96 protein-coding genes and 3 pseudogenes (1 of these 99 only partly in view) are annotated in these 115,343 nt (G+C 59.9%); 54 read left to right on the top strand and 45 right to left on the bottom strand.

Annotated features, from left to right (window positions below):
- Positions 1 to 257 precede the first annotated feature (257 nt).
- The 7 genes from AC1XDK_RS15825 (at position 258) to AC1XDK_RS15795 (ending at position 7,691) form a co-directional block, all read left to right on the top strand.
- Positions 258 to 938, top strand: coding sequence for a helix-turn-helix domain-containing protein (locus tag AC1XDK_RS15825; RefSeq protein WP_483350889.1), 681 nt, complete (start codon positions 258 to 260; stop codon positions 936 to 938).
- Positions 939 to 1,011: 73 nt separating this feature from the next.
- Positions 1,012 to 2,361: an ABC transporter substrate-binding protein gene (locus AC1XDK_RS15820; RefSeq protein WP_483350887.1), complete on the top strand. Its 1,350-nt coding sequence runs from the start codon at positions 1,012 to 1,014 to the stop codon at positions 2,359 to 2,361.
- 12 nt (positions 2,362 to 2,373) lie between these two features.
- Complete coding sequence (locus AC1XDK_RS15815) at positions 2,374 to 3,285, top strand: carbohydrate ABC transporter permease (RefSeq protein ID WP_483350885.1); 912 nt, start codon at positions 2,374 to 2,376, stop codon at positions 3,283 to 3,285.
- The gene (locus tag AC1XDK_RS15810) at positions 3,285 to 4,157 is read left to right on the top strand and encodes a carbohydrate ABC transporter permease (RefSeq protein WP_483350884.1); all 873 of its coding nucleotides are present in this window, start codon (positions 3,285 to 3,287) and stop codon (positions 4,155 to 4,157) included. Before AC1XDK_RS15815 ends, AC1XDK_RS15810 begins: the two co-directional genes overlap by 1 nt.
- Positions 4,157 to 5,287: an ABC transporter ATP-binding protein gene (locus AC1XDK_RS15805; protein WP_483350883.1), complete on the top strand. Its 1,131-nt coding sequence runs from the start codon at positions 4,157 to 4,159 to the stop codon at positions 5,285 to 5,287. The genes AC1XDK_RS15810 and AC1XDK_RS15805 overlap by 1 nt, the downstream gene beginning before the upstream one ends.
- Before the next feature lie 17 nt (positions 5,288 to 5,304).
- Positions 5,305 to 6,618, top strand: a complete 1,314-nt coding sequence (locus AC1XDK_RS15800) for a CaiB/BaiF CoA transferase family protein (protein ID WP_483350882.1) — start codon at positions 5,305 to 5,307, stop codon at positions 6,616 to 6,618.
- Positions 6,615 to 7,691, top strand: coding sequence for a LeuA family protein (locus AC1XDK_RS15795; RefSeq protein WP_483350881.1), 1,077 nt, complete (start codon positions 6,615 to 6,617; stop codon positions 7,689 to 7,691). The genes AC1XDK_RS15800 and AC1XDK_RS15795 overlap by 4 nt, the downstream gene beginning before the upstream one ends.
- A 153-nt stretch (positions 7,692 to 7,844) precedes the next feature.
- On the opposite strand, the gene AC1XDK_RS15790 is transcribed toward AC1XDK_RS15795, so the two are convergent.
- Both AC1XDK_RS15790 and AC1XDK_RS15785 read right to left on the bottom strand, forming a co-directional pair.
- On the bottom strand, positions 7,845 to 8,510 hold the full coding sequence (locus AC1XDK_RS15790) for a hypothetical protein (protein WP_483350880.1): 666 nt from the start codon (positions 8,508 to 8,510) through the stop codon (positions 7,845 to 7,847).
- A gap of 329 nt (positions 8,511 to 8,839) precedes the next feature.
- A complete protein-coding gene (locus AC1XDK_RS15785; RefSeq protein WP_483350878.1) occupies positions 8,840 to 9,517 on the bottom strand; it encodes a helix-turn-helix domain-containing protein in 678 nt (225 codons plus the stop codon).
- A gap of 429 nt (positions 9,518 to 9,946) precedes the next feature.
- On the opposite strand from AC1XDK_RS15785, the pseudogene AC1XDK_RS15780 reads away from it, so the two are divergent.
- Positions 9,947 to 10,318 (top strand): annotated as a pseudogene (locus AC1XDK_RS15780) (iron-containing alcohol dehydrogenase family protein); the annotation flags it as partial.
- A gap of 63 nt (positions 10,319 to 10,381) precedes the next feature.
- Here the strand turns inward: AC1XDK_RS15780 and AC1XDK_RS15775 are convergent.
- The 4 genes from AC1XDK_RS15775 to AC1XDK_RS15760 all read right to left on the bottom strand — a co-directional run bounded on the left by AC1XDK_RS15775 (position 10,382) and on the right by AC1XDK_RS15760 (position 13,868).
- On the bottom strand, positions 10,382 to 10,606 hold the full coding sequence (locus AC1XDK_RS15775; RefSeq protein ID WP_483350877.1) for a hypothetical protein: 225 nt from the start codon (positions 10,604 to 10,606) through the stop codon (positions 10,382 to 10,384).
- Positions 10,607 to 10,723: 117 nt separating this feature from the next.
- The gene (locus tag AC1XDK_RS15770) at positions 10,724 to 11,410 is read right to left on the bottom strand and encodes a Dph6-related ATP pyrophosphatase (RefSeq protein WP_483350876.1); all 687 of its coding nucleotides are present in this window, start codon (positions 11,408 to 11,410) and stop codon (positions 10,724 to 10,726) included.
- A 375-nt stretch (positions 11,411 to 11,785) separates the two neighbouring features.
- Positions 11,786 to 12,010 (bottom strand): hypothetical protein, encoded by a 225-nt coding sequence (locus AC1XDK_RS15765; RefSeq protein ID WP_483350875.1) that lies wholly within the window; start codon positions 12,008 to 12,010, stop codon positions 11,786 to 11,788.
- A gap of 352 nt (positions 12,011 to 12,362) precedes the next feature.
- Positions 12,363 to 13,868, bottom strand: coding sequence for a hypothetical protein (locus tag AC1XDK_RS15760; RefSeq protein ID WP_483350874.1), 1,506 nt, complete (start codon positions 13,866 to 13,868; stop codon positions 12,363 to 12,365).
- Positions 13,869 to 14,522: 654 nt separating this feature from the next.
- On the opposite strand from AC1XDK_RS15760, the gene AC1XDK_RS15755 reads away from it, so the two are divergent.
- Both AC1XDK_RS15755 and AC1XDK_RS15750 read left to right on the top strand, forming a co-directional pair.
- A complete protein-coding gene (locus AC1XDK_RS15755; protein WP_483350873.1) occupies positions 14,523 to 15,248 on the top strand; it encodes a fumarylacetoacetate hydrolase family protein in 726 nt (241 codons plus the stop codon).
- A 192-nt stretch (positions 15,249 to 15,440) separates the two neighbouring features.
- A complete protein-coding gene (locus tag AC1XDK_RS15750) occupies positions 15,441 to 16,337 on the top strand; it encodes a PhzF family phenazine biosynthesis protein (RefSeq protein WP_483350871.1) in 897 nt (298 codons plus the stop codon).
- Between the two features lie 225 nt (positions 16,338 to 16,562).
- Here AC1XDK_RS15750 and AC1XDK_RS15745 read toward each other — a convergent pair whose 3' ends face one another.
- Positions 16,563 to 17,258 carry a maleate cis-trans isomerase family protein gene (locus AC1XDK_RS15745; RefSeq protein WP_483350870.1) on the bottom strand — a complete coding sequence of 232 codons (696 nt, stop codon included), beginning with the start codon at positions 17,256 to 17,258 and terminating at the stop codon, positions 16,563 to 16,565.
- Between the two features lie 20 nt (positions 17,259 to 17,278).
- Positions 17,279 to 18,481: a YkvI family membrane protein gene (locus AC1XDK_RS15740; protein ID WP_483350869.1), complete on the bottom strand. Its 1,203-nt coding sequence runs from the start codon at positions 18,479 to 18,481 to the stop codon at positions 17,279 to 17,281.
- 347 nt (positions 18,482 to 18,828) lie between these two features.
- Between AC1XDK_RS15740 and AC1XDK_RS15735 the strand changes: the two genes are divergently transcribed.
- A complete protein-coding gene (locus AC1XDK_RS15735) occupies positions 18,829 to 19,623 on the top strand; it encodes an IclR family transcriptional regulator (protein WP_483350868.1) in 795 nt (264 codons plus the stop codon).
- A gap of 11 nt (positions 19,624 to 19,634) precedes the next feature.
- Here the strand turns inward: AC1XDK_RS15735 and AC1XDK_RS15730 are convergent, their stop codons facing one another.
- On the bottom strand, positions 19,635 to 19,955 hold the full coding sequence (locus AC1XDK_RS15730) for a cupin domain-containing protein (protein WP_483350866.1): 321 nt from the start codon (positions 19,953 to 19,955) through the stop codon (positions 19,635 to 19,637).
- Positions 19,956 to 20,011: 56 nt separating this feature from the next.
- On the bottom strand, positions 20,012 to 22,393 hold the full coding sequence (locus tag AC1XDK_RS15725; protein WP_483350865.1) for a xanthine dehydrogenase family protein molybdopterin-binding subunit: 2,382 nt from the start codon (positions 22,391 to 22,393) through the stop codon (positions 20,012 to 20,014).
- A 1,315-nt stretch (positions 22,394 to 23,708) separates the two neighbouring features.
- On the opposite strand from AC1XDK_RS15725, the gene AC1XDK_RS15720 reads away from it, so the two are divergent.
- Together AC1XDK_RS15720 and AC1XDK_RS15715 are read left to right on the top strand one after the other, a co-directional pair.
- On the top strand, positions 23,709 to 23,936 hold the full coding sequence (locus tag AC1XDK_RS15720) for a hypothetical protein (protein ID WP_483350864.1): 228 nt from the start codon (positions 23,709 to 23,711) through the stop codon (positions 23,934 to 23,936).
- Between the two features lie 253 nt (positions 23,937 to 24,189).
- Positions 24,190 to 25,584 carry an orc1/cdc6 family replication initiation protein gene (locus tag AC1XDK_RS15715; protein ID WP_483350863.1) on the top strand — a complete coding sequence of 465 codons (1,395 nt, stop codon included), beginning with the start codon at positions 24,190 to 24,192 and terminating at the stop codon, positions 25,582 to 25,584.
- Between the two features lie 1,299 nt (positions 25,585 to 26,883).
- Here the strand turns inward: AC1XDK_RS15715 and AC1XDK_RS15710 are convergent.
- Positions 26,884 to 27,069 (bottom strand): annotated as a pseudogene (locus tag AC1XDK_RS15710) (ATP-binding protein); the annotation flags it as partial.
- Positions 27,070 to 27,896: 827 nt separating this feature from the next.
- Between AC1XDK_RS15710 and AC1XDK_RS15705 the strand changes: the two are divergent.
- Entirely contained in the window at positions 27,897 to 28,769 is an 873-nt protein-coding gene (locus tag AC1XDK_RS15705) for a ParA family protein (protein ID WP_483350862.1), read from the top strand.
- Entirely contained in the window at positions 28,766 to 29,182 is a 417-nt protein-coding gene (locus AC1XDK_RS15700) for a DUF7970 domain-containing protein (RefSeq protein WP_483350860.1), read from the top strand. The genes AC1XDK_RS15705 and AC1XDK_RS15700 overlap by 4 nt, the downstream gene beginning before the upstream one ends.
- A gap of 206 nt (positions 29,183 to 29,388) precedes the next feature.
- Here AC1XDK_RS15700 and AC1XDK_RS15695 read toward each other — a convergent pair whose 3' ends face one another.
- Positions 29,389 to 30,411 (bottom strand): NAD(P)-dependent alcohol dehydrogenase, encoded by a 1,023-nt coding sequence (locus tag AC1XDK_RS15695; protein ID WP_483350859.1) that lies wholly within the window; start codon positions 30,409 to 30,411, stop codon positions 29,389 to 29,391.
- Between the two features lie 63 nt (positions 30,412 to 30,474).
- Complete coding sequence (locus tag AC1XDK_RS15690; RefSeq protein WP_483350857.1) at positions 30,475 to 30,615, bottom strand: hypothetical protein; 141 nt, start codon at positions 30,613 to 30,615, stop codon at positions 30,475 to 30,477.
- Between the two features lie 76 nt (positions 30,616 to 30,691).
- Here AC1XDK_RS15690 and AC1XDK_RS15685 point away from each other — a divergent pair, with 76 nt between their 5' ends.
- The gene (locus AC1XDK_RS15685) at positions 30,692 to 32,656 is read left to right on the top strand and encodes an archaea-specific SMC-related protein (RefSeq protein WP_483350855.1); all 1,965 of its coding nucleotides are present in this window, start codon (positions 30,692 to 30,694) and stop codon (positions 32,654 to 32,656) included.
- Positions 32,657 to 33,960: 1,304 nt separating this feature from the next.
- Here AC1XDK_RS15685 and AC1XDK_RS15680 read toward each other — a convergent pair.
- Positions 33,961 to 35,067, bottom strand: coding sequence for a mandelate racemase/muconate lactonizing enzyme family protein (locus AC1XDK_RS15680; RefSeq protein WP_483350854.1), 1,107 nt, complete (start codon positions 35,065 to 35,067; stop codon positions 33,961 to 33,963).
- 219 nt (positions 35,068 to 35,286) lie between these two features.
- Between AC1XDK_RS15680 and AC1XDK_RS15675 the strand changes: the two genes are divergently transcribed.
- The gene (locus AC1XDK_RS15675) at positions 35,287 to 36,198 is read left to right on the top strand and encodes an NAD(P)-dependent oxidoreductase (protein ID WP_483350853.1); all 912 of its coding nucleotides are present in this window, start codon (positions 35,287 to 35,289) and stop codon (positions 36,196 to 36,198) included.
- 163 nt (positions 36,199 to 36,361) lie between these two features.
- Here the strand turns inward: AC1XDK_RS15675 and AC1XDK_RS15670 are convergent, their stop codons facing one another.
- Both AC1XDK_RS15670 and AC1XDK_RS15665 read right to left on the bottom strand, forming a co-directional pair.
- Entirely contained in the window at positions 36,362 to 37,183 is an 822-nt protein-coding gene (locus AC1XDK_RS15670) for a fumarylacetoacetate hydrolase family protein (RefSeq protein WP_483350852.1), read from the bottom strand.
- A 4-nt stretch (positions 37,184 to 37,187) separates the two neighbouring features.
- On the bottom strand, positions 37,188 to 37,979 hold the full coding sequence (locus tag AC1XDK_RS15665; protein WP_483350851.1) for an SDR family oxidoreductase: 792 nt from the start codon (positions 37,977 to 37,979) through the stop codon (positions 37,188 to 37,190).
- A gap of 130 nt (positions 37,980 to 38,109) precedes the next feature.
- On the opposite strand from AC1XDK_RS15665, the gene AC1XDK_RS15660 reads away from it, so the two are divergent.
- Together AC1XDK_RS15660 and pdxA are read left to right on the top strand one after the other, a co-directional pair.
- Positions 38,110 to 39,429, top strand: a complete 1,320-nt coding sequence (locus AC1XDK_RS15660) for a nickel pincer cofactor-dependent isomerase, group 22 (protein ID WP_483350850.1) — start codon at positions 38,110 to 38,112, stop codon at positions 39,427 to 39,429.
- Between the two features lie 43 nt (positions 39,430 to 39,472).
- Entirely contained in the window at positions 39,473 to 40,495 is a 1,023-nt protein-coding gene (pdxA, locus tag AC1XDK_RS15655; protein WP_483350849.1) for a 4-hydroxythreonine-4-phosphate dehydrogenase PdxA, read from the top strand.
- A gap of 64 nt (positions 40,496 to 40,559) precedes the next feature.
- On the opposite strand, the gene AC1XDK_RS15650 is transcribed toward pdxA, so the two are convergent.
- Positions 40,560 to 41,510, bottom strand: coding sequence for a malate dehydrogenase (locus AC1XDK_RS15650; protein ID WP_483350848.1), 951 nt, complete (start codon positions 41,508 to 41,510; stop codon positions 40,560 to 40,562).
- Positions 41,511 to 41,663: 153 nt separating this feature from the next.
- Between AC1XDK_RS15650 and AC1XDK_RS15645 the strand changes: the two genes are divergently transcribed.
- The gene (locus AC1XDK_RS15645) at positions 41,664 to 42,830 is read left to right on the top strand and encodes an enolase C-terminal domain-like protein (RefSeq protein WP_483350847.1); all 1,167 of its coding nucleotides are present in this window, start codon (positions 41,664 to 41,666) and stop codon (positions 42,828 to 42,830) included.
- Positions 42,831 to 42,860: 30 nt separating this feature from the next.
- On the opposite strand, the gene AC1XDK_RS15640 is transcribed toward AC1XDK_RS15645, so the two are convergent.
- Both AC1XDK_RS15640 and AC1XDK_RS15635 read right to left on the bottom strand, forming a co-directional pair.
- Positions 42,861 to 44,021: a mandelate racemase/muconate lactonizing enzyme family protein gene (locus tag AC1XDK_RS15640; RefSeq protein ID WP_483350846.1), complete on the bottom strand. Its 1,161-nt coding sequence runs from the start codon at positions 44,019 to 44,021 to the stop codon at positions 42,861 to 42,863.
- Positions 44,022 to 44,113: 92 nt separating this feature from the next.
- Positions 44,114 to 44,494 (bottom strand): cupin domain-containing protein, encoded by a 381-nt coding sequence (locus AC1XDK_RS15635; RefSeq protein ID WP_483350845.1) that lies wholly within the window; start codon positions 44,492 to 44,494, stop codon positions 44,114 to 44,116.
- A 118-nt stretch (positions 44,495 to 44,612) separates the two neighbouring features.
- Between AC1XDK_RS15635 and AC1XDK_RS15630 the strand changes: the two genes are divergently transcribed.
- The 3 genes and pseudogenes from AC1XDK_RS15630 to AC1XDK_RS15620 all read left to right on the top strand — a co-directional run bounded on the left by AC1XDK_RS15630 (position 44,613) and on the right by AC1XDK_RS15620 (position 48,134).
- Positions 44,613 to 45,698, top strand: coding sequence for a mandelate racemase/muconate lactonizing enzyme family protein (locus tag AC1XDK_RS15630; protein ID WP_483350844.1), 1,086 nt, complete (start codon positions 44,613 to 44,615; stop codon positions 45,696 to 45,698).
- Positions 45,699 to 45,743: 45 nt separating this feature from the next.
- Positions 45,744 to 46,915, top strand: a pseudogene (locus AC1XDK_RS15625) (enolase C-terminal domain-like protein).
- Positions 46,916 to 46,988: 73 nt separating this feature from the next.
- Entirely contained in the window at positions 46,989 to 48,134 is a 1,146-nt protein-coding gene (locus AC1XDK_RS15620) for a mandelate racemase/muconate lactonizing enzyme family protein (protein ID WP_483350843.1), read from the top strand.
- A gap of 30 nt (positions 48,135 to 48,164) precedes the next feature.
- On the opposite strand, the gene AC1XDK_RS15615 is transcribed toward AC1XDK_RS15620, so the two are convergent.
- The gene (locus AC1XDK_RS15615; protein ID WP_483350842.1) at positions 48,165 to 49,067 is read right to left on the bottom strand and encodes a dihydrodipicolinate synthase family protein; all 903 of its coding nucleotides are present in this window, start codon (positions 49,065 to 49,067) and stop codon (positions 48,165 to 48,167) included.
- 167 nt (positions 49,068 to 49,234) lie between these two features.
- Between AC1XDK_RS15615 and AC1XDK_RS15610 the strand changes: the two genes are divergently transcribed.
- Positions 49,235 to 50,359, top strand: coding sequence for a zinc-dependent alcohol dehydrogenase (locus tag AC1XDK_RS15610; RefSeq protein ID WP_483350840.1), 1,125 nt, complete (start codon positions 49,235 to 49,237; stop codon positions 50,357 to 50,359).
- A 36-nt stretch (positions 50,360 to 50,395) separates the two neighbouring features.
- On the opposite strand, the gene AC1XDK_RS15605 is transcribed toward AC1XDK_RS15610, so the two are convergent.
- From AC1XDK_RS15605 to AC1XDK_RS15585, 5 genes are all read right to left on the bottom strand, one after another.
- Positions 50,396 to 51,451 carry a 3-isopropylmalate dehydrogenase gene (locus AC1XDK_RS15605; RefSeq protein ID WP_483350839.1) on the bottom strand — a complete coding sequence of 352 codons (1,056 nt, stop codon included), beginning with the start codon at positions 51,449 to 51,451 and terminating at the stop codon, positions 50,396 to 50,398.
- 53 nt (positions 51,452 to 51,504) lie between these two features.
- On the bottom strand, positions 51,505 to 52,680 hold the full coding sequence (locus tag AC1XDK_RS15600) for an ABC transporter ATP-binding protein (RefSeq protein ID WP_483350838.1): 1,176 nt from the start codon (positions 52,678 to 52,680) through the stop codon (positions 51,505 to 51,507).
- Between the two features lie 90 nt (positions 52,681 to 52,770).
- Positions 52,771 to 53,598 carry a carbohydrate ABC transporter permease gene (locus AC1XDK_RS15595; RefSeq protein ID WP_483350837.1) on the bottom strand — a complete coding sequence of 276 codons (828 nt, stop codon included), beginning with the start codon at positions 53,596 to 53,598 and terminating at the stop codon, positions 52,771 to 52,773.
- 2 nt (positions 53,599 to 53,600) lie between these two features.
- A complete protein-coding gene (locus AC1XDK_RS15590) occupies positions 53,601 to 54,548 on the bottom strand; it encodes a carbohydrate ABC transporter permease (protein ID WP_483350836.1) in 948 nt (315 codons plus the stop codon).
- Between the two features lie 83 nt (positions 54,549 to 54,631).
- On the bottom strand, positions 54,632 to 56,173 hold the full coding sequence (locus AC1XDK_RS15585) for an extracellular solute-binding protein (RefSeq protein ID WP_483350835.1): 1,542 nt from the start codon (positions 56,171 to 56,173) through the stop codon (positions 54,632 to 54,634).
- A 143-nt stretch (positions 56,174 to 56,316) separates the two neighbouring features.
- Between AC1XDK_RS15585 and AC1XDK_RS15580 the strand changes: the two genes are divergently transcribed.
- Entirely contained in the window at positions 56,317 to 57,873 is a 1,557-nt protein-coding gene (locus tag AC1XDK_RS15580; protein WP_483350833.1) for a TCP-1/cpn60 chaperonin family protein, read from the top strand.
- On the opposite strand, the gene AC1XDK_RS15575 is transcribed toward AC1XDK_RS15580, so the two are convergent.
- Together AC1XDK_RS15575 and AC1XDK_RS15570 are read right to left on the bottom strand one after the other, a co-directional pair.
- The gene (locus tag AC1XDK_RS15575; RefSeq protein ID WP_483350832.1) at positions 57,874 to 59,550 is read right to left on the bottom strand and encodes a TCP-1/cpn60 chaperonin family protein; all 1,677 of its coding nucleotides are present in this window, start codon (positions 59,548 to 59,550) and stop codon (positions 57,874 to 57,876) included.
- An 89-nt stretch (positions 59,551 to 59,639) separates the two neighbouring features.
- Positions 59,640 to 60,560: a dihydrodipicolinate synthase family protein gene (locus AC1XDK_RS15570; protein WP_483350830.1), complete on the bottom strand. Its 921-nt coding sequence runs from the start codon at positions 60,558 to 60,560 to the stop codon at positions 59,640 to 59,642.
- Between the two features lie 117 nt (positions 60,561 to 60,677).
- Here AC1XDK_RS15570 and AC1XDK_RS15565 point away from each other — a divergent pair, with 117 nt between their 5' ends.
- The 7 genes from AC1XDK_RS15565 to AC1XDK_RS15535 all read left to right on the top strand — a co-directional run bounded on the left by AC1XDK_RS15565 (position 60,678) and on the right by AC1XDK_RS15535 (position 69,042).
- The gene (locus AC1XDK_RS15565) at positions 60,678 to 61,895 is read left to right on the top strand and encodes an enolase C-terminal domain-like protein (RefSeq protein ID WP_483350829.1); all 1,218 of its coding nucleotides are present in this window, start codon (positions 60,678 to 60,680) and stop codon (positions 61,893 to 61,895) included.
- A 4-nt stretch (positions 61,896 to 61,899) separates the two neighbouring features.
- Positions 61,900 to 63,162 carry an MFS transporter gene (locus AC1XDK_RS15560; RefSeq protein ID WP_483350828.1) on the top strand — a complete coding sequence of 421 codons (1,263 nt, stop codon included), beginning with the start codon at positions 61,900 to 61,902 and terminating at the stop codon, positions 63,160 to 63,162.
- 97 nt (positions 63,163 to 63,259) lie between these two features.
- The gene (locus tag AC1XDK_RS15555; protein ID WP_483350826.1) at positions 63,260 to 64,228 is read left to right on the top strand and encodes a D-2-hydroxyacid dehydrogenase; all 969 of its coding nucleotides are present in this window, start codon (positions 63,260 to 63,262) and stop codon (positions 64,226 to 64,228) included.
- Between the two features lie 196 nt (positions 64,229 to 64,424).
- Entirely contained in the window at positions 64,425 to 65,975 is a 1,551-nt protein-coding gene (locus AC1XDK_RS15550; protein ID WP_483350825.1) for an ABC transporter substrate-binding protein, read from the top strand.
- Positions 65,976 to 65,982: 7 nt separating this feature from the next.
- On the top strand, positions 65,983 to 66,936 hold the full coding sequence (locus AC1XDK_RS15545; protein WP_483350824.1) for a carbohydrate ABC transporter permease: 954 nt from the start codon (positions 65,983 to 65,985) through the stop codon (positions 66,934 to 66,936).
- Positions 66,933 to 67,811 (top strand): carbohydrate ABC transporter permease, encoded by an 879-nt coding sequence (locus AC1XDK_RS15540; RefSeq protein WP_483350822.1) that lies wholly within the window; start codon positions 66,933 to 66,935, stop codon positions 67,809 to 67,811. The genes AC1XDK_RS15545 and AC1XDK_RS15540 overlap by 4 nt, the downstream gene beginning before the upstream one ends.
- 40 nt (positions 67,812 to 67,851) lie before the next feature.
- Entirely contained in the window at positions 67,852 to 69,042 is a 1,191-nt protein-coding gene (locus AC1XDK_RS15535; protein ID WP_483350821.1) for an ABC transporter ATP-binding protein, read from the top strand.
- Between the two features lie 81 nt (positions 69,043 to 69,123).
- Here the strand turns inward: AC1XDK_RS15535 and AC1XDK_RS15530 are convergent, their stop codons facing one another.
- Complete coding sequence (locus tag AC1XDK_RS15530; protein WP_483350820.1) at positions 69,124 to 70,398, bottom strand: four-carbon acid sugar kinase family protein; 1,275 nt, start codon at positions 70,396 to 70,398, stop codon at positions 69,124 to 69,126.
- Positions 70,399 to 70,629: 231 nt separating this feature from the next.
- On the opposite strand from AC1XDK_RS15530, the gene AC1XDK_RS15525 reads away from it, so the two are divergent.
- Positions 70,630 to 71,421 carry an SDR family NAD(P)-dependent oxidoreductase gene (locus AC1XDK_RS15525; RefSeq protein WP_483350819.1) on the top strand — a complete coding sequence of 264 codons (792 nt, stop codon included), beginning with the start codon at positions 70,630 to 70,632 and terminating at the stop codon, positions 71,419 to 71,421.
- Positions 71,422 to 71,455: 34 nt separating this feature from the next.
- Here the strand turns inward: AC1XDK_RS15525 and AC1XDK_RS15520 are convergent, their stop codons facing one another.
- Positions 71,456 to 71,812 carry a cupin domain-containing protein gene (locus tag AC1XDK_RS15520; RefSeq protein ID WP_483350818.1) on the bottom strand — a complete coding sequence of 119 codons (357 nt, stop codon included), beginning with the start codon at positions 71,810 to 71,812 and terminating at the stop codon, positions 71,456 to 71,458.
- Positions 71,813 to 71,905: 93 nt separating this feature from the next.
- On the opposite strand from AC1XDK_RS15520, the gene AC1XDK_RS15515 reads away from it, so the two are divergent.
- The 3 genes from AC1XDK_RS15515 to AC1XDK_RS15505 all read left to right on the top strand — a co-directional run bounded on the left by AC1XDK_RS15515 (position 71,906) and on the right by AC1XDK_RS15505 (position 75,135).
- On the top strand, positions 71,906 to 72,199 hold the full coding sequence (locus AC1XDK_RS15515) for a hypothetical protein (RefSeq protein WP_483350817.1): 294 nt from the start codon (positions 71,906 to 71,908) through the stop codon (positions 72,197 to 72,199).
- A gap of 7 nt (positions 72,200 to 72,206) precedes the next feature.
- Positions 72,207 to 73,391, top strand: coding sequence for a hypothetical protein (locus AC1XDK_RS15510; RefSeq protein ID WP_483350816.1), 1,185 nt, complete (start codon positions 72,207 to 72,209; stop codon positions 73,389 to 73,391).
- A 70-nt stretch (positions 73,392 to 73,461) separates the two neighbouring features.
- Positions 73,462 to 75,135 carry a thiamine pyrophosphate-binding protein gene (locus tag AC1XDK_RS15505; RefSeq protein ID WP_483350815.1) on the top strand — a complete coding sequence of 558 codons (1,674 nt, stop codon included), beginning with the start codon at positions 73,462 to 73,464 and terminating at the stop codon, positions 75,133 to 75,135.
- Here AC1XDK_RS15505 and AC1XDK_RS15500 read toward each other — a convergent pair.
- A complete protein-coding gene (locus AC1XDK_RS15500) occupies positions 75,128 to 76,345 on the bottom strand; it encodes a mandelate racemase/muconate lactonizing enzyme family protein (protein WP_483350814.1) in 1,218 nt (405 codons plus the stop codon). The two genes, AC1XDK_RS15505 and AC1XDK_RS15500, sit on opposite strands and share 8 nt — an antisense overlap.
- Before the next feature lie 157 nt (positions 76,346 to 76,502).
- Between AC1XDK_RS15500 and AC1XDK_RS15495 the strand changes: the two genes are divergently transcribed.
- The 3 genes from AC1XDK_RS15495 to AC1XDK_RS15485 all read left to right on the top strand — a co-directional run bounded on the left by AC1XDK_RS15495 (position 76,503) and on the right by AC1XDK_RS15485 (position 80,973).
- Positions 76,503 to 77,792, top strand: coding sequence for a nickel pincer cofactor-dependent isomerase, group 22 (locus AC1XDK_RS15495; protein ID WP_483350813.1), 1,290 nt, complete (start codon positions 76,503 to 76,505; stop codon positions 77,790 to 77,792).
- Between the two features lie 52 nt (positions 77,793 to 77,844).
- Positions 77,845 to 79,200: a nickel pincer cofactor-dependent isomerase, group 22 gene (locus AC1XDK_RS15490; protein ID WP_483350812.1), complete on the top strand. Its 1,356-nt coding sequence runs from the start codon at positions 77,845 to 77,847 to the stop codon at positions 79,198 to 79,200.
- A 1,002-nt stretch (positions 79,201 to 80,202) separates the two neighbouring features.
- Positions 80,203 to 80,973 (top strand): HpcH/HpaI aldolase family protein, encoded by a 771-nt coding sequence (locus AC1XDK_RS15485; protein WP_483350811.1) that lies wholly within the window; start codon positions 80,203 to 80,205, stop codon positions 80,971 to 80,973.
- A gap of 82 nt (positions 80,974 to 81,055) precedes the next feature.
- On the opposite strand, the gene dgoD is transcribed toward AC1XDK_RS15485, so the two are convergent.
- Positions 81,056 to 82,234, bottom strand: coding sequence for a galactonate dehydratase (gene dgoD, locus AC1XDK_RS15480; protein WP_483350810.1), 1,179 nt, complete (start codon positions 82,232 to 82,234; stop codon positions 81,056 to 81,058).
- A gap of 153 nt (positions 82,235 to 82,387) precedes the next feature.
- Between dgoD and AC1XDK_RS15475 the strand changes: the two genes are divergently transcribed.
- From AC1XDK_RS15475 to AC1XDK_RS15460, 4 genes are all read left to right on the top strand, one after another.
- Entirely contained in the window at positions 82,388 to 83,152 is a 765-nt protein-coding gene (locus AC1XDK_RS15475; RefSeq protein ID WP_483350809.1) for an IclR family transcriptional regulator, read from the top strand.
- Positions 83,153 to 84,287: 1,135 nt separating this feature from the next.
- Positions 84,288 to 85,382 carry a Gfo/Idh/MocA family protein gene (locus AC1XDK_RS15470; protein WP_483350808.1) on the top strand — a complete coding sequence of 365 codons (1,095 nt, stop codon included), beginning with the start codon at positions 84,288 to 84,290 and terminating at the stop codon, positions 85,380 to 85,382.
- A gap of 2 nt (positions 85,383 to 85,384) precedes the next feature.
- Positions 85,385 to 86,248, top strand: a complete 864-nt coding sequence (locus tag AC1XDK_RS15465; RefSeq protein WP_483350807.1) for an amidohydrolase family protein — start codon at positions 85,385 to 85,387, stop codon at positions 86,246 to 86,248.
- Positions 86,249 to 86,297: 49 nt separating this feature from the next.
- Positions 86,298 to 87,029, top strand: coding sequence for a fumarylacetoacetate hydrolase family protein (locus tag AC1XDK_RS15460; protein WP_483350806.1), 732 nt, complete (start codon positions 86,298 to 86,300; stop codon positions 87,027 to 87,029).
- On the opposite strand, the gene AC1XDK_RS15455 is transcribed toward AC1XDK_RS15460, so the two are convergent.
- Entirely contained in the window at positions 87,026 to 88,024 is a 999-nt protein-coding gene (locus tag AC1XDK_RS15455) for an LLM class flavin-dependent oxidoreductase (protein ID WP_483350805.1), read from the bottom strand. The two genes, AC1XDK_RS15460 and AC1XDK_RS15455, sit on opposite strands and share 4 nt — an antisense overlap.
- A gap of 200 nt (positions 88,025 to 88,224) precedes the next feature.
- Here AC1XDK_RS15455 and AC1XDK_RS15450 point away from each other — a divergent pair, with 200 nt between their 5' ends.
- The 5 genes from AC1XDK_RS15450 (at position 88,225) to AC1XDK_RS15430 (ending at position 93,193) form a co-directional block, all read left to right on the top strand.
- Positions 88,225 to 89,361: a sugar ABC transporter substrate-binding protein gene (locus AC1XDK_RS15450; protein WP_483350804.1), complete on the top strand. Its 1,137-nt coding sequence runs from the start codon at positions 88,225 to 88,227 to the stop codon at positions 89,359 to 89,361.
- 14 nt (positions 89,362 to 89,375) lie between these two features.
- Positions 89,376 to 90,386, top strand: coding sequence for an ABC transporter permease (locus tag AC1XDK_RS15445; RefSeq protein ID WP_483350803.1), 1,011 nt, complete (start codon positions 89,376 to 89,378; stop codon positions 90,384 to 90,386).
- A gap of 2 nt (positions 90,387 to 90,388) precedes the next feature.
- Positions 90,389 to 91,183, top strand: a complete 795-nt coding sequence (locus AC1XDK_RS15440; protein ID WP_483350802.1) for an ATP-binding cassette domain-containing protein — start codon at positions 90,389 to 90,391, stop codon at positions 91,181 to 91,183.
- A gap of 52 nt (positions 91,184 to 91,235) precedes the next feature.
- Positions 91,236 to 92,243 (top strand): TIGR03557 family F420-dependent LLM class oxidoreductase, encoded by a 1,008-nt coding sequence (locus tag AC1XDK_RS15435; RefSeq protein ID WP_483350801.1) that lies wholly within the window; start codon positions 91,236 to 91,238, stop codon positions 92,241 to 92,243.
- Between the two features lie 71 nt (positions 92,244 to 92,314).
- Positions 92,315 to 93,193, top strand: coding sequence for an SMP-30/gluconolactonase/LRE family protein (locus AC1XDK_RS15430; RefSeq protein ID WP_483350800.1), 879 nt, complete (start codon positions 92,315 to 92,317; stop codon positions 93,191 to 93,193).
- A gap of 43 nt (positions 93,194 to 93,236) precedes the next feature.
- On the opposite strand, the gene AC1XDK_RS15425 is transcribed toward AC1XDK_RS15430, so the two are convergent.
- From AC1XDK_RS15425 to xacF, 11 genes are all read right to left on the bottom strand, one after another.
- Entirely contained in the window at positions 93,237 to 94,262 is a 1,026-nt protein-coding gene (locus tag AC1XDK_RS15425) for an aldo/keto reductase (protein ID WP_483350799.1), read from the bottom strand.
- A 127-nt stretch (positions 94,263 to 94,389) separates the two neighbouring features.
- Positions 94,390 to 95,484 carry a UxaA family hydrolase gene (locus tag AC1XDK_RS15420; protein ID WP_483350798.1) on the bottom strand — a complete coding sequence of 365 codons (1,095 nt, stop codon included), beginning with the start codon at positions 95,482 to 95,484 and terminating at the stop codon, positions 94,390 to 94,392.
- Entirely contained in the window at positions 95,481 to 95,786 is a 306-nt protein-coding gene (locus tag AC1XDK_RS15415) for a UxaA family hydrolase (protein WP_483350796.1), read from the bottom strand. The genes AC1XDK_RS15420 and AC1XDK_RS15415 overlap by 4 nt, the downstream gene beginning before the upstream one ends.
- A complete protein-coding gene (locus AC1XDK_RS15410) occupies positions 95,783 to 96,964 on the bottom strand; it encodes a UxaA family hydrolase (RefSeq protein ID WP_483350795.1) in 1,182 nt (393 codons plus the stop codon). Before AC1XDK_RS15410 ends, AC1XDK_RS15415 begins: the two co-directional genes overlap by 4 nt.
- Before the next feature lie 142 nt (positions 96,965 to 97,106).
- Positions 97,107 to 98,069 carry a mannonate dehydratase gene (locus tag AC1XDK_RS15405; protein ID WP_483350794.1) on the bottom strand — a complete coding sequence of 321 codons (963 nt, stop codon included), beginning with the start codon at positions 98,067 to 98,069 and terminating at the stop codon, positions 97,107 to 97,109.
- A gap of 86 nt (positions 98,070 to 98,155) precedes the next feature.
- On the bottom strand, positions 98,156 to 100,360 hold the full coding sequence (locus AC1XDK_RS15400) for an LUD domain-containing protein (RefSeq protein WP_483350793.1): 2,205 nt from the start codon (positions 100,358 to 100,360) through the stop codon (positions 98,156 to 98,158).
- The gene (locus AC1XDK_RS15395) at positions 100,361 to 100,870 is read right to left on the bottom strand and encodes an LUD domain-containing protein (RefSeq protein ID WP_483350792.1); all 510 of its coding nucleotides are present in this window, start codon (positions 100,868 to 100,870) and stop codon (positions 100,361 to 100,363) included. It lies immediately after the preceding gene.
- Between the two features lie 106 nt (positions 100,871 to 100,976).
- Entirely contained in the window at positions 100,977 to 102,152 is a 1,176-nt protein-coding gene (locus tag AC1XDK_RS15390) for a mandelate racemase family protein (protein ID WP_483350791.1), read from the bottom strand.
- Between the two features lie 139 nt (positions 102,153 to 102,291).
- Entirely contained in the window at positions 102,292 to 103,047 is a 756-nt protein-coding gene (gene xacR / locus AC1XDK_RS15385; protein WP_483350790.1) for an HTH-type transcriptional regulator XacR, read from the bottom strand.
- Between the two features lie 624 nt (positions 103,048 to 103,671).
- Positions 103,672 to 104,451 (bottom strand): SDR family NAD(P)-dependent oxidoreductase, encoded by a 780-nt coding sequence (locus tag AC1XDK_RS15380; protein WP_483350789.1) that lies wholly within the window; start codon positions 104,449 to 104,451, stop codon positions 103,672 to 103,674.
- A gap of 241 nt (positions 104,452 to 104,692) precedes the next feature.
- On the bottom strand, positions 104,693 to 106,141 hold the full coding sequence (xacF, locus tag AC1XDK_RS15375) for a 2,5-dioxovalerate dehydrogenase (RefSeq protein ID WP_483350788.1): 1,449 nt from the start codon (positions 106,139 to 106,141) through the stop codon (positions 104,693 to 104,695).
- 114 nt (positions 106,142 to 106,255) lie between these two features.
- Between xacF and gfo6 the strand changes: the two genes are divergently transcribed.
- From gfo6 to AC1XDK_RS15360, 3 genes are all read left to right on the top strand, one after another.
- Positions 106,256 to 107,347 carry a D-xylose 1-dehydrogenase Gfo6 gene (gene gfo6 / locus AC1XDK_RS15370; RefSeq protein ID WP_483350787.1) on the top strand — a complete coding sequence of 364 codons (1,092 nt, stop codon included), beginning with the start codon at positions 106,256 to 106,258 and terminating at the stop codon, positions 107,345 to 107,347.
- A gap of 66 nt (positions 107,348 to 107,413) precedes the next feature.
- Positions 107,414 to 108,652, top strand: coding sequence for a mandelate racemase/muconate lactonizing enzyme family protein (locus tag AC1XDK_RS15365; protein WP_483350785.1), 1,239 nt, complete (start codon positions 107,414 to 107,416; stop codon positions 108,650 to 108,652).
- Positions 108,653 to 108,928: 276 nt separating this feature from the next.
- Positions 108,929 to 109,813: a fumarylacetoacetate hydrolase family protein gene (locus tag AC1XDK_RS15360; protein WP_483350784.1), complete on the top strand. Its 885-nt coding sequence runs from the start codon at positions 108,929 to 108,931 to the stop codon at positions 109,811 to 109,813.
- Positions 109,814 to 110,408: 595 nt separating this feature from the next.
- Here the strand turns inward: AC1XDK_RS15360 and AC1XDK_RS15355 are convergent.
- The gene (locus AC1XDK_RS15355; RefSeq protein WP_483350783.1) at positions 110,409 to 111,473 is read right to left on the bottom strand and encodes a mannonate dehydratase; all 1,065 of its coding nucleotides are present in this window, start codon (positions 111,471 to 111,473) and stop codon (positions 110,409 to 110,411) included.
- 232 nt (positions 111,474 to 111,705) lie between these two features.
- On the opposite strand from AC1XDK_RS15355, the gene AC1XDK_RS15350 reads away from it, so the two are divergent.
- Complete coding sequence (locus AC1XDK_RS15350) at positions 111,706 to 112,479, top strand: IclR family transcriptional regulator (protein WP_483350781.1); 774 nt, start codon at positions 111,706 to 111,708, stop codon at positions 112,477 to 112,479.
- A gap of 325 nt (positions 112,480 to 112,804) precedes the next feature.
- Here AC1XDK_RS15350 and AC1XDK_RS15345 read toward each other — a convergent pair whose 3' ends face one another.
- Positions 112,805 to 113,833, bottom strand: coding sequence for a Gfo/Idh/MocA family protein (locus AC1XDK_RS15345; RefSeq protein ID WP_483350780.1), 1,029 nt, complete (start codon positions 113,831 to 113,833; stop codon positions 112,805 to 112,807).
- A 382-nt stretch (positions 113,834 to 114,215) separates the two neighbouring features.
- On the opposite strand from AC1XDK_RS15345, the gene AC1XDK_RS15340 reads away from it, so the two are divergent.
- Both AC1XDK_RS15340 and AC1XDK_RS15335 read left to right on the top strand, forming a co-directional pair.
- On the top strand, positions 114,216 to 114,659 hold the full coding sequence (locus AC1XDK_RS15340) for a hypothetical protein (RefSeq protein ID WP_483350779.1): 444 nt from the start codon (positions 114,216 to 114,218) through the stop codon (positions 114,657 to 114,659).
- A 166-nt stretch (positions 114,660 to 114,825) separates the two neighbouring features.
- Positions 114,826 to 115,343: the start of an extracellular solute-binding protein gene (locus AC1XDK_RS15335; protein ID WP_483350778.1), read on the top strand. Its footprint extends 751 nt past the window's final position; the window shows 518 of its 1,269 coding nt (coding positions 1-518); its start codon is at positions 114,826 to 114,828; its stop codon lies beyond the right edge, outside the window.

Below are 115,343 nucleotides of genomic sequence, written 5' to 3'. Positions count from 1 at the left end.
CTCTAACGGGTGTGGGAAACCCTTCGTTACTGCCGAAGTGCTCATTTGTTCCCACATCTCGTTTCGTGCGTATATTAATCCCCTTCTATAGAGTATCGAAAGCCGCGGTAGTTGTCGCTCATTTCATACGGAAATACATCCCTGATCCGATAGCAAAAGGGCCGAATACGCTGATTCACGAACCAGCTCGAAATCGGAGTGCCCCGAATCGGCCGAATTCCAAACGTTAATGCGAGAGGTGTGCCAATAGGTACCGAATGTTCAGGGCAAAGCTATACTTGGATCTGCAAACGGACTGTATCCTCAGTGAGGTTACGAGTCGGTGGAACACGTCGTTCACCGCAAATCACGAGGAGGTCATCGACGACGAGTATCTCAATTTCGTCATCGACGCAGGTGACAAAGTCGAAGAATTCATCGACGCGTTCGAAAATTCCGAGCAGGTAAAGCACGTCGAACGGATCGACGAGAGCCATATCAAGCTCACCAAGCGTTCCTGTGGGGCCCTTCCCATCATCAGGCGAAATCACGGCATGCTCCAATGGTGGGACCGGGTGAGCGGTACACAACGTGTGTTCAATATCATCGTCTTCCGGCGGGAAGACCTCCGAAACATCGTCAGCGAACTTCGCGAGATTGGAACCGTACAACTCGAACAGCTCACGCCGTATCGCGCCTCGGAAGGACTCCTCTCGGACAGACAGTCGGAAGTGATCAATGCCGCCCTCGACGGAGGATATTACGAATGGCCGCGCGAGAGGGATGCGGAATCGTTGGCTACCGAACTGGATATCAGTCACACCACCTTCCTCGAACACCTCCGAAAAGCGGAGCGGACGCTGCTCGGAAACGTGCTGAATCAAGACGTTCGGAGCGAGGCGTCACGCAGAGGTGAACCGCGAGCAAACCACGAGTTCCGGGCAAGGGGTACGAACTAAATCATACCCTATATAAAGAACCAACAAGTGAAGGGGAGAAACCCATCTCACATTAGTTGTGTCATCTATTAACATGGCACATGAGCCCACAACACGAAGACGGTTTCTCCGGATAGCCGGAACCGGATCGATAGTCGCGGCCGCGGGATGTACCAGCCGACCGGACGATAGCGGGTCGAAGGAAGGGGAGGACGGAGGAGGGAACGGCGAAGGGAACGGCGACCAGTCGAAGAAAATCCAGTATCTCTCGGATCGTGGCGATTCGAAGGACGTCATCGACCAGATAATCTCGGAGTTCGAAACAAAACACGATTACACGGTCGAAGTCACGTACACCTCCAAGGGGAAATCGACCGACGAGCAGTTACAGAAGATGAAGGCGGCGGGCAACCCCCCGGACATCGTCTTCGACACGTCGGCGGACGCGTACCGGTATCATCGAAACGGCAATCTCGCACCGGTCAGTGATGCGGTCCAAGGGACCGGCCTTCCGGACCCGGTCAACGTCGATGGCGAGTCGTACTTCGCCGCGACCATGGTCGAGCCCCTGATGGGATGGTACCGCAACGACCTCTATCAGGAGAACCCCACGACGTGGGAGAAATGGGCGTCCGAAGCGAAACGCGTCTCCGAACAGGAGGGAATCAAAGGATACGTCGTGCAGTCGGGGCAGACGAACAACGCCGACACGCAGATCACCCAATACCACTGGCAAAACGACGTCAACCTCTACAGCGGACCGTCCGATAATATCAAAGTCGCCATCGACGAGGGTGACAACAGAAAACGCGCCGTCGAGACGTACGAATGGATACAGCAGATGGCGGAGTACTCGCCGAACGGAGCAGGGTGGGAGTGGGGCGACGCAATCGCCGCACTCCAACAGGAGAACGCCGCGGCCATCATGAGCGTCGGTGGACTGCCGATACTCACTATCGCTTCCAATCGACCGGACCTCGTCGATAAACTGTCACCGACCCCGTTCCCCGTTCCGAGCAGCAAGAAGCAGGAGAAGTGGTGGGCGTACATGGAGGGACACGTGGTTTGGAAGAGCGGCAAGGCCACGGAAGGTGCGAAGAAGTTCGTGGACTTCTTCAGCAAGTCGGACAAGTTCATGGACTTCGTCCTCTCCGCGCCGCTGTTCCAGTTCCCGCCGACGAAGAAGATGCTGAACAGCGACGCGGTGAAAAACAACGAGACGATCAACCAACACACGGACGTACTCGACCTCGTTCGGAACAATTGGGACGCGTTCACGTCGATTCTGGCGACGGGCAAGAACGGTCAGCCGAACATCGTCGCCGCCGACGCGTACGGTCAACAGGTGTTCGGCCAGTCGTCCGAACAGATGCTCGTGGGGGGGAAATCCCCCGAGCAGACCGTCGATTGGGTCGCAAAAAAGCTCCGAGGGCTTCAGGGGTAATCACCGACTCCCATGAGTACGGCAGCTTCCCTCAAATCCTCGTTCAGTCGCCTCGACGAGCGCCAGTTGTTGCTGTTGGTGACGTTCATCCCGTTCACGGCGTTCTTTACGGTCGTCTGGCTCATCCCCATCGGATACGCCCTTTGGATGAGCCTCCTCCACGACCCGACCGGCGCGGCGACGTTCACGGGGCTCTGGAACTACATCGACATCCTAACGAGCAGTGACTTCCCGATATTCCTGTGGCACAGCGTTGTCTATGCACTCTCGACGACCGTCCTTAGCCTGCTCGTCGGCCTCGGCCTCGCGCTCGTCGTGAATCAGGAGATTCGAGGCGGAAGCGTCCTCCGGACGATGATGATATTCCCGTATCTCCTCCCCACACTGGTCGTCATCTTCATTTGGAAGTTCATCCTCGACCCGAACGTCGGCGTTCTCAACCAATGGCTCGTTCAAGCGGGCCTCGTCGACGACCCCATCGCGTTCTTCTCGACCATCACATGGGCGATGCCCGCGGTGGTCATCACCAGCGTGTGGAAGTTCGGCTCGTTCGCATTCTTCATTCTCTTAGCGCGGTTGCAGGCCATCGACCCGAACCTCTACGAACGGGCGCGGGTCGAAGGTGCCTCGACGTGGCAAGCCTTCCGAGACATCACCCTTCCACACCTGCGTGGAGCCATCCTCATCATCCTCCTCGTGCGAGGGATTTGGATGTTCAACAAGTTCGACATCATCTACCTCTCGACGCGAGGGGGTCCGCTGAAAGCGACGACGACTTTACCCATTCGCGTGTACGAGATAGCGTTCGAGGCGGTCGACTTCGGCGGCGCGACGGCGCTCGCGGGAATCATGTTTTTCCTCCTCGCAGGCGTGGCCGTGGTCTATTTCTACGTGTTCGAACCCGAAAAGGAGGTGGCTCGCTGATGCCGTTCGGCGAAGGGGCCGCCGGGTCGATTGTCCCCCAACGTCTCCAACAGCGGGTTAAGCGTATCGCGGTAATCCTCACGGCGTTGCTGGTGGCCGTGTTCGTGACGTTCCCGGTCTACATCATGGTCGCCATTGCGGTGCAGTCGCCCGCGTCAGTGTTCGAAGGCGGTGCGGTCCACCTGTTGATCGATTCGGTGACGTTCAGAAATTTCCGGGTGCTGTTCGAGGAAACGAACACGGTCCGGTATTTCACGAACAGCGTCATCGTCACCGCGAGTTCGACGCTGATGTCCACCGCGCTCGCGGTCGCAGCGGGCTATGGCCTCACCCGATTCGATTTCACGGGGAAGACATTAGCGGCGCGGGCAGTGCTGTTCGCGTACATGTTCAGCCCGATCGTGCTGGCGATACCGCTGTACGTCATCTTCTACACGCTCGGATTACTGAACAGCTACTTCGCGCTGGCGATGGCGCTGACCGGCATCTCCGCGCCGTTCACCATCTGGCTCATGTGGCAGTACTTCCAGACGATTCCGATATCGCTGGAGGAGTCCGCGTGGACCAAAGGAGCGAGTCGAACGCGCACGCTCTGGGACGTCGTTCTTCCGGTCGCTCGGCCGGGGTACATCTCGGCGTCCATCTTCGCATTCGCCGTCGCGTGGAACGATTTCACCATGGCCCGCGTCGTCATGAGCAGCGACCAGATGTACACCATCACGGTCGGGGCGAGCCTGTTTCTCGACCGTGTTACTATCGGCTGGGGCGAGACGATGGCGGTTTCGCTATTGATCTGCATCCCGCCGTTCCTCATCGCCCTGTTCCTACAGAACTACTTGCTGCAGGGCTTCAACGTCGGAGGTCTCGAATAATGGCACGTCCAATCCACCTCGACTCAGTTCACAAGGAGTACCGATCCGCCGGTGCGGTCCACGTCGCCGTCGATGACCTCTCGCTGTCGATTCCCGAGGGGTCGTTCACGACGCTCGTCGGGCCATCCGGCTGTGGCAAAACGACGACACTGCGAATGATCGCCGGCTTAGAAACGCCCTCGAACGGTCGGATAGCATTCGGAGAGCAGGACGTTACCGACCTCTCCCCCCAGGACCGGAACTGTGCGATGGTCTTCCAGTCCATCGCCCTGTACCCGCATATGACGGTCCACCGGAACATCGGCTACGGCTTGAAGGTCCAAGGGGTTCCACGCGAGGAGCGCGACCGTCGCATCGAGGAAGCCGCGACGGTGCTTCAGATCTCCGAGCAACTGGAGAAGATGCCCGCAGAGCTCTCGGGGGGACAGCAACAACGAGTGGCACTCGGTTCGGCCTTCGTCCAAGACCCCGATATACTCCTGCTCGATGAACCGATGAGTGACCTCGACGCGCAACTGAAGGCCGAACTTCGCGTCGAGGTCCAGCGGTTGCATCAGGAGCTCGACGCGACGATGGTCTACGTCACGCACGACCAGACGGAAGCGATGACGATGAGCGACCACGTCGTCCTCCTCAACGACGGGCAACTCGAACAGTTCGCCCCGCCGGGCGAGTTGTTCGACCGTCCCGTCTCGAAGTACGTCAGCCGATTCATCGGAACCCCCTCGACGAACCTTCTGTCCACGACGGTCGTCGAACACGACGGCTCGTATGTCCTCGATGGAGACGGGTTCGAAATACCGGCTCCGGCCGAGCACTTTGCGAACCGCATCGGCGAATCGATCACCCTCGGAATCCGTCCGCAGTACCTCTCCCCCGACGGCGGTGAGCATCGATTCACCGTAATCGTGGACGTCGTCGAGCAACTCGGGACGGAGTTCGTCGTCCACGGACGGTCGACCGCCGGCAACAACGTCGATGTCGTGTCTCCCACTCTCGGGCACGTCAGTCACGGGGACGAAGTCGTCGTCGGGTTCGACGAGGACGACCTGTTCGTGTTCGATGACGACGGGAAAACGATTTGTTACGGTGACGAACTCACGAATCACTCCCCGAAACAGCAGCGGTAATCAGTACGAAATAAAAAATGATAGACGACAATCGACCCACGGAGACCAGTCCAACAGACGAAACTACTGAGCAGCACTCACCCGACCCTCGTGACGATAGCGACGTTCGAACGGACGGCGGCCGAATCGCCCCCGACTTACTTCCCGGCGCGGACGGTCAACCGCTCTCGGACGTCACGGTTCTCGAACTCGGCCATATCATCGCCGGGCCGTTCTGTTCGATGTTGTTGGCCGACCTGGGCGCCGAAGTCATCAAGGTCGAGCACCCGGAGCGAGGCGACGCCGTCCGCGATTCGAGTCCGATCGGCAATAGCTCGTTCAACTACGTCAATCGAAACAAGCTCGGTATCACCGTCGACCTCAAATCCGAAGAAGGAACTGCCGTTTTCCGTGACCTCGTCGGTGAAGCGGACGTTTTAGTAGAGAACTTCGCTTCGGGGACCGCCGACCGCCTCGGCGTCGGTTACGACGATTTGAGCCGGAGCAACGACTCGTTGGTCTACTGTTCGATAAAGGGGTTCAATCCGGGGCCGTACGAGAAGTTCCCGGCGCTCGACCCCGTCGCCGAAGCGCTCTCCGGCGTGATGAGCGTCACGGGGCATCCCGGTACACCGCCCGCTCGCTCCGGGACGAGCCTCTCGGATATGGCGGCGTCACTGTACGGAGCGCTTACGATAGTAGCAGCCATTCGTCAACGAGACGCGACCGGCGACGGCCAGCACGTAACCGTCCCGCTCTTCGAGAGTACCGTCGCACTGATGGGATACTGGTTAGCGTACACCCAAGCGTACGACGACGTTCCCGAGCCGATGGGCGCGAGTCATCCCGGATGGGCCCCCTACGACGTCTTCCGGTCCAAAGACGACCGGTGGGTGTTCATCGGACCGTCGTCGGAGAAACAGTGGCTGCGCTTCTGTGAGGCACTCGACGTCGACCTGCACACGGACGAACGGTTCGAAACGCTCTCGGACCGGCTCGAGAACCGCGAAGCACTCAGCGAGCGCGTCCAATCGATTTGTGACGCCTACACCGCAACGGACTTGGTCGAACGCCTACAGGCGGCCGGCGTTCCGGTGGCACCGGTGAACGATACCGCCGATATCGCTGCTGACCCGCATCTCGAAGCGACCGACGCTCTCGGTGAAGTCCGAGCGACGGAAGGCGACGGGGATCGGATACGGACTCCGCGATTCCCGGCCCACACCACTGGATTCGACCGAGTCGAGTCCACCGACCCGCCGGCGTTAGGCGAGGATACCGACGCTGTCCTTGCCGCAGTTGGCTATGATACGGAGCACATCGAACGGCTTCGAAAGGATGGAATCGTATGAAACTCCTCGATCTCACGCTACGTGAAGGAGAGCAACGGCCCGGTGTCCACTATTCGGTCGACCAGAAAGTCACCGCGGCGCGAGAACTGGATTCGCTCGGTGTGGACTACATACAGATCGGGTTCCCGGTTGCAGACGGTCGAACGGCCGCGGTCTGTGAGCGCACCGATTTGAACGCCTCCATCACTGGACTCGCCCGTTCGATTCCGAGCGATGTGATGGCCGCAATCGAAGCCGGGGTAGACGTCGTCGACCTCTTCGCCCCGACGAGCGAGCGTCAACTCGACCACGTCCTCGGAATAGACCGAACCGAACTGGCGGAAACGGTAATCGAGGCCGCCGACGTCGCCCACGAACACGGTGTCGAGGTACATTTCAGTGCGATGGACGGGTTCCGAACGGAGCCATCAGCTCTCGACGACTTGTTCGCTGCCGTCGACGCAGAACTCTACACGATTGCGGATACGGTCGGCAGTCGGACACCGGCAGGTGTCGGAACTCACCTCGAAGCACTCGACACCGAACTCTCCTCCGTCGGTGTCCACTTCCACGACGACCTCGGCGTCGGGACGGCAAACGCATTGGCCGCCGCCCGTTGTGGCGTCGAAAAAGTAGACCTCTCGGTCGCTGGTCTCGGTGAACGGGCCGGGAATGCAGCACTCGAAGAGTTCGTCGCCGCGGCTATCGTCGGGGACGAGTCGATTGACGTCGCTATCACCGAAGACGAGTTACTTCCCGTCACGAGGAGTGTTCTCACTACATTGGACGAGGTCGTACAACCCGAAAAATCGCTCCTCGGGGAGGAGGTGTTCTCCCACGAGTCCGGTCTCCACACCGCAGCGATGTTGGACGAACCGAGTACGTTCGAGCCGTTCGACCCGGCTCGGTTCGGTGGTAACCGACGACTTCTCTTCGGGAACGCGACTGGCCGAAGTGCCGCACGACGGCTCTTGGAACGGAGCGACAGACAAGCCACCGAAGGGCGAATCGAGCGATTGGTAGAACGGCTCCACACGAGCTCCCGAGAGCTGTCGCTTGACGAAGCGATATCGCTCGCAGGAGAAATCGACTGAGTCCTCCCTTTTCGCCCTGTAGAGATACCCACCCCGTTTCGACGACGACGTTCCACACCTGAAAGGTCGTTTTGCACGGGTCACTCGTAGAGAGAACGGGGTGGGAGGGCCGCCGTTCGGTCGGCTATCGACTTGGTAACCACGTTCGTTCGCTTATCGCCGTGCTCCCCCGTCATCGTCGGCGTTCGCGCCCTTGGACACTCGTTCGACGAGCAGTGGGAGGGTCGAAACTCCGGCACCGATGGCCGCTCCCGCGACTTTCCCCTTCGTCCCGAACCGTTTGCCGACCTCGTATCCCGTCCTCGCGTGTTGAACACCGTCCAGATACCGCTCGATGTCGTCCTCCTCGACGAACGATTGCGGTGATTCGTCGGGGTCGAACGCCGTACGGGTGCTGCTGTACGCACCGTACACGGTTCCCACTCCGCCCCCCAGAACCGCGCCGTACGGTCCGGCGATGTATCCACGGCGCGCCCCTCGGAGCGCACTCTTAGCCGCGTAGCGGTGGTCAACCGCGTCGACGAACTGCCGGATTTCGGTCGCGAGCGTCGCCGCCGACCGGTCCGTCGTCGCGGCCAGCGCCAACGAGTCCGGAACCAGTTCGGGATCGAGGTCGCTCACACGTTCACGAACGGTATCGGCGGTTTCCCTCGCCGACTTGACGGCACGCGATAGCTCGTCGTACGCAGTCGTCCCAGTGTTGACCGTCTCCCGTGCGGCGGTTACTCCCACGCTGCGGCCCGCGCGTGACGCGGCTTCCGTTCCCTCTTTCGCGCCCTCGGCGACCTCGCGTACGCGGTCTCGGAACTGAAGGTCCATACGTATCGATAGGGGTTTCACCGACCTGGAGGTTTGCTTTGCGCATGTAAGGCCCTTCTAAGGGAACGAAGCGAGCGATGATACACCAGCGACACCAGCCCTACTCGACGGGTGCAACAACACTCGACGTCACCCCGAACGCTTCCCGGCTTTGCTGGTCGAACGATTGTGGACCCGTTGAACACGGTGACCGGCTAGCGTCACAGGATACGACTTCGGTTATCGGGAGCCATTCGCTTTTAGTCACTGTTCATGCCAGTGCATTCCGGCAGACGGTGGATACGAGGAGGATGTACTTCTCCACCGAGAAATCGAGTGAGTCGAACTATTCAGTTCCCGTTCCGATCATCCGCTCCCTTTCCCAAAATGAGTGCGTTTTCGACGAGGCTTTCGTGTCCACGACGCAATCGTTCGGACACGGCTTGGTGAGAGATGTCCAATTCATCGGCGAGATCCGTCGCACCGGCGTCTCGAGGGATTTGATAATAGCCCTGATCGAATGCGAGTGTCAACGTGTCTTGTTGCTCATCCGAGAGTCCGAAGCGGCCCTTTCGACCGTCCTCCAACTGATAGATGTTGATGACGTTCAGCGTCATCTCCCGATCTTGGCAGTAACGATACGTTCGTGAGAGGGCATCCCTTTCGGGAAAGACGATCCGAAGATTCCACTCGTGTTCGTTGCCCATCGCAGCTAAAATCGTCCCGTCTTCCTCCACGAGGACACGAACGAGCAACTCGACCTTACTGATCCACTCCATTTGATAGAGCCACTCGTCTCCTAAATCGGCGAGTAATTCGATGTCTTCGGTCGACGGGTCATCGGTAAGCGTGGATTCTATCTTCTCACGGGAGTCATCGGCAGTAATCCAGACGAAGGGCATGATACGGTCGTCGTCATGAGCGACGACTCGTTCGACTTCGCAACTCAGTTCATCGATGGTAGATAACGAGTCACTGAGGGCGAATTCAATCGCGGGGATTTCGACTTCGACGACCGTTGCAGTCATGGTTTCACCCAGGGAGCAGCGAACGTTATATCCGTTGGCCCGTGCTCGACGAGAGGCGATCGCTGCCATGTCATAGCTGTCTTCGTGACGGTCATTTTCCCGGACCAGGGGCGGTTATCGGATGCCCGGTCTCGCAAAAATGTTCGATCGCATTCCGGTTTACCGTCGGTTTTTCCATACCGTCATCTCCGGCCGACCACTCACACTCTTTGCACACGAGCATTAAATCCCCCATTGAACAACGTGAATACGACCCCGGACAAGACGATAGTGACTGTCACTGCAAGGTATTTTTCACGGGGTTTTTAACTTCGGTCGCTGGTTGCCTCTGCCACGCGAGACCAGTAGCGACACTACTTGGCCGGAAATCGTGGGATGAGTGGTCGACGTACGTTCCGTCTCTAAGCACCGCTATCCTTCGCACATCAAGTCGGCGGCCAGTTCGGTGTCCCGCACGGACTGGTTAACGCGATCCTTCCCCCGTACGTGATGGAGTACAACCTGCCACATGTCCCCGAGGAGTTCTGCGACATCGTCGAGGGGTTGGGCGAATCCATCGACCGCAACCGTCGGTTGCAACTGGATGCCTACAAAGCCGTTCGTGCGGTACGCGAACTCGGTAACTCGGTTCGAATCCCGAAGACGTTGGACGCGACGGCCGCCGAACGCGAGGCGATTCCGGTGCTGGCAGAACAGGCACTCGAAGACGGAAGTCTCAGGCAATCCCGTTTGACGGACAAAGACGATATGAAACGAATCCTCGAGCGGGCATTCGACGGCGTGTTCGAATCGCGTGTGTGAATCCCGCTGTCGGCCCGTGAATCATCTTCATCACGACGAAAGGGGGTTTCGTGATTCAACGACTTATCGGTCAGAATGAAAGTAAACCGCTCGTTTACGCTCCGGGAGTGTGGAGTCGTTTTCCACGTCGTACCGAGCGGTACACCGACGCTGATACGATGTGAAAAAGTCGAAAACGGTGCCAGGGAAAAGATCGCGCCAGCGCACTCCTTGTTCGACGATGACCAGTTTGTCGTACGGGGTTCCACAGTGCGGGCATTCAGTATCGTCCGGCGCTGAGTTGTGCATCGTACCTCCACTGAACAAGTTCTACGGGGAAACATCTGGCGACGGTCACTGCCGGATACCGAGTTCTGTACTACCTTCGAATCCGTTCAGCGGTAGTGACGACCCAGCACTCGGGAGTCAGTCATCGAGTTCGACGGTTGCGATCAGTGCGCTATCGGTAGTCGTTCGACCGGAGATTCGTATGGGAATCCGCGTCTCGAATAGCGGTCCGTCGACCGCGAGGGTATGATACTCGCCGTACTCGCCCATCGGATGAAGGTCGTTCGCGAGCAGGTACTCGAGAAACTCCTCGTCGAGCGGCGCTCCGAGCCAGCGGTCCGCAACGCTCTCGGTATCGATTTTTATCACACGAGCCTCGAATCCTCGTTCGATGAAGGTTCGAAAGAGTTCGACGGGGTTCTCGTCCCAGAGGGGGTAGACGGGAGTCAGGTCGAGGTCGTCGCACAGGTCGTCGACCCACGCACGTAGTTCCGGGCCAGTGACGTTCCCGAAGACACCAGTGCTGGATTCTACGGTCGAAAGCGTTTCCCGGTAGGTCGGTTCGTAGGACTCCCAGTCGACCCGTCGCCGAATCAGGGGGATGCCCATCGACTGGGCTTGTGCTGTCAGTATTTCATCGACCGCGTCGTACCCCGTCCGAGCGTCGTCACGAACCGCCATGTGTACCAGTCGGTCGACGTCGTACTCCTTCATCGCGCGGAAACACGCGAAACAGCTATCCTTGCCACCGGACCAGGAACAGAACGCCGTCGGAAGTGAACCATGGTCGTCTGTGGGTGCCTGCTCGGTGTTTCTCCGGACCATATAGTCACATCCTACGGGTTCCAGTACGTATTGAGTGTACGGTCAGAATCCACAAAGTCCGAAATGGAGTCCATGAAAAGCCAATACGATGAGATCGCCCGACGATGTGCAACTGGGAGGCCTTCGTTTCGATGTCTGATATCTGCCGTAAATGAACACGAGCGACACGCCGACAGTCATGGTTTGTTCGCCCCTTCTCCGTCGTCAGGCACCGCATAACAATAATCGACACCGACGATAGAAAAATTGCGAACGTCGCACTACGCCAGTCAGGTCGCCATGTCCCGCGACGTTCGAGCATCGCTAACGAACGAATCGCCGTGTCTGATGACCGTCGTACGGTGCGTGGTTCCGCTGGCACGACCACACACCGTTTCACGGGAACGGGTCGCTTGTTGGTAGAAGCACCATCGACACCGCGTCGATGGCGGCCGCTCCGTGGCCCCGGTGGTTCGATTCCACCCCCGTTCGTCGGAGAAAGTCGGGCCTATTCGTACCGCCAGTACAAGTAGTATTATCCCGCTCCCAAGAGCGACACCACGAGTCCACGCACGCCGAATCGTCGGTGTCTCTCGGTTCGTTCCCGAGATGGAACGTCATTCGACGACCTCCGGTCGATACTCTCTACAAAGGACGGGAGTACTCCGGGATGGTAGGAAGTAAGGTGGCGGGGCACAGACGGACCCGAGTGATGACGTCAGATCCTCTACCAGAGCGGCCTCGCCACAGTGAATCAGTCGTGAACGAACGTAAACAGTATTTTGGCTGGTTCGTTAGCTATTTTTACTTATTATTAAAAATTCTGAGTTATTTATAGATGGACGAACTCCGTGCCCAAAGCGGATAGTGGCTCACCGATTGCAACGCTTCGTCGCTAGCCGAAGGCTCATGCCAATCTGCACGAATATCTGGAACTACGGGTCAAAAGGAGTGTTTCTCCCGCGGTTTCACCTCACCGTTCGTCTTCGATACCGCCCTCGAAATCGTTGTCCGTGAGAGTGAGGTTCTCCGCGTCTTCGAGGATTTGGAGAGCAGGTTTCCCGCTTCGCGAGCGAGCAGTGACGTCCTCTATCAACGTCCCGTCGCCACCCTCCACGAGCGCGTGACTTTCGGAGACGTACGTGCCGCCACGAATCGTGCAGTCTGCGGCCTTGTTGATCAGCGCGTGGCGGCCGGAGTCAACGCCATGGTCGACCGAAAGGCCGAGGAACTGGGAGTCATCGCGTTCGTTGTAGATAGCGCCGTACGTACCGCTCGTCTCTGCCTGCCCCGTGACGCTGGTATCCAGGAGTTTCACGCCGTCTTCACCGTCACCGATCTTCACGGCCGAACCACCGCCAGCCTCGTGTGTGATGTCACAACGTTGGATGAACGCCCTTCCCGAACCTGGCCGAACCATGATCGCGGGGACCCCATCCTCGGTTTCCACCGTGATGGTGCTGTTGTTGAAATGGCTCCGTTCGGCGTTTTTGGCGACCCACACGGCCGGGCTATCGGAAACGCTCGATTGGACGTCGACGTTGGACGCAACGACGTGGTCTCCATTATCGTAGCGAAGCCCTTGTTGGGCGCGGTCGGCCCCGCCTTCTTCGTCGATGATGATCGTCACGTCCTCGACTCTGCTGTTGGTGCCGCCGATGCGGACGTTCGCCCCCATACTGTTCTGGTAGCGACCACCTTCGACGTGGACGGACCCCGTTCCATTGGACGCATACAGTCCGTGGTCCGGGAACGAACCGAGAACACAGTCGCGGAAGGTGATCGTCCCTTCGTTGTTGTTACACAGTATTCCGGTCGGTCCCCATTCCAATCTATCGCCCGGTGCGTTCTCCGTCGCAACCGCGCCGTCGGGGGCCGAGAACCGTTCGACGAGACCCGTGCCGTCGGGGTCGGTGATTACGAACCGCCCGGGACCCCACGCACCGCTGTCGTGTGTGCCGGTGACGTCGATGTCGCGGACGATCAATCCGTCATCAGCGTCCACATCGAGGACTCGAACGCCGGTTTCGTCACCGCTCATATCGACCGTGAAGTTCTCCACCCTGAGGTCCGTCACGGGGTCGTAGTCGACGCCGAGCTGGAACAGTTTGTAGTTCCAGTCGTCGCTGTCGTCGAACTCGTCGAACGAGGCCGGAACGAGGGTCGCGTCGTCTCCGACCATTCCGAAGTTATTGCAGCCGGTGACGCGAATCCGTTTATCGATATAGTACTCCCCGCTCGGGAATCGCAACAGCGTATCACTCTCCGCCAATTCCTCGATGATCGGGGAAATAGATTCGTTCCCGTTGGGGTCCGCGCCTTCATCGGTAACGTCGATAACCGTCCCGTACTGGTCTTCGAGATCGGTTGACGCGGCCACGCTCGTCCCGGCCAGTGCGGTCGAGCCTACGGCAACACCAGCGAATTTGAGATACGAACGACGACTTGCAGCAGTTCGGTTTTGTCGGTCTGGAGCCATCACGAGAATACCCATAGGCTGCAGTTTAAGATTTTATGGCCATGTTCCAGATTCGAAATAAATATAAAAATTTGTGTCGTGGATTGATTATATCACGTTTGGAGTTCTTTGTTTTTCAATCAAGAGGGGACAGACGCACGAACGCGTCGTGGAACGACCCTGTTCGTGACCTCGAAAAGAGAGAACCGGCAGTCCCGAATCGATGCCACCGAAACGAGAGGCTCTAAAGAGCGGATGAGTACGTTTGTAACCCTCGACGGGTCGATAACATACCGGGTATCGGAGATGTTCGTAACGAACCGATGGCTACCGCATCGCATCCAGCGACCGAACGGTGTCCGACATAATCCACGCCGTCTCACTTCCAGGCTCTTCGATGCAAATCGCAAAAAACGACTCGCGGCCCTCATCGACGGTAATTCGGTACCCACTGCTCGCTAATTTTGGTTCATCGTCAAAAGACGAATCGGACGTAGTCACAGTTGGAGTCAGAGTCGGGTATAAATAACGCCTGTGGTTTGAAGTGGCCGCTATCCGGGAACACCCATTCCGGACGAAAAAGATGCGTCTTTCGATCCCATCGATTCCGGTGAAATTCGAATCGAGAACACGATGAACTCAACACTTTTACGGCAGATGATGATACCTACGGTCATGCGACTCGCACGACTGCTCACCCCGACCGGTCCCGTTTGCGGCGAATATGAGAACGGGACCCTCTACGCCGACGATGGCGTCTACGAGGTCGGTATCGATGGACGATTGCTTCCGCCTTGTAACCCCAGTGCACTCTACTGTATCGGACGGAACTACGCGACGACGCTCGAACAGATGGATTACGAACAACCAGAGGAACCCGACTTCTTCATCAAACCGGCGACGAGTCTTCTCGCGGACGGGCAGTCGATACCGTATCCGACGTGGACGAGCGAACTCACCTACGCGGGTGAACTGGTCGTCGTCATCGACGAACGCTGTCGGAACCTCTCGCCCGAAGCGGTTCCATCGGTGGTTCGCGGGTACACGATCATGAACGACGTCGATGCCTTGGATCAGGTCAGTCGTACCGCACGGAAAGCGTTCGACGGGTCCGCACCGCTCGGTCCCTGGATAGAAACCGACGTCGACCCGACCGATCTCGATATGGAAACGTACGTCGATGACGAGAAACGACAGGAATCGAACACCGAACTGATGTTGTTCGATCCGTACGAACTGGTCGCCCATCTCTCGGAGCGATTTACGCTCTCTCCGGGGGATTGCATCGCACTCGGCAGTCCCGAAAATCCCGGAGGTATCGAACCGGGTCAAACCGTCCATATTACATACGATGGCATCGGAACGTTGACGAACGACGTCGTCGACGGAGCGTTCCCGTAATTGAGGGTTCCCTTCTGATTTCAGGCGGCAGTAAACCCGGACCACTTGCATACGACTCACTATTACATACTGTTACACACCCGTCGACTTCGAGAGCGACCAACAGAGCTACCGAATGAAAACACGAACGGACGATATCGCTAAGCTGCACCCACCCGTGGTTTTATCGCCCGTGACTTGGAGAATATCTTAATGGCTTTTTCAGCAGTCCGTACTTCGGTGTTTGCTGACGGACCAAATGGAGGAAATCCCTGCCCGGTCGTCCTCGATGCAAATTCCCTTACGGCAGAACAGATGCGTTCTCTGGCCGCTACGTGGAACCAAGAAAGCGTATTCGTTCGAGACTTAGACTCGTCCGAAAATCGTGTGCGGATTCGATTTTTCGTGCCGAATCACGAAATGGAAATGTGTGGGCATGGTACGATCGCCTGCATCGCCGTCTTGGTCGAACGCGGATTACTCGATCCTGGTGAAATCCGTGTCGAAACAGAACTTGGGCCCATCGCAGCCTATTGTGAGGAACGAGATGGAACACACCACATCGCGGTTGACCAATTCCAGCCAACGTTTGCCGATACAAATCCTCCGATAGCTGATGTCGCTGCGGTGCTTAACATCCCGGTAGACGAAATTGCGACGGAACTTGGCCCGATTCGTTCCGTCTCCACATCCAGACACAAGCTACTGGTTCCGATTCAGAACACCGCGGTACTTAACGATCTATCTCCAGATTTCGAAGCACTTTGGGATATATGTGATAAGTACGAGACAACGGGGTTCTATCCCTTCGCTATTTCTGAAGACGATGAAATCGACATCGAAGCACGACAGTTCCCGAGTCGCGCGGGATACGTCGAAGATCCTGCCACAGGGGTAGCCGCCTGTGCCCTCGCCGCATACCTCACGAATTACGAAGTCTTCAATTCGAAAGGGGAGGGTGAGCAAACCGTTCGTATTGCGCAAGGCCGTACGATGGGACAGCCAAGCCTTCTTCGATCACGGGTTGAGGTAGCAAACGATGCAATCAGTAAGACACAGGTTATCGGCAGCGCCACAATCGAGCGTGAAAAGACCGTTACTGTGAAATAAATCTGTACTCGCTTGGGTATCTGTGGTTCATATGCTAGAACGAAATATACGTTGCTGATACTGCCAGGCGTGGATGAATTCATGGCGTACGGTCACACTGAATTACTATCACCCGTGTTGTTCGTAGGCTTTCCATGTCAGCGCTATCGTAACCGACGGTGAATCCGAGATTCTCTGTCGCACACGTCTCGAAATCGACGTGGAAATCAGCTCACGTCCGAGAATTCAGCGTCGAAAGAGCGCGCCTAAGTCGATTTCCGAGTAATCGACGCCGATGGTCCGAAGTGCGTCCCATAGGGTCGCCTGATTGCTCGTCACGACCGGTTTCCCGAGGTCCCGTTCCAATCGCTCGATGATTTCGAACGTTCGGTACCCCGTACAGCTAATGAATATCCCGTCTGCATCCCTACGGTCCATACGCCGCGCCTGTCGATACGCCCTCTCCGGATGGTGGGCACAAATCTCTTCGTCAGTTCGGCATCCCAAGCCGTAAATGTCGAGGACTTCGTAGCCCGACTCCTCCAGAAAGTCGACTTCCAACTCGTTGAGTTCCTCGATGTACGGTGTCGCAACGGTGATCGATTCGATATCGAGCGTCTCAAGCGCTCGCTTGACCGACGCCGCAGTCGCAACCGCGGGCACATCCGCAACGTCTTCGATTCGCTGCTCGATTTCCGTTTCGAATCCCTCGCCCTCGAGCAGACTCCCGGTCGTACAGGAGTATGCGATTACGTCGACGTCCGTCGTCTCGAGCAATTTTGCACAGCGCTCGACGTCCTGTGCCATCTGCTCTAGCGTGTCCGTATCAGCAATCCCATCCTCGAGTAGCATGCGGGAGGCATGGACGGAGACGCCGTCGGGCGTATGTCGGAAGTACTCCCCCTCGCTCGTTCTATCGGACGAGGTTACGACCAGCCCCATTCGATTTCTCCACCCGTACATTATTCGGCCTGCTCCATCTCGACGCCCCTACTTTGGGTGTCGGTCGTTCGTCCCGGCCAGAACTCCTGTTTCCACGAGGGATTCAAGAGACGATAGAGTCCGACGGTGAGCAGGGGAACGACGAGTACGGCAGTGAATAACACCGCCAAAACCGGATACACCTCGCTGACGAGGCTGATGATACCGATTCGAGATAGCAGTATCGCGCCGAGGAGAATCAGGAGTCCGATGGACCCACGCTCCAGGGAAGAGAGACCGTCCCTCGCCGCGAAGAACCGGTGTTCCGACTCGCCGATATTTTCGTCGATGCGTTCCGTGATGGAATGGACGAACCCCACGCCCGTTTCGGTCAGCGTCCACCCTATCGCCAGTCCATAGGCAACTAACAGAACGGGCGGGTCGAGCATCGCCAACCACGGTACGGATGCCCCCATCACACCGTCGTTGGGGTAGTACGCCAGCAGCGACAGGTACGAGAGGACGAGCGGAATCGCGAGCATCACCGCACTCAAGACGCCCGATACGACCGCTTCCGAGCGGCTCTCCATCCGGTCAATGAGGAAGAGCGGTGGAATGAATCCGATGAGCGAGTATCCGGCGTAGACCAGCGCGGATTTGACGGCAGCGACGACGCTCGGGTCATCTACGTATGCCGTACTCCCGTTTTGAAGAACCTCGATTGCCTGTCCGCCGCTGTTGAAGAGGACGTATCCGAACATGGTGAGATAAACCGCATAGATGAACGTGGTACCGTAGACGCTGAACCGTTCGATGGCTTCGCGTCCGAAGTAGAGAACGAAGAAGATGAACCCGATGAGGAGGACGTTCGCGGCGAATACCGGGACGCCGAGGATTTGATTCATCAGGTTGCCCCCCGCGGAGGCGACGACGGCGATGATGACGACGGCCAATATCACGTAGATGGCCTCAAAGACGGGCCATCCGTGCCAAATGAGGTTCTTCATGAGCGACTTGTAATCGTACAGTTCGAACTTTCTCGAGAACTCGTAGACGAGGGCGCCACAAATCGCGAGGACCGTCACGTAGGTGAGAATCGCGACGCCCCCGAGCGCCCCGAACTTCGCGACGTACTCCACCACCTCCCGTCCGGTCGAGAATCCACCGCCGACGCTAACCGATTGGAAGACGATCGCGGGAATCATGATTCGACCGATTCGTGACTTCGTGAGACGTGCGAACATAATCCATGGGTAGAGAGTATTGGATATTAAAGTTTTTACGCCAATTTTATGAAAACATTGTGGTGAGAGAGCTATTTTGATTTGGTTCTTTCGCACTTTTAAGTGGTGGGGATGTTCGTTCCGTCATATACTATCAGATATAATATCTCGGCTTATATACGGAGGTGAGAACCCTACCTCCTCGTCGAGAGTTCACATATAATAGTCCCTCTCTCCACAACTCGGTACATCGTGTGCAAGAGTAGCAAGGGCTTCGAGGACGGGGAGTAGACTACAACCGGGACTTGTAGTGACGGTGTCCGATGTTTAACTCAGTTCGGTTGTGGCGAACATTTTAATGATGTCCCATGATATCTGTGCTCATGAATAATCGAAGTGGAAAATCATCTTCGTCGGTCTCTACTACGGAAACTTCATTGGCGATTATAGAGATGATCCGTACACACGACGGCATTCGATTGCGCGGATTGACCGAGGAACTCAACCTGTCGAAAAGTACCGTCCACGCCCATCTCACGACGCTTCGAAACGAGCGATACGTCGTCAAAGAGGGTGAATTCTATCATTTAGGGTTGAAGTTTTTCGAATTGGGTGAGTACGTCATCTCTCGCAAGGACGTGTACGAAATCGCCGAGGGCGAGATCAGCGCTCTCAACGACCGAACGGATCGAATACCGGATTTCAGCGTCGAAGAGCACGGACGGGTAGTGTCTCTGTATAGCGAACTCTACGATACACAATCGTCGTTTCTCAGTGACCGACGGACGTTTTATATGCACAACACCGCGTCGGGAAAGGCTATCCTCGCCGAATTCACTCGGCCCCGCGTAGAGAAGATAATAGAGCAGTGGGGACTTCCCGATGAAACCGAACACTCCCTCTCCACTCCCGACGAACTCTTTACGGAACTCGAAGAGACGCGGGAACGTGGATATGCCGTCAACGATGAAGAAGCCGTCAGTGGCCTCTATTCCGTCGCAAAACCGGTTCATCACCCCGACGGTCGCGTTTGTGGCGCAGTGAGTCTGGACAGTCCTAAATACCGTGTCAACGAAGGGTCGGTCGAGGAGTTCGTCTCACAACTCGATCGGACGGTCCAGAACGTCGAACGGGAACTGAGCGAGTGTTCACCGTCCCTCTAATCGGGGCGAACTCACGGCGCGCCAGCGAGGACGAACAGGGATTCGGAATCGCCGTTCTGTATCTGCCGAGTGGCTTCGGGCGGAAGTCGAATCGCGTCACCGCTCTCCATCTGCACTTCCTCGTCGTTGACGGATACCGTCGCAGAGCCATCGACGAGCAGGTACACTTCCTCGTGTTCTCGGTCGACGTGTGCGTGCTCCTTGCCGGTCCAACCCGGCTCGCATTCGAGTACCGAAATGCCGAACTGCTCGCATCCGAGGGGGTCTCGGAGAAAATGTAACCCGTCGGCGACACTCTCGACGTCCTGATAGTTGACTTTCTCGTATGCCATACGTAGACTATAACCGCTCGAACGGTAAAATCACCCGGCCACTTCGACGTCCCGATTTACCGCTCGGCTGCTGTCTCGACCGCCGACCAGACCCGCTCGTTGGTCAACGGCATGTCGAGGGTGTCGACCTCGAACGGTTCGAGAGCGTCGATAACCGCGTTGACGACCGCCGGCATCGAGCCGATGGTTCCTGCTTCGCCCACTCCTTTTACGCCGAGGGCGTTGTTCGGAGACGGCGTCACCGTGCTATCCGACTCGATATCTGGGACGTCCATCGCTTTGGGAATCGCGTAGTCCTGTAAAGAAGACGTGGCGAGGTTACCGTTCGCATCGTAGTGACCGTCCTCGTACAGTGCCTGGCCGATTCCCTGAACGATTCCACCGGCGATCTGCCCTTCGACGAGTTTCGGATTGATCTGCGGACCGACATCATCGACGGCAACGTACCGCTGAAACGATACGTCCCCGCTTTCCGGGTCGACTTCGACGACCGCGATATGGGTACCGAACGGTGCCGTCGATCCGTCCGGTTCGAAGTATACCGATGCTTCGAGACCGGGGTCGGCATCGTCCGGGAGGTTTCGCGGGTTGTAAGCGTCGGCGGCGACATCCCGAAACGTAACCCCGTAATCAGGTGCGCCCTGAACGTGAAACTCTCCCTCCGAAAACTCGATATCCGCCTCGGCGGCTTCGAGGCGGTGGGCGGCGATCGTGCGGGCCTTCTCTTCGATACGTCGAGACGCCTTCCGAATGGCGTTCCCCGCCATCGGCAAACTTCGGCTACCGGCGGTGCCACCGCCTTCAGTGACCTTGTCCGTGTCTCCCTCGACGATTTCGATAGCGTCGTAGTCGACGCCGAGTTCGTCACTTACGATTTGAGCATAGGTCGTCGCGTGACCTTGACCCGTATCCTGCGTGCCGGTGTGAACGACGACTTGCCCGTCGGCGTTGATTCTCATTTGCCCGCTCTCGATACTCCCCGCGGAGCCCCCACATATCTCGACGTACGAGGAAAAGCCGATGCCCAGATACCGTCCGTCGTCACGGGCGCGCTCCTGGCAGGCGAGGAACGCATCGTAGTCGATGATTTCGAGGGCTCGGTCGAGCGTCTTCTCGTAGTCACCGCTATCGTAGTTCATTTTGAGAGCCGTCTCAACCGGGAACGATTCGGGCGGAACGAAGTTTCGTCGGCGAAACTCGACCGGGTCAATCCCGAGTTCGCGGGCACAGGTGCTCGCTAGCCGTTCGATAATGTAAGCGGCCTCCGGTCGGCCAGCACCGCGGTAGGCCGAAATCGGTGCCGTGTTGGTGAGCACTCCTCGAACGGAGACGTGCCCAACGTCGATGTCGTAGGCACCACAGAGCATCCCCGCGGTCCCTTTCGGGATACCCACTCCTCCGACCGTGGGGTACCCACCGAGATCCGCGTCGATCTCTCCTCGGAGCGCTAGAATGTACCCCGACTCGTCGAGCGCCGCCTCGACGTGCGTTTCCTGCCGACGAGCGTGAACCATCGATTGGAAGTCGTCGGTGCGTCGGGCTTGCCACTTGATCGGACGGTCGAGTTGCATCGAGCACCACGCCGTCAGAAGGTGACCGGCGTACGGTTGGAGTTTTGCGCCGAAGCCACCGCCGACGTCCGGCACGCGAACGGTGATACGATGTCGAGGCAAACCGAGGACAGTGGCGAGCCTATCTTGAACTGCGTGCGGGTTTTGACTCGAGAGTTCGACCGTCAGTTTGTCGTCCGACGGTTGATACTGCGCAACCGCCGCTCGCGGTTCGATTGCCGTCGGGATTACACGGTTGTTCGACGGGTCGAGCGAAACGGTGTGGGCTGCCTGTGAAAACGCCTCCTCGGTCTTCTCACTATCGCCAGTGTCCCACTCGAAGGCGACGTTACTCGGAACACTGTCGTGAATCGCCGGCGCATTCGATGAGACGGCGTCGTCGAGCTGTGGAGCAGCATCGAGGCGTTCGTATTCGACGTCGATCGCATCGAGTGCATCGAAGGCGGCATACCGTCGTTTGGCGACGACTGCGGCAACAGGTTGTCCTTGATACCGCACGCGGTCGTCGGCGAGAAGCGGCCGCTCAACGGACATTCCCTCCTCGCTATCGTCGTCTTCTTGGAGATCTTCGGCGTCCAATTCGGCGGCAGGCATCGTGCCATCGAGTCCGGCGTCGAGAAGATCGGCGTAGGTATAGACGGCGAGCACATCACTGTGTGCTTCAGCGTCGCTCACATCGATGGATTCGATTCGAGCGTGCGCGTACTGGCTGCCGAGGAGCGCGAGGAATCCCATCCGCGGATACTGGATATCGTCAGTATACCGGGCATCGCCCGTCAGAAGGTGCCGATCCTCTCGGCGCTGAACGGCGGTGCCGGTCATCTCACCGGGCCTGACCTCGGTGAAATCGACCGTTTCGATCGTCATAGAACTCCTCTCGTTGGATGGTGAAGCGAACCACCTCGTCCGCATCCGGTCATGAGTCTCACTCGCATGGTGGAATAGTTGGTTTATCCATACACATTAAGCCGACTGTTCCGGTGACTTAGGGAAGACGATTTTCGCTCGGTATGCTCATTACCATATCCATTCCACCCAGCATCGCAGAAACATCACCCTCGGGTATCGGAACAGAGTGAACGCACGGGCGGACCCACTGCAGCGAGAATCACCTGAGATTGGGTTATCGGCCATGCTTCGAACTATCGGATACTGGTAATGGAGTATGAATAGAGTCCCTGCTTGGGGTACGCTATGGCACGCGTGCAAGCAGGGGGAGGACGTGGCGGGGCAGGGGGAGGTGGATCGGGAGTGATGGCGCCAGACCCACGTTGTGAGACCCATTCAGGGAGTCATTGGCGACCGCGCCACAATCAGTGGCTTCGCGGGGTTCGGTAAATGCTTTGTGCTACTGTTCGAAAATAAGACAATCAGAAAGGAGACAATATGCGGGAAGGGCGAAAGAGAATCAATAAACCGCGCTCCGAACCGGTTAAAGACGCTGTGAGGGCGATAAGTCCCTTCCATAGTAGGTAGCTGAGTTACCTATTGTACCTATTAAGTGGAAGGGATGGCGAACCGAGGATGAACGACACGAAAAGAGACGAGTCGGTCGTATACCCCGTCAGTACTTATCAAGCTTTGTTTGAACGGTCGAATCACAGAGCGACCGTCGGTCCCGGGTGAGGACATCGAGTGGAACGGCTTTACCAGTTACAAGGGCGTGTCCGGACAAACCCTCTCGCCCACTATATGGAGATAGACTCCTCGTCCTCGTCGGAGTCGTTCGTGCGAACTGTCGCCAGCGACCCCTCCTGAACGTTCGTGAGGACCGTTTCGCCATCGCTGGTCAACTGGTAGACTGCTTCACCGGTTACGGGTGCGATAAGCCCGTTCTCGCGAAGGAGGTCGCATCGGCGTACGACAGGTGGAGTCCCATCCGATTTGCAACGATCGGAATATATTCGGGCTGTATACGCTGCAGGCTGGTGAGTATCTCGATATCTACGGGACGCATCCAGTTCAGACTCTCGGTCATATCGATCGCTAGGCCCCTACTATGGGTCATGTTACCATATATTTAATTGCCGCTTCGGTTGGGGTCGTGCATGCCGCTGGAAGTCCTCGGTATCCGTGGAACGCGTAAGCGCTACGCTCGTTATCCGGTCCAGCAGGATTGTAGAACGGTGTCGTTTCCGGACGAACTCTTAACTGACCGAGCGACCAAGCTAGTGTGTCCACGATGTCCGACCGGGATTCCGATTACACGCCACTCCCACCGATGACAGCAGAAGCACTCTCCCACCTGCGGACGGAGTTCGGATCGGGAGAGTCGTTCACCTACGAACAAGCGGATCAGGTGCTTCGAGCGCACGACATCGAGAACGTTCTCATCGACGACCTTCTCGAAACGTTGTTGCTCCGTGGCTATCTCTACGAGGTCGGCGACGATTTGCGCATCACCGGGTAGCCCCTGACAACCGTGGCGGTACCGGAACGGGTGGCAGTACCGGAACGGGTGGCAGTACCGGAGCAGGTGGTGACATCCGAATACGGTACCGAATGAAACCGATGGGAAGCGTTTATCGTTCGTTTTTTAGACTTCGGATGCGGTTCTCTTTTCAAATCCCCATACGGCTATTTGAGATGGTAAAGCCACATTCTTCGAGGATTTAGACTTCGGCATAGGTAGTTTTTTGTTCGTGGTCTTGGTGACTTCGAATATGCCAGGCGATAGCACGGAGACGCCCGACGACGCCCTCTCGGATCGGTCCGAGGAAACGGCAGTCGGTCCGCCGGCGGCCAACGGTTCCGATCAAAAAACGATTCGGGAACTCCTCGAAGAGGACTCGGGCAAATCGGTGTTCGTGAACCGGAACCTCGTCGAACCGGATACCATCATCGACGAAGAACGCATCGTCGGACGTGACGACCAGCTCCAAGCCGTCGTCGCGTATCTCAAACCCGCACTTCGCGACGAGCGACCTCCGAACATGCTTCTCTACGGCCCCTCCGGAACCGGAAAGTCCCTGATCGTCAACGCCGTCTGCGGGCAAATCGTCGAACTGTGTGAATCACAGGACATCAACTTCGGCGTCATCAGTCTAAACTGCCAGCCGATAACCACCCTCGACCGCGCGGTGTACAAACTCGTCGAAACCGTCGCGAAAGACGTGGGTGTCGCCACCGGCGTCCCGGCGACGGGCGTCTCCACCGAACAGAAGTACGAACGCCTCTACGACCTCATCAACACCTACTACGACTCGGTCATCTTCATTCTCGACGAAATCGACCTCCTCGTGGGCCGGGAGGACGAACCTGCGTATTCGAAGCTCCTCTATCAACTGTCGCGGGCGGGAAAGACGGACACCATTCACGGGACGGTGTCCGTGGCGGCCCTGACGAACGACCCCAAGTTCATGGAGAACGTGGACGGGCGCTCGGAGAGTTCGTTCAACCCCGAAGACATCCCCTTCTCCGACTACGATGCGAACCAACTGCGTGAAATTCTCGAACATCGTCGTGATGCTTTCCGGGCCGGTGCCCTCAGCGACGACGTCATCCCGTTGGTCGCGGCGTTCGCCGCTCAAAGTCACGGCGACGCCCGTAAGGGAATCGACCTCTTCCGGAAAGCCGGCGACCTCGCCGACAGACAGAACGACGACGTCGTCACCGAATCGCACGTCCGAGACTCCCAAGACGAAGTCGATAAGGACCGCATGCTCACCCAAATCGAAGGGCTATCCACACAGAAGAAAATCTCGCTCTACGCGACGGCGGCCGTCGCGGTACATACGGCACATGCCACGACGTCCGTCCCGAGTCCCGTCGGATATCAAGTCTACAAATGGATCACCGAGCTGTTGGACGCGGATCAGATGACGCGTGAGACCTACATCAAGTACGTCAAGGAACTCAACACGTACGGAATCGTGGACGCCGAGCGGAAAAGCCGAGGCCGTGGACAGGGAATGCACATGGAGTTTTCCTTCTCGGATGACCCCAATCCGATTCTGGACCTGCTCGCGGAGGACTCTCGACTTTCGGCGATCGGCGGTGAGACGGACCATCTCAAATCCATCGCACAAACGAAGATGCAGAAGTTCAAGAGTTCCTAAACCCCGATACCGGATCCGAAGGCGACCGGCTGGCTTCCCCTCCTGACTGATCGAATTTCTGACGTTTGTCCATCATAAACGACCAGCGTCGAGACAGTAGACGACTGATTAACGATAGACAATAACCCCTCCATCGAAGTGTAACGACGGTCGAGGGAACCCCTTTATCGAAGTGTAACTGACTGGAACGCCTGTGGCAGTGTTTTCGTTCTCATCGTTCGCCAAACCTGCAGTGGCTTACCCCGTCATCGAAGTGTATTACTTAGTTAGAAGGATTCTCAATCGAGAAATCGATATTTTTCGAAATTCGGAGTACGAGTATCGAGGCCTACTCGTCAAAGGTATTCGGATCGTCTTCTGGGGTGTTCGAACCGTCTGGGATGTTCGAACCATCTTCCGAGGTACTCGAAACGTGTCGAGGATATTCGAATATCGTGAGCCCATTCAGAACGAAGTCGTCATTCGTCTATGCCGATTGTCGTTTGAGATACACTATGACATCGAGGAGTGACGCTTCCAGAAGATACTGTACAACCCCGTCATCGAAGTGTAACCTGATATCGAAACCGATAGCAGTCGTCGACTTTCCTGCCATCATCTACCCCCTTATCGAAGTGTAACTTCTGCCTCGTTTATGGAGTACAGTACGTTGTGTGCGTGCTTTTAACAGTCATTACGGTTTGGAAAGTTCACGCCCGGTCATTCACCCCGTCATCGAAGTGTAACAACCGGTTCGTTGGAGGGATACGGGCAAAAACTGCCGATCAGGGTCGCGAGTGGTGACGAAAAGAGAACCACACGTTCGTCCTCGACAAGTCGAGGACGAACGTATGAGGTCGTTTGTTCCATCGGATGTTGACCACGGTGTCACCCCCACCCCATTATCGAAGTGTAACGTGGGATCGGAGTGGTTGGTGTTGCTGATATGTTGTTATCTTCCCTTAGCTATTCGTCTTAGCTGCTTCAAATCTGCTTTGCGGATATTGTTTAATGAGTATTCTATTAAAACTTCCGTTTATTGTATATCGATGTCTATTCTGCTGATTTCCGGGAATAGCGACGTATCTCTTGGCAAATCCGTCGCTAACTCCCTCGTTTCAGTCGCGAATCCCTGTTCTCTGCAACTTCCTCTACGAGTCCCCCACCTCCCCCCTTCTCCCGTTTACACTTCGACAACGGGGGGAGGGGGTTCGTTTCCTGATTCACTGGAAAACGACTGCTAACTTCTCTCAGTCGATCAACTGCCAACGATCATCGAGGCTATCTCGAAGGTCGTCTTCAAACCTCGACTTCGTTCTCTAAGTCGGGTGCCTGCTCGATCCCCGACCGATTCGGCTCCACGAACCGGAACCAGAAGCGAAAGAACTCGTCGTCGGTTCGGTATATCGACCGCTTCGATTTCTTCTCTATCGCCGTGACGGGAACCTCCTGTCGGACCAGTCTGAGCCGATGAAGACGTCGAAGATATCCCGAAAGCGGTCCCGAACTTGCCTTGACCGACGCCTATGATCGACATCCGACCGATTATGCTATATGACTGATCTTCGGCTTTTATCCTCTCTATACAACGTATTTTATTGATCCGAGAGCTATTGGGGAACGTTCTCCTACGAACCTCTCCCCCGGTTCATACACGGTGTTATCCTCACACTACGGCATGATGTCCGACTAGTGCCTTGTAACTGATAACTATCGGTCACAGAGCTATCCTGCCTCAGCTACCTATCGCTCTCTCTATCCGAACCTTATTTGGCCTCTCGACGAGCCGTCGTTACTCCACAACCCGACTTTTCATATCATGACTCTATTCACGATAGGTGACTCAGCTACTTTTGCTATTTTATCTGAACTACCTATTCTTTCCCTCTCTGCTACTCCGATCCGCTTGTCGCTCGCTAAACTACCTCTAGCACGACCACTCCCGTCATTATGGTACAATAGGTTGTTCAGGTAGAATAGGTAATGTGGCTAAGCTACCTATCTTTCCTACTGCCGCTATCTTCATACGACGATCAGCCAGGGAACTACCCGCGGTTCGTTACCTCTCTCTACTAAACTAGGTACAATAGGCAGCAGAGCTACCTATTGTACCTTTTCTATGTTAGCTACTCTATCTTTAGGACCTATTGTATCTATCCTACCTATGCCACTTATCTCACCTATTGTATCTCAACTATCTACTTGCGGCAAGTTTATGTCCTCGTGGCGAGACGGCTATCTCAACCGCCGAAGTAAGCAAAAAACGGACAATAGGTGGCTTGTATACCTCTGCTACCTATTGCAAACGGGAATTCCGGCGGCCGGGTTACACCATGGTAGCAAACGTAGACACCCCACGCGCAGTGAGCGTGGTCATCTTGAAAGGTGGCGTCGGCAAATCAACGATTTCGATGAACCTCGCACGCCAACTTACCGAGCGTGGCCGAGTGCTATTCGCCGATCTCGACCCGAACGGCCACGCGACGAACGGCCTCGGATTCGGTGACGTCTACCGAGGGGAGACGAATCTGGGTGACGTCATCCTCGACCAAGGCAACGCGACAGCTGCCGACCTCATTCAGAAAACCGAGTTTGATTTCGACCTCCTCCCATCCTCGGACACGCTCGAAGACGTCGAAAAGGACCTCGCAGGTGCCCTTCAAGGCTCTGCACGGGTCAAAACGAAGATCGTCGACCCGCTCCTCGGTGAGCGATACGATTACATCGTGTTCGACTGCCCCGCCTACCCTGGAATGCTCAACAACAATGCGCTGGTCGCGTCGGGAAATGTCATGATTCCTCTCGAACCCGGTTCGAGTTCCATCGGCGGGTACAAACGCACCATGGAGCGACTCATCACTCCCTCACAGGAGTACATCGATATCGACGTCCTCGCGCTCGTTCCGAACAAACTCCGCGAGCGAATCGACCAACGGACCGAAGACCGGGAACTGCTCGAAAACTTGAACACGGCTGAAGCGACGGAAGGGAAAGTCCCGAACTTCGCTCGGATTACGGCCGATCAATTCGACGCCATCGACGACGGCGAACTCCAACCGCCAAAGCCCGGTATCCGATACAGCGCATCGCTTTCGAAATCGCTGAAGGAACACCAACCCTTGCTAGACTACGACCCCGAAAACAGCCAACTGGAGAACTTCGAGGAGTTAGCGTCTATCGTCGCAAATGGAGGGGTCGAGCGATGACTGACGCGAATCCGTTCGACGATCTGGGTGCCGTCGAAGAGGACGACGCGACGCAGGAACCGTCGGACCCATCACCTGAAGCGTCCACGGAATCCCCGACCGATTCGACACAATCCGCGGAGACCTCCCCCGTCGAGACGTCACAGCCGTCGGAAGCGTCCGAAACCGAGTCCGCGGAGGTTTCCGGTCCGTCGTTCGAATATTCGGAGGTTCGACAGCGTCCGCTGTACGCCCGAGGCGAGACGTGGGACGAATTCGAGGATGCAATCGGGATTTCGGTCGTCCCGGAGCTTCGACGACAGGGTATCCGCGACGAAGAGAAACGTGAAATTCACGACGCCGTCCTCACGCTTGCAGCGGAAGACCCCGAACGACTCGTGGAGATAATCGCTGATCGTCGGCGCGGTCCCTGATTCTACGCGTCCGAATCACCTGTCGCTCTCCTCTCGCAAGAATGTACTGCCAACCATGGTTAAATCATATGGCGCTATATGGATCCTCGTTACTCGCCACTTTCATCCGGACGCTAGCGAGCGGGTCGGATACGTCGGTCGATGATAAGAGGTACGAGATTGGTTGGTTGCTCGCCGTGAGTATCACCGTTAGTCGGACGGTTGTTTCATTGGTCTTCCATCGTGACGATGACGTTTCCCGTCTTGTGTCCCGTATCGACGTATCTGTGAGCCTCGGCGATATCTTCGAGCGGGTAGCGTCTGTCGATAACCGTGCGTATCTCGCCCGCTTCGAAGAGCCGTCCGAGGAATCGGAGATGAGCGGCTTTTTCGCTCGGCGGTTTCAACCCGGTGGCCGCGAAGACGGCCCTCTTGTCGCCGAACAGCTTCGTCCGTCCCATCTGGAAGAGAATTCTCGCTGATGGCACCGTCGTCAGATACATCCCATTCGGCGCGAGCGAGCCCTTGCACTCCGAATAGGAACGCTTTCCCACCGCATCGAATATGATATCGTACCGTCGTCCCGCGTTGGTAAAGTCCTCCTGCGTGTAGTCGATGACCGTCTCCGCACCGAGCGACTTCACGAGGTCCACGTTGGCGGTACTGCAGACACCGGTGACCTCTGCTCCAAAGTGGTTGGCGAGTTGGACGGCGAAGGTCCCAATTGACCCGGACGCACCGTTGATGAGAATCGACTGACCGGGCTGGATATCTGCCGTGTCCGTGAGGAATCCTGTGGCCGTGAGTGCGCCATCGCTGACGGCGGCGGCTTCGCCGTCGGTCATTCCCAGTGGTTTCGCTGCCAGCGCGCCCTCCTCGAGGAGGCAGACGTATTCGGCATGCGCTCCACTATCGGGGGCGGTCGTTCCGAACACGTGGTTGCCCTCGGCGAATCGGGCGACGTCCGTTCCGATTATCTCGATTTTCCCGGCCAACACGTCTCCCGGAATGGATTTCGGTTTCCTGAGACCGCTGAACAACCGCATCGGGAACGGCTCGCCGCTTCGGAAGGCGGTGTCGGACGGCCCGACCGTCGTCGCATACACTCGAATCAGTACCTCGTCGTCCGCTGGCGTCGGTTTTGGTACCTCCGTGACTCGGAGGACGTCGGGGGAGCCGTATCTCGTTGCCGTGACGGCTTTCATTCGTGTTTCGACCCGAGCGGACCGTTTGTTGGCAGTGGCGGTCATTGCCCCCTATACGGTGGCGAGCAGCCTAAACTAGTCACGCCTCGGCGCGTATACTGAATTGCGCTACTCCTCGATTTTCGCGGCGTCGAGCGCGTATGGTCGCTCGTACTCGGTGGACGAAATCCGACTGGATGGCAGGTGATGCCCGCCCGAACTCTGGATGATAACACTTCCCAGAACTCCCGCCCCAACGATTCTCAGCATCGTTACAGGGATAGTACTGTAATACTCTTACAAGAAATCTGAACCACTTATATTGGAGGAGCCGTAACGGGTTCATATGCAACTATCGGATCAGGCGCTGAATCAGGTGAATCTGAGCGTCCATAACATCGGCGGTATCGACGAAACGGAAGTCAGCTTTTCCCCGGGTGTGACCGCCCTTACCGGCCGCAATGCGACGAACCGAACGTCCTTGCTCCAAGCGATAATGGCGACGCTCGGGAGCGACCAGTCGTCGCTGAAAGGGGATGCGAAGGAGGGACGGGCCGAACTGACGTTCGGTGACGAAACGTACACGAGGACGTTACAGCGACAGAACGGAACGGTCTCGATGGGGGGCGACCCGTATCTCGAAGACCCGGAATTAGCCGACCTGTTCGCGTTTCTTTTGGAATCGAACGAGGCCCGCCGCGCCGTCGCACGTGGGGATGACCTCCGGGACCTCATCATGCGGCCCGTCGACACCGACGCGATTCAGGCCGAAATCGAACAGTTGAAACGCGAACGGCAGCAGCTCGACGACGAACTGTCCGAGCTCGACTCGCTCAAACAGCAGCTGCCCGGTCTCGAGGAGAAACGAACCCAACTCCAGAACGATATCGAGGAGAAACGGACCGAACTTGCGGAGAAGGAGGCCGAACTGGAAGAAGCAGACGGAGATATCGGTGAATCGAAGTCCGAGAAGGCCGAACTCGACGAGAAACTGGACGAACTGAGTCAAACTCGCTCGCGCCTCGAGGACGTTCGCTACGACATCACTACGGAAGAAGAGAGCATCGAAGCGGTCGAAGACGAAATGGACTCCCTCGAAGACGCCGACGACGACGGTACCGAAGTCTCCGAGGAGAAACTGTCGGCGATAACGGAACAGATTCGAAAGCGACGGGAGGAGAAACAACGGTTGGACTCGACCATGACGGAACTTCAGACGGTCATTCAGTTCAACGAGGAGATGCTCGAAGGGACGAGTCCCGAACTACTCGCTGCACTGCAGTCGGGCGACGGTCACGAGTCGCACTCCGACGACTCCATCACCGACCAACTCGTGGACGACACGAAAACGGTCGTCTGCTGGACGTGCGGAACGGAGGTCGAAGAGCAAACCATCGAGGGTACCATCGAACGGCTTCGCGACCTCCGCAAGGAAAAGCTCTCGGAGCGCAACTCGCTCGACGGCGAGATTTCTGACCTCCGCGAGGAAAAGAGTGAGTTGGAAGCGACACGGCGTCAGCGCGAACAGGCAGAGCAGCGACGTCGTCAACTCGAATCCGAAATCGAGGACCGAAAAGCCCGTCTCGACGACCTTCGGGAGACGCGGACGGCCCTCACGGACGACGTCGAAACCCTCGAGGAAGCGGTCGAGGAACTCGAACAGGAGGAGTACAGTGACGTCTTGGACCTCCACAGGGAAGCGAATCAGATAGAGTTCGAACTCGGCCGACTCGAATCCGACCTCGAAGCGGTCGAAGACGAAATCACGGACATCGAGTCACGGGTCGGCGACCGAGAGGAAATCGAATCCCGACGGGAGGAGATCAGCGACGAACTGGCGGACCTCCGTACTCGCATCGAACAGATCGAAACGCAAGCGGTCGAACAGTTCAACGAACACATGGCGACCGTTCTCGACCTGCTCGACTACGAGAACCTCGAACGCATCTGGATCGACCGAACCAAACGGGAGGTTCGAGAGGGACGCCGAAAATCGACGAAGAGCGTGTTCGACCTCCACGTGATTCGAAGCACGGATTCGGGGACGACTTACGAGGACACCATCGACCACCTCAGTGAAAGCGAGCGGGAAGTGACCGGCCTCGTCTTCGCCCTCGCTGGCTACCTCGTCCACGAGGTGTACGACATCGTTCCGTTCATCCTCCTCGACTCGCTCGAAGCCATCGATTCGGACCGCATCGCGGCCCTCATCGACTACTTCAGCGAATCCGCGGGCTACCTCGTCGCCGCACTGCTCCCCGAGGACGCCGCCGCAGTCGACGACAGGCACGAACGCGTAACCGAAATCTAAACCGTACCGTCGGTCCCTCGTTTGGGCCTCTTCGCGGGGGGACTCTCGATATGCGCCGTCTGCGGCCGACCCGACATAACGGTTTCGATGAAACGTTTCAGGAATCGGTCCAGCACGATGATGGTAGCAATCGCTTACTAAACGCGAGAACGTTGGTGCCGCAGTGACGGTAATGGCGGGCACAAAAATGTAGAAATGGCAGAAACTACCAACGTTCCGGGTACCAGAACGCGACAGAACGAAGGATAAGCTGATTGTCTCACTCGGAGTGCGAAGTGGATCATGTCATGAAACGCGCTATCGGGTGGTTCTCGATACGTCCCGCATTGTGGAGCTATCGTCGATTCACCAGCGGGGAGGACGAGTTTGTCCGTGCGCACGCCGAGCGGAGGTCTCGAAACACGCCAACAACGGATTCTACATTACAGAACCTATATGGAAAGAAGCGAATCGAAAGGGGATTGGAGACCCATCCGAAAGGTGGTATGTAGAATTGATTTCACCGCTCGCATCCGAAACCTACGTTTTCGGACGATCGAACGGTCGAGGGTACGCGACAGAAGCGGAGACGGCTCGATAGTGTCGGTGATGGGTGATTTAGCCAACTGGCGACCACTTCCGCGACCGACTGAACGATTACAGCACTATTGTTGTAATGGACGTCACGGCTCGACAATTTTCCCGGAGCGACATCTGAGGGGAGAACGTTCGGATAATCGTGAAATACTTTATTTTCTATTACAGAATCGAATGTTTGTCATCGAGAGCGCGATTCGACAACTCGAGAATCGAATGAAATATCCCCTGAGTGTCGTCAAAACACCGAATGAACAGAAATCAGTCGTCAATATCAAATGAGGTCGTTCCTACCGATGTGGACCGTCTATCCATGTGCCGATAGTATGCGGTTGTCGCGTTTACGAATGGTTCTTCGAACATATGGCTTGTTTTGAGAGGAATTATCCATCGAATCAAGGCAATCGATCGTCCCCCCATCAGCAATCGATACTGCGGTTCAGCGGTCGGTTATCGGCGTTCCCCAATCAGAATTCTGTTCTAATATCCAGAACGGATTGCTGGAGAGACGTACCATTATCCCCGATACGTGGCATCCCGACCCGACGAACGACAGATGTACCGTCATCGGCGTGAGACGCCGGACGAAGGGCCGTTCCATCGTTTGTCTCTGCAAACGTTGACACCGACTATCCGGGATTGGTGGCTATCACGGCGGCTCGTGAGGAGTGAATCGGGTGAAATTCGCCTCCGGACGGGAACGCGTCGCAGGTGAACAGTCGTCGCAGTCAGTCGAGACGATACTGCTCTAGAGCGTCCCTATCGAGTTCGACACCGTGGCCGGGACGCTGGGGGAGTTGAATCATGCCGTTTTCGGGTTCAATCGGGTGTTCCAACACGTCATCGAACGCCTTTACGTCCGAGTCACGATAGAAGTACTCTATCCAGAGTCCGTTCTCGATGGCGGCGAGCAGTTGAATGTGAAGGTCCCAGTTGTAATGCGGGGCAACCGGGATGTCGTGGCATGCGGCCATATTGGCGACGCGCATCCACTCGGTCACTCCACCGACCACCGAGACGTCCGGTTGGACGACTTCGACGGCACCCTCGCGGAGGAGGTCGGTGAAACCGTACCGGCTGAACTCGAGTTCCCCGCCAGCGACGGCGTAGTCGAGTGCGTCGTTGACTTCTCCGTAGAGGTCGAGGCTGTCGGGCATCACCGGTTCCTCGATGAAGTACGGGTCGTACTCCGCGAACTTCCGGCAGGCACGGACGGCCTCCTGTTTGTTCTTCCACTTCCCGTTCGCATCCATGAGAAGCGTCCGATTCGGGCCGATGGCTTCGCGTGCGACGCGGACTCGCTCTACTTCCTCCTCGATGGATTTTCGGCCCACTTTCATCTTGACGACGTCGTGGCCCCGGTCGACGTACGTTTCCATCTCCTCACGGAGCCCGTCGAGCCCCTTTCCCTCGCGGTAGTAGCCCCCGCTGGCGTACGCCGGAACCTCGTCCGCGTGTCCACCGAGCAGTTTGTACAGGGGCATTCCGGCCGCTTTCGCCTTGATGTCCCAGAGCGCGGTGTCGATACAGGAGATCGCCCTGACCATCACACCCTTGCGGCCGATCTGGACCGTGCCGTCGAACATCTCGCGCCAGAGGCGCGATGTATCGCGGGGGTCTTCCCCTTCGACCATCGGTGCGAGGACGCTCTCGACGGCCTGTGCGACGACGTCAGCACCGCCATATCCGAGCGTGTATCCGACACCTTCGGTGCCGTCCTCCGTTCGGACGTACACGATAGCGTGGTCTCGTTCTTCGACCACGCGAGTCGCGAAGGCGACGGGTTCTTTCAACGGTATCGATACGGCAAAGCTCTCGACTTCGGCGATTTTCATGGGGGAGTGTGTTATACTTTCTCTCCCCAGTGTAAAACCTTTCTGACGATGAAAACACAGCCGATAGATATCTAACACGCCCGTACTAACGCCATCCACGCGTTCGGTCCCGGCACTAGGTGTCAATTCGAGTCTGTGAAGTATCCTTCACGGGTTTGCAGGAAATGTCACTTGCATTTGGCAAATGCATTTTGTATCGCGGTACATACGCTACTCAGTATGTCGAAAAAGACGATAGGATTCGTTGGACTTGGGATCATGGGACTACCGATGGCGAAGAACCTGCTCGACGCCGGTTTCCCCGTTATCGGCCACAACCGCTCGAACGGGCCTACTGAAGAACTCGTCCGATATGGTGGAACGGACGGTGGTTCCCCAGCAGGCGTCGCCGAAGCAAGCGATGTCGTGCTCTTGTGTCTGCCCGACTCGCCCGACGTCGAACAAGTCGTGCTGGGCAACGAGGACGAGGATTCCCCGATAATCGATGGTCTGAGTGAGGGCATGACGGTCATCGACCACTCCACCATCGCTCCCACGGTCGCCGAATCCATCGCCACGGATCTCGCGGAGATGGGCGTGACGATGCTCGATGCGCCTATTTCGGGCGGCGAGAAGGGCGCAATCGATGGCAGTCTCTCGATCATGGTCGGCGGCGACGAGGGCGTACTGGACGAGCATATGGCTCTCCTCGAGGTCGAAGGCGAGACTATCAATCACTGCGGGCCGAGTGGCGCCGGCCAGACGACGAAAGCGGCGAACCAGATCGTCGTTGCAGCCCAGATGGTGGGTGTGAGCGAGGCGTTAGTGTTTGCGGACCAGGCGGGTGCTAACCTCGAGGCCGTCGTGGACGCCATCAGTGGCGGCGCTGCAGGCTGTTGGACGCTCGACAACCGCGCTCCGAACATGATTCAAGGGACATTCGAACCGGGGTTCTTCGCTGAATACCAGTACAAAGACCTCAGAATTGCCACTGACGCCGGGGAGACGTTCGGCGCTCCCATGCCACAGACCGGGATGGCCCACGAACTGTACAAGACGATGGTCCAGAACGATATGGGTCGCGACGACAACTCGGGCGTAATGCAAGTCCTCGAAATGATGGCCGGGAAAGGGGGACACACCGACGAGTGACTTGCGACTGACGATTTCGGACGGCCGAGCGCTTCGGCGGTCGTCCGTACTCGCCTTCGAGTGCGACCGACCAGCAGACGGAGCGGAGTATTCCAGAATAGACGCGAGTCGCTTCCACAATCACTGTTCAAAACGTTTCGAGCAGCGGTCGGTCAATTGTTGGTCATCCGACGACGTCCGCCTCGACGGTTCCGACGCGTTCGACTTCGGCCCTCACCCTATCACCGAAAACGATATGCTTCGCTCCCGGCGTTCCGGTCGAGATGACGTCTCCGGGTTCGAGCGTCATGACGTTCGAGTGGAACGACACGAGTTCACGTGGCGACGTCATCATGTTCCGAATCTCGTTCTCGGCGGCGACCGCACCGTTGACCACGGTTCTGACCGACAGTTCCCCGAGCGGGCCAACCTCGTCGGGGGTCACCATCGAAGGGCCGAACACGAGGAAGGAGTCGAAACTCTTCGCGCGCGTCAAAAATCGCGGGTTCCGTTCCAAGATGTCTTCAGCCGTCATATCGATGACCGGGACGTAGCCGGCGATGACGTCGTCGACGTCGGCTTCGTCGACGTCGGAACACGTTCGTCCGATGACGAGCGCGAGTTCGGCCTCGGCGGTCACGCGGTCCGTGATGTCGCGCGACGGGAGTCGAATCGGTCCGCCGGGACCGGTGGCCGCCGTGGACGGTTTCATGAAACTCGCGGGTTCCGTCGGACTGTCCTCGTCCAGGTCGGACGCGTGGTCGGCGTAATTCAGCCCGATTCCCCAGAGCTTCCCCGGTCGTTCGAGCGGCGCGGCGAACGCGAGGTCCTCCGCTGAAACGCGACTCGCCGCCGCCTCGTCGGGCGACGGGAGTGCGCCCAAGGCCGCCAGCGGAAGCGCGTCCCGGATGGTCGTCAGTGACGGGTCGGCGGACGAGAGCGGGACGAACCCGTCCTCGTCGCCGAGCAGTGGCCTGCCGTCGATGGTTCGTGCAAGTCGTGTCATGTAATTAGAGGTTGGACGCGCCCTGTCCGCCGTCGACGGGGATGGCGACCCCGTTGAGGAAACTCGACTGCTCGGACGACAGATACGCGACGAGGTCTCCGAGTTCCATCGGGTCGCCGATACGCCCGAGCGGGTTGATGTCGCCCTTCGTTTCGAGTCCTTCCTCGTAGCTCTCGTATTCTCCCCTGTCCACGGCCGCCTGGATGAGTTCCTGTTGCCGGGCAGTCTCGTGCGGCGCGGGGAGAACTGCGTTCGACCGCACCTCCGGTGCGAGTTCTTTCGAGAGCGTCTTTTCGAGGCCGATGACGCCCATACGGACGGCGTTCGAGAGGACGAGCGACGGTATCGCTTCCTTGACGCTCCGGGAGGTGATGGTGACGATGGTGCCGCCGCCGTCTTCACGGAGATACGGGGCCGCTTCGCGGACGAGACGGACGACGCTCATCACGAGCAGGTCGAACGCGTCGTACCAGTCGTGGTCGTCCATCTCCATGAAAGCGCCACTCGGCGGACCGCCTGCGTTTGTCACGAGGTGGTCGATTCCGCCGAACTCCTCGACCGTCCGTTCGACGAGGTTGTCGATTTCGTCGGGGTTCGTGAGGTCGCCTTGGACGGCGAGAACGCTCCCGGCGGCGACGGATTCGACGTCCGCTTTTGCCTCCGCGAGACGGTCCTCGCTTCGTCCGTTGATGACGACGTTCGCACCTTCCCTCGCGAGCGCCTTCGCTGACGCCTTTCCAAGCCCGCTACTCGACGCGGTAACGAGGGCCACGTTTCCGTTCATTTCATAATTCATGGTAGACGAAGAGAATGCATGACCACACATACATAATGGTTTGCCAAACGGTCGAATACGACCGGTTATTTGCACGGTAGCCGGTCGGAACGGGGACAGAACTAAGCGCATACTGCGTGGACGTATGGACATGACGGAACTGGAGATACCCGACACCGAGACGCTGGAGGACGTCAACGATATCGACATCGAGGCGTTTCCGCGGTTCGCCTTCGCGGAACGCCACAGGGAACCTCCGCAGGTGGACGACGTGACGGCGGCCACGCGCGAGGCAGTCGACGATATTCCCGCCTTCGACGAACTGTCCGCGGGTTCGGAGGTGGCTATCACGGCGGGGAGTCGGGGTATCCACGACATGCCGGAACTCGTCGAAGCGGCCGTCGCCGAACTGCAGGACCGCGGCTTCGAACCGTTCGTGTTCCCAGCGATGGGAAGCCACGGCGGGGCGACCCCCGAGGGCCAACGCGGCGTCCTCGAAGAGTACGGAATCACGGAGGACCGACTCGGCTGTGAGATACGCGATTCCATGGCCGTCGAGTCCGTGGCCGAGGACGCCGTCGGCCGCCCCGTTCCTGTCTCGACCGTCGCACTCGCCGCCGACGCCGTATTGGTCGCGAACCGCGTGAAGTTGCACACGGACTTCCGGAACGAGGTCGAATCGGGGTTGACGAAGATGGCCGTGGTCGGCCTCGGAAAACAACGCGGTGCGGAGGAGATGCACAACGCCGCCATCGACCGTGGCCTCGACACCGTCATTCAGGAACGCGCTGACATCATATTCGAGCACGTTCCCGTCGTCGGAGGCCTCGCCCTCGTGGAAAACGCCCGGGACCGCGCCGCACACATCGAAGGTGTCGCAGTCGAGGACATCCCCGACCGCGAACCCGAACTCCTCGAACGCTCCAAACGACTCTTTCCGGGGCTTCCCGTCGACCGACTCGACGTCCTCATCGTGGACGAAATCGGCAAGGACGTTTCAGGGACCGGCATGGACACCAACGTCATCGGTCGATACAACTTCCTCGACGAGGAAGAACCCGAGAAACCGGACGTTCGACGGATTTACCTCCGCGGTATCACGCCCGCCTCCCACGGGAACGGTATCGGAATGGGATTGGCCGACTTCGTCCACGAGGACGTCATCGCGTCGGTGAACCTCACCGACACCTACCTGAACACGGTGACGAGCGGCGAACCGTCACGCGCCTTCATGCCGATAATCTCCCCGTCGGACCGCACGGCGATGTTGCTCGCCTATTCGATGACCGGCGTTCGGGACCCCGCCGACCTCCGCGTCGGGTACATCAGAAACACCCTCGAACCCGACGAACTGTACGTCTCGGAACCCGTCGCGCGGGAACTCGCGGAGCGCGATGCCATCGACGTCGGGGACTACCGAGACTTCGCGTTCGACGACGATGGCGATTTCGCGTTCGGATTCGACGACTGACCGACGGGAAAAGGTAAAGCGTACGCACTACAATCGTCCGGCAATGGATGGAAAACCGCTCTTAGCAGTGACGATGGGCGACCCAGCGGGTGTCGGTGCGGAAGTGATTGTCGGAGGGTACGATGCGGGACACGAAAACGCCGACCTGCTGGTGGTCGGTGACGCCGATGTCGTCGAAAACGCCGTCGAAATCACGGACGTCGACGTCGATGTGCGGGCCGTATCCGACGTGGCCGAGGCCCGCTTCGAAGTCGGGACGCTAGACGTCCTTGACCTGAACCTCGTCGAGGACCACGAGTGGGGAGACCTTCGGGAGGGGTACGGGACCGCGAGTTTGGCGTACGTCGAACGTGCGATAGACCTCGCCGTCGACGGAGACGTGGACGGCATCGTCACCGCCCCGATAAACAAGCAGGCGACGCGCATGGCGGGTAGCGAACACGCCGGTCACACGGGACTGCTCGCGAGCCGAACCGGCGTCGAGGATTACTCGATGATGCTCGTCGAGGGGGACCTCCGCGTCACACATGTCAGCACTCACGTCCCGCTCCGGGAGGCCTGTGACCTCGTGACCACGGAGAACGTCCTCGACACCATTCGGGTCACACGGGAGGGACTCCTCGACCTCGGTCTTTCGGAACCGCGTATCGCCGTCGCGGGGTTGAACCCGCACGCGAGCGACGGTGGACTTCTCGGGGACGAGGAACGGTCCGAAATCGAACCCGCGGTCAGCAACGCACGCGAGGAGGGTATCGACGTCGAAGGTCCCGAGTCGCCCGACACGATTTACGTTCAGGCCGCTCGCGGGGCGTACGACTGCGTCGTTTCGATGTACCACGACGAGGGCCACATCCCGATCAAGATGCTCGGGTTCAGCGAGGGCGGCGAGGTCAGCGGGGTCAACATGACCGTCGGGCTTCCCATCGTTCGGACGAGCGTCGACCACGGCACCGCCTTCGACATCGCCGGGGAGGGTATCGCCTCCCCTCGGAGCATGGAGGACGCCATCGAAGTGGCCACGACGGCGGTTCGAAACCGGCGAGCACGTGGCACTCAGGGGGAATGAACTCGGATTCGACGAAACCTCCACGAGGGCCGGGTAGAACCGCTCGACCCCGAGCAAGACTCCTTCATCGACAGAGTTCGCCGACCGCCTCGGCGGCCTCGTCGAGGGCGGTGCGTTCGACCGACGAGAGTTCCCATTCGACGATCTCCTCGACACCGTCCTCCGAGAGTCGGACGGGAACTGAGAGCGACAGGTCGTGGTACCCGTACTCGCCGTCGAGGGGTACCGAACAACAGACCGGTTCGTCCGGACCACCGTCGAGCATGGACGCGACGAGCGAGGCGACGCCGCGGGCGGTGACCCATCGAGACGTCTCCTCGGAACCACGGAGGGACATGATGTCGTATGGGACGTCCTTGACGGCTTCCGAGATTCGCTCGCGTTCGTCCGGCGGGAGCGTAATCGGCTCGCCGTCCACGGTCGTTTGGGAGAAGAGCGGGACGAGGTGTTCGCCGTGTTGTCCCATCGTGTAACAGGTGACGTCTGACGGGCGGACATCGGCGTGACGGGCCACTTGGTCGGCGAGACGGGCGGTCTCGGAGAGCGCGTAGCCGATGCAGTAGCGTCGGTCCCATCCGAGCGCTCGCCACATCCGATGATTGATGGGGTCGAGCGGATTCGTCACGGTGACGACGGGTCGCGGTTCGACCGGCCCCATCCACGAGGCGATGTCGTCGACTAACTCCCCGTTACGCTCCAAGAAGGAGAGCCGCCCTCCGCGTTTGGCACTGTCGTCGGGGCGAGGGATGCTCGCGGCCACGACGATGCAGTCGGCGTCGGCGACGGCCTCGGAACCGGGACCCGCGGCCGTGACGGTTCCGCTTCCGGTCGGTCCCATCGCGCCGGCCGGATGTGAACCGTGGCCGAGGCTCGTCCGGATGTCGATTGCGTGGCCCTCGGCCGCGTCGTCCTGTGTGTCCACGAGCGTCACGTCGGCGTCGGGGGCGAGAAGCGTGAGCGTATATGCGGTCGTGGCACCGATAGTGCCGGCACCGCCGATAACGGCTACCTTCATACGTGTTGATACCGGAACACACTACTAAATTTATCGGGTAGCGACCCGGTTTGGGTCCTGTCCGGCCTTCCGGTGGTCCCAATAACGGAGGCGGTCACTGCCGAGATTGCTGCGTTACTAGCCTTCTTGTTCCTGGTCTTCATGGCATGAACTATGGCACCGTCCATCACACGAATCGAGAGTACCGAATTCAGCTACCCCGTCGAAGACGTCGGCTACAGCGAGGGCGGATTCAGCCTCGTCTACGAGCCCGGTGGAGCCATCGAACGCAAACTGTTCGGCCTGAAGGTCCACACTGACGAGGGAATCACGGGCGAATACGTCGGCGGCAACTCGCCTGCGTTCGCCCAGATTCACATGTTCGCCGACTATCTCATCGGAAAGAACCCGCTTCACCGGGAACACCACTGGAACAAGGTCAAGCGGGCGCTCCGCAAGTACGACCGGATGGGAATCGGACCGATAGACATCGCACTCTGGGATTTCGCCGGGAAGTACTACGACGCACCGATTCACGAACTCCTCGGTACCTACCGAGAACGGCTTCCAACGTACGCCTCGACCTATCAGGGGGACCAAAACGGCGGACTCGACTCCCCGGAGGCGTACGCGGATTTCGCCGAGGAGTGTTTGGAGATGGGCTATCCGGCCTACAAGATACACGATTGGGGCGGCGATTGGCTGGATGTAGAGAAAACGGTCGAAACCGTTCACGCAGTCGGAGAACGGGTCGGCGACGAGATGGACCTCATGATAGACCCCGCCTGCGAACTGGAGACGTGGAGTGACGCCCTGAAGGTGGGAAAGGCGTGTGACGAACAAGGATTCTTCTGGTACGAGGACCCGTTCAGCGACGCGGGTATCAGTCAACACGCCCACCGAAAACTCTCCGAGAAACTCGACACCCCGATTTTACAGACCGAACACGTCCGGGGGTTGGAGTCACACACGGACTTCGTGGCGAACGGCGCGACGGACCTCGTGCGCGCCGACCCGGAGTACGATGCCGGTATCACGGGCGCGATGAAAATCGCGCACGCCGCCGAGAGCTTCGGCCTCGACGTCGAGTTTCACGCGCCGGGTCCCGCCCATCGCCACTGCATCGCCGCCACTCGGAACGCCAACTACTACGAGATGGCGCTCGTCGGGCCGAAGTGCGAGAACACGCAACCGCCGGTCTACCTCGGCGACTACGCCGACCAACTCGACAGTATCGATTCGGAGGGGACAGTGCCCGTGCCGGACGGTCCGGGCCTCGGCATCGAGTACGACTGGGAGTTTATCCAGGAGAACCGCCTCGGCGGGCGCGTGTACGAGTAGTGCGAACGAACGAACGCGTCCGACTTCGGTTCAGAAGACGTACTCCGGTCCGGGCTGGTATTCGAAGCGCTCCCGAACGTCGTCGCGGAGCGTGAATCCGAGGCCGGGGCGGTCTGGCGCGTAGACCCGCCCGTTACGGACGTCGAACTCCTCGGTGAACAGTTCGAACAACATCGGCATGTGCGCCATACTCACTTCGAGCAGGTGGCAGTTGGGTATCGCCATCGCGGCGTGAATGCTCGCGGCGAAGAGGACGCCGCTTCCCCACGCGTGTGGTGCGACCCTGAGTCCCCGAGCGGAGGCCATCGCGGCGATACGGACGGTTTCGGTGATGCCGCCGGACCGCGCCAAGTCGGGTTGGGCGATGTCGAGAGCGTCGTGGTCGAACAGAGACCGGAAATCAAAGCGAGTGAACTCGCGTTCGCCGGTCGCGATGGGTATCTCGGTGGCGTCGCGCACCCGCGCCGACCCGGCGTGGTCGTCGGGAGAGACCGGTTCCTCGAACCACGAGAGGTCGAACGCTTCCAGATGCCGAGCGAGTCGAATTGCGGTCGAAACGTCGAGCGAACCGTGTGCGTCGACCATGAGGTCTGCGTCGCCGACGCCGCGGTGCGCCGCTTCGACTCGCGCCACCGTGTTCTCGATGGCGAAGCCGTCCCCGCCGACCACCCGCATCTTCGCGGCGTCGAATCCCTGCTCGACGTAGCCGCGGAGTTCGGCCTCGGCCGCCTCGCCCGGTGCCCACCCGCCGCTGGCGTAGCCTCGGATCGAATCCCGGACCGCACCAAGCAACTTGTAGACGGGCTGGTCGAGCAGTTTTCCCTTGAGGTCCCAGAGCGCGATGTCGACCCCCGAAATCGCCTCCATGGTGACCCCGCGTCGGTCCTCGCGCGGTTGCGAGTATCCTCGTTCGAGCGACGGCTTCCATCGGGACCCGGCGTACATCTTCTCCCAGAGCCGACCGGTGTAGAGCGGGTCCTCGCCGACCAGAAGTGGTGCGAGTTCGTTCTCGACGACAGCCTTCACCACGGGTGGACTGCCGAGCGAGGCACCGATTCCGGTGTGGTCGTCCGTCTCGACGAGCACGAGCGCCGCGTCGCTCTTTACCTTCGTTCCGAGGTCGGTCCGGTGCCGTTTCTCCTCCGGAACGGGGTCCGAAAGCGGGACGACCCTGACGTCCGTTATCTCCATCGTCCTACCATCGTTCCACGGTACCAAATAGCTAGCCGTGGCGGCACTCCCTCGCCGCACCGTCACGCCACGGATCCGGTCGGCATCGCCTATCAGTCCTCGGCGGAACGGCCGTCGTCGGGTACGGGCGGCGCACCGACGACCAACCAGACGTGGTCGCCGTCGCCGCCGTCGCCGTCGTTCTTGATTTGTCGGCGGGTTTCCGGCGGGATACGGAGGGCGGTCCCGGCCTCGACGGTGTGCGTTTCGTCGCCGATACGAATGCGTCCCGGCCCTTCGAGGACGAGGTAGAACTCCTCTTGTTCGTTCTGTCGGTGGAAGCTCATCGCGTCGCCCTCCGAGAGGTACCACACCTTCGGGCGCATCTCGGTACAACCGAGTTCTTCCACGAGGTTCACGTGCATGGTTCCCGAGCTAGCCGACGGTTCGGGTTCGAGGTCGTCGATTCGGGTCAGACTGTAGTCGTCAGCCATACTCCCGTGTGGCGTGGAAACGGTGAATAACTTGGGGTCGAGGTAGCGGAAAAATAGACGTGACGCGACGCCCGTCCGATCCACGAAACGCTATGCTGTTGGCGCGCGGATGGGTGGCATGGAAATCATCGACGTCGAGACGTACGTGATGCGGGTTCCGCTCGACCGACCCATCGGGGATTCCCGTTCGTCGGTCTCCGAGCGATACTGGGTCGTCGTCGAACTCGAAACCGACGAAGGACTGACCGGCACGGGGTGGTTCGGAACGTGGCGCGCCGAGGAAACCTTTCGCCACTATCTGGAGGAGACATTCGTCGACCTTCTCGTCGGGCGTAACCCGTTCGAGACGGCGGCCCTCCGCGAGGAGATGCGCGGCCGAACGCTCTACTATCCGGGCGAACTCGGCATGTCCGCCCACCCGAGAGCTGCCATCGACGTCGCGTTGTGGGACCTCAAGGCACAGGCCGCGGGCGAACCGCTCTACCGTTTTCTCGGCGGGAACGAGCGCGAGGTTCAGGCGTACTGCTCGCGCATGGACGCCGATTACGGTCCGGACGAACTCGCGGACCTCCACGGTCCGTACGCCGATTCGGGCTTCACCGCGTTCAAAACGAAGGTGGGCGGCGGGTCGCTAGCCGAGGACGTGGTTCGCGTCGAAGCGGTTCGGGATGCCATCGGTCCCGACGCCGCCCTGTTCGTCGATGCCAATCAGGCGTGGACGGTCGCCGAGGCGATTCGTGTCGCCACCACACTCACCGAGTTCGACGTCGACTGGGTCGAGGAACCGATCTCGGAGTTCGACGAACCCGGCTTTAGACGGGTGGCGGACGCCATATCGCCCGCCGTCGCGGGCGGCGAGATGTTCTACCGACCGGAGCGCTTCCACCGACTCCTCGATACGGGTGGGATATCGGTGGCACAACCCGACTTGATCAGGGCCGGAGGGATTTCGGGGATGCTCGACGTGGCGACGCTCGCGGAGCGCTCGGGCGTCCCGCTCGCACCGCACATCTACTATCCGATCGTCGCTCACGTCGTCGCCGCCGTCCCGAATGGATGGCTCGTCGAATACATCCCCGAGTACGACGTCACGGATGTGGTCGAGAACGCCCCGGAGGTCCGCGACGGACGGATCGTCCTCTCGACGGAACCCGGCCACGGCTATCGGATCAGTTCCGACGTGCGTTCCGAGTACGAAATCTGAAACGGGTACCCGAACGTTGAAGCCTCGTTCACGAAATTACGTTGTATGTCACCAACTATCACCCAAATCGAGACGTTCGAGTTCACGTACTCACTCCCCGACGTGCGGCGAAATCCGAAGGGATTCGACCTGGTGTACGAACCCGGCAAGGAACTGGAGCGGACGACGTACGCCGTCCGCATCGAGACGGATACCGGCGTCGCCGGCGAGTACGTCGGAAGCAATCCACCCGCGTTCGCACAAATCGACATGGTCGCGGACTACCTCGTCGATCGGAACCCGCTCGCGCGTGAGAAACTCTGGAGCGAAATGAAACGCGCCCTCCGTAAGTACGACCGAATGGGAATGGGTCCCATCGACATCGCGCTCTGGGATTTCGCCGGGAAGTACTACGACGCGCCGATTCACGAACTCCTCGGCACCTACCGGGCCGAACTCCCGGCGTACGCCTCGACCACTTCGGGAGTCCCGACGACGGCTTGGATTCCCCGGCGGCGTACGCGGATTTCGCGGAGGAGTGCCTCGAACTGGGGTATCCCGCCTACAAGATTCACCCGTGGGGCGGCCTCGACGGTCGCGACATCGCCGACGACGTCGCAATCGTCCGCGCGGTGGGCGAGCGCGTGGGGGACGAAATGGACCTGATGATGGATCCGGTGTGCGAGTACGAAACGTGGGCCGACGCGCTGACGGTCGGCAAAGCGTGCGACGAGCAGAGCTTCTTCTGGTACGAGGACCCGTACAGCGACGGCGGCACGTCGATGCACGCGCATCGAAAACTCGCCGACGCCTTGGAGACGCCGCTGCTACAGGGTGAGATGCTGCGCGGACTCGAATCCCACGCCGACCTGATGGCTAACGACTCGGCGGACCTCGTGCGCGCCGACCCGGAGTGGGACGGCGGCATAACGGGCGCGATGAAAATCGCGCGCGCCGCCGAGAGTTTCGGTCTCGACGTCGAGTATCACCTCTCCGGACCCGCCCAACGCCACTGTCTGGCCGCGACGCGCAACTCGAACTACTACGAACTCGGTCTGGTCCACCCCGGGTGTGGAGCGCCACACGCCGAGGCACCCGTCTACGCTGGTGGGTACACCGACGCGATGGACGAAGTCGCCGCGGACGGGACGTTCCCCGTGCCGGAGGGTCCGGGTCTGGGCGTCGAGTACGACTGGGAGTACATCGAAGGGAACCGACTCGGCGGCCGCGTCCACTAGTAGCCCGCGATTTCATCTGACCTCACGTTCTCACCGCACCAGGATTTAGGTGGGGTTGGTTCGTGAGAAGGGCATGGAAATCACGGACGTACTAGTGCACACGCTCTCCCTGTCCGACGTCGAGGCCGCGAAGGCGGACGGTTCGCAGGACGCGGCGATCATCGAAGTGGAAACCGACGCAGGCATCACCGGCGTCGGAGAGGCCGACTCCTCGCCCGCAGTGGTCGACGCGATCGTGAACGCACCGCCGTCCCACGACAAGGCGGCGGGGTTGAAGGAGGTCGTAGTCGGGCGCGACCCATTCGACGTGGAAGTCCTGTGGGACGAGATGTACGACCGGACGTACTACTACGGTCGCAAGGGCGCGGCCCTCACGGCGATGAGCGGCATCGACACGGCGCTCTGGGACGTCATGGGGAAAGTGGTCGACCGCCCGGTGTATCAACTGTTGGGCGGGAAGTACCGCGATTCGGTGCGGGCGTACGCCAGCACGCTCTTTCCGGAGGACCCGTCGGACACCGACGCCGTCCGCCGCGAGGCGGAGCGGGCACTGGACGACGAGTTCACGGCCATCAAATTCGGCTGGGGTGGCTTCGGACGGAACCGGGCTCACGACCGCGAACTGGTCGAAGCGGCCCGCGAAACGCTCGGCCCGGACGTCGACCTGATGGTGGACGCGGGCATGGTCTGGCGCGACGACGTGAAGGGCGCGGTCAAAGCAGTCACCGAACTGGACGAGGCGGCCGACCTGTTCTGGGTCGAAGAACCGGTTTCCGCCGACAACCTCGACGGCTACGCCCGCATCGGGGAGTCCTGTCGAACTCGCATCGTCGGCGGCGAGGAGGAGTACGCGAGTTACGGCTTCGGCGAGTTCATCCGACGGGCGCGACCCGACGGCGTCCAACCGGACGTCGCACGGTCCGGGGGTATCACGCATCTCGCGAAGATAGCGACGCTCGCCGCCGAGCGCGGCATCCCGGTCTATCCCCACGGGTACAGCACCGAACTCGTCGTCGCGGCGAACCTCCAAATCGTCGCGGCCATCCGGAACGCTCCGTTGCTCGAATACTGCGTCGAGGACTCGCCGCTCCGCTGGGAACTGGCCGAGGAGTCCTTCCCCGTCGAGGACGGCCGCGTGACGATACCGGATCGCCCCGGCCTCGGGGTGACGCTCGACCGGGACGCAGTCGAACGGTATCGGTCCGATCCGCTCGCGTGACCGGCGTCGTCCGCCGGGGAGAACGACGGATCAGCCCGAATCGAGCACGCGTTCGACGCCCGACGCAATTTCCGCTTTGACCCAAGCGTCCAGTTCGACGAGGGGCGGTCGAACCGCGGCGGTTTCCAGCCATCCCCGCGACTCCATGGCGGCCTTCGTCGCGGGCGCGAAGCCGTGGGTCACGCACTGCTGGAAGAGGGGCCCGATTCGCTCAGCGCCGATTTTCCGCGCCCGCTCTACGTCCCCCGCTGCCACCGCGTCGCGGGCGGCGACGAACGTCTCCGGAATCGCGTTCGACAGCGCGTTGATGCCGCCCGAAGACCCCATGAGCATCCCCGGAACGACGTAGCTGTCGAAGCCTTGGAAGAGTCGAAAGTCGTCGGGCACGCGGTCCGCGACGTCGAGGAAGTAGTTGAAGTCGCCGCTCGAATCCTTCAGTCCGTGGACGTTCGGGTGGCGGGCGACGGTTTCGACGGTGGCGGGGGCGATTTCCTGCCCGGTACAGGACGGAATGTTGTAGAGGAATATAGGGAGCGACGCGTCGTCAGCGATGGCCGAGAGGAACCGTTCGTTGCCCGCCGGGTCGTTCGCCCCGTGGAAGTACGGCAGGACGATTAAGGCGGCGTCAGCGCCCGCATCCGCCGCCATTTCGATCCGTTCGAGCGTGCCGGGGACGGTGGTATCAGCGGTGCCCGCGAGGACCGGAGTGCCGTCGGCGGCATCGACCGTCGTCTCCAGCACGGTTCGGTACTCGTCGTCGGAGAGGCTCGCGAATTCGCCGGTCGTTCCGGCCGGGACGAGGCCGTCCATCCCGGCGTCGTCGATTCGTTCGACCAACCTCGCGAGCGCACTCTCGTCCACGTCGCCGTCCGCGTAGGGCGTGACGAGGGGGCACAGCACACCCTCGAACGCCTCCGCACCGAATGATGACATGGGTAAACCATGCGGATGCGGGGAGTTAATTCTTACCTGATGGTCGATTCTTGCCGAAAATCGGGACGAACGCGGCGAGTCCGACAGCCGACCGAAACCCGGTCTAGTTTCCGGCCGACTCAGATGCACGCCAATCTATTTGTACCTCGTTGCGCTGGTTGTGTGTGATGCATTCACAAACACTCGTCATGGACGAATCCGGTGAGATGGACGTTCGAACGGTCGACGTCCCCGACATCGGGTCCGGCGAACTGCTCGTGCGCGTCGAACTGACCGGCATCTGTGGCTCGGACGTTCACATGCGGGAGGGCGGGTTGGCCCTCGACTTCCCGGTCGTGCCCGGTCACGAATTGGCCGGCACCGTCGAATCCATCGGTGAAGACGTTACGACCGACTCCGCGGGCAATCGCATCGAACCGGGTGACGGGGTTACCGTGGTTCCCGGCATCAACGTCGTCGACGACTGGTACACCGACCACGTCTCCGCTCACCCGCTCGCGTGCACGGACCGAAAGGTGTACGGCTTTCGCGGCGTCGATGACGCGCCACACGTCCACGGCGGGATGAGCGAGTACTTCGTCATCGAGGAGGACGCACACTTCTTCCGCCTTCCCGACGACCTCGACGTGGAACTCGGTGCGCTTGTCGAACCGCTCTCCGTCGCCACCCACGCCTTCGACCTCGCCTACCAACCGGGAGTTCCGTGGATTCGCGAGGGGTTCGGCATCGGCCAGTCCGTCGTCGTACAGGGTGCCGGCCCCATCGGGATGTTCGTGGCCGCGGCCGCGAACCACGCGGGTGCCGGGCAGGTCATCGCCGTCGACATGGTCGAGGAACGTCTCGACCTCGCCGAGCGGTTCGGCGCGACTCACACCGTCGATATCAGCGAGTACGAGGACGACGCCTTCATCGACGCCATCGACGAACTGACGCCGAGCGGCGACGGACCGGACGTCGTCATCGAGGCCGTGGGACACCCGAGCGCGTTCGAGCAGGCCATCGACATCTCGCGGAAGGCCGGTACTATCGTCGAGGTGGGCCACTACGCGTCCAACGGGACTGCCGAGGTCGACCCCTCACAACTCATCCACGAGGAACTCTCCATTCGTGGAAGTCTGGCCTACCCGCCCAACCAGTTCGAGACAGCTATCTCGTTGCTCGACCGGACGGCCGACGACCTCCCTTACCGCGAACTGTTCGACTGTCGCGTCGGCCTCGACGAGGCCGAGGTCGCCTACGAAGCGCAGGCCGCTGGCGAGGCCTACCGCGCGACCATCCATCCGAACCGGTGACGTTCGACCCGTCTCCGGCCGGAGCAGGAACTCGATTCAGAGGCGGTCGCGGAGGTCGGCCACCACGTCCGTCGTCCCGGCGTCGCCACCGAGGTCCGGCGTTCGTGGAGCCAATCCGTCCGCGAGTTGTTCGGTGACGACGCGCCAGAGCGCGTCCGCCGCGTCGGATTCGCCGAGGTCGTCGAGGAGCATCGACCCGGAGAGGACCGTCGCCAGCGGATTGGCGACGCCCTGACCGACGATGTCCGGTGCCGACCCGTGGACGGGTTCGAACATCGAAGGAACGTCGTCGGAGGGGTTGATGTTCGCGGAGGGTGCGAGGCCCATGCTCCCGGAGATTATCGCGCCGATGTCGGTGAGGATGTCGCCGAAGAGGTTCGAAGCGACGACGACGTCGAACTCGTCGGGGCGACGGATGAAGTCCATCGACGCCGCGTCCACGAGGAGGCGTTCGGTTTCGATGTCGGGGTACTCCTCGGCCACTTCGTCGAACACGTCGTCCCAGAGGACCATCCCGTAGGCCTGCGCGTTGGATTTGGTGACGTTAGTGACCATCCTGTCGCGTTCCTCCGCTTCCTCGAAGGCGGCGCGGACGATGCGCTCCACGCCCGTCCGTGTGAACACGGCGGATTGGATGGCCACCTCGTTGTCGAACCCGCGGTGTTCACGCCCACCGACGTCCGCGTACTCCCCCTCCGTGTTCTCGCGATAGACGACCAAATCGATGTCACCCGAACCGTAGCCCCGGAGCGGCGATTCGACGCCTTCGAAGAGAACCGAGGGACGTTTGCAGATGTACTGGTCGAACGTCTTCCGAATGGGTAACATCAGTCCCCGGAGCGTGACGTGGTCGGGAACGTCGGGGTGACCGACCGCACCGAGGAGGATTGCGTCGTGATCCGCGATTTCGTCAGTGCCGTCGTCCGGCATCATCTCCCCGTGTTCGAGATAGTGTTCGGTACCCCAGTCGAAATCGGCAAACGTGAGTTCGAAACCGTACTCCTGGGCGGCATCCTCCAGCAGTGGACGGACCGCGTCGACCACTTCGGGACCGATACCATCGCCCGGAATCACCGCTACGTCGTGCGTCATGGCCATAGTGGGGTGCGACGGGAACAAATAACTAGCGGTGACGGAAAATAAAATCAGTTGCCGACTGCGCGTTCCTCTTCTCCCTTCGCGGGGTTCGGCATCTCGCCCGACTCGTGGGTGACGGTTCCGTGGACGAGCGCCTCGCCGGTCCGTTCGTCGAACAGGTGTATCGCTTCGTCGTCGAAGGTGATCGTGATTACATCACCCTCCTCCGGTTCGATGTAGGAGGGACAGCGAACACGGAACTCCCGTCCATCCAAGTCGAGATAGAGGAAGTTGTCGGACCCGATGACTTCGACGACGTCCACGGTCGTCTGTACGGTTCGTGCGTCGTCGACGTCGTCGTCCACACGCACGTTCTCCGGGCGGACACCGAACGCGAACCGCGTGCCGTCCGAAACGCTTCGGAGCGTGTCGACGAATCCGTCACTGACGTGGAAGTCGAAGCTCTCGCCGTTGGTGAGGGTGTTGTCCTCCAGTTCCACCTCGACGAAGTTCATCGAGGGGCTCCCGATGAAGTCCGCGACGAAGCGGTTCGCTGGCTGATAGTACACCTCCTTGGGTTTGCCGACCTGCTGGAGCCGACCGTCGTTGAGGATGACGATGCGGTCCGACATCGTCATCGCCTCCTCCTGGTCGTGCGTGACGTAGACGGTCGTGATGTCGAGTTCCGAGTGGATACGCGAGAGTTCCGTTCGCATGTGCTTTCGGAGTTTCGCGTCGAGGTTCGACAGCGGTTCGTCGAAGAGGAACACCGAGGGTTCCCTGACGATGGCACGACCCGTCGCCACGCGCTGTTGTTGGCCGCCCGAGAGCGCGGCCGGTTTCTTGTCGAGGAGGTCGTCGATGCCCATCATCTCCGCGGCTTCCTCGACGCGACTGTTGACCTCCGCGTCGGTCAGGTCGGTGCTCAAATTGAGACCGTAGGCCATGTTCCCGCGGACGGTTTTGTGGGGATAGAGCGCGTAGGACTGGAACACCATCGCGATGTCCCGGTCCTTCGGCGAGACGTCGTTGACGCGCTGTCCGTCGATGCGGAGTTCACCATCGGTGATGTTTTCCAGCCCCGCGGTCATTCGAAGGGTCGTCGACTTCCCGCAGCCCGAGGGGCCGACGAAGACGACGAACTCGCCGTCTTGAATCTTCAGGTCCAGTTCCTCTACCGCGACGATGGTGTTCGAACTGCCGTCGAACACCTTGGTGACGTTGTCGAATTCTACGTTTGCCATGTTACAGGTCCTCCGTGTCAGTACCGCTACGAGTTTGTCTGTCGGCCCGTACTACTTCGACCGCGTGAGACGTGCGTTCCTGCATCGATATCACCCGGCGAGGCCCTCCCCGACGAAGCGTTGTGAGAGTGCATAGAAGACGACCGGCGGCAGCACGAGGAGCACCGCCGCAGCCATCAACAGGTTCCACTGCCGGAACGCGTCGCTGCCGAGGATGTAGTGGATGGCGACGGTCGCCGTCCGGACGTTCTTGTCGCTGGTCAGGACGAACACCCACAGGAAGTTGTTCCACGCGGTGAGGAACGAGAAGAGGGCGGCCGCACCGACGGCGGGCAGCGACAGCGGCAGGACGATGCGCAGAAACGCACCGATTTCCGAGTGTCCATCGATGAGTGCCGCTTCCTCGATGTTCGGCGGGATGCCCTGCCGGAAGAATCCCTGAAGGAGCCAGATGGTCTGGGGCAGGACGAAGATGGACAGCGCGACGATTATGCCTGTCAAAGAGTTGATCAAGCCTATCGCGTAGAAGATGTTGTACACGGGAATCGTGATGACGATCCACGGGAACATTATCGTGAACACGGCGGTGTAGAACAACAGCTTGCGTCCGGGGAAGTCGAGTCGAGCGAACGCGTACGCGCCGGGAATGGAGAAGAACAGCGAGATGACCGTCGCGGCCAACGCGACGATGATGCTGTTCCTGAAGTACGTCGTCATCGCGAACGAATTCCATATCTGGAAGTACGGGTCGAGTGTGAAGTGCGCGAACGGGGTGTATCCCGTCGATGGGTCGATGGCGGCGAAGTTGGTCAGGACGGACGTCCGGATGACCCAGTAGTAGGGCAGGAGCGCCCAGATCGACATGATCAACAGGCCAGCGTACAGCAGGTATCGTGAGCGTCTTGTTTCGTTTAGCATGGTTATAGGTAGAGGTCCTCTTCCTCGTTCATAATGGTCACGTAGAAGATGGCGCTTGCCATCGCTAGCACGATCATCACCATCCCGATGGTGTATGCGCGCGCGAAGTTCAGTTTGACATACGCGACTTGGTACGTAAGGATGCTCAACAGCATCGTTCGAGTACCAGGACCGCCGCCGGTCAGTTGGAACGGCTGGGCGAACTCGGCGATGTTCCACGCCGTACGGAGCGCGAGAACGATGATGGTCGGTGTGATGAGGTGTGGCAGCGTGACGTCACGGAACCGACGGAGCCGCCCAGCACCCGCCAATGCGGCAGCCTCGTACTGGTCGCTCGGTATGTTGATTACGGCAGCCGAGTAGATGATACCCGCGTACCCGAAGTCGTGCCATGCCTGCGCCACGATGATGGAGACGTACGGCCAGAGTCCTTGGGAGAGGAACGACGGCGCGTTCTGTATCCCGATGTCGCCCAAAAACTTCGCGAGAAACCCGAAGTCGGGGCTCAGGAACCACATCCAGACGACTCCGCCCGCGAGCGGGGCCGAAAAGTACGGGGACATGATGATCGCACTCAACCATTCCCGGGAGCCCTCTTTGATTTCGCTCAGAAGGATGGCCGCGAGCATACCGAGCCCGAGTTGGAGAAGCGTCGTCGAGAAAACGAAGATGATCGTCCAGCCGAGTGCGAACACGAACAGATCGTTCGTAATCATCCACTGATAGTTGTCGAGGCCGATGAAACTCCCGCCACTACCGAGCTGGGCGTTCGTAAATGTCAACCACACTCCCTGAACCATGGGAATGTAGAACAGCAACGCGAACATTATGAACGTCGGGATTATGAATAGGTAACCGGTCCAATTCCGTTTCAGACGGTCCCAGACCGACTCCTCTGTCAGTCCGTATTTCCGTCGAATTTCTTCGGCACTCTGTGCAGCTTGCGCCATGTTACCCAAACACTGGATACCCCTTGTCAAAAAGATTTGGATAGTTATTCGTGGAACAGTTATCGACGATTCAGCTGCGCTGACTATTTGTTTTGCTCCTTTAACGTTTTCTTGATCTTCTGGTTGATTTTCTTCGGTGCTTCATCAGCAGAAACCTGACCTGCTATGGCCGACGAGATGGTTTTGTTGATGTTGTTCCAGCGAATATCGCTGGTTCCCTTCACGTCCCAAGCCGCTCCGGTCGTAGCGTACTGACTGCCGTACTTGTCCACGTTATCGATGGCCGTCGTGGTCCACGATGCGAGTTTGTCGCCGTACTGTTTGGTCAGCTTGTCGCTCATCGGGGCGTAACCGGGAATCGCCTCGTAGTACTCGCCCCACGCGGGAAGCGCGAAGTCCTCGTCGGTGAGCAGATACATGTTGAGGTCCCACGCCGCTTTCTTTTTCTTGTCGCTGGTGTCGAAGATCGACGTCTGCTGTTCTACTGCCCACATGTGACCGCCGTGTTCTCCGGAGACACCCTCGAGTTCGGAAATGCCGACCTTGGAGCCGTAGTCCGGGTCGAGTTTCGGGTCCGGCAGCAGCATTACGTCACCGTCGCCGCCCTGCCACCCGAACTTGACGTCCGATTTGACCTGCCGCCAGCGGTTTGCGGTCGGCGTCGCGTACATGAAGGACGCGACGCGGTCGGTGAGCATGAGCGACGGTATCTCCTCGTCACCCCGTGAGGCGGACTTCTTGCTCGAGAACTGCTTCGCGAGCTTGATGCAGTTTTTGACCATCCCGTCGGTCTTCGGCGCGTCCTTGTGGTCGCTTCCGACGATTATGTCCGGGTCCTTCGGGTCGCCGCGAATCCACGGGTCGGTCCCGTCGGTGTATGCGGTACGTGCCTCGCCCCAGTAGGATTCGAGGTCGTTGTAGACGCCCGTTTCTTCCCAGGCGATGATGTCCTGGTTCTTGTCGATCTTTTCGAGATACCCGTAGAAATCGCTCCAGGTGGCGAGGTCCTTCTTCGGGTTGCTGACGCCCGCCTTCTTGAACGCTTGCACGTTGATCCCGAGGTTGGTGTTCGTGTGGCGCTGTGCCCCACCGGACCAGTAGTCCCCGCGGAACTGGGCGGACTCCTTGTTCGCGGCAGTCAGGTTGTCGGGCATGCCCTTCGTCTTCTCGTAGAACGGCTTGTGGTTGGGTACTTTACCCTGATTGAAGAACTTCAGTCCGAGTGCGCCTCCCTCCGCTATCGCGGGCGGATTCCCGGCGTTGACGGTCGAGGACAGCTTCGTTTTGATGTCCCCGTATGAGACCGCTTGCAGGTTGACTTTCACCGACCCGTTTTTCTCCTGGAAATCCTTCATCGAATCTTGATAGTGATTCCGGATATCGGAGTTCTCGGCGGCCATCCCGGAGATGAACTGGATGGTGCTCGAACCGGAGCCGCCACCACCGTCGTTGTTTCCTCCTCCGTCGTTGTTTCCGCCTCCGTTGTTGTTGTTGTCGTTTCCGCCACTGGAGCAACCGGCAAGTGCACCGAGTGCCCCCGTCGCGGCCGTAGCGCCCGTTCCCTTGACAAAAGTCCGACGGGAAAGGGACCTGCCTTCGTTCTGGCCTGTGTTATCTAATGGCATCCCATCTTTACTTGACCAAGAGGGTATAATAAACTTTGCCGATTAATCATCGCTCACTTCGTTCCAAACAAAACCTTCGATGATTCGATTCGAAACCGACGAACCACGATAAACCTAAGGTGGGGGGCGGTCACGGAGTAGGCATGACAAACGGTGATGGATTCGATCCCCTCGGGGACGTGCGGGCGGTGTGCGACGTCGTCGATTCGACGCTCGGGCCGTTCGGTGCGAACAAACTCGTCGTAGAGGCGGACGGGACGGTCACGACGACGGCCGCCGGGTCCGCCGTTATCGAGAAACTGGACGTCTCGAATCCCTCGGTAGAACTCCTCCGTACGGGGGTCGAGGGATTTCACGAGGTACACGGGGACGGCGCGAGTTCGGTCGTGACGGTGCTCGGGGGTCTTCTCCGCGAGGCGAGTCGGCTGACGGAACTGGGGTGTCACCCGACGGTCATCGAACGGGGATATCGTGAGGCGATGACCGTGGCGGACGAGTACGTTGGGACGCATGCACGCCCCCTTTCGTCGGTCGGCGCGGAGGCCGTTGCGGCGACGGCGTTGACCGGGACGCGCGACCCCGCTATTCGCGACATGACCGCGTCCCTCATTACCGAGGCGGTCGATACCGTTCTCACTGCCACCGGCCCGCAGTCCGAAGTCGGTCGAAACGTGACGGTGGTCTCTCACGTCGGGGCGGCGTCAGCCGAATCGAAACTCGTTCCCGGCGTAATCGTCGATACGTCACCGGACGTCCGGTCGATGCCACGGGACGTCGGAGATGCCGGTGTCGCGGTGCTCTCCGGCAAGGTCGACGTTCCTCACGTCTCCGAACTGGACGGGTCCGAGCGCGCCTTCTCGGTGGACGGGTTCGAGACCCGTGCGGCCGTGGGTGACCGGGAGCACGCGTCGTTCATCGAAACGCTGGATCGCGTCGTCGACGCCGGATGTCGGGCGGTTTTCACGACCGGAGGGGTCAACGACCGCGTCGTCACCATGCTCGCCAACCGTGGTATCATCGCGTTCTCGGCGCTCGACGAAGCGGACGTCGCCCTCGTCGCGCGTGCGACGGGAGCGATGGTCGTCCCGTCGTTGGATGACGTTTCCCGGGAGACGCTCGGTGACGGTTCCGTCTCGGTAAACCGTCACGCGGGCCACGACATGGTTCACGTCCGGGCGGATACCTCCCCCGTCTACACGCTGTTCTGCCGCGCACCCGACCCTCGTTCGACCGATGCCTTCGAGCGGTCGGTCGAGGCCGCCGTCCACGCGACCGCCACCGCGCGGACGGACGGACGAATCGTCCCCGGAGCAGGGGCGGTCGAAGTCGGTGCGGCCCGAGCGATTCACGACCACGCACCGTCCGTCGCCGGGAAGGAACAACTCGCCGTCGAAGCGTTCGCGGACGGTCTGCTCGCGGTACCACGGGCGCTCGCTCGAAACGGTGGGTTGGATGGCTGGACGGCCATCGCTCGTCTCGTGGCGGCACACTCGACGGGCCGTGACGCAATCGGAGTGGACTCCACCCGTGGGGAGATACGGGACGTCCTCACCGAGAGTCCAGTCGCCGAACCCGTGACACACCGGAGAGCCGTTTGGAACACCGCCACCGACCTTGCAATCCGATTTCTGCGGGTCGACGAGCAAATTTTCGCCGGGGACCTCGACGACGGGAACACCCCCGTCGCCCCGCCTCGCTGATTACTCGTGCTCCGTTCGGGGGGTGAACTGTTCCTCATCGACGTTGGGAAAGAGCACTGCGTCGACGGTCAACAACTGTTCGGCGACGGCACGGGCGGTTTCGGTGGCCTGCGAAAAGATTCGACGCGGTTCGACGATACCCGTGTCGTAGGTGTTCACGGGGTCGCCCGTTTCCAAATCGAGGCCCAACGGAAGGGGGTCGTCCCCCGCGTGTGCGTTACGGAGTGCAGCGACGGCGTCGACGGAATCGAGTCCCGCGTTCCGCGCGAGTTCTTCCGGGATGGTTTCCAACGCGGCGGCGAACGCTTCGACGGCGAGTTGCTCCTTTCCGGAAACCGAACGGGCGAACCGCCGTAGGTCGACCGAAACGGCCGTCGCGGCGGCACCAGCGCCCGGAAGTAACTGCCGGTCGATGGCCGCCACGGAAGCGACTTCGAGGGCGTCTTCGATGGTGCGTTCCCGTTCGATTCTGGCCGTTTCCGTCTCGGTCCCAGCGATGAGCGTGTAGACTGGACCACTGCAGTCGTCGAAGACCGCCCACTTCTCGTCCTCGCGTACGAGTTCCGTGACCCGCCCCGCCGTCCCGAGGACGTCGCGCCCGATGTCCCCACTGTTGGAGACGACCCGTGCACCCGTCGCGCGTGCGAGGCGGTGGACGTCGGACTTCGGATACTGTGCCCGGTCCACGACGACGACTCCACGAGCCTCGAGTGCGCCGGCGACGGCGTCCTCGACTTCGTCCCGACAGACGAAGACGTCGACGTCGAGTTCGTCGATACGCTCTACGAACGCGCTCCGACGGTCGGCGAGTGCCCGGCGGTCGGCGGCGCGTTGGTCGGGGGAGACGGTGGACTCACGGAAGGACGTGGCGGCCTCGCCGAAGGCGGGTGCTTCGTCCATGATAGCGACCGTCGCGTCCGTGAGTTCACCCTCGACGGCCGGTTCCCAGTCGAACTCGACGTGAACGTCTTCGTGCTCACGGGCCGCGCCCGGGAGCCGTCGGAGGACGACCCCTCGATGGAGGCCGTCGGTCGCACCGGCGCCGACGACCACTGCGACGTCGTCCGTGTCAAACCAACTGCCATCGGCCGCGGTGGCGAGCGAGGCGACGGCTTCGGCGACGAGTTCCGCGTAGCGTTCGCGGGCGTCGTCGAGGTCCACGGTCATCGCGGTCGAGGCGATACGAGCGAAGGTGTCACGGTCCTCGGGAGTACACTCCCGTGCGAGCGTATCGAGGACCTCGCCGGTTCGCTGGGCCGCTATCGCGTACCCGACGACGATGCTACTCGGGTGGAGACCCTGCTCGATAAGGTCGAGGCCGCGACGGATGAGTTCGTTTGCGAGGAGAACCGCGGTCCCGGTACCGTCGCCGACCGACCGTTGCATCGAGTCGACACAGTCGACGAACAGGGCGGCGACGGGGTCGTTGAAACCGTCGCCTCGTTCGACCGCGGCGAGTATCTCCTCGGCGTTCCCGGTCAGTACCGCTTCCCGTTCCCCCTGTAGGTCGTGCGTCTCGACGAGTTTTTCGAGCCCGTACGGACCGATAGTGGAGCGGACGAGCGAAGCGACTTGCTCCGTGGTCCGGCGAACGTATTCACGTGCCTCTTCGTCTTGGAGCGACCATTCGCTCCTGTCGACGCCCTCGACACCGGGTTCGGTTCCATCGACATTCATTGACACGATTTTTGCAAGTGGAACGTATAAACTTGCCCACCGACTGCCGTTCAGCGGGACAACGACGGTGAGGTAGACACACCAGGTATTCAGACCGATGAAACGATGGCCCGATAGCACTCCTCGGCGCGTTCCCGGTCAACCTCCGAGAGGTCGACGAGCGGTTCGCGGACGGGGCCACCGTACTGTCCCACGAGGTCGAGACCGTACTTCACGGCCGGGACGTTGTTCGCGGAACCGAATCGATTGTTCGCGCCCGTCCCTTGCCGGAGGTCTTCGTAGGACCGAAGCCGGTCGCGGATTTCCGTCGCCCGGGACAAATCACCGTCTTCGAGCGCCTCCTGAAGGGCGAGCACTTGCTCGGGGACGAAGTTCCCAATACCTGTCGAGAATCCCTCGGCACCTTCGAGGGAGAACGACGGGGCGTACCGCTCGGCGATGCCGTTGATCCAGACGATGTCGCCGGGCGTCGTTTGCACGCCGTTCGAGAACGCGGCGATGTCGTCGACGGCGTACTTGACCGCGACGACGTTCCCACGGGCGGAGAGTTCACAGATGTGGTCGTGTGTGAGTTCCGGCCCACGTTTGTAGAGGACGACGCCGAGGTCCGTGTGGTCGGCGATAGCACGATAGTAATCGAGAACGCCCTCCTCGTGGACGTAGGTGTGGACGGGATGCATCACCATGATGGCGTCCGCTCCCGCGTCGGCGTACCGGTCGGCGAGCATCGTCGCATTCTTCGTGCTCCCGCCGACGCCACCGACGGTAGTCCCTGCTTCGCCGAAGGCGTCGGCGGTCGTTTCGACGACGGCAACCCGCTCTTCGTTGGAGAGGGAGTAGTACTCGCCCGTGTTCCCGCAGGGAACGATCACCTCCGCGCCCGCATCCCGGATGAATTCGACGTTCGACGCGAGTTCGTCGTATCTCACCGCCTCGCCGTCTTCGGTGAACGGTGTCGGATTGGTAAATGCGACGTTTCTGAGGTCCTGTCTCAGCGATTCATAGTCCATTGGTATCACGTGACGTACTATCAGGAAACTACAAAAAGACTTGCTTCCAGGAGCGGTCGTTTTCCCTCATCACTCCCGAAGCGAGGATTAATAGAACGGTACGTCAACATCCCACATATGCGTATCACAGACATGGAAGTTTTCCCGGTCGCACACCGGGAACCCCGTCTCCGAAACTCGTGGGGTGGCCATAGTGACGTCGCGGCACGAACGATACTCCGCCTCACGACGGCCGACGGGGAGGTCGGTATCGGTGAGACGTACGGGGACCAAAGTGACTCGCTCGAACACGTTCGCCAACTCGTCGAAGGAGCGAACCCCTTCGAGCGAAAACCCCTCGAACTCAAACTTCAAGACCCGATGGTCTACGGCGCGGTCGACACTGCCCTCTACGACCTCATCGGCCGCGCGCTGGACGAACCGGTGTACAACCTCCTCGGCGGAAAGGTCCGTGACGAGGTGGAGTTTTCGGGGTACCTCTTTTACAAACAGGAGGACTCGGACCCCGATTCGGCCGCCGTTGCTGGGTACGAGGTGTTGTCCGCGGAGGACATGGTCCGCGAGGCACGGGAGTTCGTCGAAACGGGCGGCTTCGAGACTCTGAAGGTGAAAGGTGGCGTCCTCGAACCGGACGAGGAGATTCGAACCCTCGAACTGTTGGCCGAGGAGTTCGGCGAGGATACGCCGCTCCGAATCGACCCGAACGGAACGTGGAGCGTCGAGACGACCGTCGATATTGCCCGTCGTTTGCGAGAGTCCGACCTCACCATCGAATTTCTCGAGGACCCCGTTCCGACCCTGAACGCCCATCAGCGATTGAAGGAGTACGTCGATTATCCCATCGCCACGAACATGTACGTCGTGGATTTCGACGAGATAGCACCCGCGGTTCGCCGGGAAGCCGTCGACGTCATTCTCTCTGACCACCACTACTGGGGCGGTCTGTCGGGGAACGTCGACCTGGACAGGGTCGCACGGACGTTCGACCTCGGTGTCGGGATGCATTCGAACTCCCACCTCGGCGTGAGCATGGCGGCGATGGCACACGTCGCGGCGGCCATGCCCACGCTACGATATGCCTGTGATTCCCATTATCCGTGGATGGCCGAGGACGTCATCGAGACTCCCCTTACGTTCGAAAACGGCTGCCTCACTCCCGAAGGTCCCGGTCTCGGCGTCGAACTGGACGAGGACAAACTGGAGCGAGCACGGCGGCGGTACGAGGAATCCGACCCGCTCGCGTACTCCAGCGTCGGTTCGATGGCCACCGAGTACGCGAGCGCGATGGACGACATCGGCCGGGGCGACTGGCTGCCGAACAAACCCCGGTGGTGATACCGTGCCAGCAGGGTTGATACGGCGTGCGAGCAGACAGGACGCGGCTATCGCGACGGCCGCCGCCGCCAACAAGGGCGGGTCCATCCTGATGGGAACGGTCATGGCCATCTATATCGGCCGCGTCGGGACCCCCTTCGACGTCAGTCTCGTTACGGCGACCTTCTTTTTCGGTCTGATGGTGTTCTCCCCGGTATGGGGTGCCGTCGCGGACGTTACGGGCCGTCGGCGAACGGTGTTGGTCCTCTCGGCGGCGTGTGCGGCCGTCGCAATTCTTCCATTGACGTTCGTCGGCGGTGTCGGGATATCGCTCGGCTTCCGCACCCTCTTCGCCATATTCGCGGCGGGCTTCTTGCCCGTAATGCTGACGGTCGTCAGCGAACGAGGCGGCGATTCGGGGCGTGGTCGGGCGGTGGGACTGTTCTCGAGCGCCGCCGCGGTGGGATTCATGCTCGGCCAGTTCACCTCCGGGGCGCTCATCGAACTGTTCCCCCGTTCGACCGTCTACCTCCTGCTCGCTGGCTTCGCAGGCGTCGTCGCCGTTGCCTGCCTCGCCGTCGAGGACCCGACTCCCGACAAAAGCCGTGAGGTGACACTCGGCCTCATCGCACAGAACACGCTCGGCCGACTCGTCCCGACCACGGGTATCGACCACCTGCAAACGAACGGCCTTCAGTGGCTGTACGTCGCCTCCTTCCTTCGAAGTGTAACCGTCCTCGGGATGACGAGCCTGCTTCCCGTCTATCTCGTCTCGAACGTGGGGGTCTCCCCGTTCGTGATGGGAGTTCTCCTCGCCATCAATCCGGCCGTCCAAATCGCCGGGATGTACCTGATGGGACGGCTCTCCGACCGCGTCGGTCGGAAGCGCCTCATCGTCTCCGGTCTCGTCGGGAGCGGCGGCTACACGCTCCTTCTCGGCCTCACGACGGTGCCGCAGGCGCTCTCGGAACAGGTGCTCGTCGCCGGACTCGGCCTGTTCTGTCTCGGTACTTCCTTTTCCGCGCTCCAGACGGGCATCATCTCCTTCATCGGGGACGTGGCCCCCACCGACCGCGAATCCGAACTCATCGGTCTCCGGTCGACGGCACGCGGTTTCGGCGGGGTCGTCGCTCCCCCGCTGTTCGGTTTCTCCGCGATGACGGTGGGTTTTCAAACGACGTTCCTCGCCGCGACCCTCCTTTCGTGGCTGGGCGCGGCGCTGGTGATTCGTTTCGTCTCCGAGAGCTACGAACCGACCGGTGCGACGGGGATGCCGGCCGTCGACTAACCGTCGGGGAAACCCCCGCCCGGAACGAATCCGAAGGCGAACGGAATCGTACCGCGGCGGAACAGTTATACCGTTCTCGTGGGTCGAACCGTTCGTAATGGTGCGAACGATACTGGTACTGAAGTCGGGGACGCACGGAATGCCCATCGAGGAGTACGCGGCAGCGATCAGTGAGCGAGTGCCGGCCGCCGAAGTCGACTTGGCGCGAACGCGCAGCGAGGAAATCGAGAAAATCCCCGACGCGACCGTCGTCACGAGCAAGCGAATCGACGACGAACTGCTGGCGAACGCGGAAAACATGCGGCTGTTCGCGTGCTATTCCGCCGGATACGAACACCTTCCCCTCACGGAACTCGAATCGCACGGTGTCGCGGTGACGAACGGGTCCGGAATCCACGCGCCGAACATGGCCGAACAGGTCCTCGGTAACTTGCTCGTGTTCACACGCCGACTCGACGAGGGATGGCGTCGACAACGGGACCGCCGGTGGGAGCACTACCAAGCCCACGAACTCAAGGGTGCGACCGTCACCGTCGTCGGGCTTGGTGCCATCGGACAGGCAATCGTCGAGCGGTTGGCACCGTTCGGGGTCGAGACCATCGGTGTACGATACACGCCCGCAAAAGGTGGTCCGACGGACGAGGTGGTCGGCTTCGACGGCCCCGAGTTCGAGTCTGCGCTCGCACGGACCGACTACGTGGTCCTCGCGTGCCCGCTCACGGAGACGACGGAGGGACTCATCGGTGCGGAGGAGTTCGACGTCCTCGCTCCGGACGCCGTCCTCGTCAACGTCGCCCGTGGGCCGGTCGTCGATACCGATGCGTTGCTCGACGCCGTGCGGAGTAACCAACTTCGCGGTGCGGCATTAGACGTCACCGACCCCGAACCGCTTCCCGAAGACCACCCGCTGTGGAACTTCGAGAACGTTCACATCACTCCCCACATGGCCGGACATACCCCGAAGTACTACGAGCGATGTGCCGATATTCTCGCACGCAACCTGGAGCGGGTGGACGAGACCGGGGAATACCGCGAGCTGGAAAATCAGGTGGCAGGATCCGAATAGTCGACCTAGCTACATTATCGCGCGGATGGGGAGTGAACGTCTGTGACGGGCCCATCGATTGAGTCCGTTGCCAGCGACTGTCCGCTGTCGGAGCGTGACGAAATATAGAAAATTTAAAATAAGAATATTTAGATATATTTCTAATATTATAGTATTGAGCAATAATTATATGAACAATCACTAAGAGTGTAATACTATGCCAAAGGGTAACGACGGCATTGGACGCAGAGAGATGATGAAGTATTCCACGCTCGCGAGCGCCGGACTGCTCGGGTCGTTCGCAGGATGTACCGACATGGGGGGCGGTGGAGGCAGCAGCGGTGGGTCGAAGGACTTCACGAAGAAGGCGAAGAAGATCGGCTTCGCCGACGACTGGCAGAAGCGTCGCATGACGTCGCTCGACGAGTGGAAGATCGGGGACCGAAAAGCGGTCCCTTCCGAAAAGAAGCTCACGAACAAACAGGCGTGGAAGGATTCGAAGTCGCTCAAATCCTCGCCGTACAAGCTCCCGGACGGGTGGGAGGACGTCGTCGGCGACGTCGGCGAACTCCAGATACTCAACTTCGGGTCGTTGAAGTACGACCCGGCGACGGTGGCGACCTACGCCCTGTTCGAGGACCGGTCGGGAATCACGCTCAACCCGCTCGAAATCGTGGTCGACCAGGCCATCCCGAAGGAGACGGCGTTCCTGCAAGCCGGGAAGGGGAAACCCGAGATGTTCGACGTGGTCATCACCGACTCGCTTTCGTCGTTCGTCTCCGGGAACAACCTCGAGTCGCTCGATGCACTGATGCCGAAGGACGAGATGTGGGAGCCGTATCAGCCGGTGATGAAGAGTTCGCTCAAGTACAAAGACCACCTCTATGCCGGTCCGACGTACTTGGAAGCCAGCCTCATCCACGTCCGCCCGGACCTCCTGAAGAAACAGGGGGTCCCCGAGAAATCGCGGAAAGCCATCCTCGACGGAACGTGGACGTGGGACGATTTGGAGGCCGCCATGAAGGCGTTCGAAGGCACCGGGACGTACGCGTGGGCCTATCGCGGGTCCTCACGCGTCTACACCATGCGGGACTTCATGAAGATGTTCTACCAGGCGGGCGGTCAGTTCATGGACGACAGCGGGAAAGTGACGGTGAACAGCAAGCCAGCCCAGGTCGCACTCGAAAAGATGGTCGAGTGGCACGACAAGGGATGGGTGCCGGACGAGGTGGTCAATTACGGACAGGGCGACTTGGCCGACGGTTTCCTCTCGGGTCAGTTCGCGATGGTTCCCGTGTACGGCGACCTCGTGCCCAAGGCGATGGCGAAGTTCAAAAAGGACGGCCAGTATACGCCGACGCTCAGCCCGAAAGGCGGGAAAGACGCGCCGAACCCGACTCGGGCGGGCATCGCGTCTCCCACCGGCCTCGGCATCAACGTGAACGCGCCGACGAAGAAGAAACTCGCCGCGATGCTCTATCTCGATACCCGACTCAGCCTCACGAGCCAGTGGTGGGAGTTCGTCGTCGAGGGCAACCAATCCTACTCCAAGGACGTCTACACGGAAGCGGCGAAGACCAACTCCGCGAACTACGCGGAGATCCGTGGCGAGCAGATGAAGTTGAACAAGGCGGAGGTCTTCCCGCAGGAACGGCCCATCAAACAACACGTGAGCCAGGAATGTCAGAAGGCCATCGCGGGTGACGTGTCCCCCAAGAAAGCGCTCGATAACGCACAGGACTACGTCGACAAGGTCCTCGGACAATAATCATCCAATGTCATATGAAACAGATACCGCGTTCGGCGAGCCCGATACGGCGTACGAGGAGGTGAAGTACCGTCTTTCCCAGTTCGTCAACGACCACATCCTCCTCGTCCTTTTGGGGCCGGCCCTGTTGGTCATCACGGCCATCTTCATCTATCCGGTACTCCAACTGTTCAGACAGTCGTTCTACCTGACCCTACCGGGCGTTCCGACGCGGTTCATCGGCCTCCAGAACTACACCGACATGCTCAGCAGGGACGAGTTCTGGACGTACTTTCGGCACACGTTGGTCTACTCGTTCGGGTCGCTCACACTGAGCCTCGGCGGGGGGCTCTGTGTCGCGCTGGCCATCAATCACGTCACCAACCAACGACTCCGAAACACCTACTCGACGGTGATGATGTTCGCGTGGGCAATCCCTATCGCCGTCGTTGCCCTCATCTGGAAGTGGATATTTACCGGCAACAAACTGGGCTTGATAAACATGGTCCTCATGGACCTCGGTATCCTCGACCAACCGTACGCGTGGTTGGCCCAGCATAACCTCGCAATGGCGATCGTGACGTTCACGGACGCGTGGGCTCGACTGCCGTTCGCGATGATCGTCCTGCTGGCCGGTTTGCAGTCCATTCCCAACCACATGTACGACGCGGCGAAGGTCGACGGGGCGACGACGTTCCAAACGTTTCGCGCCATCACGCTGCCGTACCTGCGGCCGTACGTCGCCATCGTCGCGCTGATGAACTGGATGTTCGCCTTCCGCGCGTTCGCCATCATATTCCCGCTGTCACGGGGCGGTCCCGGAACGCGGACGACGGTGTTCAGCCTCTACATCTATCGGGAAGGGATGATCAACTTCGACTACGGATACGCGTCGGCTATCGCGATGTTCATCATCCTCATCTCGTTGATCGTGGCCGTGATTTACGTCACGAAAATTATGGGAGGTGTTCAGGACTCATGAGTACGCCGAACGAAGGATACGAGCGAATCAGCTACGAGAGCAAACAGCGGTTCTGGGACGTCGTCGAGAGCCCGTATATCGTGCACCTCGTGCTTGCGCTCGCGGTGTTGAGCGTCATCGTTCCCCTGTTCTGGGAGCTACTCACGTCGTTCAAGACGAACGGCGCGGTGTACAATCTCCACTACCTTCCGCGCAATCCGACGTTGAACTCGTACTACGAGGTCCTCATCGGCCAACAGTACTGGAAGGCGCTACTGAACAGTCTCATCATTTCGACGGCGACGACGGCAGTCGTGATGGTCCTCGCCACCCCGGCGGGGTACGCGTTCAGCCGCTATCGGTTCCGTGGCGACAACATCATCTTCATCGGGGTGTTGTTCTCGCGACTGTTCCCGCCCATCGGCCTCGTCGTTCCCTACTACCAGATAATGTCGTGGGGAGGGTTGCTGAACACGCTGCCGGGAATCATCATCGCCCAGATTTACCTCTGGTTGCCGTTGATGATTTACATCATGCGGAACTTCTTCATGTCCATCCCGCCCGCGTTGGACGAGTCGGCGCGGGTGGACGGCTGTACGAAGTTCCAAGCGTTCTGGAAGATAGCGTTGCCGCTCGCGGCCCCCGGTGTCGCCGCGTGCGCCATCCTCACCTTCCTCTACTCGTGGCGGGAGTTCCTCTTCTCGCTCATCGTGACGACGGACTTGCAATCCATGCCGATTTCCGTCGCCGTTTTCAAATTCGTCGGCGACGTTTCGGTTCAGTGGGCGGGCCTCGCCGCCGCGAGCATCGTCGCCGTTCTTCCGACCATCCTCATCGTCCTGTTCTTCCAGCGCTACATCGTGAGCGGCCTGACAGCGGGGGCGTTGAAGGAATGATCGAACAGACAACGAGCCACAAACGAACGGAGCCAACAGAATGAGCGAAAGCGAATCCGAAAACACGGCACGACAGAGTATCGACAACGAACCGAGCGACGACCACAACGTCCGAATCGACGAGTTCACGAAGGTGTACCGGTCCGGTGGCGAGGACGTCGTCGCGGTCGAAAACCTCAACATCGATATCCGCCGCGGTGAGTTCCTCGTGTTCGTCGGCCCGTCGGGATGTGGGAAGACCACCACCCTCCGAACCGTCGCCGGATTGGAGGAAGCCACCGAAGGCCGCATCTGGATCGAGGGGGACGACGTCACCGGGAAGGACCCCCGGGAGCGGGGTATCGCGATGGTGTTCCAGAACTACGCGCTCTACCCACACATGACGGTTCGGGAGAACATGTCGTTCCCGCTTCGCATCCGGAACTACCCCGACGACGAAGTGGACACTCGGGTCGAGGAGGCCGCCGCCCTCCTCTCCATCGACGACCTGCTCGAGCGCAAGCCGAGCGAACTCTCCGGCGGCCAACAACAACGTGTCGCGTTGGGTCGTGCCATCGTCCGCGAACCCTCGGTGTTCCTGATGGACGAACCGCTATCGAACCTCGACGCGAAACTCCGCGTTCAGATGCGGACGGAACTGAACGAGATTCACAAGCGCGTCGGAAAGACGACCATCTACGTGACGCACGACCAAGCGGAGGCGATGACGCTCGGCGACCGCGTCGTCGTGTTGAACGACGGCGAACTCCAACAGATAGGACCGCCACAGCACCTCTATGACAACCCCACGAACCAGTTCGTCGCGGGTTTCATCGGTGAACCCCCGATGAACTTCATCCCGGTGGACCTCCGTGAGACGGAAAACGGGTACGAGATACACGCCGACGGCCTGTTTACCCTCGACCTGCCCGAGCAGCACGTTCGTGCCGTGGACGCGTGGGACGGGCCGCTCCACTCCGTCACCCTCGGCATCCGACCCGAGGACCTCCACGACGCGGAATCCGACGGCCAGCGTCACGGGGAGACCTTCGAGGCGTTCGTCAAAGTCGTCGAGCCGATGGGGTCCGATAAGTTCCTCACGCTCACGCCGCCCGATGGCGGCATCGAGTTCACGGCTCGCGTCGTCCCCAACAGCAACGCCGTTGAGGACGCCACCATCTCCCTCTCACCGAACCTGGACAAGATACACCTCTTCGACGACGACACCGGGCAGAACATCACGTCGCAGTAGACGGCTCGCCCCGTTTTTTTGCCGCCGACATCCGATAGTAGTTCGATTCCCGATAGCGGTGTGGTCGTTCCGTCCATCAGATCAGACCCGACGGAGGTGGTCGAGCGCGTCGACGATGGTCGAGTTCCCGCCGAAGGCGCCCGCCTTGGTAACGATGGGCGTTCCATCGGCCTTCCCGCCACGAACCTCACCGACGGGGACGCCGACGTCGATTTCCTCGCCACCGAGGGCGACCCCGTCCGCGTCGAATCGGTCGAGGACGCTCTTCGCGACGGAACCGCCGGTGAGAAACAGTCCGTCGGGTTCCCGTTTCTCCCACACGGACGCGGCGGCGATACCGAGCGCGGCGGTCACTCGCTCGCGAGCGTGGCGGCCCGAGACGTTCTCCCGTCTCGCCACCTCTAACGTTGCGGCGACGGTATCGCTGTCGCGCGCTGCCGTGAGGACGACTGCCGGTTCCGTCGGAATCCGTTCGAGGCATTCGGCGGCGGCATGCCTCGCGGCGTCGTCGGGGGCGCTCACGGCGGTTTGGGCGTCGAGTTGGACGACCCGATTCTCGGGAAGCGCCCCGAGTTGCGTCAGCGTCCTCGGGTTCACGCTCCCCGCGACACCGAAGGCGACACCGCTGGGGTCCGTGGCGATGTCTGGGGACTCCAAAGTGGATTCGCCGGGGCAACGAACGTGTTCGGCGAGCCCGGCGCTTCCGACCAGAAGTACGTCCCCGTCGTATCCGTGGGCACCCGCGGCGACGGCGTCGAGGTGCGAATCCTGAACGATATCGAAGACGACGATGCGACGGTCGTGGGGGTCGACGTCGTCGGGGCGCAGGAGCGCTTCGCCAATCGAGCGTGTGGCGACCCGTTCGATATCCGCGTGGACGACCGGACCACCTATCTGTTCTCGAATGAGGCGCGGTACGTGTGCGGTCACAATTCTGCTGTCCGGGTCCGACCCGACTTCCGTATCAGTGAGGAGTTCGCCGCCGACGAGGTGGTAGCCACATGCAGTGAGGCGGTCGTTCGAGGGATGTGCCGGTGCGACGGCCGTCGCGTCGGCGTCCATGGCGTCGTGAGCGGCGGCGATTTCGACCCCGAGGTTCCCGCGGAGCGTCGAATCTACCTTCTTATAGACGACCGAAGCGTCGGTGGATTCGACGACGCTCCGGACCCGGGAGGCCGCCTCTTCGGCGGCGGCGTAGCGCGAATCGGTGTCGACGACGATGACTGCCGCCCCTGTGGCGTCGAAGTCCGAATCGAGGCGTACGACGGTCTCGTATCCTCGAACGGCGAAAGAGTGGCCCGTGTCCATCGCCCCGGTCAAGTCGTCGGCGACGACGAGGGTGCGGTCAGCGGTCATCGACCCGAGTGTACGTCATCTATTTCGTCGCGGAACCGTATCTCGGACGATGGCACACCGAGGAGAAAACCCGACTGTGAGTTCACTGATGATCTCGGAAGGGGATGGGCCGGTGTATCGGTGTCTATCATGTTCACCCCTTCCCCCCCGAAGAATCTTAGTTCTACCTCTCGCCGAAACGGTGTGCCGACGGGAAACTGCAAAATACCCGGTCCTCTCAGTGACGAGCGTATGTCCGACACGAGAAGAACGAACGAGTATCGACCGGTCACCGTCGACGGAAAGACGGCCGTCGTAATCGGCGGCACGAGCGGTATCGGGCGAGCAATCGCTATCGGATTCGCGAAGGACGGCGCCGACGTCGTGGCGACGAGTCGGTCCGAGTCGCGCGTCGGAGACACTGCCGAAACCCTCCGTGCGGAGGATGCAGACACCGTCGAAGTGACGTGCGACGTCACTGTTCGGGAAACGCTCGAAACTGTGCGGGAGACGGTCGACGCCGAACTCGGCGCGGTCGACGTTCTCGTGAACTCGCCCAGCAGTATCGCGCGAAGCGATATCGTGGACACGACTGACGCCGAGTGGGACGCGGTCTTCGACGTTCAACTCGACGGCACGCGTCGCGCGACGCAGGTGTTCGCTCCCGAAATGGAGGACGGAAGCATCATCAACATCGCCTCCCTCTCCGCAGAACTGGCGATGCCGGAGCTCGCCGCGTACTCGACCGCAAAGGGTGGACTCGACGCTTTCACGCGCGTCGCCGCGCAGGAGTTCGCCCCCGAGGTGCGTGTAAACGCCGTCCGTCCCGGATTTATCGAATCGAAGCAGACGGAAGGGGTTTACGCGGAGGGGATGCCACGCCACGACCGTATCGCGGAGCGAACCGCGGCGGGGCGTCTCGGACATCCAGCGGAGATAATCGGCGCGGCAATCTACCTCGCCAGCGACGCGGCGTCGTACACGACCGGCGAGATACTCACGGTCGATTCGGGATTCACGGCGAACACCTTCGTCTGGGACTGAGTCGTGGTACTGAAATGAGGGGGTTCGGGACGAATCAGTCGTCGTCTTCTTCCCGGTCGAGCCAGAAGTCGAAGGACCGTCCCGGAGCGAACACGTCCAAGCCGACGGCGCGTTCGTCGCCCGTGTTCTCGACGCGGTGGGCCTCCCACGAGTCGAGCCACACCGAGTCGTTCTCGTCGAGGGTCACTTCGTCGTCCTCGGTGTAGACCGTCATTTCACCCTGTAGCACGAGACAGACCTGTTCGTTCTCGTGGTCGTGCATCGCCGAGGAGTGTCCGGGGGGCTTTTCGAACCACTCGAAGGTGAATTCCTCGCTGCCAGCCATCGAAACGCGCCGCCAGCCGTCCTCGGGTTCGTACGATTCCGCCTCGTCGAAGAATGTCGGTTCCATTGTCGTCCACTCCCACTCAACCGAACTAAAAAAGTGTATGGGAGAAGGGGAACGATGTAAGATTTATATCCGCTCGATGAGCTATGTTGGGTTATGACGTACGGGCCCAAGAAGATCGTCGACCTCATCGAGGAAAGTGGGTGGTCTTACCCGGTCACGACGACACGACTGGAACGGAAACACGCGCTCGCAAACATCCGAATCGACGAACGCGGAAACTCGATGATGCTCGGGGAACTCCTAGCGAAGGGCGATATCGACCGTTTCGAGGACGAGGACGACCTCTACGTGAAAATGGAACCGCTGTTCGAAGCGGAGAGACGGAAGCGGAACGTCGGTATCATCGGCAAACTCAAACGAATCGTCCTCGGAACGTACACACGGTGACGAGACGATGAACAAACTGCGCATAACGGCGATATCCGGCGGCGTGGTTCTCCTCATCGCCGCCGGATGGGGAACGCTCGAATACGGTTCGAGGGCCGGTCTCGAACCGTTCGCGTGGATAGCAACCGTCGCCGTCCTCGTGGCGATAGCGCCGGACGCCATCTCCGTCGCGAAACACACGGTCTACCAATATCTGCGCGAGTGGAAGGCTGCGGACGCCCGCGCCGGGATGAAGGACCGGTACTTCAGGTCCACCGAAACGTTTCGAGAGCGCGATGAGGTTCTCGGTAGCGTCCGCGACGCCATCGACGACGCCGGCAGTTACGAGGGCATCGTCACCGACGATTTCCCGGAGGGAACCGGCCTCTCGGTTACTCATGCCGGATTTCACAACTCTTTCGTGCGCGTGGACGCGGCGGGCAGACTCGTCCTCGCAGGTGCCTCGAAGCGGACGGCGGACCTCGCCGACGATATCGCGTCGACTCTCGGCACGTCCTTCGACCAATCGTGGGCGAACCCGATGCGTAATCGCAAACCCATCACGGGCGGGTTTCGCATCGTTCTCGCCGTCGCCCTCTTGACGGCCACGGGTCTCGGCGTCGGCGCAGTCGCCGCCGCCGGGTATTCCTCGAACGCGTACAACCCCCTCGAAAAGGTCGTGCTCGCGTCGTACGACGCCCGTGAGACGGTGACTCCCGGAATGAGCGAGACGGATGCGGCCATCGGCAAGGCTCGATTCCGTGTGGACGTGCTCCAGGAGTCGAGCGTCGAAATCGGGTGGAACGACGACGATTCTATCCGTCTCATCGATACCGGATTGGCCACCTACTCGGTCGCGGGAGACACCCGTTCGTCGATATCGGACCTCCGGGGTCGGAGCCTCACTCCCGCGCAACGGGCCCGCATCGATAGTATCGCCACCGACCTACGCGAGGCCGAGACGAGTGCAGCAACGACCCTTCGAAAGCGGGCGAACGACCAGGAAGACGAGGTCGCGTCGAAGGATATGCGTAAGATAGCGAACGCCCTCGGCGGTCATCGTGCTGGAACAGCAGGTGCCTCACTCTCCATCGACGTGCCGAAGGCGAAAGCCGAAATCTCGTTGCGGCAAATAGACACCGGGGGTGTCGTCAACGGAACCGCGACGAACGAATCGACATCGAACGGCGCGGTGGCTAACGGGTCCGCCTGACCGAGCGTCCGACCTCTTTTCCCTTCCTCTTGAGGAACCTCTTTGTGGGGTGGGTGCACACCACGTAAATATGGCACATGGTACTGGCGGCGAACTCGTGTACGACGCGTTGGTCGACGTGGGTGTGGAAGTGCTCGTCGGCCTCCCCGGAACCCAGACGCTTCCCTTGGACCGGGTCGTGGTCCAGCGTGACGAAATGGCATATCTGATGGCCCGACACGAAACCGCGGTTCCGCACATCGCGTGGGGATACTTCGAGACGACTGGCCGACCTGCGGCGACGCTTACCGTCCCCGGTCCCGGGGACACGAACGTGATGCACGGGCTACAAAACGCCCACGAGGACTGCGTACCTATCCTCCACGTTTCCCCCGACGTGAACCCCGAGGACCGTGGGAAAGGCCCCATTCACGAAATCGAGTCGGACACTTTCGACAACGTCGTCAAGCGAAATGTGACCGTAACAGACGAACTCGAACTCCACGAACTGGTCGAAGGAGGAATCGAGACGGCCCTCACCCCACCGTGTGGTCCGGTTCGACTCGGCGTCCCATCGGGTCTCCTCGCGGACACCATCGAGGCCCCCGCGGTGAACGTGTCCCCTGAACGGGTCACGTACGAGAACGACTCCTATCCGGATGTTGCCGATATCCTCGCCGAAGCGGAGCGACCGGTGATATATGCCGGCGGTGGGGTACGTCGGTCGTCGGAGGGGGGTCGCGTCGTCCGGGAACTCGCCGAGGCACTCGATGCGGCCGTCATCACATCCCTCAAGGGGAAAGGCGTCTACCCGGAGAACGATGACCTCTGGCTCGGTGTCACCGGGACCCACACGCCCGCAGGAATGCGGAAGGCACTCGCCGCCGCCGACATCGTCCTCGCACTCGGAACCGACTTCGACGGCGTTACGACAGCCAATTGGGAGTTGCCCATGGGGGAGAAAATCGTCCACGTCACGCTCGACACCGAAGACGTGAACGAAGGATACGACGCCGACATCGCCATCGTGGACGACGTCACCCGAGCGGGCGACCGCCTCCTCGCGGACCTGGGTGGTCGGGGTGGGGACGGCTGGAACGGTGCCGACGTCGCCCGGCGCGTCCGGGCGGAGTACGAGAACCACCTCCACGACCTCGGGCTCTTCGATGGCAACTCCCCCGCCAACACGCCGGAACTCCTCGCGGCAGTCCGCGAGGCCACACCTCGTGCATCGCCGGTCACGACCGACGTGGGAGGGTTCCGACTCTGGGCGATGCAGACGTTCGAAACCCACGCCCCGGACCGATTCGTCACTGCCGGGTCGTGGGCCGGGATGGGTGTCGGTCTTCCGGCGGCAATCGGTGCCGCGGTCGGCCGTTCCGACGAACAACCCGTCGTCTGTCTCACGGGCGATGGTGGGCTGATGATGTGCATCCACGAACTCCACACCGCCGCCGAGTACGGTCTCAACGTCGTGGTCGTGGTCTCGAACAACGCGGATTACGGCATCATCTCGAAGTCACCGAAGATCATGCAGTACACGGACCGTCACGAGTTCACGTGGAACCGTCCCGACTTCGCCGAAATCGCCGAGGGCTTCGGCGTTCGAGGGACCACCGTCGACACGGCGGCGGCGGCCGGTGACGCCGTCGCGGACGCCGTGGAGCGACGGGCAGGGCCGGAGCTCATCGACGTGATTATCGAAACGGAAGAGCCGTCCGCGGCGGCGGCCGCGGACTACGAAACCGAACTCTCGTTCACTTGAAACCGGATTCGCCTTCGAGCAGGTGTTCCTCGACGACGTCTTCGTCGAGTTCGATACCGAGTCCCGGTCGCTCGGGGACCTCGATGTAGCCGTCCTCGATGAGCGGGTCACTCGTGTGCAGGTCGTCCCACCAATCGACCTCCAACGCGTGGTATTCGAGGACGTCGAAGTTCGGAATACAGGCCCCGAGATGGACGCACGCCATCGTTCCGATGGGACTGCAGACGTTGTGCGGCGAGAACGCGATGTAGTTCTCCTCGGCGCGGTTCGCGATGGCCTTCGATTCGGCGAGACCGCCACAGGTCGACGGGTCCGGCGTGACGATGTCGACGCCGAAGTCGTAGAGGAGGTCTTTGAACTCGTGGACGCGGAATCGATTCTCGCCGGTCGCGAGCGGGATACTGGTCGCCCGGGCGACTTCGCGCTGGGCGTCCATGTTCTCCGGGGGAACGACGTCTTCGAGCCACATCAGGTCGTAGGGTTCCAGCTTTCGCGCGACGCGTTTCGCACTGTCTAACGAGTAGTCCCAGTGGACGTCGAACGCGAGGTCGATTTCGTCGCCGATGGCCTCGCGGACCGCCGCGACGATATCCACCTTCCGCTGCATGGCGCGATTCGACACCCGTCCGTTGTACGGGTCCGGGTGGTTGTCCATCTCCATGTCGAGGTCGAACTTGAGGGCGGTAAAGCCCATATCTGCCACACGCGCCGCCTCCTCCGCGTACGCTTCGGGGCGATAGGCGTCCTCGTCGTGGTGGGCGATGTATCCGTCCTCAGTCTCGAACGCTTCGCCCGCGTGGCAATCGCAGTAAATTCGGACCGCGTCACGATACTTCCCGCCGAGCAACTGATAGACGGGAACGCCGAGAACTTTGCCCATGATGTCCCAACAGGCGATTTCGATACCCGAGGCGGCGGTCACGACCTTTCCGGTCGTGCCGCCGTGGCCGGACATATCCTGCACGATGCGACGGAAGATGCGCTCCGGGTCGAGCGGATTTTCCCCGACGAGGAAGCGCTTCATGTATTCCATGATGTCCGTAACCGTTCCGCCGCGATAGGACTCGCCGATGCCCGTGACACCCGCGTCCGTGTGTACTTTGACCAGATTCCACTCGAAGTTCCCTTCGACGACGGCGGTCTCGATATCGGTGATTTTCACATCCCGGTCCGGTGCGCGGTTGGTCGCGTGGTTGGAAAAGTCACGCATCAGTCCCGTCCTCCGTGTCTGTTCCGCTCGCTACCTTTCAGCGTGGCGTTCACTTCCATGGGATAACGTTCGATGTACGGAATCGAATCCATATAACCATTGGCACCGGATACCGTACGACACAATCGTTTAAGTGAACGCTTTCGCAACGAATGATATGGAATTCCCCGACGCGAACGAACTCGCTTCCGTCGTCCCCGATGTGACGTTACCGCGGTTTGCACGGGTCCGTCACGAACCGTCCACGCCTGAACTCGAGGACCCCGAGTCGGTCGCCCGAAGGGAAGTCGATTCCCTCCCGCTCGACCGCGCTGGAGAGGGTTCGACCGTCGCCGTCGGTGTCGGAAGCCGCGGCATCGACCGCATCGACACCGTCACCGCCGCCGTCGTGACCGAACTCGCCGATCGCGGGGTCGCCCCGGTCGTCGTTCCCGCAATGGGAAGTCACGGCGGGGCGACCCCGGAGGGACAACGTACCGTCCTCGAATCCTACGGCATCACCGAGGACGCACTCGACTGCCCCATCGACCCGCGGACCGACACGACCGTCCTCGGGGAGACCGACCATGGATTCCCCGTCCACTGGTCTACGGCCGCCCTCGAAGCGGACGCCACGTTGGTGATAAACCGGGTGAAGGCACATACGAACTTCCACGGTGCCGTCGAGAGCGGTCTCACGAAGATGGCCGTCGTCGGGTTGGGGAAACAACAAGGCGCACAGAACACGCACGAACGCGCCATCGTCGACGGGTACGAGACCGTTCTCCGCGACGCGCTCGACGTTATCGCCGCCGAATCGAATCTCATCGGTGGCGTCGCGCTCGTCGAGAACTTCCACGACCGACTCGCGGAGGTGACCGCCATTCCCATCGAGGAACTGCCGGACGGCGAGACGCCGCTGTTGGAACGGGCGTACGAGTACATGCCGACGCTTCCGTACGACGAACTCGACGTCCTCGTCGTGGACCGGATGGGAAAGGACGTCTCGGGAACGGGCATGGACACGAACGTCATCGGTCGATACAACGTGTTGAACACGGACGACCCCGAGTTCCCCGATATCAAGCGGATTTACGTCCGCGGACTGACCGAGGCGTCCCACGGAAACGGTGCCGGTATCGGTCTCGCCGACGTCACCCGACGGTCGCTAGTCGAAGGACTCGACCTCGCACAGACGTACACGAACATCATCACGAGCAACTCCCTCTCGAAGGCGGCCCTCCCGGTAGTCCTTCCCACCGACGAGGCCGCCGTGAACGTCACGCTCGCCTCGGTCGGTCCTTACGACCCGGAACGGGTTCGTGTCGCCTGGATTCACGACACCGGCCACCTCTCGGAGTTCCGTATCTCGGAGGCGCTCGTCGACGAAGCCGAGAACGTCTCGGTCGAGGGTTGGGAGCGACTCGACTTCGAGGGAGGTGAAGTCACCTTCGAGGAAATCCAGTAAGGCAGCGCGGGCAACCCTATGTTTTTCATGGAGTCCGTTGTAGTACGAACGGATGGCCACGAAAGATAATTTCAATTCTGCTCCCCGTCCCGTTCCCGAGGAGATAATTCTGGACGCGTGTGGCGAACGACCGCTCCCCGAACTCGGCGTGATAGAGCAGTTGTGGAAGACGGACCCGATTCCGGAGGGCCGAATCGCGGACGTTGCGGCAGCGGCGGTAGACGCCTTCGACCTCGCGGACGTCCCCGAGGGCGGCGATGTCGCCGTCGGAACGGGAAGTCGGGGCATCGCGAACATCCCTATTATCGTTCGCAGCGTCGTCACCGAACTCCGCGAACGCGGATACGACCCATTCGTGTTCCCCGCCATGGGGAGCCACGGCGGGGCCACCGCCGACGGTCAACGCGAGATGCTCGCGTCACTCGACGTCACCGAGGACGCTATCGACTGTGAGATTCGTGCGACGATGGACACGACGGTCGTCGGTGAAACGCCCGACCGTGGCGTCGAGGTCCACGCCGACGCGAACGCCGCCGCGGCGGACGCCATCGTCCCAATCAACCGCGTGAAACCACACACCGACTTTCAGGGCGACGTTGAAAGCGGGCTATCGAAAATGCTGGTAATCGGTATGGGGAAACAGCGGGGAGCGAAGACGGCCCACGAGTGGGCGATGGACTGGAGTTTCAGAAACATGATTCCCGAAATCGCGTCCTTGCTGGTCGAGGAGCTTCCCGTCGTCGGTGGGGTGGCCATCGTCGAGGACGAACACGACGACACCGCTACCGTCGAGGGTGTCCCCCCCGAAGGGTTCCTCGACCGCGAGGCGGAACTGCTGGAGGAAGCGTACGACCGGCTTCCGACGATTCCGTTCGACGAGGTTGACGTCCTCGTCGTGGACCGGATGGGAAAGGACGTCTCCGGGTCCGGAATGGATACGAACGTCATCGGACGACTCGTGTTCGGCCCCGAACCCGCGCCGGAAACGCCCAACATCGAACGGATTTTCGTCCGCGGGCTGACCGAGGCCTCACACGGTAACGCGACGGGTCTGGGGTCCGCCGATTTCATCCACGCGGACCTCTTCGAGGCGATAAACCTCCCCGACACGCTCGTGAACGGCCTCACGGCCTCGGCACCTCGAGGTGTCCGCATCCCTCCGGCCGTCGACACGGACCGAGCAGGCCTCTTCGCCTGTCTCTCGACCATCGGCGTCACATCACCCGAGGACGCACGTGTCGTCCGTATCCGCGACACGATGCGACTCGGTCGCTTTGCGGCGTCCCCTACTCTGATAGCGGAAGCCCGAGAGCGCGATGACCTGCGCGTTGTCCGCGAACCGGAGCCCATCGGTTTCGAGGACGGCCAATTCGTCGAGAACCTAGTCGATGGTACACCCGATCCTTGAACGGGTCGGTATCGCGACGTTCGAGTTTGCTGTACAGGGCCGTTCTGTCTTTCAGAACGCTATCGGCAGACGCTCGACAACGGACGAAACGTGCTGACGGCGAATCGTCCCGCCATACCGGTTTCCCGGTGAATACACGTACCTCGACTGAGCTATAGTGGAATAACACCTGACGAACGTGTACTGACAGAACACAAGATCACCGAATGTTAACGAATATTGAAAATGGCGCTGATATATCAATTCATATCCTGCAATATTCGATTAACAGAAATCGACGAACGCATATGGAAATGCGTTCTGAAATGGAGAAAGAGAACTCTCGGAGGAAAATGTCCGTCGTGGCACGGTTTCGGAACTCATCGAACGAACGTCCTCGAACGAGAAGTGCCCACTCGAAGTCCAAGTCTGGCGTCAAACGGGGAAAAGACACCCCTAATGAACGGAGGTGGTTCTCACAGACAGAACGCTATGGCCCCGGACGTCGCGTCGTCTCATCGAACGGTTTCATCCTATCGACCGCGTCGAGCGGAACGAGTCGATACTCGAACGGGGACCGCTACTCCCGAAAACGGGATGGATAAGCGATGACGAATGTCTCTCTCTAGGAGACGGTTGTCGCCTCGGTGAGGAACGCGTCTTTCTTACAATAGTAGGGATGTAACGAGTGGGGCACCTACGGAGCAGTGACGGCGATGGCGTAGCGATGATTCCGATAATGGCGGATAGGGTATCCCGATAGTCGTTCCGACGTAAGTAACATCGCCGACCGACTGCGGAGTGCAACGGACGTGCATCTGTCCGTCCGTGTATCTGACTACCGACCGGACGAGTAGCAGTCGATACTCCGATTCTCGGGTGTCATCTCCGCCGAAGTGGTGCCACTCTGCACGATGGTTCCGACAGTATCGAAACGGGATACCCACCGTCGAAACCCTACAGAAGGGGATAATCACCTATTCATTCGGAATATTTATTGCAGTTGGTAGAGAGCCAAACGATATGTCTGAAAACTCGTTTCGACACAGACTGCTCGATGGAGAGTTCTCGGTCGGTACGTTCCAACTGCTCGATTCGACGATGGTCTCGGAGATGATCGGCATTGCGGGGATGGATTTCGTCATCTACGACCAGGAACACGGACCGTTGACGGCGGAAACGACGCTCGAACTCTCGACTGCCGCGCAAAACAGGGACGTCGCACCCATCGTCCGCGTTCGCAGCAACGAGGAGGCGGAGATACAACGTGCGCTCGATATCGGGGCCGCCGGTGTTCAAGTGCCACAGATAGAAACGCGTGCCGACGCCGAAGCGGCCGTCGAGGCCGCCCGTTTCGACCCGATCGGAAGTCGTGGACTCTCGAAGTACGTCCGTGCCGGGGACTACGTCGGTAGCGAGACGTACACCGACGACCGAAACGAAGAGACGCTTCTGGTCATCCAAGTCGAGGGTGAGCGGGGCGTCGAGAACATCGACGAGATACTGGACGTCGACGGTATCGACGTCGTTTTCCTCGGTCCGTACGACCTCTCGCAGTCGCTCGGGATTCCGGGGCAGGTAACGGACGACCGGGTCGAAGAGCTCATGGAACGCGTCTGTGAAAGGGCGGCCGACACGGACACCGTCGTCGGTGCGTTCGCCGACGACGCGGAGATAGCGAACAAATGGATCGACGCTGGCGTCCAGTACATCACCCTCGGCGTCGAGGCGGCGCTCTTCACCGAGTACCTGGAGGGCCTCGTCGACGATGTCGACCTCCCGCAAACGGACTGACGGTCCTTCCGTAATCCGGAGCAACCGCTGGTAAGGCGACCACGTGAGAAATGAATAACTGTGATAGGGTGGTCGAGAGCAGTTAGTCGACCAACGACCGGGTTTCCCAGTCCTTCTCGAACAGGTTGATCGTGTGTACCTCGTCTTCCGCGCCCGAGTACGCGTGCTCTTCGACCACGTCCATATCGAGTTCGACACCTAAACCGGGGCGCTGTGGAATCTCGATGTAACCGTCCTCGACGACTATCGGGTCGACGAGGAGGTCGTTGACCCACTCCACGTCGTAGGTCTGGAAGACTTCCTGAATCATGAAGTTCGGTACTGACGCGTCCACGTGGGCCGAAATCGCCGTCGCGACCGGTCCCTGTGGGTTGTGCGGTGCGAAGCTGACGTGTTCCGCCTCGGCTTGCGCGGCGATTTTCTTCGCCTCGGTGATGCCGCCGGTGTTCATGATGTCCGGTTGGACGATATCGACGTCCGTGTTCGCCAGCAGGTCGCGGAACTCGTACTTCGTCATCAACCGTTCACCGGTCGCGATGGGAATCGGGGACTTCGCCGCTACTTTCCCGAGACTGTTGATGGAGTCCGGCGGGCACGGCTCTTCGAACCACGTCGGATGGAACTCCGAAAGGGCGTTCGCGACTTCGACGGCTTGCCCGGCCGTGAACCGGCCGTGACCTTCGATGAGGAGGTCCACGTCGGGGCCGACGGCTTCCCGAACCGCGCCGACGATATCGACGGCGAGGTTGAACGTCTCGCGGTCCATTCGCTGCCACGACTTTCCGAACGGGTCGAACTTCATCGCGTCGTATCCGTCGTCGACGACCTGTTCCGCGGCCTCCTGCCACGTGGCCGTGTCGTCGGTCGTCTCGGTATACCACCCGTTGGCGTACGCCCTGATTTTGTCGCCGTGGACGTTCCCGCCGAGTAGTTCGTACACCGGCCGGTCGAGTACCTTACCCTTGATGTCCCAACACGCCATGTCGATGGCCGAACAGACGGTCGTGTTGACGACGTTCTTCGAGAACCACTCGTCGCGGTACATCTCCAACCAGAGCCGTTCGGTGTCGAACGGGTCCTCACCGATGAAGAAGTCGCTCATCTCGTCGATGGCGGCGGCGATGGTCTCGGGTTTGTCGTGCGTCGTCGCTTCGGCGAGTCCTTGGATTCCTTGGTTCGTCTCCAACTGGACGAACACCCACGGTTTCCACGGATTGGCAACGACATACGTTTCCACGTCGGTAATGTGCAACTCCGACATAGCTATCTGTTTGACTAAGGTCGTAATAATACTTATCCTTTGGACGGTTATCGCGGGATATCTCGGCGGAGAAGACATTATTGTGGTGTTTCACGTCCGCCAGTATCCGATACTATCGGAAAAATATTTGGTGGACCGGTAACAGGGTAGCGTATGGACACCGAATCGGACGTCAAGATCAACTCAACCGCGATATCGTTCGAAATCGTCGAATATCTCAAGGAAAACGGAGGTGCAACACTGAGTGAGGTGGTAGACTTCTTCGAAATGCCGACGAGTACGGTACACGACCACCTCCAAACCCTCGTTACTCTCGGGTATGTGCTGAACGACGACGGGACGTATCGGATCGGAACCCAGTTCCTCGAGTTGGGTGGATATGCACGAAGCCATTCGCGGATATTTCAGGTATCTGAATCGGAGTTGCAGAACCTGGCCATCGAAACGGGGGAGCACGCCAATTTGATGATCGAAGAAAACGGGATGGGTGTCTTTCTGATGAAACAGAAGGGAAAGGAGGCCATCAAAATCGACACCTACGAAGGGATGCGGGTGTACCTGCATACGACCGCGATGGGAAAGGCGATATTAGCGTTCATGGACGAATCCCGACTCGAGCGGGTCCTCTCACGACACGGCCTTCCCCGAATAACGGAGCACTCCATCGGGAATCGAGAGGCTCTCGAGGCGGAATTGGACGTGATTCGAGAACGAGGGTACGCGACCGACGACGAGGAGCGGCTCAATGGGATTCGTTGCGTCGCGGCACCAGTGACGACCGATTCGGGAAACGTCGCCGGAGCAGTCAGTATTTCGGCACCGAAGAACAGGATGCAAGGGGAACGCTTCAGGGAAACGTTTCCGAAGAAGATCCTCGGAACGGCGAACATCATCGAGGTGAACATGCGACATATGTGATGAATCGGAACAGGACAGGTGTACATTTTCGATGTGTTCATCGAACGGAAACGGATCGGGGTCACCCTCGAAACCGATCTGATCGTTCCACTCGTACCGAAGTGGCGACCGTCCAATTCGACGTGAGACATCTCTACACCCAGAGGGGGACGTTCCGCTGAAACCCCTGTGGCATTCGAGACGCGTTCACACCGATGGTGTCGGGGCCGGCGACCCCCAGTGCTCCTACGGCAACCGTAATCAGCGACAAATTGTTCTGAATATCAGAACCAAATACCAAAATCAGGAGTGGGCATCCCCCCGACAACAGTTGTGGGTGAACGCATACCGATGGTGATATCGAGGAACTCAATATGAATTATCAACAGAGTTGAATGATCTCGGGCTCTGACGACGAACACGAAACCAGCAATAAGTGACATACCACGACGGTTCCAGCAGTAGATATCCATTACACCACTACGTCTGTAATAGGTGGTTGGGGAACGGGGAATTACCGAAACCGTCTCGAAAACGGTGCCGTTTCGGCCTGAAACACCGATATTCTCGCATTTCCTATCTATCTCTCGGAGGAGATGGATTGTTCACGATGGATTTTCAACAAACAATACAAAACAGGCCTTGAACTTATACGAATACACGACCTACGACAATCGAAGATGAAGCATGGGGTTTTTCAAATATAGAACAGCGATGATTGAATCGTTCGACCGGCCCTGCTCGTCGTCTCCGCTGAACTCGAACAATCCACACCACCGGTGATTCCATTGTGATACGGTGCCGGTGTGCATCCTCCGATACGGCTTCATTGCCGGGTTCCGTAGAGTCCGAACCTCTATCGTCGCGTTCCGGAACGATTACTGACACCGAATCCCGATGCGGAGCGGTGTTTGGCCGAACAATTGTTCTGATATGTAGAACGATTTCTTCAGATTACGGCGATATTTTGCGGATTAACGGCGCAAATGACAGGAATATACTATTTTTGTTCTATCATACAGAACAATTATAGTCCCATCTGGATTGAAAAATCCTCAAAAATACCACGCGGAGGACGGACGTACATCTCGGCACGTATTCCTCATCCAGTGTAAGCCGACAAATCAATAAAGTAGTCCGAACGACGTGTAGTACCATGGCTTACAGAGCCGGTATCATCGGCACTGGCGGTATCGCGGGGATGGGTATCCTCGGGATGCACGACGAGGCGGACATCGGTCGAAAGAAATTCCGAGCGAGTCACGCCGGCGGTTACAACGAGACCGACGGTATCGAACTCGTCGCTATCGCCGACGTGAACGAGGAGAAACTCGAACGATTCGGTGAAGCGTGGGACGTTCCCGAGAAACAGCGCTACGTGGGACACGAAGAGATGCTCGCAACCGAGGACCTAGATGTGGTCTCCGTCTGTACCCCTTCGTACCTTCATCGGGACCACGTCGTCGCAGCGGCGAACTCCGCTGCCGATCCGGCCGTCATCTGGTGTGAAAAACCCATCGCCGCGAGTGTTGCCGAGGCCGAGGAGATGACCGCGGTCTGTGAGCAGGCCGGCACCGAACTCGTCGTCAATCACTCCTTCCGGTTCACCGAGAAAATTCGGGACCTTCGACGCGCCATCGATGACGGCATCGTCGGGGAGACCAAGTCGATATCCGCCGATTTCCGACGCGAACTGATGCGCAACTCTACCCACCTGCTCGACCTTCTAGTGTTCCTTCTCGACGCCAGAGCGACGACGGTCAGCGGCTACATCAACGGGGAGAACGACGCCGTCGACGCGCTCGGTGGGACACGTGAAGTGACCGACTCCGGTGGCGGCGGCCACGTGCTTCTCGATGATGGCACCTTCGCCACCGTCGACTGTACCGTCGCCCGCGAAATCTCCTCGATGTGCCTCCAGTTCGTCGGGACGGAGGGAAAACTATACCTCAACAACGACGACGGCGAGTGGCGATACTGGCGTCTCGAAGATGGCAACCACGTCGAACGACCCATCCCCGGCGTTTCGGACGCTTGGTCGTGGGAAGAGGACTACAGGCGGGCGTTTCCGAACGCTGCCAACCACATCGTGAACCTGTTGAGCGGGGACGCGGAGAATCACTCTCCCGGGACCGACGCGACACGGTCCCTCGAAATCATCGTCAGTTTCTACATCTCGGACTACACGGGAAGCCACGTCGACCTGCCGCTCGACACGCCGCTCAAGGACGTGCGGATCACGTCGTGGTAACGATGCGACGAATCGACACGCACGTCCACGCGTGGGGGACGGATTCGGAATCGAATCCGTGGTACGAACCCGTTCTCCCACCGGGATGGTCGGGACCCTATACGCACGACGACCTCATCAGGGACATGAACCGAGTGGGTATCGACGAGAGCGTCGTCGTCACGACACCGTTGTACGGTCGGGGTCGGAACGCGAACGCGTACACCCTCGAAAGCATCGCGGCACACCCCGACCGCCTCTACGGCGTCGGCCTCGTGGACTTCTTCGCCGACGACGTCCGTGAGCGTCTCCGGACGGTACTCGACCACGACCGCATGCTCGGCGTTCGAATGCACGCCGCATTGGAGTACGACGGCGCGCCAACGAAACTCGACCGCAACGCGGAGTGGATAGTGGACGACGCGCTCACTCCGGCGTGGGAGGAACTCGCGGCGCTCGACGCTTGTGTGTTCGTGTTTCCGAAGGCACAGCAACTGGAGTCCGTTGCTAAACTGGCGGACACACATCCCGACGTCACGTTCGTCGTGGACCACATGGCGTGGCCGGACGAGACGACGAATCCGAACACGGCACCGTGGAGCGATTTCAGCGACCTCGCGACGTACGATAACGCGTACGTGAAGGTGAGTTCGCTTCCCCGTTCGTCGGGAGAAGGATGGCCGTATCGTGACCTTTGGAACTACATCCGAAACCTCGTCGAGTGGTTCGAGGCCGACCGCTTGATGCTCGGCTCCGACTATCCGTGGATGGACGACTGGGCGACGTATGCACAGTGTATCGACTGGGTCGGGGAAGCACGGTTCCTCTCGCCCCGAGACCAGCGCTATCTCAGACAGCGGACCTTCACCGAACTCTTCGACGCGTAACCCTGCCGCAACGAAAACAGCTTTGAGCGTCCGTCGGAATGCTGAATACATGTCTCACGTTAGATTTCGCGACCCGGCAGGCTCCGTCCGCAAGGGTTCGTGGACGGACGACGGTATCGTCTTCGCCGACAGCACGTACGACCTCGACGAAATCGATGTTCTCCCGCCGACGGAGCCGAGTAAAATCGTCTGTGTCGGACTCAACTACGCGGACCACGCGGCGGAATCGGGGATGGACATCCCGGAACGCCCACTGTTGTTCCTCAAACCACCGAACTCGGTGGCCGGACACGGCGATACGGTCACTCTACCTGCGGGAAAAGAACAGGTCGAATACGAGGCCGAACTCGGTGTCGTCATCGAGAAGCAGTGTCGAAACGTCGCCGCCGAGGACACGGACTCGGTCATCGAGGGGTACACCTGTGTCAACGACATCTCGAACCGCGACGACCAGATGGTCGAGCAGAACTGGATTCGCGGAAAGGCGTTCGACGGGTCTGCACCAATCGGTCCAGTGGTCGCCCCGCCGGACGAGGTGCCGGACGACGCGGCGGTCGAACTGCGGTTGAACGGGGAGGTCAAACAGCAGTCGTCCCGCTCGGAGTTCATCTTCTCCGTGCCGGAGATAATCGAGGAGATAACGACGTACATGACGCTCGAACCGGGCGATATCATCATCACGGGAACGCCAGCGGGCGTCGGCCCGCTTTCCGACGGGGACCGCGTCGAAGTCGAAATCGAGGGCGTCGGAACCCTCGAACACGAGGTCAGGACGGACTAAAACCTCGGTATCACTTCGTCGCCGAACAGTTCCATCCCTTTCGTCTCCGGGAAGTCGAGAAACAGCAACTGGAGTTTGCCGAACCCGAGGTCGCAAATCGCCTCGATTTGCTCGGCCACCTCCGCCGGGGTTCCGATGAGGAAGCCTCCTTTCTCGCGTGCGTCCGTCGCATCGGATAGCTCGTCGTCCATATCCGACTCCTCCCCCCACGGAAGCGGGAAGATTCGGTCGCAGTACTCCTTCAGTTCGTCCTCGTCCTCCCGGACGAGAACGTGAGCGAGCCACGACCGTTCGACGTCTTCCGGGTTACGGCCCTCCTCGCGGAGGTACTCGTCGAACTTTCGAACTTTGAACTCGATGGGTTTTCCACGGGCGCGGGCGCTGATTTCGACGTTCCACTCGTCGGCGTACCTCGCGGCGAGTCGCAGCATGCGCGGCCCGGCCCCCCCGATGACGAGCGGTGGATACGGTTCCTGTACCGGTTTCGGTTCGTTGTACGCGTTCTCGATGTCGTAATGGTCCCCCTGGAAGGTCGGGGCGTCCTCGGTGAACATCGTTTGAAGGACGCCTATCGTCTCCTCCAGCATGTCGATTCGCGTGTTCACGTCCGGAAAGTCGAAGCCGTAGGCGGCGTGTTCCTCCTCGTGCCACCCCGCTCCGAGGCCGAGTCGGAGACGGCCGCCGGAGAGAATATCGACGGTCGTCGCCATCTTCGCCAGTAGGGCCGGGTTCCGGTACGTGACCGACCCGACGAGGGGACCGAGGTCGACGTCGTCGGTCCGCTCCGCGAGCGCGCTCAACAACGTCCACACCTCGAACTCCTCCCGACGGGGGCCGAGCATGAAGTGGTCGGGTGCCCAGAGACCTTCGAGACCGGATTCGACCGCTGCGTCAGCCCCTGTAAGTACCGAGTCGCGGTCGAGGGCCTCATAGAGCGGTGCGTCCCGATGGACGCCCGCACCGGCGTAACACTGGACCATCCAGTCGAATTGCATGGATACAACGGTTCGTCGTACCCTGTTAAGTGTTCGGTCGGGACGTAAAATACATCAACAATCGTTCAGGAATTTTTTCGGGTTTCGGTTTCCTCCAGCGATTATCTCGGTCCACGGAGCAATATATTACCACACAATGCTGTCAATTGACAACATGCTTATAATTAAAGTTATAACGCACACCTTCAACATGGATAGTAATGCCACCTGTTACCAGAAGACGATACCTCGCCGGTTCCGGTGCCGCCTCGCTCACCGCCCTCGCCGGGTGTTCGGACTTTTTCAGCACCAGCAGCGGTCCCAAGAGCAGCGAACTGAACAAACTCGGCATCTCGATGTACGTTCGCGGCGGTTCGTGGATTACCGCCTTCAAGGAAGCCGCCCAGTTCTACTGCAAAGACCAAGGAATCGAAGTCGATATCGTTCCGAACCAACAGAGCGCGGAAAAGCAGGCGTCCGACATCCGTCAGTTCGCCAATCAGGACTACGACGGCATCATCGCGAGCGTGTGGTCGACCGGGGCGATCAAATCGGCCATCGATTTCGCGGAGAAACAGGGCGTTCCGGTGTTCACGGCCAACGCCGACACCGCGAGTTCGAAGGCGAAACTGTACGTCGGGTTCAGCAACACCGCCGGCGGGCAGAAATCCGGCGAACAGATGATAAAGGCGCTGAAGGAACAACGAGGTGACAAGGACAAATGGCGCGTGCTGAACGTCCGCGGTCCGCAGGGGAACCAGTCCGCGAACCAGCGCAGTCAGGGGTTCCTCGACGCCGTGAAGAAGAACGACAAGGTCGAAGTCGCGGACACGATAAACGCCGAGTTCGCACAGGACAAGGCAAAGAGCAAGGTGAGCCAGTGGCTCAACTCGAACGGGGACGTCGACGGCATTTACTCCGCCAACCTCTCGATGGGCCTCGGCGTGAAGACGGCCGTCGAGCAGGTCGGGAAGTTGAAGAAGAAAGGAGAAGAGGGCCACATCGTCCTCACGCAGATGGACGGAAGCCCGCAGGTAAACCCCCTCGTCAAGAAGGGATACATCGACGCCGCGGTGGACCAGCCAAACTACTTCTACATGCCCATCGCCATCGAATACATGCGCCAGTACATCGAGAACGGTGACGACGCGCTCCCGAAGGTCGGCAATCAGGTTTCGAAAAGCGACCTCAGCATCAAACCCCACCAACACAAGGGCGTGAAGCTGTGGAAGAAGGCCATCTGGAGTCCGGCAAAAATCAAAACGCAGAACGACCACCCGTGGTTCCAGACGAACAGCATCGTCATCACGCAGGAGAACGCCGATAAACCCTACCTCTGGGGGAACATCTGGGGCTAATCGATGGAGAATACATGAGTACATCCACCAATGGGTTCCTCGGACGGTTCACCGACGACTCGGAGGATTTCGTCCTCGCGCTGCTCGAGTACATGATATGGCCGATCCTTCTTGTCGTCGTCGCCTGCGTGGCGATACTCGTTCCGAACACGTTTCGGAACATCGTCTCGGTGCAGTTGATACTGTGGCAGGCGGTACCGATAGGTCTCCTCGTCCTCGGCGAGAGTATCTGTCTCCTCTCCGGACATTTCGACCTCTCGGTCGGTGCGATAATGGGCTTTTCAGCCATGTTCACCGGCATGTTGCTCGGCAACTGTCCGAGCTGCTGGGGCGTCATCGGCAGTCCGGCGCTCGGCTTCGTCATCATCCTCGTCGTCGGAGGGCTCATCGGCGTGTTCAACGGCGCGATGATCAGCAAACTCGGCATCAACCCGTTCCTGCAGACGCTCTCGACGCTCATCATTCTGGAGGGCGCGAAAACCGCACTCAACACCCAACCGGTTCCGGTCCCACAGGGGTACCTCGTTCCCGGTTCGATTCCCAACCTCGCCATCCTGATCACCATCGTCGCGTTCGTCGTCGTCGGCTACGCGATGAAGTACACCGAGTTCGGGCAGGAGGTGTACGCGCTCGGCAGCGACAAGGATTCGGCGCGGGCCGTCGGCGTCAACACCGACCGCATCACCATCGCCGTCTACGCGATAAGCGGCGTCCTCGCGGGACTCGCTGGATTGATGAGTACGGGCTACACCGGCGTCGTTCCGCCGCTCATCGGGGAGGGACAGGTGTTTCCCGCGTTCGCGGCGGCGGTCATCGGCGGGATAAGCTTGTTCGGCGGTCGAGGGAAGATTTCGGGCGCGCTCGGCGGCGTCGTGCTCCTCGGCGTGATTCAGGCCGCCCTGAACATCAGCGGCGTCCCGGCGACGCAGGTGCAGGTCGTCAACGGCTTCGTCCTGCTCGTCGCAATCCTCCTGTACAACACACAAGAGAGCATCAGAAATCGCATTCTCGCGGCGAGCGCATAACCATGACTACGCAACCCAACGAATCGACTCGGACTGGGACGGAATCGGACGCGAAGATACGATTGGAGGATGTCGAGAAACGATTCGGGCGTATCGTCGCGCTCGAAAACATCGACCTCGAAATATACGAGGACCAGATTTTCGCGCTCGTCGGCGACAACGGTGCCGGAAAGTCGACGATGATGAACGTGCTGTGTGGCGTACACGAACCGACGTCCGGGCAGCTGTACTTCGAGAACGAGCCGGTTCACTTCTCCAGTCCGAACGATGCACGGGAGACGGGTATCGAAACGGTGTATCAGGATTTGGCCCTGATGAACGACCTCGACGTCGCTACCAACATCTTCATGGGACAGTTCCCGACGCGTGGATACGGTCCGGTCAACGTCATCGACTGGGAGGAGACGTACGACCGCGCCGACCACATCATGTCCGACCTGCTCGGTCGCGACATCGACCCTGAAACGGAAGTCGAATTCCTCTCCGGCGGCCAGCGGCAACTCGTCGCGGTAGGGCGAGCGCTCGCGTTCGACCCCGACGTCATCATCCTCGACGAACCGACCAGCGCGCTCTCCGTGGATGCCACCGACCTCGTTTACGAGACTATCGAGCGACTGAAGCGAGAAGGACACACCATCGTCGTCGTCAGTCACAGTTTGGAGACGGTCATGGAGTACGCCGACCGCGTGGCGGTACTCTATCAGGGAGAAATCGCCGAAGTCGCGTCCGCATCCGAAACCGACGTGGAGACGCTGACCGAACTGATGATAGCAGGAACGGAATCGGGCGGTTCATGAGACCCGCGAGAACTACGCTCGTGTTTCTGTCACAGAGCGGGGAGGTGACCACGTGACCCGATTCGGTTTCTTCGCCTCCCTGGAGGAGTTCTCCCCCGAAGAGTGCCTGGAACAGGTCGTCACCGCCGAGGCAGCGGGGTTCGACAGCGTCTGGGTGAACGACCACTTCCATCCGTGGTTCGACCACCTCGCGGACGGGTCGCCCGCGAACGGCGGCAACTGCTGGTCGTGGATGCCCGCCGCCCTCGAACGAACGAGTGACATCGAGATCGGAACGGGTGTCACGGCGATGCTGAACCGCTATCATCCGGCTAACGTGGCACATCGGCTCGCGACGCTCCTCGAACTGTATCCCGATCGCGTCTTCCTCGGAATCGGGACCGGAGAAGCGCTGAACGAAACGCCGCTCGGCAACCCGTGGCCGGAGTACGCGGAACGCGCGCGGCGGACAGCAGAGGCCATCCGTATCGTTCGCGCCCTGTTCGAAGAGGAGTTCGTGGAGTACGACGGCGACTTCTGGTCGCTCGACGGCGCGAATCTGTACACGGGGCCGGACGAAGCCCCGCCGATTCACGTGGCAGGAAACGGGCCGACCTCTGCACGAATGGCAGGGGATTTGGCCGACGGGTACGTAACCGTCTTCGAGACGCCCGACCGGGCGGTGGAGGAACTCTTCCCGGCAGTACGACGCGGTGTCGAGAAATCGACGCGGAACGACTCGTTGGAGGACGTCGAACGGACCGTCCATATCCACTGCTCGCTCGCGGAGTCGAAATCGGCCGCGCTCGAACCGTGCCTACCGTGGCGACTCACGCTCCTTCCGATGGTCTTCGAACAGGACATCGCGGACCCACGCTACTTACAGCAACACGGCGACCGGGTCAGCACTCGCTATCTGGAGGACCAGTTCGTCATCACGACGGACCCGCAGGACCTCCTCGACGTCGCGGAACGGTACGTCGATTGCGGGTTCGACCACGTCGTCTTCCAGAGTTCGAGCCCGGACCAAGAGGAGTTCTGTGAAGCGGTCGCCGACGTCGTCATGCCATCTCTTTCCTGACCGTCCCCGTATTCTCTCGAACGGCCGGAGCGCTGCACTAATTTTATGTGAGAGACGACGAAAGCTCCCGTATGGCAGAACTGACTCAAATCGCGGATTACCGCTGTCACACCGGTGAAGGACCACTCTGGCATCCGGACGAGGAACGCCTCTACTGGGTCGACATCCCGAACGGGCGGTTGTTCCGGTACGACCCGGCGACGGGCGACCACGAGCAGTGTTACGAGACGGACGTCATCGGCGGCTTTACGATTCAAACCGACGGGTCGCTCCTCCTGTTCGAGGACAGGGGTCGAATCGAGACGTGGCACGACGGGACCACCCGGACCGTCGTTGACGAACTCGAGGCTGAACTCGACTCCCGGTTCAACGACGTCATCGCCGACCCTTCGGGTCGGGTCTTCTGTGGAACGATGCCCACCGACGACCGCCTCGGTCGATTGTATCGTCTCGACACGGACGGAACGATAACGGAACTGTTCGACGGGGTGGACATCCCGAACGGAATGGGTTTCACTCCAGACCTGACCGGGATGTACTTCACGGAGACGGAGGCGGACAAAATCTATCGGTTCCAGTACGTCGAGGAGACGGGCGAACTCTCCGACCGGGACGTGTTCCTCGATACGACGGAGGAACGAGGGAGTCCGGACGGGATGACCGTCGACGCCGACGGCTACGTCTGGACGGCGTACTGGGACGGCGGGTGCCTCGTCCGGTACACGCCGGACGGGACGGAAGACCGACGAATCGAATTCCCTGCGCGGAAAGTCTCCTGCATCACGTTCGGTGGAGCGGAGTACGAAGACGCCTACGCGACGACCGCACTCGGTCCAGGGGAAGGCGAAGCGGGGACGAGGGCCGAAGAAGGGGAGGGTGCGGGGATGCTCTTTCGACTCTCGCCCGGAGCGGAGGGGGTTCCGGAGTACCGTTCGGACGTTTCGGTGTGAGTGTCGGAACGGACGTCCGGCGGTCGGTGCAACCTGACGACGGTCAGTGACCCCAGAGGGTGTCCCCGTCCCGGTATCGCGCGTCCATGATTCGGTCCAACTGGTCGTCGGTCAAGTCGACGTCGCACGCGCCGACGTTCTCGTCTAACTGTTCGGTCGTTCGCGCGCCGATTATCGGAACGCAGGTGAAGTCGTCGTGGTCCATCAGCCACCGAATCGATACCTGTGCGGGCGTCGCGTCCACCTCGTCGGCAACTTCTCGAATGGCGTCGAGAACCTTCCAGCCACGTTCCGACGCGTAGTAGTCGCCGAACACGTCGTCGAAGTTCCCGCGAGCGCCGTCAGGACCCTCCACTGCCTGTGGGTCGTCGGGGTCCGCGCGTTCGTACTTCCCGGTGAGGAACCCTCCCGCGAGCGGCGAATAGGGACAGACCGCGAGGTCTTGGTCCGCACAAACGTCGAGATAGTCGGTCACGTCCTCGTAGTAGCCCGCGTGATGGAGCGGTTGCGTGACTTCGAACCGCTCCCAGTCGTGCACGTCGGACTTCCACAGCGCCTTCGTGAGTTGCCACGCGGCCATCGTGGACGCCCCGAGGTAGTTCACCTTCCCGTCTTCGACGAGCCCGTTTAGCGCGTCCAACGTCTCCTCGATTGGCGTCTCCTCGTCCCAGCGGTGGATGTAGTAGAGGTCGAGGTAGTCGGTGCCGAGTCTGTCGAGCGTTCCGTCGATTTGGTTCCGGATGTGCGTCCGTGAGAGGCCGGAGTCGTTGGGACCCGGTTCGCCCCACCCGTCGAACGGGAAGTACACCTTCGACGTGAGGACGAAGTCCTCCCGGTCGTGGTCCGAAAGCCAGTCGCCGATGTACTCCTCGCTCGTGCCGTTCGGATTGCCGTAGACGTTCGCGCTGTCGATGAAGTTGATTCCCCGCTCCCACGCGGCGTCGAGCAGTTCGTGTGCTTTCTCCCGGTCGGTTTCGAGAACGTCGCCCGTCCGCTTGCCGAAGCGCCACGTTCCGAAACAGAGTTCGGAAACCTTCGTTCCGGTCGAACCCAATGTACGATATTCCATCGTCCGAACCCACGGGGCGAAGCATCAAAATCACTTGGATTGTTCGACTGGCGGGTGTCTCGTGGGGTCGGACCAAACGAGTGTCGCACCGACGCGTGTCGTCGGGTGAGCCGTGAATCGGCCGGAGTTACATCGACGGCCCGATGCGGGTTATTGCGAACTCGGTCAACCCGTGGTCGTCGACCGAACACGGTCGACCGTCCGCGACGGTTCGAATCGAGGACAACAGGTCGTCCGCCGTTGCCGTCGTCGCATCGATGTCGATGTCGTCCGCGAGAGCGGTGACCGTGGACTCCTCCCCCGAGACTTTGAGGACTGGAACGGTCGGATGCCCGGCCGGAATCCCGTCGGCGGTGAGGTGGAGGATGAGTCCCGCACCGGCGGCGACCAAACCGGTCGCCGCCTCCTCGAATCGGGACGGCGCATCGAGGAGTGCGAGACCCGAATCGAGAGACGACGCTGACCCGTACTCGATAACCTCTCCGATGTCTTCCGCCCCCCACTCCCGCGTTATCTCCTCGAAGTCGAGCGTCGAGGCACGCATCCCGACGCGCGTCGCACGAGGTGGTTGGTTTCGATGGCGTGAGAGCAGTCCGTCGAGTTGTGCCTCCGCCTCCGAGGACATCCGGGCGCGTGCAGCGTCCGGATGTGCGAGCACGCGCTCGGTTCCCGCGACGACGACCCGTGCACCCAATCCCACTAGCTCGTCGATTGCCTCTCCGACGAGCGGACCGGCCGTCTCGCGCGTACTCTCACGGAGGTCGCTCGAAACGACGCCGACCGTCAGGTCGCCGAGTGAAATCGACCGTTCCTGCGTATCGGCCTGCGTCCACAACTCGCGTGCCAGTTCGATTCCCCGCTCGACGCAGGCGTCGGTCCCGCCGACTTCCTGAATCGAAAGCTCGCGCACCGGTACCCCTCGCTCGGCGAGAGCGTGGGCGACGTCGTCGCTCTGCACTTCCTCACAGCCGAGGCCGACGACGACGACGCCCGCCACGTTCGGATTCGTACCGATTCCGACGAGCGTCCGCGCCGTCTGCTCGTTGTCCGCGCCGAGTTGCGCACACCCGTGGTCGTGCGGAGTTGCACGGGCGTACGGGAGACCGTCCGCGATACGCTCGGCGACGAGGTGGGAACAGATGACCGACGGGACGACGAGTATGTGGTTGCGTATCCCGATGGTTCCGTTCGGCCGTTCGTATCCGTCGATGGTTCCCGTCATCGCGTTCCCTCCTGTTGGTCGCCTCTGCCACGTGTGCTCTCGCAATTGTGCGTGTGAACCCACGTTCCCGCCGGAACGTCGTCGGTCGCACGACCGATGACGGCCCCGTACTTGTACACCTCGTCACCCGAGTCGATGGGTTCGAGCGCGAACTTGTGACCGAAGGGAATCTCGTCCGAGAGCGTCACATCCCGTTTCCCGTACGAGAGCGTTCTCCCGGTTTCGAGGTCCTCTAAGGCCGTCGCGACCGAATCACGCTGGGTCATGACGAGAGCGGCCCCTTCGATGACGTCGCCTTTCATGTTGCTCCCTCCAGTTCTTCCGGTTGAATCTCGTTGATGGCGAACTCCTGTAACTGACGTCGTTCCGCTTCGGTTCGGCGGCCGTCCGCGACTCCCCTGATGGTCTCGAACAGCCGCTCACCCACGGTCTCTATTTCCTCACCTTGGACGATGGTGGAGGCGTTCACGTCCATGTTGTTCCGCATTTTCTTCCACGTGTGTGGATTACCGGTCACTTTGATGACCGGCGCGATGGGATTTCCGGTCGTCGACCCTCGTCCGGTGGTGAACGCGACGATTTGTGCGCCGCCGGCCACCTTCGCCACGACGCTTTCGACGTCGTATCCGGGCGTGTCCATGAGAACGAGGCCGCCGCCCGTCGGCAGGGTTTCGGCGTATTCGACGAGTCCCCGGACGGGCGTCGTCCCGCCTTTGGCGATGGCTCCCAGGCTCTTTTCCTCGATAGTCGTCAATCCGCCCTCTTGATTCCCCGGTGTGGGTTGTGCCCCTCGGAGGTCGACGCCCATCAACTTCGCCTGCCCTTCGCGTGCTTCGACTCGTTCGAGGAGTCGTTCGCGAACCTCGTCGGTCGCACATCGGTCGGCGAGGATGTGTTCGGCACCGATGAACTCCGGCGTTTCGCTGAAACTGACGGTTCCACCGGCGGCGACGATTCGGTCCGCGGCGTTCCCGACCGCGGGATTGGCCGCGATACCGCTCGTCGCGTCGCTCCCGCCGCACTCCGCTCCGAAGATCAGTTCCGACACGTCCGCCACCTCTCGCCGCGCGTCGGCGATTCCTTCGTGAAGGGATTCCGCCGTTCGTTGGCCGTCGGCGAGGGCACGCTTCGTTCCCCCACAGTCCCGAATCGAGAGCGTTTCGACCGGTTTTCCGGTCGACGCGATGTCGTCGGCGAGCGCCTCGGCGTCGATGTCCTCTGTCCCGAGTTCGATGACGACTGCCGCTCCGACGTTCGGATTCCGGCCGATTCCGGTGAGGACTCGTTCGGTCTGTTTCCGTGCTGGTTTCGGTTGCGTCGTCCCCATCTGATGCGGCGTCGCTCGTGCCCACTCGCCCGCTTCGCCCGCGATGTGACGGGCGACCGGGCTGGCGGCCACGGATGTCGGAATGAGGGCGACGTAGTTGCGGACGCCGACACGTCCGTCGTCTCGGCGATACCCGTGAAACGTGGTACTCATACACTCACACCGTTCTCGGAGGAGTGCAATAGGTATTACTCCGCGTTCGGTGGGAAACGCCTCGAAAAGTAGTCCACCGCGGGGGAAGTCAGTGGCTCTCCCTATCGGTGAATCGGGGCGAGTATCGTCGGTCGGAACCCCGCTACCGTCGGTCGTCCGTCTGCTCGAGAAGCCCTTTCAGGTAGCCGATAGCGTAGAGTCGCCCCAGCGTCATGTAGCCGGGGTTGTCGTTCGATTCGGTCGCCATGGTTTGGACGTGGTCCGGTCGAACCGGTCCCTCGAAGCCGATATCCCGATACGCCTCGACGCATTCGAGCATGTCTGTCGGGCCGTCGTCGTGCCACGTTTCGACGAACTTCTCGGCGGTTCCGTCCACGTCGCGGAAGTGTACGAAGTTGATACGGTCCCCGAAGTGATGGATGGCCTCCGGAACGTCCGCCCCCATCGCGGCGAAGTTACCCTGACAGAAGGTGATACCGTTGTACTCGCTGTCGTAGATATCGAGTACCCGGTCGTAGGCTTCCACGCTGGTGATGATACGGTCGACGCCGCGAACGTTCCCCAGCGGTGGGTCGTCGGGGTGAAGGGCGAGTTTCACTCCGGCTTCCTCCGCGACCGGGACGACCTCCGTTAGGAAGTGTTCGAGGCCGCCCCAGAGTTCCTCGCCGTCGACGGGGGCTAACGGTTGGTCGGGGCCACGTTGCATGAGGTCGTGGTCGTATCCGGTCGTGAGTGACCCGCCTCGTGACGGGAGCGCAGTCGAGGTGCGCGCCCAGCGGAGACCGGCCATCCAGTCGTACGCGACGACGGGCACGCCGAGTTCGCCGAGGTTTCGGAGGTATCGTTTGAACCGTTCTATCTCCTCGTCGCGTCCGTCCCGTCCGAGTCGCGTCGCATCGGAAATCGGGACACACCCCTCGATGACGTCGACGTCGATGCCGAAGTCCTCGAAACGTTGGGTCAGTTCCATGAGGTCCTCGAATCGCCACGGTTTGCTCCCGTCGCCGATTTCGAGTGTATGGACGACCGCCCGTTCGACGCCCATCTGTTTGGCGAGTTCCCATCGCTCGTCACGCTCCGGTGGGAGTATGAGTGCTGGCTCCATGTCGAGAGTGTCTCTCGTCAGGGGGTATCATTGTTTCTCTCTTTCGACGACCGGTTGCAACGGGGGACGGTAACGGTGCTGAAACGTCAGCGCCCGCGAGGTGCGAGGAGTTCGACCGGATGTTTCACCGACTCGTCCAGCAGGTCGGCGAGTTGCTCGGTGCACGACGTTCCGGACGCGACGATGGTTCGGTCGGTCTCGTCGGCGAATTGGTCGCGGAGCGTCGTTCCAACGTCCATGCTCAACTCGTAGTACTCCGATTTGTACCCGAAGCTTCCGGCCATGCCACAGCACTCCACGTCCGAGGTGACCACGTCGTAGCCGAGGCGTTCGAAGACCGCCTCGGTGTACACGTTGAGGCCGAGGGTTCGTTGCTGACAGTGGCTGTGATAGGCGATTTTCGGGGCACCCCGTGGGATTACGTCCGAATCCGCGCCGTTTTCCAGCAGCCCGAAGACGTATTCGAGAACCTCGTAGCTGTTCTCGGAGAGCGTCTCGAACGCGCGGACGGGGAGCAGTTTCTCGTACTCCCGTCGGAACATGGCGAGGTCGCTCGGTTCCACGACGACCACGTCCCGACCGCGGTCGATATCCCGCCGAAGCCGTTCGAACACGCGCCGAGCCTTCGATTCGGCCGTGTCGATCATCCCTTGGGAAAGCGGGGCGCGCCCGCTTCCGGGAACGTCCGGAACGACCACCTCGACGCCGAGGGATTCGAGGACTGACACTGCGGCCTTCCCACGCTCCACGAGGACGTAGTTGGTGTAGACGTCCGGATAGAGGACGGCGGTTCGGTCGGCGTCGCGAACGTTGCTCCCGCCCCGTGCTTCGAACCATTCGACGAGGGATTCGTCCCGAAAGGTTGGAAGGTCACGACGCTCGTCGATACCCGCGAATCGGCTCATCGCGGCTCTGACCGGTGACGACCCGAGCAATCGGTTCGAAACCGGCGCGGTCTTGCTCGCGACCTTCGCCATCGTCTCGAAGTTGCCGAACGCTCGTTTCTGGAGGTCGAGTCCCCCCGGTTCCTCGTCCGGGGTCAACCCTTCGACGAGGAAGTCAAACTTCGAGGGGTCGTGGTCGCGGTTGAGGCGGTCACGAACGACCGTGTTTATCCACGGGATGTCGATTTTCACCGGACAGGCGGTGACACACCGTGAACATCCCGTGCAGAGGTCGTTGAACTCGGCGGCGCTGTCGATGCCGTGGACGCCGGTTTCCCACCCGGTCGCGATGCCGCCGGTGTACGTCTCACCGCCGAAGGCGTGTCCGCCGACGTGCTGGAAGTTCGCACACGAGTTCGCGCATGCACCACACCGAATGCAGTACAGCGTCTCGCGAAGTTGGTCGTCCTCGCGCATCGCCATACGTCCGTTGTCGATGAGGACCAAATGGAACTCCCGGTCACGTTGCGTTCCGAATTCCGGGTCGTCGGGGTGCTCGAAGTCCAACGTGGGTGATTCAGTCGGCGGGCTAAACAGCGAGACGTACTGGGCGATGTCCTGTCCCGTGGCCGACCGGGCGATGAGTTCCACGAAGGGTCCGAGTTCCGACAGCGACGGGAGTATCTTCTCGACGCCTGTGACCGCGATGTGTGTGTCGGGCGTCACCGCACACTTCCGGGCGTTCCCCTCGTTGGTGACGAGGGTTATCGTCCCCGAGTCGGCCAGTACGAAGTTCGCGCCGGTCATGCCGATGTCGGCAGCGCAAATCCGCTCGCCGAGGTAATCCCGGGCGAACTCGGTGAGTTCCTCCGCCGTCTCGAACGGTTCGTCCGGGTCGAAGTACTCGTTGAAAAGTTCCGCGACGTCGTCGGTCGTTCTGTGTAACGACGGTCCGACGAGGTGCGACGGCGCTTCGTCCGCGATTTGAATGACGAACTCCCCGAGGTCCGTTTCCCAGACATCGACGTCGGCGGCTTCCAGTTGCTCGTTGACGTCGAGTTCCTCCGTCGTCATCGACTTGCTTTTCACTAGGGAGTCGGCGTCGGTGTCGTCGACGACTTCCTGAATGTAGGCGTTCGCGTCCGCGGCGTCGTCCGCGACGTACAGATGACCGCCGTTGTCCTCCACCGACTCCCGAAGGGTTTCCACTAATTCCGGAAGTCTGTCGATGGCGTCCTCCTTGATGGCGCGGGCCTCCTCACGAACCGCCTCGTAGCCAGCGAACTCCTCGACGGCGTCGTACCGTTCCTCGTTGAAGTGCGTCGTGTTCTCCTGAACGCTCTCGCCTTCCGTCTCCAGTAGATGGCGGATTTTCGCCGCCTTCTCGCGTCGGCTATCGCTGCTCATCTAGCGACCCTCCACGACGATGACGCGGACGTCCGCCGGTCCGTGAACGCCCTCGACCAACGCGCCCATGTCCCCGGTGGCGCTGACGCCGGTGGCGAAGACGGCGGAGCGCCGGCCGTCGTCGAACTCGCCGTCGAGCCATTCGAGGGCGTCACGGACGTCGGGGACGATGTCGCTCTCACGGACCACGGCGACGTGGCGGGGCGGATAGAGGCTGACCGGTTCGGTTCCATCTGGGGACGATTGTAACACCAGGCTCCCGTGTGCTGCCACGCCGAGCGCAGCGGGCGTGACGCCGGTTTTCGCGTCGGTTAGCTCTCCCGTCGATGGTAAGCAGGTCACGTCGGCGTCGTCGAGTGAGATTCCGTCGATAGCTAACGAAACGCCGACCGCTGGCGGTTCGATGGCTTCCGCCAGCGCGTCGGCGAAAGCATCGACGGACGTCACTGTACAGGGAACGTCGAGTTTCCGTAACGACGATTCGAACGTCGTCGTCGATTCCGTCGGCATGGAAAGACGTTGTGGAGGTGGCCTAATAACCATTCTTGTGGCGGCGATGCATCCGCCTCGTCGATTGACGGCGAAAAACGTCGGCAGGCCGTGCGCGTTCGACCTGCTATTCGTACACGTGTACGCTTCCGGTGGCGTTCGATTCGACGTAATCCCAGTCGTACTCCACGCCGAGTCCGGGACCGTCAGGAACCGGAACGGTTCCGTCGTCGTCGACGACCTCGATCATGTCGGAGTAGTCGCCTAAATACACCGGGGGTTGGGTGTTCTGGCATTCGGGGTGAACGAGCGCCATCTCGTAGTAGTTGGCGTTTCGCGTCGCGGCGATGCAGTGTCGCTGGGCCGGACCGGGCGCGTGAAACTCCGTGTCGAGTCCGAAGCCTTCGGCCATCCGGGCGCGTTTCATCGCGCCCGTGATTCCGCCGTCGTATTCGGGGTCCGCGCGGACGAAGTCGGTCGCCTCGTTCGCGACGAAATCGGTCGCGATTTCGAGGCCGCGAACGTGCTCCGTCTGGAGTATCGGGGTATCGAGCGCCTGTCGAAGCTTCCGATGTGCGTGTTGTGAGATACCACCGTCGCGGAAGGGGTCTTCGTACCAGAAGAACCCCTCTTCGTCGAGCGCACGGCCGAGTTTGAGCGCGTCACCGAAGGTTTCGAGTTCACAGGCCGGGTCGTGCATCAGGTCCATGTCGTCGCCGACGCGTTCGCCGACGGCGTGGACGGCGGCGATTTCTCGGTCGAGGTCACGGGAGGTATCCCCGCCGCCCCATCCGTGAATCTTGTATCCGGGGAATCCCCTGTCACGACACTCCTCGGCGAAATCGGCGAACGCCTCCGGGGAGTCCAAGCCCCCGTTCTCGTCGCCGTGATAGGTGGACGCGTAGGCGGGAATGCGCTCGCGGTACGTTCCGAGCAGTTCGTGAATCGGGGCGTCGTAGTATTTCCCCGCGAAATCCCACAGCGCGATGTCGATCGGACCAATTCCCATCCGGTCGTACTTTCGCAGTGCGCGCTTGACCTCGCTCCAGTGTTTCTCACGTTCGAGCGGATTCTTTCCGATGAGATAGTCCGCGACGGTGTTGTACTGGGCGGCACCGGGAGAGTTACCGCCGATATATTCCCCGGAAATGCCGGTGTCGGTCTGAACTTCGATGGCGAACAGTTTCCGTTTCGTCGTCGAATCCGGTTCGTAAACGAGGTTGAAGCCGTGTTCGTCGGTTCCCACGTCCTGTAATGGGTACGAAAACTCCGTACTCACTATTTTCGTTATTTCTGGTCCCACAGTATCCGTTTCCGATGATGCCGTATATAATTTATCTCTCCTCGATGAGGCTTCCGAGGAATTGGAGATGTTCGACCGTCTCGCTCGGTGAGTCGAAGGGTTCGAAGCGTGAAACGGTGCGGTGGGGAACGATTATCGGTCAGTAGTTGATGTTGAGTTCGATGACGTTCGCCGCGTTGAGTACCCGCTTCGACAGTTTCCCGTGGAGGTCCTCGTCGCTCACCCTGCTCGCGGGAGCGGAGACGCTGATGGCCCCCAATACCTCGTTCGAGGAGGTTTTAATCGGTGCCGCGATACAGCGAAGCCCCTCCAGTCGCTCTCCGTCGTCGATGGCGTATCCGCGCTCGCGGACGTTCTCCAGCGTCTCGAACAGTTCTTCCCGCGTACCGATGCTCTGTGGTGTAATCCGTTCGAGTCCGTGCTGTTCGATGATTTCATCGACGCGTTCCTCGGGCAGGTGTGCGAGGATGGCCTTCCCGAGTCCCGTCGTGTGGAGGTACGTTCGGAGGCCCGCGTGCGTGTCCAAATCGACCGCTTTCGCCCCTTTGGCCCGCATCAGGTAGACTCCCTTCCCCTGTTCTTCCACGAGAAGGTTCGCGAGTTCGCCGGTTTCGTCCGCGAGCGACTTGATTTCCGGCTCCGCCACCTCGTAGAGTTCCATCGATTTACGGGTGTGGCCGCCCACTTCGAGGAACTTCAGCCCGAGACGATATTCGCCGCCGGTTTTCACGACGTAGCCGTGTTTTCGAAGCGTAGTCAAGTGGTTGTGTACCATGCTCTTTCCCATTCCCGACCCCTCGGCGAGCTCCGTCACGCCACATGAACCCCGTTCCATCAGCTCTTCGATCAACGTGAGCGTTTTTTCGGTGGTTTGTACCGGGTGTTTTGCGTCCATGTCAACATAACCCACACAGCCCTGGTTGATAAATATTCTGGATACCAGAACGCGAAACCGGAATAGATGTTTGACCCGCAATACACCCGGCGTTCGACTCGTGTCGCTGTCGTAGAAGACGGGAGATGAAGGTCCTATTGTCCGTCACCGACACGTTTGGAAACACGGTGGATTCGGTTTGCATCTGTTACAGTCGTGTACTCGTATCCCATAAGAGTTTGGACGGGAACTGTATATTCCTCGTCGAAATATCTGATAAAAATTCTCTAGCTCGGAATATTCCGGGGGACATTCTCTCCTCGAAATTCGATTCGCGGACGATAGCCGGTGTTTCGAATCTGTCCTTGGAGATACATCGAGGCGAATAATACGATTTGTTTTCCTCTCTACGTAGGCCGGTTTTGATGTATATCTCTTTTCGAGGTGGCGGACATGCCGTCCATTACACCCATGGCTCTGTACCACGTTCGTCGAACTACTGTTCCCTATTACAGAATCATTTCCTCGGGAAACGCACGGTGACTGCGCTCGTATGACATCGAACTAGTCTCGAAAACGGCTGTTGGTAACTACCGATATCAGCACGCGATACGGGAACGGGAAAGTGAAGGGTTCGGACCGTCGCTACTGGTCGCCGCTCCCCCACGCGTAGGCCTGCCAACCGCCGTCGGCGTACAGAACCTCGCCCGTGACGAAGTTGTTCCGTCCGACCAAAAAAAGCGCACACTCGGCCATCTCTTCTATCGTCCCGAATCGGTCCAACGGCGTTCTATCGCGAATCTCGTCGTCCGTGTAGTCCGCCGAACTCTGGGTTTGCCCCGTGATTTCGGTCCAGATGAACCCCGGTGCGAGCGCGTTGACGTGGATGTCGTGTTCCGCCCACTCGACGGCCAACGTCCGGGTGAGGTTGTTTACCCCCGCCTTCGACGCACAGTACGGCGAACGGAGGTGGAGACCACGACCACCCATCAGCGAGGAGATGTTGAGTATCGCACCACCGTCGGTCTGCTCGATCATCTGTCGACCCGCCGCCTGTGAACCGATGAACGTGCCGACCAGGTCGACGTCGATGACGTTTCGCCACTCATCGATATCGAACTCCACCGCCGGGTTTATCGTCGTGATTCCGGCGTTGTTTACCATGATATCGAGGGACCCGAACGTCTCGACCGTCGTCTGGACGAGCGATTCCATGGCGTCTTCGTCCGTAACGTCGGCCTCGACGGCGATGGCGGTACCACCGTCGGCCTCGATTGCCGCTGCGACCTCCTCGGCCCGCTCTCGTGACCGGGAGTTGACGACGACGTTCGCTCCTTCGGCGGCGAATCGCTCCGCGATTCCCTTTCCGATTCCTTTGCTGGAACCGGTGATGATCGCTGTGTCACCATCGAGCGTCTCAGACATGTCTACTCGTCACCAGCCGTGATGATTACTTCACTCTATTGGTGTACGCAAAATTGTCGATGTCGAGTGCACTCGGAGATCGCACCGCCCTTTCGTCGGACGTTCAAACGAACACGGTCGGGTTCCTATCGAGGACAGGACTACCTATTCGTTCGGTACCCATTCCCGTCGGTAGCGATATCCCACACCGGAATACCACGCGGAAAGATGGGACAAACCGAACGACGCTACAGAGTGTGTCTCAGTAGCTGTCGTATACGGTTTTCTCGATGGTGTAGAACTCCAGGCCTTCGTCGCCCTGTTCGCGCCACGTCTCGCTGGACGAACGCTTGAACCCGCCGAAGGGAACGTGGAGTTCGAGACCCGTCGTCTTGTCGTTGACCTTCACGACGCCAGCCTCCACCTCGTCGATGAAGCGGTTGGCTTCCGTGTGGTCGTCGGTGACGACGCTCGCCGAGAGACCGTAGTGGACGTCGTTTGCGACGGCGACGCCCTCCTCGAAATCGCTCACCTTGATGACGGCAACGACCGGCCCGAAGACCTCCTCCTGTGCGATTCGCATCTCGGAGTCCACGTCGGTGAACACGGTCGGTTCGACGAAGTAGCCCGATTCGACCGCTTCACCGTTGGGTGTGTCGCCGCCCGCCGCGAGCGTCGCGCCTTCCTCCTCGGCGATGCCGATGTAGTCGAGCGTCGATTCGAGTTCGCTCTCGCTGACCTGCGGTCCCATCTCGTGGTCGGCACCCGGACCAATGTCGATGGATTCGGCGCGGTCCACGAGTTCCGCGACGAACTCGTCGTACACGTCCTCGTGGACGATGGCGCGGGAACACGCGGTACACGACTGGCCGGTCGTCCCGAACCCGCCGTTAGCGACGATGTCGGCCGCTTCCGCCGGGTCCGCCGAGGACGCGACGACCGTCGGGTTCTTGCCGCCGAGTTCCGTCTGGACGCGCTTCCCAGCGTCCGTCGCTTGGTCGTACACCATTCCGCCGACTTCGCTGCTTCCGGTGAACGATACCGCGTCCACCGCGTCGTGTTCGATGAACTCGGTGCCGACGGTGCTTCCCGACCCGGTGACGACGTTCAGAACGCCGTCAGGGAGATCGGCCTCGTCCAGCGCTCGTGCGAGTTCGATGGCCACGCCGGGTGCGGCCGACGCGGGCTTGAGAGCGACCGTGTTCCCGGACGCGAGTGCCGGTGCGAGCTTCCAGGCGGGGATGGCGATGGGGTAGTTCCACGGCGTGATGAGCGAAGCGACGCCGACCGGTTCTTTAATCGTGTACAGGTTCTGGTTCGGCGCGCTCGGACTCTTCATCGTCCCGCCGAGGTCGGCCGCCTTCCCGGCGAAGTAGTGGAAGATGTCGATGGCCCGTTGAACCTCTCCACTGGCTTCGGCGTAGGCCTTGCCTTCCTCCGCGACGAGCGTGTCCGTGAGTTCCTCTTTGCGTTCCGCGAGCAGGCTTCCGGCCTCGCGGAGTATCTTTCCGCGCTCCGGTCCCGGCGTGGACGCCCAGTCGTCCGCCGCGGCCGCGGCGGCTTCGACTGCCTCCGTCGCGTCGGCCGTGCTGGACGACTGATAGCGTCCTGCGACCTCGCTCGGATTTGCGGGGTTCTCGACCTCGACGGTATCGCCCGACCCCGATTCGATCCATTCGCCATTGACGTAATTTTTCGTCGTGTCCGACATCACCCTCCTTTTCACACCTCTCCCATACGACTTTTACGGTCCGACGAAGGTTTGGCGCGAATTTTTACTACCGACATCACTAGTTTTTTGCCTACCGGGTCGAATCATCCGGTCATGACCGTCAACGACTACCTAAACGGTGTCAGGCAGCGAGATTGGGAGGTGCTGGATGAGGGAACACTCCGCCTCGCCGTCGTGGGACTCGGGTGGTGGACCCGCGAACAGGCTATCCCGGCGATTCGGGAATCGAAGTTCTGCGAAACGACCGTCGTCGTCAGTAGCTCCCACGAAAAGGCGGAAAACGTCGCCGACGGGACGCCGACCGTCACGGCCGCCATCACCTATGAGGAGTTCGTCGGGGGCCGTGCTACCGACGAATACGACGCCGTGTACGTCTGTACACCGAACGCGTATCACCTCCAGTACGTGTCCGCCGCGGCGGACCACGACAAAGCCGTCCTCTGCGAGAAGCCGATGGAAGCCACGCTCGAACGGGCGGAGGAACTCGTCGCGGTCGCCGAAGACATCCCGTTGATGGTCGCCTACCGGATGCAAACCGACCCACAGGTCCGACGAATGCGCGAACTCGTCCGCGACGGTGCTATCGGCGACCCGGTCGCCGTTCACGGTCACATGGAACAGCAGATGCTCGATTTCGTCTCGGGGAACCCCGACCAGTGGCGACTCGACCCCGACCTCGCCGGCTACGGATCGACGGTGATGGACTTGGGAATCTATCCGCTGAACACTGCTCGGTTCGTCCTCGACGCCGACCCCGTGAGCGCGACTGCACAGATGCACTCCGAACACGGCGCGTTCGACGAGGTCCCGGACGAACACGCCACCTTCTCGCTCCAGTTCGACGACGGCACGTACGCGGCCTGTACCGTCAGCCAGAATGCAAACCTATCGGGCGGTCTGCGGATTAACGGAACCGAGGGTGAACTGCGCCTCGACCCGGCATTTTTGGGGATGACGCCACAGACGCTCACGCTTCGGGGCGCGGACGGGCGCGAGATGGAAATCGACGACGGCCGACGCGACCTGTTCGGCGACGAGATGACCGAAGAGTTCGACTACTTCGCCGACCGCGTCATTCGCGGCGTCGAACCGACGCCGGACGGTGACCACGCGCTCGTAGACATGCGGACGCTCGCCGCCATTTACGAGGCCGCTGAAACGAAGACACAGGTAACAGTCGAGTAGTCCACCTGGACGACTTCTCCCGATTCGCAACCTTTACTACCGACCTCTAGGAATCCCTCGCATGCAATGGTTGACCAAGCGAAGCTCCGCGACCCGAACGCGGAGTATACGATGCGCGACCTCTCCGCCGAAACGATGGGAATCGATAACCGTCGTGGAGGGGTCCGCGATGCGGAGATAACTGACGTTCAAACGACGATGGTGGACGGCAACTATCCGTGGATTCTCGTTCGTGTCTACTCCGACGCCGGCGTCGTCGGTACCGGCGAGGCCTACTGGGGCGGCGGCGATACGGCCATCATCGAGCGGATGAAGCCGTTCCTCGTCGGCGAGAACCCGCTCGACATCGACCGTCTGTACGAACACCTCGTCCAAAAGATGTCCGGCGAAGGCTCCATCTCCGGGAAGACGATCTCGGCCATCTCCGGCATCGAAATCGCGCTGCACGACCTCGCGGGCAAACTCGTCGAACTCCCCGCCTACCAACTCGTCGGCGGGAAGTACCGCGACGAGGTGCGAATCTACTGTGACTGCCACGCGGGCGACGAGTCCGAACCCGAATCAAACGCGGCGGAGGCAGAACGCGTCGTCTCCGAACTCGGCTACGACGCGCTCAAGTTCGACCTCGACGTCCCCTCCGGGCACGAGAAGGACCGCGCGAACCGCCACCTTCGCGGCCCCGAGATAGACCACAAGGTCGAAATCGTCAAGCAGGTCTGTGAGACGGTCGGGGACCGCGCGGACGTGGCGTTCGATTGCCACTGGTCGTTCACGAGCGGCAGCGCGAAACGTCTCGCCCGAGAACTTGAGGAGTACGACGTCTGGTGGCTCGAAGACCCGATTCCCCCGGAGAACCACGACGTACAGCAGAAAGTCACGGAATCGACGACGACGCCCATCGCGGTGGGCGAGAATGTCTACCGGAAGTTCGGTCAGCGGACGCTTCTCCAACCGCAGGCGGTGGACATCGTCGCGCCGGACCTGCCCCGTGTGGGCGGAATGCGCGAGACGAGAAAGATCGCCGACCTCGCTGACATGTACTACATCCCGGTCGCGATGCACAACGTCTCCTCGCCCATCGGGACGATGGCGTCCGCACAGGTCGCCGCGGCGATTCCCAACAGCCTCGCGGTCGAATACCACTCCTACCAACTCGGCTGGTGGGAAGACCTCGTGGAGGAGAACGGCCTCATTCAGGAGGGTCGGATGGAGATTCCCGAGAAACCCGGCCTCGGCGTGACACTCGACTTGGACGCCGTCGGGGAACACATGGTCGAGGGTGAGGAGTTGTTTGATGAAGCGTGAGCTTCATCGAGCCAGCAAAGCTCTACTTTGCGTCGTTTGATGAGGCTACGCCTCATCAAGCCAGTGAATCTCTGATTCACGCTGTTCGACGAAGAGTAATCTTTGTCGTGCCAGCAAATTTCCAATTTGCGTCGTTCGACGAAGCGTGACCCTCGTCGTGCCAACGAATCTACGATTCGTGCTGTTCGACGAGGCGTAGCTCCGATACCCCCTCCCCCCGAGAGGACACATTTCCGACGACGATACTCTTTTAACATCTTCCACTCATCATTGTGTATGCGCTATTACCGACTCCCCGGGGGAGAGCTTCGCTCATCCGCGGATATCTTGGTGGTAATCGACGACGCCGGAACCGCATACGACCTCTCGTCCGTCTCTGCCGACCTCGGTTCGTTCAGGGACCTCGCCCGCGCGGCGAACGCGAACGACGAATCGGTCGATACGCTCGCCCGAAAGCGTATCGACGAGGCCGAACGAATCGACTTCGACGTCGCCGACCAAAACGTCCTCCAGCCCGTCATCGCCGACGAGGTGTGGGCGGCGGGCGTCACGTATCAAATCAGCGAGGAGGCACGCAAAGCCGAGAGCGGGAAACCAGAGGTGTACATGGACGTGTACGACAGCGACCGGCCGGAGCTATTCATGAAGGCCACGCCGTCGCGGACCGTCGGGCCGGGAGAGGCAATCGGGGTGCGCGGAGACTCCACGTGGGACGTCCCGGAACCGGAACTCGGCGTCGTCCTGCACCGCGGCGACGTCGTCGGGTACACTATCGGAAACGACGTTTCCAGCCGTGACATCGAAGGGGAGAACCCGCTGTATCTCCCGCAGGCGAAGGTGTACGACCGCTGTTGTTCACTCGGCCCGTGTGTCGCCTCGGCGGAAACGGTCGAGGACCCTCACGACCTCGAAATGTCGTTGACCATCGAGCGCGACGGGGAAACCGTGTTCGAAGACTCGACTTCGACGAGCGAGATGGCGACCTCCTGCGAGGAACTCGTCTCCTACCTCGGCCGCCACAACAGCCTTCCCGAGACGCTGGTTCTGCTCACGGGAACCGCGCTCGTGCCTCCGGAGTCGTTCACCCTCACCGAAGGTGACGAAGTCATCATCGACATCGACCGTATCGGCCGGCTCGTCAACGATACCGTCACCGTCTGACTCGATAGAAAGTGAAGACACACCCGAACAAAGACATCTTTTCCCGGTAGCCGGTCAGCTTCGGTGTGATTGCATTGTCCGTTAGGACATCTGTTCTATATCTAAGAACGAAATTGGAAAATACTGCTGGATGATTCTGTTCGAGAGGTCCGCCGTCGAGTCCCAAAAACCCGGTCTATCGGGATATTCGTCGACATGACCCAGTTGTCGGACTCTACAGCGAGGACGAGATGATTCTGATAACGAGAACGACTATCGGCTGAAATCATCACACTATCGACCATTCGTTCCCGTATCACGACTATCTATTACAGTCTTAGCTCTGTAATGGAATTCGAAACTCCGCTCGGTTTCATTGCCGTTCGCTTTCGATCGACGACTACGAGGGAGGTGCGTTTTCCACAACAGAATCATCGGAGTTCATACTCGCCATGGAAATCGAAAGGAATCGTAACCATCCGCAACGACGGTCTTCTCAAGGTATCATGACCGTTCGGAGTTTCGGTCCGAAATTTGTTATCTTTCGGCATCGGTCCGCGTTTCACGTGAAATCCTTGGGAATCGCTACCCGGTTCGTCGGACTTCGTCTGCCGCTTCACTCGGAACGTACAGTGTCGATAACCCCACGGAGATATCCGACGGTAAACCCACGTGCTCGGTGACGCCAATCATCGTCTCCGACCATCTTCGGGACGTGATCCGGAATGACTACCCCATCGAATCCGATGTCGTGGAGCGTTCGAACCACTTCGACGGTCTCGAAGTTCCCCGTATCGACGAACGTTTCGTGAAACTTCGGAACCGTCCCCACGACGTCCCGAAAATGGATAAAGACTATCTGGTCGCGCTCACCGAATCGACGAAGTACCTGATTGACGTCCTCGCCCATCTGTGAGAAACAGCCGAGACACAGTTTCAATCCATGGTTGTCGCTCGGAACGAGATCCATCGCCCGCTCGAAGTTCTCGACGTTGCGGAACAATCGAGGGATGCCTCCGAGTGATTCTATCACCGGCGGGTCGACGGGATGCAGTGCGAGCTTGACGCCCGCCTCTTCCGCTACCGGAAGAACCGCTTCTAAGAACTCGCGGTAGTTTTCCCAAAATTCGGATTCCGTATACTCCCTATCCAGGTCGGGAGCGAGTGCGTTCGGGTTGTCGAGTTCGGCGAGGTCGAACCCGGTGCCGAGCGCTCGACCGCGAGTCCTCACTGGGGACGTTCGCATCGGCACGACGCCGCGAGGATTCCATTGATATCCCAGGATAGGAATATCGGCCTCGCCGAGGTTTTGGATGAGGGTGATGATCTGGTTGATGGACTCGTCACCTCCTTCCCGACCGAACATGATGTCTCCGTACAGCGAATACGGAAGAGATTGAATACCTGTAAGCGACAGTCCCTCCGATTCGACCCGCTCGCGCGCTGCCGTTAGCTCCGTAACCGTGGGAATCGAGTCACGGCCGACGGAAACCGTTTGGATCCCCTCCTGGTCGTTGAACTCGTCCGGTTCCTCGTCCGTGTCCGCATGATCGACAAATATGTCTGTTGCACCCAATTGACGGATATATCTCAAACGATCCTCCGAGAGCGAACGTGTTCTGACACCGACTCGAACATCAGCACTTTTCGCCGTCTCAGTAGTAGCACGGTTGCTATCCATACCTCCACAACGTTCTGGAATACATAAATATGTTTGATAGCCAAAAAACAGGTATGGATATATTGAAGAACCGTTATGGTTCCCTACGATGTGGTCCGTCCGACATCACACTTCGTGTTGAATGTGATTATGTTAGAGTAACCACGATTACTTCATAAATTTATATGTCTAATGGAGTCAAGAACACAACCAATACTGTGGATTTTTTATCGTAGAGAATAGTGGGTACCGTATGGCTCCACGCACAAAAAAGGCGACAAACAAAATAAAATCCATCGACACGTCATTCGATATCATTGAATATCTCATGGAAAAGGATGGTGCTGGAGTGACGGAACTTGCGAATAACTTGGGACGGTCGAAGAGCACTATTCACGCTCATTTGAACACCCTCGAACAACGCAGATACGTGGCACAAATCGGCGACACGTACCGCGTTGGACTTCGGTTTTTAAATGTCGGCGGCTATGCCGCTCACTCTAACTCGGTTTATCGACTCACGAAGGACGAGGTAGACGAACTTGCGGCCGAAACCGGCCTTGCCGCTCAGCTCGTCGTCGAAGAACACGGCAAGGGAATCTTCGTTCATCAGTCGAGAGGAAACAAAGCGGTTCAAACGGACTCCCATATCGGTACCGAACGATACCTTCATTGCACAGCATTCGGAAAAGCCATGCTCGCATACTTTCCCCGTGAGCGGGTTCGAGAGATCATCGACAGACACGGGATGATCGAACAAACGTCGAAGACCATCACGTCGATGGATGAACTCACCAAGGAGTGTGAGGATATCCGGTCACGGAACGTAGCGTTCGACGATAACGAACAAATCGAAGGCATTCGGTGCGTAGCGGTTCCAATACTCACAAATACCGAGGAGGTCCTCGGAGCTATCAGCGTTTCCGGATCGACCCGCCACATGGATGATGAAACGTTCCGCAGGAAAATACCCGAGTTAATTCAACACACAGTGCGTGTCATCGAGATAAACTATTCGAACGTCTGAATAGCGGACGGATATATTCTCTACCGAATCCGAATTTACACCTTTCTCTCATTACGGTGTCGTATTTGGAACGATCGAGGAATAAAACCGTGACGGCTTTTCATAAATGGGCCTGCTTTACAGACATAGTGCTGTAATCCGCTTCCCTGTTCGATAATATAGAACGACATCAGCGTACGTAGTGCCAATAGTGACAACCAAATGTCATCTATGTCACGTTCAACGTTCGAACGCCCGGAAACGGCCGATTACAGTCGCGGTCAAGCGATGGTTACCGTTGTGTTCGATAATTCGGAACGAAGTCTGCGCCCTTCAAGCCACCCGGTTACTGACTCGGAACTTCGATTCGCTCGTTCGTAGCCGCTGACTCGTACGCCGCTTCCTTTACGATCGTCGCACGTAAGGCATCCCGCGCAGTCGCTGGGGGTGTTTCGTTTTCTCGGATCGACTCGATGAACGCTTCCGGTTTCGTCTTTCGTTCACCACTGTTAACGTATGGTGACACTTCGGAACCATCGCCAGAAATCCTCTTCATCGTTCTGTCTTCCCATTCTCGACCGTCGAAGTACATCGCCCCTTGGTCGTCCCAGATATGAATGTGTTCTCGCGTCCGAGGAACGATACCTGAATCGAAGACGTTTGCGATCGTACCGTTTTCGAACTCGATAACGATCGAGGACTGTGTATCAAGCCGTTTATCGTCGCCGTGATACTCCATTCGGGCAGTCACGTATTTCGGGGTCAGTCCTGTTACCCAGAGTATCGCATCGATGATATGAGTGCCTGTCGTATAGAGGTGTCCGCCGCCGCTCAAGGAAGTGTTCATACGCCAATTGGTTCCTTTTTCGAAATGGTGACGCCAATCTTGGGTGATTTCTGCGGTGATGAATTTCGGCGTCGAGTCGCCGAGCGCCCAGCGTTCTCGAGCTTCGATGAATCCAGGGTTCAGGTGGCGTTGGTACCCGACCATCAACACTGAATCGTTCGATTCGTCGCGTTCGACCAGCGCTCTCGCATCGGCGGTATCGATAGTCAACGGTTTCTCACAGAGGACGTGGAGTCCTCGATCCAGAGCGGCGACGGTTTGCTCGTAGTGGAGTCCATTAGGGGTGACGATGAGTACGGCGTCTAGCGACTCGTCGTCCAGCATCCGCTCGTAATCCTCGTAGAGCGACGTCTCGGGAACGGCTAGTCGCGTCGCCGTTCTGGATAACGCAGCAGAATCGATGTCGGCTATCGCAGAAACCTCCGCCGAAGGGAGCCGGTTAAATTGCTCCCCCAGCACGCCTCCCAAGCTTCCCGTGCCGACTATTCCTATTTGACTTACGGCTTCACCGTTCGTATGATCGGTCATTGCGGTGTATCAATGGAAATCAATCACGAGAATATAAACTTATGCAAACGTTATATTTCAAACACGTATCGTCTCACTAACATACAAATCCTTTATACAGCGACGATTCTTCAGTAGTGTGAGACGCCATGACAACTGATATGGAATACACGTGCCTAGGGATACGGGATTGGAGATTTCACGGTTTTGCCTCGGTTGTATGAACGTCTTCGAAGGACCTTTGATAACCGCTTGTGTGACAGGGCCCTCTATAACGGTCCGCTAACTGGTCGATCTCGACCGTTCCGGTGCCGTTTCCGTTGGACCCGGGTAGTGATTGTCGTTTGCTGAACCCGGAAAGGGGGAGCGACGATTTATATGGCTCCTCTTTGGATACTACCGTATGAAACAAACGCCGAATCCGAGCATCACGTCTCGTTCTCGAACTGACGATACGCATTGGATGACGTTAGCGGCCTACATCGTCGTCGGTATCGCCGTGACGATTTACACGGGCTACACGCTTCTACCCGTCAGTACGAGTCCGTATAGCCTCCTCACGGGTCTCGTACTGACCGGCGCTGCCATGTTGAGTTTGTTCGCATACTTCGCCCTATTCAAGGATACGATCCATCTCTCACACACCGAGTCCCAGTGGAAACCGAGTTGGGTTCGATATTTCCTGTTGGGATTCGGCATCCCGCTCTTCTCTTATCTGCTCCTCGTAGAGGGTATCTCGCTCGGAAAACCGACTCCCTTGATCATCGTCTACTCGCTGATTCTCTCCACGACTGTGACGTGTATCGTCTACCTTTACTTCCGTCGCCGCTACGTGGGGCGGCCGTAACTGGTGCGATAATCGTGCCTATCGTTCATTCGCACTTCGTTTCCCCCTAAGGAAGATACTTATTCCTTGACGCTAGTGTCTAATACTAATAACAAATAATATATAGGGTGAAATCATCAACTCATGATAGACCATGTCAAACACAGGTTGTAGTAGACGCAAGTATATGAGCCTCGCCGCTGCAATGGGCGCAGGTAGTATCGCTGGCTGCTCCGGTGGCGGCGGTAGTGGCGGCGGTTCGAACAAGATAACCGTCTGGTCCGATGCGTTCGATTCACAGACACCGAAACTCCAGAAACTAATGCGCGATTCGGTGGACGGGAAGGTCGAATTTTCGGACATGCGCTACGATAGCATCAAAAAGAAGTACCTCACCGGCGCGAAAACAGGGACACCTGACGTCGTCGAAGCGACGCCGAACCACCGAGGTGATTACGTCTCTGCGGATCTGATCGAACCGTTGACCGACCGGGTGGACAAACTGGATTACAAGGACGGATATACCGGTCTGGATACGATGAAATACAAAGACGACATCTGGGCGTTACCCTATATCGGAAACGGTCGTGGGTTCGTCTACCGACAGGACATATTCGAAAAATACGGCTTCGAGGTTTCCGAAAAATGGTCGGATTTCGTCGAGATGGGCGCTGAAATCACGAAAAAAGAGGACGGGATGCACGG

This window comes from Haladaptatus sp. HS23, from assembly GCF_056892285.1.
Note: the sequence above shows the minus strand (reverse complement) of the source record. Positions and strands in the feature narration are given on the sequence as shown.

What these genes read in the sequence shown, in the direction of transcription:
- AC1XDK_RS15465 (WP_483350807.1), top strand. Translation starts at nt 85,385, where the DNA reads ATGCGACGAATCGACACGCACGTCCACGCGTGGGGGACGGATTCGGAA.
- AC1XDK_RS15630 (WP_483350844.1), top strand. Translation starts at nt 44,613, where the DNA reads ATGGAAATCATCGACGTCGAGACGTACGTGATGCGGGTTCCGCTCGAC.
- AC1XDK_RS15485 (WP_483350811.1), top strand. Translation starts at nt 80,203, where the DNA reads ATGTCTGAAAACTCGTTTCGACACAGACTGCTCGATGGAGAGTTCTCG.
- AC1XDK_RS15440 (WP_483350802.1), top strand. Translation starts at nt 90,389, where the DNA reads ATGACTACGCAACCCAACGAATCGACTCGGACTGGGACGGAATCGGAC.
- AC1XDK_RS15510 (WP_483350816.1), top strand. Translation starts at nt 72,207, where the DNA reads ATGAACAAACTGCGCATAACGGCGATATCCGGCGGCGTGGTTCTCCTC.
- AC1XDK_RS15535 (WP_483350821.1), top strand. Translation starts at nt 67,852, where the DNA reads ATGAGCGAAAGCGAATCCGAAAACACGGCACGACAGAGTATCGACAAC.
- AC1XDK_RS15340 (WP_483350779.1), top strand. Translation starts at nt 114,216, where the DNA reads ATGAAACAAACGCCGAATCCGAGCATCACGTCTCGTTCTCGAACTGAC.
- AC1XDK_RS15565 (WP_483350829.1), top strand. Translation starts at nt 60,678, where the DNA reads ATGCGTATCACAGACATGGAAGTTTTCCCGGTCGCACACCGGGAACCC.
- AC1XDK_RS15425 (WP_483350799.1), bottom strand. Translation starts at nt 94,262, where the DNA reads ATGGAATATCGTACATTGGGTTCGACCGGAACGAAGGTTTCCGAACTC.
- AC1XDK_RS15550 (WP_483350825.1), top strand. Translation starts at nt 64,425, where the DNA reads ATGCCAAAGGGTAACGACGGCATTGGACGCAGAGAGATGATGAAGTAT.
- AC1XDK_RS15800 (WP_483350882.1), top strand. Translation starts at nt 5,305, where the DNA reads ATGATAGACGACAATCGACCCACGGAGACCAGTCCAACAGACGAAACT.
- AC1XDK_RS15730 (WP_483350866.1), bottom strand. Translation starts at nt 19,955, where the DNA reads ATGGCATACGAGAAAGTCAACTATCAGGACGTCGAGAGTGTCGCCGAC.
- AC1XDK_RS15495 (WP_483350813.1), top strand. Translation starts at nt 76,503, where the DNA reads ATGGAATTCCCCGACGCGAACGAACTCGCTTCCGTCGTCCCCGATGTG.
- xacF (WP_483350788.1), bottom strand. Translation starts at nt 106,141, where the DNA reads ATGTCGGACACGACGAAAAATTACGTCAATGGCGAATGGATCGAATCG.
- AC1XDK_RS15825 (WP_483350889.1), top strand. Translation starts at nt 258, where the DNA reads ATGTTCAGGGCAAAGCTATACTTGGATCTGCAAACGGACTGTATCCTC.
- AC1XDK_RS15420 (WP_483350798.1), bottom strand. Translation starts at nt 95,484, where the DNA reads ATGACGGGAACCATCGACGGATACGAACGGCCGAACGGAACCATCGGG.
- AC1XDK_RS15775 (WP_483350877.1), bottom strand. Translation starts at nt 10,606, where the DNA reads ATGCACAACTCAGCGCCGGACGATACTGAATGCCCGCACTGTGGAACC.
- AC1XDK_RS15475 (WP_483350809.1), top strand. Translation starts at nt 82,388, where the DNA reads ATGGACACCGAATCGGACGTCAAGATCAACTCAACCGCGATATCGTTC.
- AC1XDK_RS15405 (WP_483350794.1), bottom strand. Translation starts at nt 98,069, where the DNA reads ATGGAGCCAGCACTCATACTCCCACCGGAGCGTGACGAGCGATGGGAA.
- AC1XDK_RS15820 (WP_483350887.1), top strand. Translation starts at nt 1,012, where the DNA reads ATGGCACATGAGCCCACAACACGAAGACGGTTTCTCCGGATAGCCGGA.
- AC1XDK_RS15430 (WP_483350800.1), top strand. Translation starts at nt 92,315, where the DNA reads ATGGCAGAACTGACTCAAATCGCGGATTACCGCTGTCACACCGGTGAA.
- AC1XDK_RS15600 (WP_483350838.1), bottom strand. Translation starts at nt 52,680, where the DNA reads ATGGCAAACGTAGAATTCGACAACGTCACCAAGGTGTTCGACGGCAGT.
- AC1XDK_RS15680 (WP_483350854.1), bottom strand. Translation starts at nt 35,067, where the DNA reads ATGAAAATCGCCGAAGTCGAGAGCTTTGCCGTATCGATACCGTTGAAA.
- AC1XDK_RS15740 (WP_483350869.1), bottom strand. Translation starts at nt 18,481, where the DNA reads ATGTTCGCACGTCTCACGAAGTCACGAATCGGTCGAATCATGATTCCC.
- AC1XDK_RS15795 (WP_483350881.1), top strand. Translation starts at nt 6,615, where the DNA reads ATGAAACTCCTCGATCTCACGCTACGTGAAGGAGAGCAACGGCCCGGT.
- AC1XDK_RS15715 (WP_483350863.1), top strand. Translation starts at nt 24,190, where the DNA reads ATGCCAGGCGATAGCACGGAGACGCCCGACGACGCCCTCTCGGATCGG.
- AC1XDK_RS15350 (WP_483350781.1), top strand. Translation starts at nt 111,706, where the DNA reads ATGGCTCCACGCACAAAAAAGGCGACAAACAAAATAAAATCCATCGAC.
- AC1XDK_RS15725 (WP_483350865.1), bottom strand. Translation starts at nt 22,393, where the DNA reads ATGACGATCGAAACGGTCGATTTCACCGAGGTCAGGCCCGGTGAGATG.
- gfo6 (WP_483350787.1), top strand. Translation starts at nt 106,256, where the DNA reads ATGACCGTCAACGACTACCTAAACGGTGTCAGGCAGCGAGATTGGGAG.
- AC1XDK_RS15415 (WP_483350796.1), bottom strand. Translation starts at nt 95,786, where the DNA reads ATGAAAGGCGACGTCATCGAAGGGGCCGCTCTCGTCATGACCCAGCGT.
- AC1XDK_RS15755 (WP_483350873.1), top strand. Translation starts at nt 14,523, where the DNA reads ATGCGACTCGCACGACTGCTCACCCCGACCGGTCCCGTTTGCGGCGAA.
- AC1XDK_RS15355 (WP_483350783.1), bottom strand. Translation starts at nt 111,473, where the DNA reads ATGGATAGCAACCGTGCTACTACTGAGACGGCGAAAAGTGCTGATGTT.
- AC1XDK_RS15470 (WP_483350808.1), top strand. Translation starts at nt 84,288, where the DNA reads ATGGCTTACAGAGCCGGTATCATCGGCACTGGCGGTATCGCGGGGATG.
- AC1XDK_RS15455 (WP_483350805.1), bottom strand. Translation starts at nt 88,024, where the DNA reads ATGCAATTCGACTGGATGGTCCAGTGTTACGCCGGTGCGGGCGTCCAT.
- AC1XDK_RS15790 (WP_483350880.1), bottom strand. Translation starts at nt 8,510, where the DNA reads ATGGACCTTCAGTTCCGAGACCGCGTACGCGAGGTCGCCGAGGGCGCG.
- AC1XDK_RS15525 (WP_483350819.1), top strand. Translation starts at nt 70,630, where the DNA reads ATGTCCGACACGAGAAGAACGAACGAGTATCGACCGGTCACCGTCGAC.
- AC1XDK_RS15685 (WP_483350855.1), top strand. Translation starts at nt 30,692, where the DNA reads ATGCAACTATCGGATCAGGCGCTGAATCAGGTGAATCTGAGCGTCCAT.
- AC1XDK_RS15805 (WP_483350883.1), top strand. Translation starts at nt 4,157, where the DNA reads ATGGCACGTCCAATCCACCTCGACTCAGTTCACAAGGAGTACCGATCC.
- AC1XDK_RS15810 (WP_483350884.1), top strand. Translation starts at nt 3,285, where the DNA reads ATGCCGTTCGGCGAAGGGGCCGCCGGGTCGATTGTCCCCCAACGTCTC.
- AC1XDK_RS15570 (WP_483350830.1), bottom strand. Translation starts at nt 60,560, where the DNA reads ATGGACTATGAATCGCTGAGACAGGACCTCAGAAACGTCGCATTTACC.
- AC1XDK_RS15650 (WP_483350848.1), bottom strand. Translation starts at nt 41,510, where the DNA reads ATGAAGGTAGCCGTTATCGGCGGTGCCGGCACTATCGGTGCCACGACC.
- AC1XDK_RS15645 (WP_483350847.1), top strand. Translation starts at nt 41,664, where the DNA reads ATGGCACCGTCCATCACACGAATCGAGAGTACCGAATTCAGCTACCCC.
- AC1XDK_RS15445 (WP_483350803.1), top strand. Translation starts at nt 89,376, where the DNA reads ATGAGTACATCCACCAATGGGTTCCTCGGACGGTTCACCGACGACTCG.
- AC1XDK_RS15610 (WP_483350840.1), top strand. Translation starts at nt 49,235, where the DNA reads ATGCATTCACAAACACTCGTCATGGACGAATCCGGTGAGATGGACGTT.
- AC1XDK_RS15450 (WP_483350804.1), top strand. Translation starts at nt 88,225, where the DNA reads ATGCCACCTGTTACCAGAAGACGATACCTCGCCGGTTCCGGTGCCGCC.
- AC1XDK_RS15750 (WP_483350871.1), top strand. Translation starts at nt 15,441, where the DNA reads ATGGCTTTTTCAGCAGTCCGTACTTCGGTGTTTGCTGACGGACCAAAT.
- AC1XDK_RS15615 (WP_483350842.1), bottom strand. Translation starts at nt 49,067, where the DNA reads ATGTCATCATTCGGTGCGGAGGCGTTCGAGGGTGTGCTGTGCCCCCTC.
- AC1XDK_RS15735 (WP_483350868.1), top strand. Translation starts at nt 18,829, where the DNA reads ATGATATCTGTGCTCATGAATAATCGAAGTGGAAAATCATCTTCGTCG.
- AC1XDK_RS15545 (WP_483350824.1), top strand. Translation starts at nt 65,983, where the DNA reads ATGTCATATGAAACAGATACCGCGTTCGGCGAGCCCGATACGGCGTAC.
- AC1XDK_RS15665 (WP_483350851.1), bottom strand. Translation starts at nt 37,979, where the DNA reads ATGAATTATGAAATGAACGGAAACGTGGCCCTCGTTACCGCGTCGAGT.
- AC1XDK_RS15410 (WP_483350795.1), bottom strand. Translation starts at nt 96,964, where the DNA reads ATGAGTACCACGTTTCACGGGTATCGCCGAGACGACGGACGTGTCGGC.
- AC1XDK_RS15575 (WP_483350832.1), bottom strand. Translation starts at nt 59,550, where the DNA reads ATGAATGTCGATGGAACCGAACCCGGTGTCGAGGGCGTCGACAGGAGC.
- AC1XDK_RS15695 (WP_483350859.1), bottom strand. Translation starts at nt 30,411, where the DNA reads ATGACCGCCACTGCCAACAAACGGTCCGCTCGGGTCGAAACACGAATG.
- AC1XDK_RS15590 (WP_483350836.1), bottom strand. Translation starts at nt 54,548, where the DNA reads ATGGCGCAAGCTGCACAGAGTGCCGAAGAAATTCGACGGAAATACGGA.
- AC1XDK_RS15400 (WP_483350793.1), bottom strand. Translation starts at nt 100,360, where the DNA reads ATGAGCAGCGATAGCCGACGCGAGAAGGCGGCGAAAATCCGCCATCTA.
- AC1XDK_RS15770 (WP_483350876.1), bottom strand. Translation starts at nt 11,410, where the DNA reads ATGGTCCGGAGAAACACCGAGCAGGCACCCACAGACGACCATGGTTCA.
- xacR (WP_483350790.1), bottom strand. Translation starts at nt 103,047, where the DNA reads ATGGACGCAAAACACCCGGTACAAACCACCGAAAAAACGCTCACGTTG.
- AC1XDK_RS15460 (WP_483350806.1), top strand. Translation starts at nt 86,298, where the DNA reads ATGTCTCACGTTAGATTTCGCGACCCGGCAGGCTCCGTCCGCAAGGGT.
- AC1XDK_RS15670 (WP_483350852.1), bottom strand. Translation starts at nt 37,183, where the DNA reads ATGACACGACTTGCACGAACCATCGACGGCAGGCCACTGCTCGGCGAC.
- AC1XDK_RS15580 (WP_483350833.1), top strand. Translation starts at nt 56,317, where the DNA reads ATGACAAACGGTGATGGATTCGATCCCCTCGGGGACGTGCGGGCGGTG.
- AC1XDK_RS15745 (WP_483350870.1), bottom strand. Translation starts at nt 17,258, where the DNA reads ATGGGGCTGGTCGTAACCTCGTCCGATAGAACGAGCGAGGGGGAGTAC.
- AC1XDK_RS15595 (WP_483350837.1), bottom strand. Translation starts at nt 53,598, where the DNA reads ATGCTAAACGAAACAAGACGCTCACGATACCTGCTGTACGCTGGCCTG.
- dgoD (WP_483350810.1), bottom strand. Translation starts at nt 82,234, where the DNA reads ATGTCGGAGTTGCACATTACCGACGTGGAAACGTATGTCGTTGCCAAT.
- AC1XDK_RS15635 (WP_483350845.1), bottom strand. Translation starts at nt 44,494, where the DNA reads ATGGCTGACGACTACAGTCTGACCCGAATCGACGACCTCGAACCCGAA.
- AC1XDK_RS15760 (WP_483350874.1), bottom strand. Translation starts at nt 13,868, where the DNA reads ATGGCTCCAGACCGACAAAACCGAACTGCTGCAAGTCGTCGTTCGTAT.
- AC1XDK_RS15705 (WP_483350862.1), top strand. Translation starts at nt 27,897, where the DNA reads ATGGTAGCAAACGTAGACACCCCACGCGCAGTGAGCGTGGTCATCTTG.
- AC1XDK_RS15815 (WP_483350885.1), top strand. Translation starts at nt 2,374, where the DNA reads ATGAGTACGGCAGCTTCCCTCAAATCCTCGTTCAGTCGCCTCGACGAG.
- AC1XDK_RS15345 (WP_483350780.1), bottom strand. Translation starts at nt 113,833, where the DNA reads ATGACCGATCATACGAACGGTGAAGCCGTAAGTCAAATAGGAATAGTC.
- AC1XDK_RS15395 (WP_483350792.1), bottom strand. Translation starts at nt 100,870, where the DNA reads ATGCCGACGGAATCGACGACGACGTTCGAATCGTCGTTACGGAAACTC.
- AC1XDK_RS15675 (WP_483350853.1), top strand. Translation starts at nt 35,287, where the DNA reads ATGTCGAAAAAGACGATAGGATTCGTTGGACTTGGGATCATGGGACTA.
- AC1XDK_RS15540 (WP_483350822.1), top strand. Translation starts at nt 66,933, where the DNA reads ATGAGTACGCCGAACGAAGGATACGAGCGAATCAGCTACGAGAGCAAA.
- AC1XDK_RS15365 (WP_483350785.1), top strand. Translation starts at nt 107,414, where the DNA reads ATGGTTGACCAAGCGAAGCTCCGCGACCCGAACGCGGAGTATACGATG.
- AC1XDK_RS15380 (WP_483350789.1), bottom strand. Translation starts at nt 104,451, where the DNA reads ATGTCTGAGACGCTCGATGGTGACACAGCGATCATCACCGGTTCCAGC.
- AC1XDK_RS15620 (WP_483350843.1), top strand. Translation starts at nt 46,989, where the DNA reads ATGGAAATCACGGACGTACTAGTGCACACGCTCTCCCTGTCCGACGTC.
- AC1XDK_RS15490 (WP_483350812.1), top strand. Translation starts at nt 77,845, where the DNA reads ATGGCCACGAAAGATAATTTCAATTCTGCTCCCCGTCCCGTTCCCGAG.
- AC1XDK_RS15640 (WP_483350846.1), bottom strand. Translation starts at nt 44,021, where the DNA reads ATGGAGATAACGGACGTCAGGGTCGTCCCGCTTTCGGACCCCGTTCCG.
- AC1XDK_RS15785 (WP_483350878.1), bottom strand. Translation starts at nt 9,517, where the DNA reads ATGACTGCAACGGTCGTCGAAGTCGAAATCCCCGCGATTGAATTCGCC.
- AC1XDK_RS15585 (WP_483350835.1), bottom strand. Translation starts at nt 56,173, where the DNA reads ATGCCATTAGATAACACAGGCCAGAACGAAGGCAGGTCCCTTTCCCGT.
- AC1XDK_RS15520 (WP_483350818.1), bottom strand. Translation starts at nt 71,812, where the DNA reads ATGGAACCGACATTCTTCGACGAGGCGGAATCGTACGAACCCGAGGAC.
- AC1XDK_RS15515 (WP_483350817.1), top strand. Translation starts at nt 71,906, where the DNA reads ATGACGTACGGGCCCAAGAAGATCGTCGACCTCATCGAGGAAAGTGGG.
- AC1XDK_RS15530 (WP_483350820.1), bottom strand. Translation starts at nt 70,398, where the DNA reads ATGACCGCTGACCGCACCCTCGTCGTCGCCGACGACTTGACCGGGGCG.
- AC1XDK_RS15500 (WP_483350814.1), bottom strand. Translation starts at nt 76,345, where the DNA reads ATGCGTGACTTTTCCAACCACGCGACCAACCGCGCACCGGACCGGGAT.
- AC1XDK_RS15360 (WP_483350784.1), top strand. Translation starts at nt 108,929, where the DNA reads ATGCGCTATTACCGACTCCCCGGGGGAGAGCTTCGCTCATCCGCGGAT.
- AC1XDK_RS15700 (WP_483350860.1), top strand. Translation starts at nt 28,766, where the DNA reads ATGACTGACGCGAATCCGTTCGACGATCTGGGTGCCGTCGAAGAGGAC.
- AC1XDK_RS15720 (WP_483350864.1), top strand. Translation starts at nt 23,709, where the DNA reads ATGTCCGACCGGGATTCCGATTACACGCCACTCCCACCGATGACAGCA.
- AC1XDK_RS15690 (WP_483350857.1), bottom strand. Translation starts at nt 30,615, where the DNA reads ATGCTGAGAATCGTTGGGGCGGGAGTTCTGGGAAGTGTTATCATCCAG.
- AC1XDK_RS15555 (WP_483350826.1), top strand. Translation starts at nt 63,260, where the DNA reads ATGGTGCGAACGATACTGGTACTGAAGTCGGGGACGCACGGAATGCCC.
- AC1XDK_RS15765 (WP_483350875.1), bottom strand. Translation starts at nt 12,010, where the DNA reads ATGACGTTCCATCTCGGGAACGAACCGAGAGACACCGACGATTCGGCG.
- AC1XDK_RS15660 (WP_483350850.1), top strand. Translation starts at nt 38,110, where the DNA reads ATGACGGAACTGGAGATACCCGACACCGAGACGCTGGAGGACGTCAAC.
- AC1XDK_RS15605 (WP_483350839.1), bottom strand. Translation starts at nt 51,451, where the DNA reads ATGACGCACGACGTAGCGGTGATTCCGGGCGATGGTATCGGTCCCGAA.
- AC1XDK_RS15505 (WP_483350815.1), top strand. Translation starts at nt 73,462, where the DNA reads ATGGCACATGGTACTGGCGGCGAACTCGTGTACGACGCGTTGGTCGAC.
- pdxA (WP_483350849.1), top strand. Translation starts at nt 39,473, where the DNA reads ATGGATGGAAAACCGCTCTTAGCAGTGACGATGGGCGACCCAGCGGGT.